We start from the raw sequence: 115,343 nt of genomic DNA on the forward strand, positions 1-115,343 counted from the left end.
GCGGGCTCCCGCAGCACCTCCTGGATCATGGTGTCAGGACCACCACTTGCCGCTCTGCGCCAAGGCGTCCGCCGTCAGATGGGTGGTGTCCAGGGCGTCCAGGTCGGCGACCTGTGCGTCGTCCAACTCGAAGCCGAAGACGTCGAAGTTCTCGACGATCCGGTCCTGGTGGATGGACTTCGGGATGACCGAGAGGCCCTTCTGGATCGCCCAGCGGATCAGGACCTGCGCCGGTGTCCGGCCGGTCGCCGCGGCGATCCGCGCGATCACCGGATCGTCGAGGTGCCGGCCGGTGCCGAGCGGGCTGTACGCCTGCACGACGACGCCCGCCTCCTCGCACGCCTCGACGAGCCCCTTGCGGTACTCGAACGGGCTGAACAGGACCTGGTTCGCGACCGGCTGGATCCGGGCGATCTTGTTCACCTCGGCCAGTTCGGCGGCGCTGAAGTTCGAGATGCCGATGCCCTTGGTGAGCCCGGCGTCGACCGCGGCCTCCATCGCCGGCCAGGCCCACGTCGGCCCGCCCTGCGGCCAGTGGATCAGGTACAGGTCGAGGTAGTCGGTGCCGAGCCGCTCGAGACTCTTCTCCGCCTCGACCCGCGCGTCCTTGCCGCCCGGGTAGAACTTCGTCGTCAGGAAGATCTCCTCGCGCGGGATGCCGCTCTCCCGGATCGCCTTCCCGACACTGGTCTCGTTGCGGTAGGCCTGCGCGGTGTCGATCAGCCGGTAGCCGGCCTCGAGCGCCCACGTCACGGCACGCTCGCACTCCACCCCGTCGTCCACCTGCCAGACCCCCAGGCCGAGCACCGGGATCTCAGTTCCGTTCGAGAGCGTGCGAGTCGTCATGCTCTCCTTCTACCATGCCCTACACCTTGTTGGCGTGGCGTATCACGTCGACCACGTCGGACATCATGCCGGTGAGGTCGTAGTCCTTCGGGGTGTAGACGGCGGCCACCCCGGCCGCGCGCAGTGCCTTGGCGTCGGCGTCGGGGACGATGCCGCCGACGACGACCGGGACGTCCTCCAGACCCGCCTCGCGAAGACCGTCGACGATCTGCGGGACCAGCTCCATGTGAGAGCCGGACAGGATCGAGAGGCCGACGCAGTGCACGTCCTCGGCGACCGCGGCGGCGACGATCTGCTCCGGCGTGAGGCGGATGCCCTGGTAGATGACCTCGAAACCGACGTCGCGCGCCCGGACCGCGACCTGTTCGGCGCCGTTCGAGTGGCCGTCGAGCCCGGGCTTGCCGACCAGGAGGCGGAGCCGGCCGCCCAGCTCCGCGGACGTCGCGGCCACCTTGTCCCGGACCGCGGCGATCTCGGCGCCGCCGCCGGACACACCGACGGATCCGGCGACCCCGGTCGGTGCGCGGTACTCGCCGTACATCTCCCGCAGCACGCCGGCCCACTCCCCGGTCGTCACACCGGCGCGGACACACTCCAGTGTCACGGGCATCAGGTTGTCGGTCGTCTTGGCGGCCGCGCGCAGCTTCGACAGCGCGCCCTCGACAGCGGCTTCGTCCCGCTCGGCACGCCAGGTCCGCAGCGACTCGAGCGCGGCTGCCTCGGCCGCCGGGTCGACGGTCTGGATCGCGGTGTCCAGGTCCGCGGTCAGCGGGGACGGTTCGGTGCTCTCGAACTTGTTCACACCGACGACGACCTGCTCACCGGACTCGATCCGCTGCCGCCGTTCGGCGTGCGACGCGACGAGTGCCTGCTTCAGGTACCCGGTCTCGACGGCGGCGACCGCACCGCCCATCGCCTGCACCCGGTCGATCTCCTCGCGCGCGCCGTCGACCAGCGCCGACACCTTCGCCTCGATGACGTGCGAGCCGTCGAAGATGTCGTCGTACTCGAGCAGGTCGGACTCGTAGGCCAGCACCTGCTGCATCCGCAGCGACCACTGCTGGTCCCACGGGCGCGGCAGCCCGAGCGCCTCGTTCCAGGCCGGCAGCTGGACGGCGCGGGCCCGCGCGTTCTTCGACAGCGTCACGCCGAGCATCTCGAGCACGATCCGCTGCACGTTGTTCTCCGGCTGCGCCTCGGTCAGCCCGAGCGAGTTCACCTGGACGCCGTACCGCAGCCGGCGGGCCTTCGGGTCCGTGACGCCGTACCGCTGCAGGGTCAGCTCGTCCCAGAGCTGGACGAAGGCGCGCATCTTGCAGGTCTCCTCGATGAACCGCACGCCGGCGTTCACGAAGAACGAGATCCGCTGCACGACATCACCGAACCGCTCCGGCGGCACCTGGCCGCCGTCGCGGACCCGGTCGAGGACCGCGATCGCGGTGGACAGCGCGAAGGCGAGCTCCTGCACCGGCGTCGCGCCGGCCTCCTGCAGGTGGTAGCTGCAGATGTTGATCGGGTTCCACTTCGGCATGTCCGCGACCGTGTACGCGATCAGGTCGGTGGTCAGCCGCAGCGAGGCGTCCGGCGGGAACGCGTACGTGCCGCGGGACAGGTACTCCTTGACGATGTCGTTCTGCGTGGTGCCGGTCAGCTCGGCCGGCGACGCGCCCTGCTCCTGCGCGGCCACCTGATAGAGCGCGAGCAGCCACATCGCGGTCGCATTGATCGTCATCGAGGTGTTCATCTGCGCCAGCGGGATCTGGTCGAACAGCGCCCGGACGTCACCGAGATGCGCGACCGGTACGCCGACCTTCCCGACTTCGCCCTTCGCGAGCGGGTGATCCGCGTCGTACCCGGTCTGGGTGGGCAGGTCGAACGCGACCGACAGTCCGGTCTGGCCCTTCGCGAGGTTCCGGCGGAACAGCGCGTTGGACTCCGCCGCGGACGAGTGGCCCGCGTACGTCCGCATCACCCAGGGTCGATCCATGTCGGTCGCCATGTACCCGAGAGTAGGACTCTGTGCCCTTGTGAGTCCGCTCCTCGTGACTGGCGTCACCAGGGGTGTGGGTCACATTCAGGCGCTGATGGGTAGCGGGGTCCGTTCGACCTTGAGGACGCGGTGCAGGCGGGTGACCGCGAGGATCCGGATCACCGACGGCATCGGGTGCCAGAGGACGAGTTGGCGGCCGAGCAGCTGGGTGCGGCGATGGGTCGCGACCAGCAGGCCCAGACCGGTCGCATCGACCGCGTCGACCTCCTCCAGGTCGACGATCACGTCGCCGTCGCAGGTGTCGATCAGGTCGTTGAGAGTTTGACGGACGTCGCCGACCGAGCGCACGTCCAGGATTCCGGTCAGATGCACCACGTTGTCAGGCTCGAGCATGTGCGTGCCCTCCGCTCTTCCGGCGGCCCCCGAGGTTTCCATCGGCCGCGTGACAGCGCTTGTGTTCGTAAAGACTCCCCGGAGACATAGAAGGTTGCCAAGGCCTCACGATCTTTTGTTTCGCGCGACAATGGTGTCCGTGTTCGCCGAGCAGTACTTCCTCTTCCCGGTCGTGGCCCTCGCTCTGGCCGGTGTGATGGTCCTGCTCTGCCGCTGGGCGTTCTCGAAGGCGAAGGGCGGATCGCTGGTCCGCCGCGTCGACCACCGTCCGGCCGAGCGGGACGCCTTCGGCCTGCTCGTCGACATTCGCACCGTGCCGAACCACAACGACGCCCGCGTGCTGGTCAGCCGCCTGCGCACCTTCGGGATCAAGGCGACCGCGGCCCGCACCACCGAGGGCTGGACGGTGTACGTCTGGCCGCGGGACGAGGCCGCCGCCCGCGGCCTGCTCGACGCTCCCTGAGCGGCCGTGTCCACCTGAGAGCGATCTCAGGCGTCACTCCACCATGACGTCTGAAGCTGGGGTCGCGTTTCCGTACCAGAATCCACCATGGCGCGATGTCGCACCCGTCACCGACGACGCCCGCATGCTGGAGGCGTCGGTGCGCGAGCCGGAGCGGTTCGCGGTGATCTTCGACCGGTACTACGGCCAGGTGCACGCGTACGTCGCGCGCCGGCTGGGGACCGATGTGGCGGACGACCTGGCCGCCGAGACGTTCCTGATCGCGTTCCGCCGGCGGGAGCGGTTCGACCGGCGCAGCGGCGCGGTCCGGGCATGGCTGTACGGGATCGCGACCAACCTGATCCGGCGGCACCGGCGCGACGAGGTCCGGGCGTGGCGGGCCGCGGCGAAGCTGCCGGCGCCGCTGCCCGCGGGAGCACCCGACGACCGGGTGACGGCACTCGTGACGGCGCAGGGCGCGTCCCGTGAACTGGCCGCCGCGTTGGCGAGGTTGAACGCGAAGGACCGGGAGGTCCTGTTGCTCGTCGCGCTCGGGCAGCTGACGTACGACGAGGTCGCGGCCGCGCTGGGAATCGCCTACGGCACAGTGTGCTCGCGACTGTCACGGGCCCGCCGGACGGTACGGGCAGCAGTCACGAATCCTTCGGAGGACGCGTCGTGAACGAGTTCGACGTACTGCGGAAGGCGTTTCCGGAGCAAGAGCCGCCGACTCCCGAGGCGGCCCGGGACGCGCGTCGCCAGCTGCAGGAGCTGATGCGCAAGCCTCGCGTGTCCCTCGTCCGGACCGGCTGGCTCGGGACCGCCGTTACCGCAGCCACCGCACTGGTGGCCGTGGCAGGGCTCGGCGGCGCGTTGCTGGTCGGACGCGGCGACGACGGGACCATGCCGAGCGGGCCGACGACCACTACTGCGCCGCGGCTCGCCACTGCGGCCGAGGTTTTGATCGCTGTCGCCGTACGGCAGGAGAAGGACGAGAAGGTGTCCGGCACGTACTTCCGGGTGCGGAGTCTGCAGGTGACCACGGGCAAATACGCACGGCGGACCATCACCGAGAGCTGGATGCCGATGAAGCCGGGCGTCGCCTCCTGGTTCGGCTGGGTGAACCTGGGCGAGAAGACCGCGCCGGTGGTGAACAAGATGTCGTTCCGCGACGTGCCGCCGGGCTACTTCCTGGGTGAGAAACCGCTGAGCGCCAAGCAGATCGCTGCGCTGCCGACCGACCCCGCGGTGCTCCGCAAGGTCCTCGCCAAGACGGCGGGTCCGGATCTGAACGCGGTCGACCAGGACTACGCCGTGTTCGCCGCGGCCGGACGGTTGCTGTTCGAGATGCCGTCGCCGCCCAAGCTCCGGGGCGCTGCCCTGCGGGTGCTGGCCGCCCTGCCCGGGACGCGCATCCGGACCGGCATCAAGGACCCGATCGGCCGCACCGGCACCGAGGTCAGCATCACGGCCGTCAAGCCGAGCGGCACGCGGACCGGCCTGTTCTGGAGCGGAGCGACGTACATCATCGATCCGGTCACCGGGCGCCTGCTCAGCTCCACGATTCGCGGGCCGAAAACAGGGTCCACCGTCGTTCTCGAGTCCGGCTGGACCGACGACCAGCCGACCCCGCCCTCCACCGCTGTCCGGTAGCCGGTCTTTGGTGGGGGTCTAGGGTCGGGGTATGGGGACTCTGCTTGAGCTGGATCTGACCCGCGGTGTGCTCGAGACACCGCCCGCTTCCCCGGTGGCCGCGTTCCGGGCGCGGCACCTGCCGACACTGCGCGAGCTGGTGGGCGCGCTGCGGAAGGGGGCGCGTGACGACAGTGTGGTCGGGGTCGTGGCGCACCTCGGCGGACACCGGCTGTCGCTCGCGCAGGTGCAGGAGCTGCGTGAGGCGGTGGCCGACTTCCGTACGTCGGGCAAGCCGGCCGTCGCGTGGACCGAATCGTTCGGCGAGTCCGGTCAGGGCACTGTGCCGTACTACCTGGCGACCGCGTTCGACGAGATCTGGCTGCAGCCGTCCGGCGACCTGGCCGTCACCGGCGTCTCCGTGCAGGCCGTCTTCGTCCGCGGCGCGCTCGACAAGGCCGGCGTGATCCCGCAGTTCGGCAAGCGGCGTGAGTACAAGACCGCTGCCGACACGTTCACCGAGCGGGAGATGACCCCGCCGGCCCGCGAGATGGCGTCGCGGCTCGCGGAGTCGGCGTACGAGCAGATCGTCGAGGGCATCGCCGTACGGCGGCGTCTGGACACCGCACGCGTCCGGGAGCTCGTCGACAGCGCACCGCTGGCCGCACAGGCCGGCCTGGATGCCGGACTGATCGATCGGCTCGGCTACCGGTCGGACGTGTACGACGAGCTCGAGAAGACGCTTCAGTACGACAACCGGCTGCTGGCCGAGCGGTACATCCGGCGTGGTCCGCGGACCCTCGAAGACGTCCGGAAGGCGCTCCCCTGGCCGCAGAAGCCGCTGGTGGCGGTCGTCCGCGTGACAGGCGGCATCTCGGTCGGCCGCAACTCGAACAGCCCGCTCGGCGGCCCTGGCTCCGGCTCCGACACCATCGGCGCCGCGCTGCGCGCTGTCGCGGACAACGACCATGTGAAGGCGGTCGTCCTGCGAGTCGACAGCCCGGGCGGTTCGTATGTCGCCTCGGACGCGATCCGCAACGAGGTACTGCGGTTGCGCTCGACCGGACGCCCTGTGATCGCGTCGATGGGCGGAGTGGCAGCGTCCGGCGGGTACTTCGTCGCGATGCCGGCCGACGTGATTGTGGCCCAGCCGGGCACGATCACCGGGTCGATCGGCGTGCTGACCGGCAAGGGCGTCGTCCGCGACGCGCTGGGGCGGATCGGCATCTCGCGGGAGGCCGTGTCCGAGGGTGAGAACGCGCAGATGTACTCGGCCCAGGAAGAGTTCACCGACGAGCAGTGGGCGCGCCTGGAGGAGACGCTCGACCGGATCTACAAGGACTTCGTCGCCAAGGCCGCCCAGGACCGCGGGCTGCCCGAGGACCGGCTGGAGTCGCTGGCCCGCGGACGGGTCTGGACCGGTGCGGACGCGCACAGTCACAAGCTGGTCGACGAACTCGGCGGCTTCCAGCACGCGCTCACACTCGCCTGCAACCGGGCCGGTCTGGACCGCGAGGAGATCGCCGTGACGTCGGTCCCGCACCGCAACCTGCTGAGTCAGCTCAAGGCCCCGACGACGACCGATGATCTGGCGGTCAGTGCGGCGCCGTTGACGCTCGACGGCCTGACCACCGGCCTTTACAGCGCACTCGGGCTGCCGCCCGCCGGCGTACTGCGGATGCCGTTCAGTTGGGAGATCGGCTAGTCCCGTTCGCCGCCGGGGACCCAGAGGACGTCGCCGCCGGACGAGAGGTTGGCGACCCGGCCGAGGATGAAGAGCAGGTCGGACAGGCGGTTCAGATAGGTGATCGCGAGCAGGTTGATCGACGGGCCGTGGGTTTCGACGGCGGCCCAGCCGGCCCGCTCGGCGCGGCGGACCACCGCGCGCGCGACGTTCAGGTACGCGGCGCCCTCGGTGCCGCCGGGCAGGATGAACGAGCGGAGCTTGGTCAAACGACCGTTGTAGTCGTCGCACCAGGACTCCAGCCGGTCGACGTAGTCCTGGGTGATGCGCAGCGGCGGGTACTCCGGGTCGGGCGTGATCGGGTTGCACAGGTCCGCGCCGACGTCGAACAGGTCGTTCTGGATCCGGGTCAGCAGCACCACGATCGCGCTGTTCAGGTGCCCGGCCGCGATGGCCACCCCGATCGCGGAATTCGCCTCGTCGACCTCGCCGTACGCCGCCAGTCGCGGGTCCGTCTTCGAGGTCGTGGAGTTGTCGCCGAGACGGGTCTCGCCGGCGTCACCGGTGCGGGTGTAGATCCGCGTCAAGTTCACAGCCATGCCAGGACTCTACGCAAAGCCCGGCGAGGTCAAACGCTACAGTCGACCGGTGGAACGGTTTCGAATCGCGGGTGAGGCACGGCTCGAGGGCGCTGTCGAGGTGGCCGGGGCGAAGAACAGTGTGCTCAAGCTAATGGCGGCGGCGCTGCTGGCGGAAGGTACGACGACGCTGCGGCAGGTGCCGGGCATTCTCGACGTCACCTTCATGGCGCAACTGCTGGACACCCTCGGGTGCGAGGTGACGGTGGACGCCGAGCAACGGCTCGCGACGATCGCCGTACCGGGCACCATCGGGCACCAGTGCGACTACGACCTGGTCCGCAAGCTGCGCGCGTCGATCTCGGTCCTCGGCCCGCTGCTGGCCCGCTGCGGCCAGGCGGAGGTCGCGCTGCCGGGCGGCGACAACATCGGCTCCCGCGGCCTGAACATGCACGTCGCCGGCCTGGAGTCGATGGGCGCGAAGGTGCACATCGAGCACGGCTTCGTGATCGCCGAGGCTCCGCAGGGCCTGCACGGCGCCGAGGTCTGGCTGGACTTCCCGAGCGTCGGCGCCACCGAGACGATCATGATGGCCGCGGTGCTCGCGCGCGGGACGACGATCATCGAGAACGCCGCCCGCGAGCCGGAGATCCAGGACATCGCGGCGATGCTCGTCGAGATGGGCGCGCAGATCGACGGCGCCGGCTCGCCGCGGATCGAGATCACCGGCGTGGACGGGCTGCTGAACCCGGTCGAGCACGTGGTGGTGCCGGACCGGATCGTGTCCGGCAGCTGGGCGTTCGCGGCCGCGATCACCAAGGGTGACGTCACCGTCGCGAACGGGCACGCGGAGCACCTGGAGCTGCCGCTCGACAAGCTGCACAAGGCCGGCGCCGAGATCACCGTGCTGAACCCGGGTTTCCGGGTCCGGATGGACGACCGGCCGAAGCCGGTGGACGTGGTGACGCTCCCCTACCCCGGGTTCGCCACCGACCTGCAGGCGTTCGTGATCGCGCTGAACGCGATCAGCGACGGCGCCGCCATGGTCACCGAGAACCTGTTCGAGGGCCGGTTCACGTTCGCGCAGGAGCTGACCCGGCTGGGCGCCCAGATCCAGACCGACGGGCATCACGCCGTGGTCCGCGGCGTACCGCGGCTGTCGGGCGCGCCCGTGGTCGCCTCGGACATCCGCGCCGGGGCCGCGCTGGTGCTGGCCGGCCTCGCCGCCGAGGGCGAGACGCTGGTGTCCGCGGCCCACCACGTGCACCGCGGCTACACCGACTTCGCCGGCAACCTCCGCCGTCTCGGCGCCGACGTCGTCGTGGAACCTGACGACGCAGAGATGTACTGGAGCTGAGCCGCCGCCCCCTCGGCCATCTCAGGGGTCAACCCCTCAGCTGGCCGGTCGGCACCTGGCATGCCGGCGGGCAGACCGACCAGGTCAGGGGTTGACCCCTCGGATTGCCGCGGGCGGGTTAGGGTCTGACGCATGAGCGAGCGTGTGGTGCGGCCGGTCGGGCGGGGCTTCTTGTTCCTGGATTCGCATCCGGCTGGGTGTGCGCGGGTGGTACGGGACATGGCCGCGGAGGCCGGGCAGCGTGCGGCGGAGCGGCGTACGGCACTCGTGATCGGGTCCAGCTCGGGGTACGGACTCGCGACGACGATCGCCGGCCTGGCGCGCTACGGGATCGACGGCATCGGCATCTGCTTCGAGAAGGCCGCCACCGCCCGACGTACGGCGACCGCCGGCTGGTACCGCACCGCCGAGACCTCCGCGCTGGCCGCTCAGCTCGGCCGCTCGTGGACGTTCGTGAATGCGGACGCCTTCGCGGACACCACCAAGGACGAGGTCCTCGACCTGGTTGCCTCGCAGCTCGGCGGGATCGATCACCTGGTCTACAGCGTCGCCGCACCGCGTCGTACGGACCCGCGCACCGGCGAGACGTACCAGTCGGTGCTGAAGGCGATCGGCGCCGAGCACACCACGAAGAGCCTCGCGTTCGACGACGGTGCGCCGGTGCTGCAGGAGGTCGGGATCGAGGTCGCGACCGACGACGAGATCGCGCAGACCGTGAAGGTGATGGGCGGCGAAGACTGGGCCCGCTGGATCACTGCGCTGCGCGAACGCGACCTGCTCAAGCCCGGTTTCAACACCGTCGCCCTCACCTACATCGGCTCCGAGCTGACCGGCCGGCTGTATCGCCAGGGCTCGATCGGCGCGGCCAAGGCGGACCTGGAGCAGACCGCACTGAAGCTGGCTGCCGACGGCGTGACCGCGATGACATCGGTGAACGGCGCCGCCGTCACGCAGGCGTCGTCGGCGATCCCCGGCATCGGCCTGTACGTCAGCCTGCTGCACAAGGTGACCGGCCTGCAGACCCCCGTCGAGCAGTCGATCGCGCTCTGGGACCAGCTCACCGGCGAGACCCCGCTCGACCTGGACGACGAGGGCCGCATCCGCCTCGACCGCTGGGAACTCAACGACGAGGTCCAGTCCGCCGTCCGCACCCAATGGGAGTCCGTGACGCCCGACAACATCGCGTCGGTCGCGGACGCTGACTGGTTCCTCGCCGAAGTCCGCCGCCTGTACGGCTTCGACGTACCCGGCGTGGACTACGACGCCGAGACCGAGGTCGACGTGGAGTGGCCTACAACGGCTTGAACGACACCATTTCCAGGACGAGTTCGCCGGCCTCGTCGGAGGCGTTGAGGTCGACGGACGCGGTGATGCGCCAGTCGTGGTTGCCCTCCGGGTCGTCGATGATCTGCTGGACCTCCCAGTAGCCGGGGTGCTCCTCGACCAGGAACAGTGCGGGACCGCGGGCGGCCGGACCGGTGCCGACGACGTCGTGCTCGGCGTAGTACGCCGTACCGGCCTCGGCCCAGCGGCCCGCGTCCCAGCCGGCCTCGCTGTCGAGCTGACCGAGCTCGGCCCAGCGGTGCAGGGCGAGTAGCTCGACGCGACGGAACATCGCGTTGCGGACCAGGACCCGGAAAGCCCTGGTGTTCAAGGTGATCCGGCGCGGACCGGCCGGCGTCGGCTCGGCCGCCTCCTCCTCGGTGGGGTTGGTCAGCTCCTCCCACTCGTCGAGGAGGCTGGAGTCGGTCTGGCGGACCACTTCGCCGAGCCACTCGATCAGGTCGGCGAGGTCCTCGTTCACCTTGTCCGGCGGGACGGTCTGCCGCAGCGCCTTGTACGCGTCGCTGAGATAGCGCAGGACGATGCCTTCGGAGCGGGCCAGACCGTAGTACCCGATGAACTCGCCGAACGTCATCGCGCGCTCGAACATGTCCCGGACGACGGCCTTCGGCGACAGCCCGGTGTCCGCGATCCACGGGTGCGTCTGCCGGTACATCTCGAACGTTGCCTCGAGCAACTCCGCGAGCGGCTTCGGCCAGCTGACGTCCTCGAGCAGCTCCATCCGCTCGTCGTACTCGATGCCCTGGGCCTTCATCGCGTTCACCGCCTCGCCCCTGGCGTGGTGCTCCTGCGCCCAGAGCACGGCCCGCGGGTCCTCCAGCGTGGCCTCGATGATCGAGACCACGTCGAGGGCGTACGACGGGTCGGCCGGGTCCAGCAGGTCCAGCGCCGCCAGCGCGAACGTGGACAGCGGCTGGTTGAGGCTGAAGTCCTTCTGCAGGTCGACGGTCAGGCGGAGGATCCGGCCGTTCTCGTCCGGCTCGTCGAGGCGCTCCACCACGCCGGCGGTGACGAGCGTGCGGTAGATCTGGATCGCACGGCGGATCAGCCGGACCTGCGCCTTGGCGTCCTCGTGGTTGTCGCGGAGCAGCCGCCGCATGCTCTCGAACGCGTTGCCGTCGCGGGCGATGACGTTGAGCAGCATCGCGTGGCTGACCCGCATCCGCGACCGGAGCGCCTCGGGCTCGGCCGCGACCAGCCGGTCGAAGGTGTCCTCGCCCCAGGTGACGAAACCCTCCGGCGGCTTCTTCCGCTGCACCTTGCGCTGCTTCTTCGGGTCGTCACCGGCCTTCGCGAGGGCCTTGACGTTCTCGACGACGTGGTCCGGCGCCTGCACGACGACGGTGCCGGACGTGTCGTACCCGGCCCGGCCGGCGCGGCCCGCGATCTGGTGGAACTCGCGCGCCTTCAGGATCCGCTGGCGGCGGCCGTCGTACTTGCTGAGCGCGGTGAGGACGACGGTCCGGATCGGGACGTTGATGCCGACGCCGAGGGTGTCGGTGCCGCAGATGACCTTGAGCAGCCCGGCCTGCGCGAGCTGCTCGACGAGCCGGCGGTACTTCGGCAGCATGCCGGCGTGGTGGACGCCGATGCCATGCTTCACCAGCCGCTGCAGCGTCCGGCCGAAACCCTTGCTGAACCGGAAGTTCCCGATCAGCTCGTTGATCTTCTCCTTCTCCTCCTTCGAGGAGACGTTGATGCTCATCAGCGCCTGGGCGCGTTCGAGGGCGGCCGCCTGGGTGAAGTGCACGACGTACACCGGGGCCTGGTGGGTGGTGAGCAGCTCTTCGAGAGTCTCGTGCAGCGCGGTGGTGACGTACTTGTAGATGAGCGGGACCGGACGCTCGCCGGACGCGACGATCGCGGTCGGGCGGGCGGTGCGGCGGGAGAGGTCGATCTTGAAACGCTCGACGTCGCCGAGGGTCGCGGACATCAGGACGAACTGCGCCTTCGGCAGTTCGAGCAGCGGCACCTGCCAGGCCCAGCCGCGATCCGGCTCGGAGTAGAAGTGGAACTCGTCCATCACCACCTGGCCGACGTCCGCGTCCGCCCCTTCGCGCAGGGCGATGTTCGCCAGCACCTCCGCCGTACAGCAGATGATCGGAGCGCCGGCGTTGACGGCGGCGTCACCGGTCAGCATGCCGACCTTGTCCGCCCCGAACACGTCACACAGCGCGAAGAACTTCTCCGACACCAGCGCCTTGATCGGCGCGGTGTAGAACGTCCGCTGCCCGTTGGCCAGCGCGGCGAAGTGCGCGCCGGTCGCCACCAGGCTCTTCCCGGACCCGGTCGGCGTCGACAGGATCACGTTCGACCCCGTCATCACCTCGATCAGCGCCTCTTCCTGCGCCGGGTACAACGAGATCCCCTGCTCGGTCACCCAGCGCGCGAACGCGTCATACAGGTCGTCAGGCTCGGTCGTCCCCGGAACGTTCTCGGTCAGCGTCATCACCGACCATTGTCCCCGAACGGACAATCCACCATCGCCGCCGGGTCCGGCGCACCCATCCGGTAGCTCGCCTGCCGCCGCCGGGTCGATGCGGTGGCATCGCGTGCAACGTCGACAGGAGTCATCCGCCAACCACGCCGCGACCGGAGACGCGCCAGGCGCACCAAGGGCGGAGGTGGACGAAGACATCCTGTCGAGATTGCACAACTACCGTTCGGCTCGGTTTGGGGACCGTTCGGCGATGGAATCAGTGCAAACGATTGCAAGCATTTCTATTCGAGGGTGACTTGATGGGCATGACTTCTACTTCGTGGCGCCGGATGGGCGCGAGTTTGCTGGTGGCGGCGGTGGGTGCGGCGGGGCTGGTGGCGGCCGGGCCGGACGATCAGGGGACGACGGGAGGTGGTGGCGCGCTGGTGACGACCTGGGGTGCGGCGGACGACATCGCCGGCGGGACGTTGAGCGACATGACGGTGCGGAACGTGCTGCGGACGTCCGTCGGCGGGGAGGACCTGCGGATCCGGATCTCCAACGCGAACGGGGACCAGCCGCTGGTGTCGGACTCGGTGTACGTCGGGCGGCAGGACAGCGGCGCGAGCGTGGTGCCCGGGACGAGCCGGCGCCTGACGTTCGGCGGCAGCACGACGGTGACGATCCCGCCGGGCGCGATGGCGATCAGCGATCCGCTGCCGGGCGCGGTGCCGGCGCTGACCAAGCTGACGGTCAGCCTGCACGTGGTCGGGACGACGGGTGTGATCACCGCGCACAACCGGGCGATGCAGCACAGCTACAAGTCGACGTCCGGCGATCACGCGGCCGAGGAGTCGAGTACGGCGTACCAGACGGAGTCGTCGGCCTGGTTCTTCCTGAACGCCGCGATCGTCGAGGCGCCGCGGCCGGTCGAGACGGTCGCGACGCTCGGCGACTCGATCACGTCGTCGGTCGGTTCGACGATCGACACCGACCGGCGATGGCCGGACGTCCTCGCCGCCCGGTACGCGCAGCTGCCCGAACCGCGGCGGCTCGCGATCTCGAACGAGGGCATCTCGGGCAACCGGGTGCTCGGCGGGGTCGCGAAGGCGGGCAGCGCCGGGGCGAGTGCGCTGGCCCGGCTGGACAAGGACGTGCTGACGAAGCCCGGCGTACGGACGGTGCTGGTGCTGGAGGGGATCAACGACATCTACGCAGGGGCGACGACCGAACAGCTGATCGCCGGGTACCGGCAGCTGATCGCGCGGGTGCACGGGTCCGGCCGGTGCATCGTGGGCGGGACGCTGACGCCGATGGGCAGCTCGTTCGTCTACACGCCGGAGAAGGAGGCGATCCGGCAGGCGGTCAACACGTTCGTCCGCAGCAGCGGTGAGTTCGACGGGGTGGCCGACTTCGATGCCGCCACCCGCGACCCCGCCGACCCGTCGCGCCTCGCGGCGGCGTACGACGGCGGCGACGGCCTGCACCCCAACGACGCGGGAAGTGCGGCCATGGGCAACGCTCCCAACCTCGACTCGCTCCGCTGTCAGTAGTGGGAACCGGGTGCACCACCGCGCGGGCGGTGCACCCGGACTCCTTACTTCTCGCCCTTGATGGCGAGGGCTTGTTCCAGTTCGTCGCGGATGGCGTCGGCTCCGGACTTGCGGTAGTTGGTGACGGCTTCGTCCCAGGCGGAGAGGTCGGCGCGGCCGAGTTGGATGTCCTTGGTGAGGGCGTCCATGCGGGTGTCGAGGACCTTGCCCTTGGTGGACTGGGTGGGTGAGTAGAGGCCGTACGCCGGCGGCAGGATCGCTGTCGGGAGGACGGCTTTCAGATGGTTGTACGCCATGTCGACGGCCTCGGGATGCCCGGGGAAGTACGCGGGGTACGGACCGTCGGCCAGGTACTGGACCGGGAACTCGCCGAGGCACACCTCGCTCCCGCCGTCCTTGGTCAGCTGCGGATCGGTCCCGTTCAGCGTGTAGTGCCGCCCGGGCAGGCCGAACTTGCGGAACAGGTACTCCTCGGTCCCGAACGGCGCCGCGAACCAGTTCAGGATCCGCAGCAGCGCCTTCGTCCGCTCCGGCGAGCTCGGCCGGATCGCGGCGATCGAGTTGTTCGGCGAGCCGAGCAGCACCCGTCCGACCTGCCCGTCGTCGGAGCGCGGCACCGGGATCGCGATGCTGAAGTTCTTGTTCGTCGCGCGCCGGTAGAAGCTCTGGATCGACGAGTACGTGTCCTGCGTCATCACCGCGGAGCCCTGTGTGAACCAGACCTTCTGGTTGTTCTTCGCGACCCCGTCCGGATGGATCAGGCCGTCCTTCACCATCTGCCGGGTGATCGCCAGCATCTCCTTGTGCTCCGGCAGCTCTCGGCTGTGCACGAGCTTCCCGTCGCGCACCTCCCATCCGTTCGGCAACCGAAGCATCGCGCTGACCGCCGCCGTCGGCGGTACGGCGAAACCCCACCGGTTCTTCTTGCCGTCGGTGACGGCCTTCGCCACCTTCACCAGCTCGTCGACGGTCGGCGACCCGATCTCGACGCCGAACTGGTCGAGCAGGTCCTGCCGGACCAGCAGGGTGTTCGTCGACATCACGCCGCGCTGGATCGGCACCGCCCGGATACCGCCCGAGAAAACACAGCCCCGCCACGACGCTTGCGGCGCGTTCGCCAGGAACGGGTACTCGAGGATCGCGTCCCCGGACAGGTACTCGGTCAGGTCCTGCGCCCGCGCCTCCAGGAACTGCGGCAGGTATGCGAAGCCGCCGTCCACGTTGAACAGGTCGCCCAGCGTGTCACCGGCCACCGCGGTGGCGAACTTGTTCGGGTAGTCGGCCGCCGCCGTGATGGTCAGTTCCAGCGGCGAACCGAGCCGCCGGTTCAGTTCCTGCCAGTACGGGTTGCGGTCGGCCGTCGGCGGGATCGGGTTCGACGTCAGCGTCGAGCCCACGACGTCGCTCCCGTCCCCCGGCGTACCGCTGGTCACCTTCGTCGGGTTCGCCGGGAAGCGGTAGAAGCAGTCCGGCATCAGCGGGTGACTGCGCGGCAGATCCGGCTTGGGGCCGTCGAAGCGTTTGTACGTCGGGAGCGCGACCGGCTTGTTCAGCGCCGCGATGTCGGTGGACCGGGTCACCGTCGAGCACCCGGTCACGCCGACCGCCGCGGCGGCCAGCGATCCGCCGAGGAACGTCCTTCTGCTGAACGTCATCCCTTCACCGCCCCGGTCAGCATGCCCTTGGCGAAGTGCCGTTGCAGGAACGGGTACACGATCAGGATCGGCACCAGCGACACCACGAGGATCGCCATCTGGATCGACTCCTGCGGCGGCAGCTGGTCGGCCGCCGCGCCGCCGAGGTCACCGCTGCTCAGCTCGGTGTTGTTGACGACGTACGTGCGCAGGACCAGCTGCAACGGCCATTTCGCGGTGTCGTTGATGTAGAGCATCGCGTTGAAGAACGCGTTCCAGTAGCCGACCGCGTAGAACAGCCCGACCACCGCCAGCACGGCCCGGGACAGCGGGAGCACGATCGACCAGAAGATCCGGAAGTCGCCGGCGCCGTCGATCCGGGCCGAGTCGAGCACCGAGTCCGGGATGCCCATGAAGAACGAGCGCAGCACGATCACGTTGAAGCCGCTGATCGCCGTCGGCAGGATCAGCGCCAGCAACGAGTCGAGCAGCCCGAACTCCTTCACCACCAGGTAGTTCGGGATCAGGCCCGGGCTGAACAGCAGGCTGAACAGCACGATCATCAGGATCGGCTTCTGCCCGAACGAGCCCGGCCGGCTGAGCGAGTACGCCAGCATCGTGGACCCGGCCAGGCTGATCAGCGTGCCGCCGGTGGCGATGACCACGCTGACCAGCAAGGCCCGCTGGACGACCCCGCCGTTGAAGATCGATCTGTACGCGTCCAGGTTGAGGCCGTCCGGCCAGAGCACGAACCCGCCGGAGTTCGTGACGTGTTCCTGGCTGGCGATGCTGGTCGCGATCACACCGATGAACGGGATGATGACGACCGCGCAGCAGATCAGCAGCACGACGCCCTTCACCGCCCGTGTGGGCGCGCCGGGACCGTCGTCGATCCCCTTCGTCTGTACGAGACTCATTTCTTGTACACCCCCGCTTCGCCGAAGATGTGGGCGATCTTGTTGGCGCCGATCACCAGGGCGACGCCGACCAGGCCCTTCACGAGTCCGACCGCGGCGGAGACGCCCCATTGGCCGGCCAGGACGCCGTTGTTGTAGACGTAGGTGTCGAGGACCTCGCTCGCCGGTCTCCCGACCAGGTTCTGCTGCAGGATGATCTGCTCGAAGCCGACGGTCAGCGAGTCGCCGAGCCGCAGGATCAGCAGCAGGATGATCAGACCGCGGATCCCGGGCACCGTGACGTGCCACAGCTGCCGCCAGCGGGAGGCGCCGTCGACACGGGCCGCCTCGTACAACCCGGGATCGATCTGGGTCAGCGCGGCCAGGAACAGGATCGTCCCCCAGCCGGTGTCCTTCCAGATCACCTGGCTCGTGAGCAGCGCGATGAAGCCGTCCGGGTTGCCGAGGAAGTCGATCGTGCCCAGCCCGTGCTCGCGGAGGAAGTTGTTGATCAGCCCGCTGCCGCCGAGAATCTGCTGGAAGATCGCGATCACGATCACCCAGGACAGGAAGTGCGGCAGGTACAGGACCGACTGCACGACCCGCTTGATCCGCTCGGACAGCAGGCTGTTCAGCAGCAGCGCCAGCGCGATCGGCGCCGGGAACACGAAGATCACCTGGACGAGCGTGATCAGCAGCGTGTTCTTGAGCGCGTTCAGGAACTCCGGGTCGCCGTTGAAGATCACCGCGAAGTTGTCCAGCCCGACCCACGCGCTGCGGCCGAGCGGCACGAACGGCAGGTACTCCTGGAACGCGATCAGGTTCCCGAGCAGGGGCAGGTAATGGAACACCAGCAGCAGCGCCAGCCCGGGCAGGGCCATCAGCAGCAGGATCTTGTCCCGGCGGGCCCGCGCCCACCAGGACAGCGGTTTGCCGCTCGCGCTGAGCCGGGGCGGTGCGGACCTACTGTCCGTAGCCGCGCCCGGCGGTCCGGAGCCGGTCGGTTCGCCGGCCGTGGTCTGCCGGCTGGGGATTCGGTCTGTTTGAGCCACGCGACACTCCCAGGGTCGTCGCCCCCCACGGTGGAGAGCGCTTTCCGTTCTCCTGTGTTCGACTGTGTCGCGTCTTGGGGAGTCGCGCAGCTTCGGTCGGAGTGTCTGGCCGAAACCGGCTCAGCCCCGGTGGTGCCAGCGGGTCTCGGCGGCGCCGCGGCGGGCGAGGTGTTCGAGGTGGGCGCGGGCCATCCGCACGGTCTGCAGGTTGATACCGCCGTACGCCCCCAGCTCGGTACCGATGGCTTCGGCCAGGTTACGGACAGTCAGCGAACCCTTGTTCCTGAGCAGCTGGGCGGTGAGTCCGTCGACGCCGGCGACCCACTCGAGGCTCTCCTCGATGAGCTTCCGGCCGGCGGTCGCGTCCATCGCGTCGCCGTGCGACGGTACGAGCACGTCGAAGTCGAGCTCCAGGAGCCGGGTCAGCCCGTTCGTGTAACGCGTGACGTCGGTGTAGAGCGGCGCCAGCCAGACCGAGCTGTCGAGGTACGGCCGGCCGCGACCCTGCACGTCGTCGAAGGTGAACAGGGTCCGCGAGGTCTCGTCGAGTACGGCGATGTGCCCGGGACTGTGGCCGCTGGTCGTGATCACTTGCAGCGGCCGCTCACCCGGCAGGCGATCGCCGTCGCGCAGCAGGAGGTCGATCCGGACCCGGTCGTCCAGCATCTCCAGCAGTTCGGTCCGCTCGGCCTCCGAGAGGTCCAGCGTGTCCGGATCCGAACCCCACAGCTCGGTCAGCAACCGCTCGTTGTCCTCCAGCCACCCGGCCTCCAGCGCGGGCGCCGCGAGTCGGGCGCCGCTGTGCTTGCGCAGCACGGCGTTGCCGCCCATATGATCGGGGTGCGCGTGGCTGTTGACGACCAGGGTGAGGTCCGACAACCCGAGGCCCAGGCCCGCGAGCTCGGGCGCCGTCGTCGACTCGGGAGTCGACGCGATACCCGCATCCAGCAGCACCAGCTCGGAGCCGGCGTCGATCACGTGCAGCCACAGCGGCAGTCCGCACACATGCGGGTAGTCGGTCGCCAATCGGTGGATCCCCGGTGCGATCTCGGTAGGCATGTCTCACCGTCCCTTGAAGATTCCGGTCCGCCGTTCCGCGAACGCCGCTCGCCCTTCAGCGGCGTCGTGGGTGCCGAGGGCAACCGCCTGCAGCTCGCGCTCGTACTGGATGGCGGCCTCCAGCCCCATCGACCAGGCCGCACGCAGGTTCGCCTTCGCCGCGGCGGCCGCGACCGGCGGGCGGGCGGCGATCCGGTGCGCCAGCTCGGTGGCTGTCGGCAACAGGTCGTCCGGGGCCACGATCTTGCTGACCAGGCCGATCCGCAGCGCCTCGATGGCGTCGATCGGATCGCCGGTGAGCAGCAGCGTCGCCGCGTCACTCGCCGGCACCGAGGCGGCGAGCAGCGCCGTCACTCCCCCGCCGCCGATCCAGCCGAGCTTGATCTCGGCCGCCGCGAAGCTCGCGGTCGACGAGGCCAGCCGGATGTCGCACGACAGCGCGAGCTCCAGGCCGCCGCCGTACGCGTACCCGTTGACCGCCGCGATCACCGGCGTCCGCAACGAGCGCAGCGCGTCGCAGTAGTCGCGCCGGTTCCGGAAGTGCCACGGGCCGTCGTACCGGTCGAGCTCGCCGATGTCGCTGCCGACCGAGAAGGCCCGCTCGCCCGCGCCGGTCACCACGACCGCACGGATCGACGGGTCCTCGTCGATGCGCGGGATGAGCTCGAGCAGCTCGGCGCTCATCGATCGGGTGGCCGCGTTCAGCTTCGCGGGCCGGTCGAGCGTGAGCACGCCGACGTACCCGTCCTGGTCGAAGCGGATCCGGCCGCCGTCCCCCGAGCCGCTAGCCATTGCGCACCTTCTTGAAGTCGTCCTCGATCCGGTCCACCGCGGCGCTCAGATCGTCGTCGTTGCCGAGCAGCTCCCGCACCCGCTCGGACAGCTCGTCCTGGAACCCGATCCAGCCGTCGAACCGCGGCCGGACGTACGACGTCCGCACGGTCTCGAGCGTGGCGGAGTAGTGCCCGTTCCACGCCTGGTCCACCTCCGGCGACTCCCACACGGCGGTAGTCGCCGACTGTCCACCCACCGCGGACAGCTCCAGCTGCGTCTGTACGTCGAGCAGACCGCGAACGTACTTCGTCACGGCAAGCACCTTCGAGTACGCCCGCGGCGTCACCGCCAGACCGGTCCCACCGAGCGTGCCGTTCCCCGACGAGTCCTGATCGAACAGCCGAGGCGCAGCCGACCAGGCGAGCGTGTGTCCGTAGTAGGCATAGCTGTAAACCAGCGGACAGCACTCAGCCTCCCCAGCCACCAGCAACTCGTGAATGCCGATCGGGTCCAGGTCGGCCGCACTCTGATCACTGCGTCGCCACACCGCACGCAACAACTCCAAAGCCGCAACGCCACGTTGCCTGTCCAGCAGCGTGTGTCCACTGCGGTCTCCTGCAAGACCCAGCAGCATCAACCCCGCATGTGGGCCTGCGACGCACAGAACGACACCGGACAGCCGCAGTACGTCGGACCAGGCTGCAGGCGGGGTAGCGAGGTCCGGCCGGTACACGCACGTTTGGGTCGCAGCATCCAACGGCAACGCCCACCCATGCCCCTCCAGCTGATAACTCGACCACGTCGGCGGCACGGCCCGCGACTCCCACAACGCCAGGTCGTCGGGCGAGAACACGTCCTCCACCGGCAGTACGGCGCCTGCCTCGATCGCCGCGCCCAGTCCCGGGTGGTCGATCACCAGCAGGTCGTACTGCCCGGCCAGCTCCACCAACGGTGTCGACTCGAACCCGGACAGCGGCTGCCGGTCCCACTCGACCTGGACCTCCGGGTGTGAGAACACCTTCAGCGGCCGATAGCCCCTCGGGTGGTCCCAGGTCAGTCCGCGCAACACCACCGTCACGGCGCGACCACCGCGCCCGACTCCAGTAACGCCTGGCGCCTCGCCGGTGAGACGCCGAGCTCCGACAACAGCTCGTCGGTGTGCTCACCGACCAGCGGAGCGGGCCGGTGTACCTCGGCAGGTGTCCGGCTGAAGCGGTACGGGAATCCCGGTGTCGTCACGGTGCCCTCGGTCGGGTGCTCGTACGTCACGAACGACTCGTTGTGCAGCACCTGCGGGTCCGTGCGCAGGTCGTCGTACGACAGCACCGGACCGCACCACACGCCACGCTCACGAAGCTTGAGCATCCAGTGCTCGGTGGACTCCCGTCGCAGTGCCGTCGACACCGCGGCAGCGATCTCGTCGCGGCGGGCGAACCCGTCGCGCTCCGCGTCCAGTCCGGCCAGCTGTGGCGCGTCCAGCACCTCCGCCAGCACCGGCAGGTTCGCGAACGCCAACGAGATGTAGCCGTCGGCAGTCGTGAAGATCCCGTACGGCGCACGAATGTAGCTGTGCGCGTGGACCTCCTCGGAGCGCGTCTGCGGTACGCCGCCGACGGTGTGCACCGACAGCTCCTGCATCTGCAGGGCGATCACCGCGTCCAGCATGTTCACCTGGACGAGCTGCCCCTCGCCGGTACGCTCCCGATGCAGCAGCGCGGCCAGCACGCCTTCGAACGCGCTGTACGCCGTGACCGCGTCGGCCAGGAAGTACGGCGCCGCGACGGGCGGCTCGTCAGGGCGGCCGGCGCTGAACAGCGCACCGCTCATCGCTTGCACCAGCAGGTCCTGTCCGGGCCACTCGGCGTACGGCCCGCTCTCGCCGTACCCGGAGATCGAGACGTAGACCAGTGAGGGCTTCAGTGCCCGCAGCGTGTCGTAGTCGACGCCGAGACGGGCTGCTACGCCGGGCCGGTAGTTCTGGAGGAACACGTCCGACGTGCGCACCAAGTCGTACAGGAGCTCGCGGCCCTCTTCCGACTTGAGGTCGACGGCCAGACTGCGCTTGTTGCGGTTCAGCGACAGGAAAGACGCGTTGACCTCGTTGCCCGCGGCGCCGCCGGCGGACGTGTGCCGCTGCCATTCGCCGGTCACCGGCTCGACCTTGACCACGTCCGCGCCGAGGTCGCCGAGCCGCATCGCCGCCAGCGGGCCGGCCATCGCCACCGACAGGTCGAGAACCCGGTAACCGCCCAGGATGTTCATTGCGCCGTCCATCCCGCGTCGACCGGCAGGACCGCGCCGGTGACGAACGAGGCGTCGTCGCTGGCCAGGAACGCGATCGCGGCCGCCACTTCGGCCGGCTGCCCGATCCGGCCGAGCGCGTGGTGGCGGTCGACCATGGCCCGCATGGCGCCCGGGTCGTCCTCGCCGCCGACCTTGCCGTTGCGGATCAGCGGGGTGTCGATGAGGCCAGGCGCCACGCAGTTCGCGCGGACGCCGGCGCGACCGTGGTCGAGGGCCATCGCGCGGGTCAGGTTCTCGACGCCGGCCTTCGCCGCGCAGTACGCCGACCTGTTCCGCTCGCCGACCGTGCCGATCGCGGACGAGATCGTCACGATCGCCCCGCCGCCCTGCGCGATGAACCGCGGCAGGACGGCCCGGCACGAGTTGTAGACGCCGGTCAGGTCGACGTCGAGAATCGTCCGCCACTCGTCCGGGGAGGTGTTCGGCACGGTGTCGCAGACATCCACACCAGCAGCACTCACCAACACATCAACCCGCTCGAGCCCCGAGACCACCTCCACCGTCCGCTCGAGATCCGTCACATCGAGCTCGAACGCCTGCGCACCGATGTCGGCGGCCAGTTCCTGGGCGGCCGCGCGGTTGCGGTCGCAGATGATCACCTCGCCGCCCTCGGCGACGATGCGGTGGGCGGTGGCCGCGCCGATCCCGGAGGCTGCTCCGGTGATCAGCGCGACCTTGCCCTTGAACCTTTCGGTATCCATGAACTCTCTAGGGCTTCTCGTAGGGGAAGGACGGCAGCACGCCGATCTGGTCGTACTGCATCTTGGAGTCGTCGAAGCCGGCCTCCCAGCTGACGTTCGCGAACGTGTCGCACGGTCCGGCGGACGGCCCGTGGTACGGGTCGCTCTCGGTGTCGGTGACCTTGATGTCGGAGAACGCGAACCCGCAGCCGCCGAAGTCCATGTGTACGCCGTACGGCTTGGCGTCCGGCATCGACGGATCCGCGTTCGCGTCGTCGATGACCAGCTGGGAGACGGAGGCGTCCGGCGTGTACGGCGGCTCGTTGCGGACGCCGTACGCGTAGAACGGACCGGTGTCGCCGCTGTCCTGCGCGAGGTGCGAGAGCCGGACGAACTTGACGGTGTTGCCGCCGGTGTAGTTGTCCGCGTTCGGGATCTCCGGCCGGGACTCGATGCTGATGCCGTACCGGGCGCCGTGCTCGACGACGGTGTGGCTCACCTCGTTGCCGCCGCTGTTCATGATCTCGACGCCGGCCGAGTCACCGGGAACCAGCTCGCCGATGTGGTGGATGTAGTTGTTGGTGAACGTGTTGCCATGGGCAACGTCACCTTCGCCTGGCCAGCCGCCCTCGATCTTGATGCCGTCGTTGCCGAGGTGCTCGAGCAGGCTGTCCGAGACCGTGGTCCGCTCGTTCGCGAACAGCAGCTCGATCGCGGTGAACCCGATCTGCTGGATGTGCAGCCTGGTGAGCTTCACGCCTCGGGTGTTCGTGAGCGTGATCGCGCCCCACCGGTTCCGCGGCAGTTCGATCTGGGTGTCGTACTTCGGGTACTTGTGCTTGACCCCGGAGTCACCCGTCCCGTTCCAGCCGTACCGGTACCAGTCCATGAAGTCGGTGTGCTGAATGGTCAGACCGTCGAGTGTCAGGTTCTCCACCCGCCGATTCGGCGACGCGCCCTCGAGTGAGAACACCTGGGTCTGCGTCGGCCGGTAGACCTTGACGCCGTCCATCGTCCCGCCGGCGGGCTTGTAGTACAGCGTCTTCGCCGGGTAGTCCAAGTAGTACTCACCGGCCTGGTCGAGCAGGCTCAGCGAGTTCTGCACGAAGTACCGCGAGCCACCGCCGGAGTTGATGAAGCCGTAGCGCGCCGGGTAGACCAGCGTGGTCCGCTTCTTGGTGAAGTTGATGTCGAGCATCGGGATGGTGTCGGTGAACCACGACCACGAGCCGCCCGACCACACCGTCACCTGCGCCGGCCACGACGTACCGAGCCGCAGGTCCCATGACGGGTCGATGTCGCCGCTGTTGAACCCGAGCTGGTCGCGGACCGCTTCCTTGGTCGGGTCGAACAGGATGGACCGCAGGTACGGCGCCCACTTGTCGTCGGCCGCCCGGTTCGGGTACCGGGCGGTCGTCGCGCGCTTGCCCTCGGCGTACAGGCTGTAGAACGGCTGGCTGATGTCCACCGGCGCCTTGAAGATGCCGTCCTTGTACGGCGTCCACCCGGTCACCTCCCGCCCGGCCTCGAAGACCGCCTTGCCCGGACCGTCCGCGCTCCGGTAGGTCACCCCGGAGTCGCGGTCGTCGAAGGTGATCGTCTTGTCGACCTGGTACATCCCGGCCTTCAGGTTCACCACCGGCGTGCACTCGGCGTGCGCCGTGATCCGCAACGCGTCCCGCGCGTGCTCCACGGTCTTCCACGGCTTCCGCTCGGTCCCCGGGCCCTGGTCGTTGCCGTCCGGCGACACCCATTTGGAGCCACAGTCCTGCGTCGGCGCCGCGGTTCCCACCGCGGAGCCTGCGCCGACCACAGCCAGCGCAGCACCCACGACTACTCCCACGAGCAGTTTCATCGCGAGCTCACCGCCCCGCGACGTCGTACGGGAAGGACGGCAGTACGCCGATCTTGTCGTACTCCATCTTCGACGCGTCGAAGCCGGTCACCCAGTTGGCGTTCGTCACCTCGTTGCACTTGTACGACTGGTACTTGTCGTCGGTGACGGTACCGACCTCGACGTTGCTGAAGGCGAACCCACAGCCGCCGGCGTCCATGTGAACGCCGCGCGTTCCGCCCGCGTCGGGCATCGACGGGTCCGGGATCACGTCCCCGACGACCAGCTGGTCGACCGTGTTCTGGACCGGGTGCGGCTCCTGGTTGTCGACGCCGTAGGTGTAGAACGCGCCCATGTCGCCGCTGTCCAGGCCGAGCTGCTCCAACCGGATGTACTTGAAGCTGTTGCCGGACGCGTACTGGTCGCCGTCCTTCACCTCGGGCCGGGACTCCAGGCTGATGCCGTAGCGCGCACCGTGCTTGACCTCGATGTTCGAGATCGTGTTGTTGCCGGTGTCCATCAGCTCGACGCCGGCCGAGTCGCCGGGGACCAGCTCGCCGATGTGGTCGATGAACACGTTCGAGATCGTGTGGTGGTTGCTCAGGTCGCCTTCACCCGGCCAGCCGCCCTCGACCTTGATGCCGTCGGCGCCGATGTTCTCCAGCAGGCTGTCGGTGATTCTGGTGTGGTCGTTGGCGAACAGCAGATAGATACCGGTGAAGCCGGTGTCGGACAGGTGCAGCCGGCTCAGGTCGATGTTGCTCGTGTTCGTCAGCGTGATCGCACCGAACCGGTTCCGCGGCATCTCGATCTGCCGGTCGTACTCCGGGTACTTGTGCTCCACGCCGGCGTCGCCACCGGCCACCCAGCCGTTGCGGTACCAGCTGACGAAGTCGGAGTACTGCACGCCCAGCCCGTCGAACGTGACGTCGTGCAGCCGGTCCTGCGGCGACTTGCCGGCCAGGTTGAGCACGGTCTTCACCGTCGGCCGCAGCACCTTGACGCCGTCCATGGTGCCGGCGCGCGGCTTGTAATAGACCTCACCGGCCTTGTTGTCGACGTAGTACTCCCCCGCCTGGTCCAGGAAGCTCAGCGAGTTCTGGAAGAAGTAGCGGGAGCCGCCGCGGCTGTTGACCATCGCGTAGCGCGTCCAGTACTTCAGCGTGGTCTGGGTCTTCTTGAAGTTGGTGTCCAGCAGCGGGATGGTGTCGGTGAACCAGGACCAGGAGCCACCGGACCAGATCGTCACCGACGCCTGGCTCATGTCCCAGCTGGGGTCCCAGTCACCAGGCTTGCCCCACAGCCAGTTGTGGACGTCCATCTTGTCCTCTTCGTAGAGGATCGACGTCATGTACGGCGACCAGGTGTCGTCGCTGCCCCGGTTCGGGTAGCGGGCGTTGGTCGCGCGCTTGCCGTCCTCGAAGAGCGTGTAGAACGGCTTGGACGCGTCGAACTTGGCCTTGTAGATGCCGTTCTGCGTCGGGGTCCAGCCGGTGATCTCCTCGGCGCCTTGCAGCTGCGCCTTTCCGGGGCCGTCGACGCTGCGGTACACGACGCGGTGGCCGTTCTTCCCGGAGTCCTGCTCGTTCAGGTCGATGGTGGACGCGACCGGGTAGTCGCCGGCCTTCAGGTTGACCGTGATGTCGCAGTTCATCCGGTCGTTGAGGTGCTTGTTCCGGATCTCGTCACGGGCCCGGGTGACCGTCTTCCACGGTTCCTTCTCGGTGCCCTTGGCGGCGTCGTCGCCGTTCGGCGCGACCCAGAAGGTGTTGCAGTCGACGGCACCGGCGGGCTGGGCGTTGAATTGGATGGCGGCGACCGTCACCAGGGCAGCCGCGACCACCCCGGCGCCGACGCTGAGCGTCGTACGCCTGGTTCTCTTGGACATTTTGGGCGGGGTCCTCTCGGGGGTCAGTGATTCCCGTTCTGGCTGCGCCAGTGCTCGTACTCGAGCCGGGTCTTCTCGTTCAGGGGGTAGTAGTCACGCAGCGGGGCGCCCTCGTCGATGCGGCGCCGGCTGAACTTCTCCCACTCGTCGTGCTCGGCGGCCGCCGCGATGACGGACTCGGCACGCCGGCGGGGGACGACGACCGCACCGTCGTCGTCGGCGAGCACCAGGTCCCCCGGCAGCGTGAGGACGCCGCCGACCGCCACCGGGACGTTGTACGCCCACGGGAACAGTTCGGACTGGGACGCGTAGTGCGGGGTGGCTCCGGTGGACCAGATCGGGACGTCGAGCTGCGACACCCGCGGTACGTCGCGGATCCGGCCGTCGACGACGATGCCGGCTCCGCCGCGGAGCTTGAAGTAGCGGACCAGCATGTCGCCGAAGCAGCCCGTGGTGTGGCTGCCGTACGCCTGGACCACCAGGACGTCGCCGGGCTGGATCTCGTCGAGCACGGCCCACAGCGCCGTACTGCGCTCGATGTACTCCTGCGTCTGCCCGTCGGCGATGTCCTCACGCTGCGGCATGAACTGCAGGGTCAGCGCGCGGCCGACCACCTTCTTGCCGGGAAACATGCTGGTCGGACCGTCGACGAAGGTCCGGCGGATGCCCTGGTTGTGCAACCGGGCGCAGGCGGTGGCCGACCCGATCTCGGACAGCCGCGCGACCAGGTCGGGATCCGGCGCCGGCGGGGTGTCGCCGCGCACCGGCAGATCCCAGACCGGCGTCACCGGAGCTTGTTCCGTGCTGCTCATATGTCTCCTCGGTACTCGATCAGTCAAGCGCCAGATGTGCGGCGCGGTAGGTGTTTCTGGTCAGCCGCAGGTCCAGCCGGATGGTCCGGCCCGGCGGCATCGTCACTTCGAGTCTGTTGCTGCCGACAACGACCGTGCGCGTCCCCGGCTCCGGCGGCCGCGACGTGTACGCCGGGGACGGCCCGGGGTACTCCCCGGTCGCGGTGGACACCGTCGCCTCGTCGATCCGGTCCGTGCCGAAGCTGCCGGCCTGCACGATCACGCGACGGGTCTGCGTCGCGGACAGGTTGACCAGCTGGAGTCCGGTGCGGTCGGGCTCGACCGTGTCCACGAGTGCCGCGACGTCCGGCGGCAGTCCGGGCCGTCCGCGGTCGGCGTCCAGGTACAGGACACGCATCGGGAGCAGGCCGCCGTTGTAGAGCAGTTGCGGCGTACCTGTCGTCAGCTGCAGCAGCGCTTCGGTGGCGACCGGGTTGTGCCGCTGCCAGTGGTGGATGTTCATCTCGGCCGGGTCGACGGTGTCGACGGCCATCAGGTCCATCCGCCGCTGCACCTGCGACAGCGCGACGCCCAGCATCGCCTCCGGGTAGCCGGGGTTGTCGCCGGCCAGGTACGCGAGCCAGGGCGCCTCGTGACCGGCGTCCTCCTTGTTGCGGAAGTCGCGGACGGTCCGCCAGTCGTAGCCGCTGCGCTCCCGCAGCTGGACCAGCCGCTCGCGGTCGCCCGCTTCGAACGACGCCTGCCACAACCACATCGGCAGTCCGAGCTGCGGCGGCTGGTAGTCGAACCAGCCGTCGTCGTTGTGCCGGTTCGGGATCAGCAGCGTCGGGTTCGCGCAGTCCTCGCCGAGCTCGGCCTCCCAGCGGTCGCGGATGCTCATCTCGGTGTCGTCGACAGCACCGCTGACGCCACGCTCGTACAGGTGGTCGAGCAACTGCCGGGCGAAGTCCAGCCGCTTCTGATCACCCGTGAGTACGGCGCCGTTCAGCGCGGCGACGCAGGCGGCCGAGCCGACGCTGTACACGCCGTGCGGCCAGTTCCAGCCGTAGTTGCCGCCGTACCAGCGGCCGTCGTGCAGTTCGCCGACGATGCCGTTGGGGCCGACGTTGTCGGGCAGCAGACCGCCGTTGGCCTTGGCGCGCTCCTCCCAGGCGTCCAGGTACTCCAGGGTCCACGCGGCGAAGCGGTCGCTGTGGTCGTACAGCCAGGCGTTCGCGGTCAGCGTGGTCGCGGCCAGGTTGACTGCGGTGTCACCAGCACCGAGTCGGCGGATCATCTCCGCGCCCATCAGGTCCGCGTTGTCCTTCAGGTCGTCCCAGCCTGAGATGCCCGGCACACCGGACAGCGGGAGCCCGAAGACACGCATCCGCTCCTGGTTGGTGCCGAACGTCCGCCACTCGTCGTTGATCCCCCACCGTGGACCGCCGGCGCCGTTGTGCGGTGCACGGATCGTCCTGGTCGCGGGATCGTAGTTACCGGTGGGCGAACCGGGGAGGTACAGCTCGGCGAACCGGTACGCGCGCTCGCGGAACACCTCGTCGGTCGGATCCGCCGCACACAGCGAGTAGAAGAAGATCATCGACTCGCCGATGTGGAACCAGTCGTACCCGCGCTCGAACTCGTCGACCAGGAACCCCAGGTCGGTGAGCTGCCGGGTGACACCTTCCCAGTGCCACTTCGACACGTCGATCAGGTCGTCCGCGCCGCCCAGCTGGTAGAGCACCGGCCAGTTCACGAACGCCTCGTAGAAGTCGTCGGCGCCGTCCCGGCTCTGCATCGGGCCGGCGTACCGCAGGCCGCCGTCCGGCAGGCAGTAGCGTTCCCGGAACAGCCACCAGCCCTCGTCCATCACGTCGAACAGCCGGCGCTGCATGATCGCCCACGCGGGCGGCGTGCCGATCGGGGTCTCGGCCAGGACCGTGGTCTGCGTGGAATTCTTCGGGGTCATCCCTTGGTCGCTCCCGCGGTCAGGCCGCTGATCACGTGCCGCTGGAGCAGCACGAAGACCACCAGCAACGGAGCCACTGCGAGCAGCAGCGTCGGGAACACCACCGTGTAGTCGGTGGAGTACTGGCTCACGGCGGCGTAGACACCGGTCGTCACGGTGTAGAGGCCGCTGCCGGGGCCGAGGATGATCTGCGGGTTCACGAAGTCGTTCCACACCGAGAAGGTGTTCAGGATGACCATCGTGACCACGGCCGGTTTCATCAGCGGGAACACGATCGACCAGAACACCCGGTGCTTGCCGGCGCCGTCCACCGCGGCCGCCTCGTCGAGGCTGGCCGGGATCGTCATGATGTACCCGGCGTACAGGAAGATCGAGAACGGCAGCGTCAGGGTGGTCTCGAACAGCACGAACCCGGGGATCGTGCCCATCAGGCCGAGGAACTTCAGCGTGTACACGACCGGGATCACCAGCACCTGGCTGGGGATGAACGTCCCGGCGACGAACAGCAGCAGGAGCATCCGGTACCGGCGTTCGCTGCGCCGGGCGATCACGTACGACACCGGGCCGGCCAGCGCCACGGACAGCACGTTCACCGACACCACGAACAGGATCGTGACGGCGTACCCCTTGAGGATATTGAAGTCCGGGTTCGTCGCAGCCTTCCGCAGGTACTCCGTGCTCAGCTGGTCCGGCGACAGCGAGAACGGGTGCGCCAGGATGTCCTGCTGCGACTTGAACGCGCTGACGACCAGCAGGTACATCGGCACCAGCATCAGCACGCTCGTCACCACCAGGAACGCGACCCGTCCCCAGCCCTTGGTCTTCCACGGCTTGAACTGCACAGTGGCCACCCGAGGCATCCGGAGCGCGCTCATGCCTGCACCCCTCGGTCAGCGCGCGCCCGCAGCCGGGCGACGGTCAGTGCGAGTCCAGCCGTGACGACCATCAGTACGACGCTCTGCGCCGAGCCGAAGCCGAGGGCATTGTTGTGGAACGAGTCCCAGAGGATCAGGTACGCCGCGGTCTGCGTGGACCCGGCCGGGCCGCCACCCGTCAGCGACACCACCAGGTCGTACGTCTTCAGCAGCGTGACCAGCGACAGCACCAGGTTCACCGTGACGACAGGCGCCAGGGCGGGCAGCGTGACGTTGAAGAACGTCTGCCTGGTGGTTGCACCGTCGATCCGCGCAGCCTCGAGCAGGTCCTTCGACACCGTCTGCAGACCGGCCAGGTAGAGCACGACGTTCACACCGAACCCAGCCCAGACCAGTACGGCGATAAGACTCGCAAGAGCCCATTTCGGGTCAGACAGGAACGGTAGGACCTCAGCGCCCTTCGAGGTGAGCCAGCCGTTCACGACGCCCGACGTACCGAGCACGGCGCTCCACAGGAAGCCGACGACCAGTGCGCTCAGAACGTGCGGGTAGAACAGCACGATGCGGAAGAACGCGTTCAGCCGGGAGGCACCGTTCACCAGCAGCGCGAAGCCGAGCCCGAACACGCTGAGCAGGACCGTGCCGACAGCAGCGATCAGCAGCGTCACCCAGCCGGCCCTGATCGCTTCAGCGCTGTGCGTCAGGTTGACGTAGTTCTTGAGGCCGACGAACGCCGGGTTCGCGCTGTACCCGTCCCAGTCGGTCAGGCTGAGGTAGAGCGACAGACCGACCGGGACGACCAGCATGACGACGAACAGCGCCAGGGCGGGGCCGACCATACTGAGGGTGGTCAGACGGGCTCTCACGATTTCGAGCCCATCCAGCTGTCGATGCGGGCGGCGACGTCCTTCGCGCTCTTCCCCGTGTAGAGGCTCTGGACCGCCTTGTTCCACTCGCCGTTGAAGCCCTGCGGCAGCGTGTTCGCGCCGTACCCCTCACCCTGGGCGACCTGCTTCGGCGCCTGGTCGAGGATGTCCTGCACCTGCTTGCCGAGCGGCGACAACTTCTCGGTGTAGCCCTTGCGGAAGTTGCCGTCCTGCGCGAGCTGGCTCTGGACGGCGGTCTTGTCGGTGACCAGCCACTGCACCAGCTTCACCGAGAGGTCGCGCTGCTTGGTCGACTTCAGCACCATGTACGGCGCGGCCATCGTGACACCCTGCGGGCCGGGCGACGGCTGCCCCTTCTCGGTCGGGGCCGCGAACACACCCAGGTCGAACGTGGGCTTCGCGTCGTCGGCGGTCCGGACGAACCAGCTGCCCATGACATACATACCGGCCTTGCCGGACAGGAAGTTGGTCTGTGCGCCGACGTCCTTCAGACCGAGCGCGTTCTTGTCGACATACCCGTTCTTGATCCAGGACTCATAGCGCTCCAGCAGCGGCAGCATCGTCTCGCCGACCTTGGCCTGCTTGGAGTTGATCTGCTGGTACCAGTCCGGGTGCTTGGTCGCGATCGACGGGTCACTGAGCTGCAGCAGCTGCAAGCCGGTCACGTAGTCGCCGGCCGTCTGCAGCGGCAGGTAGCCGGCGGCCTCCAGCTTGCCCATCGCGGCAGTCAGCTCGTCCAGGTCCTTCGGCGGCGCGCTGATACCGGCCTTGGCGAAGGCGTCCTTGTTGTAGAACACCAGCGACTGCGCCTGCTGGCCGACACCGACCGTGTACACCTTGCCGTCCAGCGAGGCCTGCTCCACCAGCGGCGTGTCCTTGGTCCAGGCCTGGTCGGTCAGGTCGAGCATCTGCGGCGCCAGCACCTTGTCGGCCATCAGCGTCTCGACGACATCCGGCGCGTTGCCGGCCGCGAGCAACTGCGGCAGCGTGTCCTTCACACCCGACCCGGTCGGCGCCTCGATCTTCACGTCGACGCCCGGGTTGGCGTCCTCGAAGGGCTTGACCAGCCCCTCCCAGTAGCTCTTGGTGAGGTTGGGGGTGATGTTGACCAGCATCCGGACTTCGCCGGTGCTGTCACCGGCAGCACCCTTGTCGTCGCTGAAGCCGCCACCGCAGCCCGCCGCGCCCACCAGGATCACAACGGATGTCAGCAGGCCGAGCTTGCGCCCTGGTTTGCGTGCCGAACGAGCCATTTCCGGGTCCTCTCCAGATCGTCCCGGCGTCGGGGGCGGCCGGGCGTCGTTATCGAGTGACGATGCAGAGCGCCGCACCGAAGTGTCAACGTTTACGCGACAAAGTGGACGCTGTGAGTCAGAAGTCCGCGCCATATAGGGTTGGCAGAACACTGTGAACGGGGTCACCATGCAGCCATGCCCGATGCCGGAAGACCGAAGTCGCCGCTGACCCTGTCGGTGGCCGAGCGGACCGCGCTCAGCCAGCTCGCCGCCGCGCCGCGGACCACCGACGCCATGCGGCTGCGCGCCAGGATCGTGCTGGCCAGCGCCGAGGGACGGTCGAACAAGGCGGTCGCGGACCTGCTCGAGGTCACCCCCGGCACGGTCGGCAAGTGGCGTCGCCGCTTCCTCCGGATGGGCATGGCCGGCCTCGACGACGGGATGCGCAGCGGACGGCCGCGAATGGTCGACCGGGTGCAGCTGGGCGCTGTCGCGGCAACATCGATGGCCGATTCCGGACATCGGCCCTCGACGCGCGAACTGGCGGCGGCGTACGGCGTCTCGCAGTCGACGGTCGCGCGGCGCCGCCGGGAGGAGGTCCAGCACTACCGCTCCGGTGCTGGAATCGTCCTGGGTGCCGGCCGTCCCGCTCCGCCCGTCTCCAGTGACCCTGAGTTGCTGTCCGACCGGGTGTACGAGGCGATCCGCGGCTGGATACTGTCCGGCGAGCTCGCGCCCGGGATGCGGGTCGTCGAGTCCGAGATCGCCCGGGTGCTCGGGACCAGCCAGACCCCGGCCCGGGAAGCCGTACGGCGGTTGGCGCACGAAGGGCTCGTCACGTACCGGCCGCGGCTGGGCAACTTCGTCACCGAGATCTCCCAGGTCGAGGCCCGGGAGGCCCGCGAAGTCCGGGTGCTGCTGGAGTCCGCGGCGGCGCGGCGGGCGACCGGGCATGTGCCGCCGGAGGAGCTGGACCTGCTCCGGATCGAGGTGCAGCGGATGATCGAGGCCGCCGGTCACCACGACATCGGCGCGTTCCGCGAGGCCGACCTGCGGTTCCACCGGCAGGTGCTGGCGACCAGTGGCAACTCGATGCTGCTCCGCGTGTGGCGGACGCTCGAGCCGGCCCTGTGGAGCCTGCAGGTGGTCTCGAACGCGATGTACGCCGGCGACTGGGGCCTGATGGCTCGCCGTCATCTCGACCTGATCGACGTCCTCAACGGCACCGACCCCGAAGACTCCGCCCGCCTCTTCGCCGCCCACGCCCGCGGCGAAAGCTCCATCACCAGACCAGCCGGCCACCATGATTGACGCCCACGTACATGTCTGGGACCTGCAGCGCAGGGCACTCCCCTGGCTGCGGCCCGGGCATCCGCTCCGCCGCACCTTCCCCCTCACCGCGCTCACCCCCACCCGCGCCCGCGCCCCTGCCTCGGCCGACGGGCCGTTTCGGAGGTTAACCGCCGAGGGTGCCCCTTCACCCACCCTGATACGGGAGGTGAAGGGACCGGCTGAGGGGTTAACCACCGAAACGGTTGGGGGTTGGGAGGTCGTGCTGGTGCAGGCTGACGCCGACCCGGCCGAGGTCGGGGATCTGCTCGCGCTGGCGGAGCAGAACTCAGCTGTGGTGGGGGTGGTGGGGTGGTTCGATCTGCTGGCGTTTCCGGATCGGGTGCCTGATGATCCGCTGTTGGTCGGGGTGCGTAGTCCGCCGCACGACCAGAGCGATCCCGACCTCCTGACAGCTCCCGCGCACGTGCGCGGAGTTCGGGCCGCCGCCGACGCCGGCCTTGCCATCGACCTGCTGATCCGCCCCTCCGCCCTGATCGGCGCCGCCCGGCTCGCCACCGCCGTACCGGACGCCCGCCTGGTCCTCGACCACCTCGGCAACCCGACGACCGCCACCCCCGCATGGCGCGCCGGAATGCAGGCACTCGCCGAGTGCCCGAACATCACCGTGAAGCTCTCCGGCACCGCCCACCTCGCGACCGACGACCTCCGCGCACTGGTCGACGTCGCCCTCGAACTCTTCGGCAGTGAACGGTTGCTGTTCGGCTCGGACTGGCCCGTGTGCACGCTGGCCGCCTCCCGCGCCGAGGTGATCCGCCGTACCACCGCACTGCTGCCACCCGCCACGCACAACGACGTGTTCCGTGGCACCGCCCAGCGCATCTACCGCCCCAGGGAGACCGCCCCATGACCGAATACACCCGGCGCCAGGTCCTCAAGACCGCCGGTGCCGCGGCCGGCACCGCAGTCGTCGCCGGCTCGCTCACCCATCCCCTGTCCGCAGCCGCGACAACCGGCAGCGACACCAACCCCCTCAAGCTCTGGTACACCCAGCCCGCCACCGAATGGCTCCAAGCACTTGCCATCGGCAATGGAAGGCTCGGCGCCATGGTGTACGGCGGGACCGCCACCGAGACGCTGCAGCTCAACGAGGACTCGATCTGGGCCGGCGGCCCGCACCAGTACGACGACCCGGTCGGCAAGGAGGTGCTGCCCGAGATCCGCCGGCTGATCGCCGAGGAGAAGTATCTCGACGCGCAGAACCTCGCCGACCAGCACTTCATGGGCCGCCCGACCGAGCAGATGCAGTACCAGCCGGTCGGCTACCTCTCGCTGGCCTTCCCGGGCATCGACGCGACCGCGGTCACGGCGTACCGGCGGGAGCTCGACCTGACCACGGCGATCACATCGGTCAGCTACGAGCACGCGGGCGTGCGCTACACCCGGGAGGTGTTCGTCAGCCATCCCGCGCAGGTGCTGGTGATGAAGCTGACCGCGAACCAGCGCGGCGCGCTCACCTTCGACGCGACGTACACCACCGAGCAGGCGGCGACTCCCGCGACGTACGACGAGCGCACGCTGGCGCTCAACGGCATCAGCGGCGACGCCGAAGGTCTCAAAGGATCGGTCAAGTTCTGCGCGCTGCTCCGCGCCTTCGCCGAGGGCGGCACCACGACGGTTGCTGATGGCAAGCTCTCGGTCGCCGGCGCGGACGAGGTCACGCTGCTGTTCTCGGTCGGCACCAGCTACCGCAACTACCTTGACGTCGGCGCTGACCAGGTCGCACGCGCCGCCGCGCCGCTGACGGCGGTCGGCCGCCCGGCGTACGGAGCACTCCGGCACGCACACGTGGACGACTACCAGCGCCTGTTCGGCCGTCTCGATCTGGACCTCGGTACGTCGGACTCGATCGCCCTGCCGACCGACCAGCGCATCATCGCGTTCCGCAACGGCGGCGACCCGCAACTGGCCGCGCTGTACTACCAGTTCGGCCGGTACCTGCTGATCTCCAGCTCCCGCACACCGGGGCAGCCCGCGAACCTGCAGGGCATCTGGAGCTACAAGATGCTGCCCGAGTGGCAGTCCAAGTTCACCCTGAACATCAACTGCGAGATGAACTACTGGCCGGCCGGCCCGGCCAACCTCGCGGAGTGCTGGGACCCGCTGTTCCAGATGATCGGTGAGCTGTCGGAGTCCGGCGCGCGGACGGCGGCCGCCATGTACGACGCTCCGGGCTGGGTCGCGCACCACAACACCGACGGCTGGCGCGGGACCGCACCGGTGGACTTCGCGTACTACGGCGTCTGGCCGACAGGTGGTGCATGGCTGTCGCTGCTGTTCTGGGAGCGGTACGAGTACACCGGCGACCTGGAGATGCTGCGGAAGTACTACCCGGTCCTGCGCGGCTCGGTGGAGTTCTTCCTCGACCAACTGCAGACCGACGCGAAGACAGGCTGGCTGGTGACCAGCCCGTCGCACTCCCCCGAGCTCAAGCACCACGACTACGACAACGTCGGCGTGAGCATGTGCGCCGGGCCGACGATGGACACCGAGATCCTGCACGACCTGTTCAAGGTGTTCGGGCAGGCGACCGCGCTGCTGGGCGTCGACAGCACGATGGCCGCGCAGGCCGCGGCGGCCAGGGCCAAGCTGGCGCCCATCCAGATCGGGTACCTCGGGCAGATCCAGGAGTGGCTGATCGACTGGGAGGAGGCCGCCCTGGAGACGAGTCGACATGTCTCACACCTGTGGGCCGTGTTCCCGAGCGACCAGGTGACGCCCCGCCGTACGCCGGAGCTCGCCGACGCGGCCCGCAAGTCGCTGGAGCTCCGCGGGCCGGCCGTCACCGCCGGCTGGTCGCTGGCGTGGAAACTGAACCTGCGCGCGCGACTGCTCGAGCCGGACAACGCGTACAAGCACCTCACGCAACTGCTGGGCCCGGGACGTACCGCACCGAACCTGTTCGACCTGCACCCGCCGTTCCAGATCGACGGGAACTTCGGCGGCGTCTCCGGCATCACCGAGATGATCATGCAGAGCCACTCCGGCGAGGTCGCGCTGCTGCCGTGTCTGCCGACGGCGTTCCCGACCGGGAGTGTCCGGGGCATGCGCGCCCGCGGCGGCTTCGACCTGGAGTTCTCCTGGTCCGGCGGGAGGTTGGTCAAGGCGAAGATCCGCTCGCTGCTCGGCAACCGGCTGCGGCTGCGGACCGGCGCTCTGGTGGACGTGAAGTCGTCCGCCGGACCGGTCGCGTTCGCCAGGCCGGAGGACGGCGTGGTCGAGTTCCGCACTCGTCCCGGCATCGACTACTTCGTGGAGGTGCGCGCATGAACGCCCTGCGACTGACGATGCCCTTGCTGGCTGCCCTGCTCAGTGTCGGCGCCACCTCGCTGCCAGCTACCCGCACTACGCCTACAGAACAGCAGACGACCGCGTGGCACGGCGGTGCGCTGCAGGGCGATACAGCCGGCCTGGTATCGCGCTCAGACCTCGTCCAAGAGGGCCCTGCCTGGCGTTACTACCAGGCGATGCCGCTCGGGAACGGTGTGCTCGGCGCCTCGGTCTGGGCCGAGAAGGGGTACAGCGCTCAGCTCAACCGCGTGGACACGTTCCCGGACCTCAAGTCCGCCGGGCGCCTCGTCGTACCGGGGCTGGACTCGCTGATGCGTGCCGACGACTACAGCGGCCGGCTGTCGCTGTACGACGGCCAGGTCGTGCAGAGTGGCGGTGGAATGACCGCGCGGTCCTACGTGCGTGCCGACGCGGATCAGTTCGTTCTGGAAGTCACGGGAGCGGATCCGTCGCGCCCACAGACCGCTGACCTGAAGTTGTGGGCCGGTCGTACGCCGGCGGTCAGCGCCGCGAACGGGATCGCCGCGCTGGCGGAGACGTTCCACGACGAGGCGTCCGGCAGCATCACCGGTGCGGTCGCCGCGCTGACCGCACAGGCCCAGGGCGTCACCGCGTCGGTGGTCGACCCGCTGACGGTGCGGCTGACGTTCCGTCCTCGGGCGGACGGCAGCTTCCGGCTCGTGGTCGGCGTACCGTCGTACCGCGGTGGTGAACTGCGCGCCGCCGCCCGGCGGGCAGTGGTCGAGACACCCAGTCATCACCTCGACTGGTGGCATGCCTTCTGGGAGAAGGCGGCGCCGATGCGGATCACGTCGGCCGACGGTTCCGGTGAGTACGTCGAGGACCTGCGGACGCTGCAGCTGTACACCATGGCCGCATCGATGCGCGGCGACGTACCGAGCACGCACGGCGCCGTCGTCCGGATGTTCTCGTCGTCCGGAGACCAGGCCGACTGGGCACAGGATTCGTACTGGCACTTCAACCTGCGGATGCTGGTGTCCGCGAACCTCGGCGCCGGTGTCGGCGAGCTCAACTCGCCGTACTTCAAGTTCTACCTGGACCGTGCCGAGCTGATGCGCGAGTGGACGCGGACGCACTGGACCGGCGGCGAGGGGCTCTGTCTGCCGGAGTTCATGCGGTACGACGGCACCGGTGACGGCTGTGACAACACACAGGAGCCCAGCTGGACGCGGAGGATCCTGACCAGTGGTCCTGAGCTGGTGAACAACATCTGGCAGCAGTACCGGTACACCGGCGACAAGGCCTTGCTGGACCGCAGCTATCCGCTGGTGCGGGACGTGGCGCGGTTCTACCTGTCGGCCATGACGCCCGGCGCGGACGGCTACCTGCATCTGGAGCACGTGAACGCGCTGGAGGTGCAGTGGGACACCACCGACCCGGTGCCGGACCTGGCCGCGATGCGGGTGATCTTCCCGCTCGTCGCCGACCTGGCACAGACGCGTGGGGACACCGCGCTGGCCGCGCAGTTGCAGGACGCGGTGGGCAAGCTCCCGCCGTTCCGGACCGTCGAGCGCAACGGCGAGCAGGTGCTGGCGTGGTCCGGTACCGACGAGGCAGCCCACAACACGCAGAACCCGGAGATGGAGGCACTCTGGCCGTGGGGTGTGTTCGACGAGACGTCCGAGTTGATGCAGGCGACGTACCGGCAGCGCGTGTACCCGCAGGACAAGGACTGGGGTATGGACGCGACCTGGGCCGCGCGACTCGGTCTGCCGGACGAGGTGAAACGGATGCTGCTGAAGGGCATCGCCGACTTCCAGATCTACCCGAACGGTTTCACCGTCCACCGCACCGGCCAGGAGGCGGTCCGCAACCACAGCTTCTACAACGAGTGGGGCGGCGTCCTGAGCACCGGCCTGCAAGAAGCCTTGGTCCAGTCGTACGACGGTGTCGTGCACGTCGCCCCAGCGTGGCCGCGCGACTGGGACGTCGCGGGATCTGTGCAGATCGAGGGCGGGCACCGGATCAGCACCGAGGTGCACGACGGCGTACCGACGGTGGTTGGTATTCAGGCCGGCAGCCGGGACACGCTGAAGGTGCGCAACCCGTGGCCGGGTCAGAAGGTTCGCGTTGTCGACTCCCACGGGCGGGTTGTCGTGGGTGCCACCTCGACTGACGTCCTGTCGGTCGCGGTCGTCCCGCAGGCGTCCTACACGGTGGAGCGCCTCGCCGTACCGCTCTCGTCGTTCAAGTACGCGCCGCTGACCGGCCAGCCGGCTACCGCGGTCAAGACCGTGGGGAACCGGGTGCTGGGCATCAAGAAGAGTGAGCCGCCGTTGGCGAGCGATCTGGTGTCCGTGGTGGCGCCGGAGAAGCTGTCCAACCTGGTGAAGGCGCAGGTCGGCGCACCGATCTATGTCGACCGCAGCTACACGGTCAGCGAACTGCCTGGTCAGTTGAACGGGCAGGCGTTGGTCCAGGGTGCCAACGACGACTCCAAGGCGACCACACCGCCGGACTACCTGAAGCTCAACCTGACCCGTCCGGCCACGGTCTACGTCGCCTTCGATCCACGCGGCGAGAACGTGTGGTGGCCGGCGTGGCTGTCCGATTTCACCCGCACCGGCGAGACCGTCGGCACCACCGACCAGCGCCTGATCCTCTTCAAACGCGACGTACCTGCCGGACAACTGACCCTCGGACCGAACTCCGGGGTGGCCGGCAAGGGCAATTCCACCTACGTCACGTTCGTGGTACCACGCTAGTCATGTTCAACCACGCCCCTGACGGCTACGACTGCCCGTTCTGCCGACTGGCCGCCGGGGGCGAGGACAGCCTCACGGCGCAGCACGACATCGTGCTGCGCCGTGAGCACGCCCTGGCCTTCGTAGCCTCCCGCTGGTGGCCCAACAACCAGGGCCACGTCCTGGTCGTCCCGACCGAACACCACGAGAACCTGTACGACCTACCACCGGAGTCCGGCCACGCCGTCCACGACGTCGTCCGAGAGGTCGCAATCGCCATCCGCAGCACCTACGGCTGCGCCGGTGTTTCCACCCGCCAGCACAACGAGCCAGCCGGCTACCAGGACGCCTGGCACTACCACGTCCATGTCTTCCCGCGTTACCCCGGCGACGACCTCTACAACACCCGCCACCTGGAGGCGCCCGCGACCGCGGAGCAACGCGCCCCGTACGCCGAGCGCCTCCAGGCGTACTTCAGATCTGCTCGAAGTTCAGGCTGAAGGTGTACGGCGCTACTTCCAGCTGGTGCTGGGGTGTGGCGGCCGGGCCGCAAGAGGCGGAGCCGAGACCGTTCTGGGCCAGGTCGAGGTTCAGGTAGATGTGGTCGCGCGGGGTGAGGTCCGAGCGGTGGCGGGCGCGTTCCAGGTCCTCGGTGGTCCAGCGGCGGGCGGTGAGCTGGAAGTACGGCGCACCGTCCACGCGCAGACCGTTGCCGCCAGCATCGGTCAGCTCGGCCCAGCGGACGTCGATCCGGGAACCGTTCTCCTGCGGTACGACGTACGGCGTCTGCAGCTCGTCGACGGTGCATGTGTACCGCCCGACACGAGCCGCCTCGCGACTGTCGGCGTACGCCTCCCCCGGACCGCCGCCGTACCACTGCACATTCTCCAACGCCTTGGGCAACGTCATGCGTACGCCGACCCGCGGCCAGCTCCCGCAGCGCGGCGTGACGGCCGTGCCGCCCCACTCTCCGTCCGGCTGCACGTCAACGGTCAGCTGGAGGCGATGCTCGTCAGCAGTCCAGCGGTACGTCGTACGCACGCCGACGCCGAGCCCCTCAGGCGCCACGCGTGCACGCACGATCAGCTCATTGTCCACCACGTCGACCGCATCCACGCGGTGCAGCAGCCGATCGAGCCCGGCCGCACGCCACTCCTGGGTGACGCCGTTGCGCCCGCCCTGGCCGTTGTCGTTGTCCGTCGGCGCACGCCACAGGTCCAGCACCGGTCCGTCGACCGCCCGGCCGAACAACCGCGTCAGCCGACCAGTACTGCGGTCGAACTCGCCCCCACCGACCCTCAGCACCTCTCCCCTGTCCTCCACAGCAGCGGCTACCACAGGCACGGCAGCCGGTTGCTCCAGCACGAACTGCGCCCAAGCAACCTCATGCCCCGCCGCAGCCCACGCCTCGTCCTTCGCCAGCACCGCTCGCACAGTCAACACCTGCTCTGCCTGGGCAGGCGCAGGCAGAGCAAGCCGCAGCTCCGTCGACTCCCCCGGCGCGATGTGAGGAAGGTCCAGCCGGCCGGCGTCCACCTCGACGCCGTCCTCCGCCACCGACCACAGGAACTCCAGATCGTCCAAGCCCGTGAAGGTCCGGTGGTTGTGGACGACGAGCGGATCCGGCCCCGTGAAACGAACCGGTTCGATGACCTTCTTGTACTCGGTCAGACCCGGCGACGGGCTGCGGTCCGGGAACAGCAGGCCGTCGATGCAGAAGTTCATACCGTGGAGTTGCTCGCCGAAGTCGCCGCCGTACACGTGGTCGGTTGCACCAGGCAACAGCAGACCGTGGTCGATCCACTCCCAGAGGAAGCCGCCCTGCAGCCGCGGGTAGCGCTCGAGGATCCGCTGGTAGTCGGCCAGCCCGCCGGGGCCATTGCCCATCGCATGCCCGTATTCGGCGAGTACGAACGGCAAAGCGCGGCGCCGGGCCTCCAACGACGGGTGCTCGGCGGTCTCCTCCGGTACGTCCTCCGTGCGCGTGCCGATCGCCTCGAGGTCCTCCAGCGGCGGGTACATCAGGCTGTAGAAGTCGGAGAACTCGTACGTCCGGTCCCGCTCGTAGAACAGCGCCCGCTCCGGATCGCGCTGCCGCGTCCAGGCCGCCAGCTCGCCGAAGTTCCGGCCGCGGTGGCTCTCGTTGGCCAGCGACCAGATGACCACGCTGGGATGGTTCTTGTCGCGTTCGACCATCCGCCGCATCCGGTCGAGCATCATCGGCGCCCACTCCGGGTCGTCGGCCGGGTTGCCCCGCCAGTCGGTGTAGATGAACCCGTGCGTCTCGATGTCGCATTCGTCGATCACCCACAGCCCGAGCTCGTCGCACAGGTCCAGGAACGCCGGATGCGGCGGATAGTGAGCGGTCCGTACGGCGTTGACGTTGTGCTGCTTCATCAGCACGAGGTCCTCGCGCATCGCGTCCACCGTCATCGCCCGGCCGCGCCGTTCGTCGTGCTCGTGCCGGTTCACGCCGCGGAAGAACAGCGGCTGCCCGTTCGCGGTGAACAGCCCGTCCACCATCCGCACGGTCCGGAACCCGATCCGCAGCCCGACCGTCTCCCCCGGCACCTCGACCGTCGCGTCGTACAGCCGCGGCAGCTCGGCCGACCACGGCTCCACCGCACCGATCGTCACCGGCACCCCCGGCTCAGCAACGATGCCGAGCTCCGGTACCCGGACGACCGCGTCCGGCGCCGTGTCGACGCGCAGTGTCCCGGCGCCGGTCAGATGGTCGTACGACGCGTGCACGAAGACGTCGTCGATCAACGGCCGCGCGAGCAGCGTCACGTCCCGGAAGATGCCGGGCAGCCACCACATGTCCTGGTCCTCGAGGTACGAACCCGACGACCACTGATGCACCCGGACGGCCAGCGTGTTCCGTCCCGGCCGCAACAGGTGGCCGACGGTGAACTCGCTCGGCAGCCGGCTGCCCTTCGCGGTCCCTGCCTCGACGCCGTTCACCCAGACCTTGAAGCACGAGTCGACGCCCTCGAACCGCAGGACCGCGCCGTCAGCCGGCCAGTCGCCCGGCAGGTCGAACGAGCGGACGTGGTCACCGGTCGGGTTGGCGTCCGGTGCGTACGGCGGATCGATCGGGAACGGGAACGCCGTGTTGGTGTACCGCGGCCGGTCGTGCCCCTGCAGCACCCAGTGCCCCGGGACCTCCAGCTCACCCCAGTCCGGCCCGATCTCCGGTACGCCGTCCGGCGCGCTGTCCCAGAGCTTGAAGCTCCAGCGGCCGTTCAAGCAGATCCGCGGCCGCGACGACCGCAACCACGCCCGCGGCTCCCGGGCCCCGGTGCTCGGCGTCAGATCCTCGAAGTACCTCACTGCGCCTCCTTGAGCACCCGCACGTCCCACGGCCCCAACTCGACCCGCGCCTGCTGCACCTCGAGAGGCACCGGCGGCGACACGACCACAGCCGTGCCCGACCAGTTGTGGACGAACCACAACCGCTCCCCATCGGCGTTCACCGCCGACAGCGCGGTCACCGACGAAGCCCACAACCGCGACTCCCCGTACAGCGCCGCCGCCAGCGCAGCGTCCGGCACCGTGCCGACGTACGTCACCCGTCCGGCGCCGAACCGCTTGGTCGTGACGATCGGCCGCCGGCCGCCCGGATGCTCGTACGACGCCAGCACCTCCGCGTCCTCGACGAGCAACGTCTCCGCCCACCGCGTGGCGCGTCCGTCCAACCCACTCACCGGCATCGCGGCGTCCAGGTTCTCGAACTCGTGGTACGCCACTCCGGTGGCCTCTCGCAATCTGGCCGGAGCGACCATTGGTCGCTGCCGAGCCTCCAGGTCGGCGTATCCCGTTCGCGGACCGACGATCAAATGCCCACCGTGACGCGCGTAGTCGACCAACCGATCCAGCACAGCATCCGAGGCCACGTAGAGGCCGGCAGCAACCGCCACCGGCGCCGACAGCGCGGCCTCGAGCCGCTCGACCGGCACCACTCCGGGCCGCAGCCCGGCGTCCAGGACCCCGCCGTAGAACGCTTCGACGATCGTCCGGTACGACGCCTTGTCCGGCTGACCGTTCGCGGTGGCCAACGGCGGCTGGCACTGCATCGCCCAGTCGCTCTCGGTCGACCACAGCACCGCGACGTCGACATCAGGCGTCAGCTCGGCCACCGACGAACCGGCCGCCGTCAGCTCCGCCCCGATCGCGGCGATCTCCCGATACACCCGCCCGGGCTCCAGCCCGTGCCCGAGAATCCCGCCCCAGAAAGTCTCCGCGCCATGGTGGATCGAGTGCCAATGCCAGTACTCGACCATCCGCGCACCGCGCGACACCATCGCCCACGCGAGCTGCCGCAGCTGGCCGTCGTACGGCGGCCGGTTCTGGTGCGAGCCGCCGATCGAGGTCGCGTTCGTCTCGGTCACCAGGAACGGCTCGCCGCGCGACCCGTATACGCGGTCGGCGGCCAGGAACAGCTCGGACACACTCCGCCCGATCCACCCCGGCGCCAGCCCCGACGGCGCCTCCGCCGGACGCGCGAGCCCGTCCTGCACATCCACGTAAATGTTGCCCGCCGCAACGTCCAGCTGCGACGTCAAGTCCACGTCCGCCACCGCCGGCCGGTCGTACGCCAGGCAGGTCGTGACGAACTGACCCGGCCGTCGCAGCTCGCGTACCAGTTCCGCCTGCCACCCGATGAACTCCGTGGTCCGCGAAGCCTGGAAACGGCGCCAGGCCAGGTCGTACGACGGGGTGCTGTTCCCGTCCGGCCGCCACAACTCGGACCAATCGCTCAGCCGATGCGACCAGTAGGTCAGTCCCCACGCCTCGTTCAGCGCCTCGACGTCGCCGTAGGTCCGGCGCAACCCGGCCACGAAATCGCCGAAGACCGACGCATTGTGCGCCAGCAGCACACCGGGCTCGTTGTCGACCTGGTACCCGATCACCGCTGGATGGTCCCGGTACCGTTCCACGATCCGGCGCACCACCCGCTCCGCGTGGAAGCGAAACGCCGGCTGCCCGTAGTCGATCTCCTGCCGGATCCCCCACGGCACCGGTACGCCGGTCCGACGCTCGGCGGCGATCTCCGGGTGCGCCCGCTGCAGCCACGGCGGTACGGCGTACGTCGGCGTCCCGAGGATCACGGCGATCCCGCGGTCGTGGGCGCCGTCGAGCACCGGGCGGATCCATTCGAGGTCGAAGACGCCGTCCCGCGGCTCCCACGTCGACCAGACCGACTCACCGACGCGGACGGCGGTGATACCGGCCGCGACCATCAGGTCCAGGTCGGCCGGGATCCGGTCACCGAGCGAACGGGGCAGATATTCCGGGTAGTAGGCCGTCCCCAGCACGACATGTGGCGGCAGCATGCGCCAACGCTAACCGACGGCAGACCGCGCGTGCAATCGTTTGCATGCAGGGACTCAGCGAATCCGGGCCCGTCGCCGGGCGGTTCCGGTGCTGGCCCGCACCACGAGCTCGGGCGTGAGCAGATCCAGCGCCGGCCAGTCGTCGCCGCCGAGTCGCTTGGTGAGCTGCTGCCACGCCAGCTCGCCCAGCCTCGCTCGCTCGTTGCGCAGCGACGTCAGCGGCGGCCGTGAGTACGCCGCGATCGGAATGTCGTCGTACGACGCGACCGACAACTCCGACGGGACCTCGACGCCGTTGTCGTACATCCAGCTCAGCAACCCGATGCCGACCAGGTCGTTGAACGTGATCACCGCGGTGGCCCGGCTGTGCAGGACGGCCGGGCCCGCGTCGTACCCATGGTTGCCGGACCAGCCGCCGTCGACCTCGTCCAGCGTCACGTCGAGCGCCCGCGCCGTACGACGCAGCGTGCGCCGGCGCTCGCCGTCGGACCACGACGACGCCGGGCCGCCGACGTACAGCACGCGGCGATGGCCGAGGCCGGTGAGATGCTCGAGCAGCAACCGCGAGGCGGCCCGGTAGTCGATCGCGACCACGCCCGCGTTCTTCACGGTGCGGTTGATGCACACCACCGGCACCGGTAGCGCCAGCGCCTTCTCCAGGCCGGCGCGGGTGAGCCGCGAACTGCAGAGCACCAGTGCACCGGAGTAGTCGACCAGCTCGTCGACGAGTCGCAGCTCCTCGGCCGGATCCTCGCCGCTCTCACCGATCAGCAGGCGATAGCCGCCGGCTCGCGCCGCGGCGTTCAGGCCCTTCAGCACCTCGGAGAAGAACGGGTTCGCCAGGTCGGGCACCGTCACGCCGACCGTCAGCGGGCGGCCGAGCTTGAACTCCTGCGCCCGCTTGTCGGCGCGGTACCCCAGCCGGCCGGCCACCGCGCGCACATGGGCGACGACCTCGGGCGAGATCAGGTCGGATCCGTTCAGCGCGCGCGACACCGTCGAGACCGAGGTGCCGGCCTCGCGTGCCACATCGATCAAACGAACCCGTTCCGCCACTGTGTTCCCCTAAATCCCCTCAGAAGCACCGATCCGAACGTTCCGGATCGTCACGTCGTCGGCGTACTGTACGACAGCTTCCGCCGCGACCTCGTCGAACCGGCTGTCGGTGATCGCCACCGAGGAGATGTGCTTGGTCTCCGCCCCCACGATGCGATAGGCCCGCTCGGCGCGGGCCACCCGGACCCGGTCGAAACGGATGCCGTGCACAGCGGGGAACAGCGACTGGTCGCCGCCTCCCTGGTAGCTGAAAGTGATTTCCAAAGGACGATACATCCAGGCGCGCGAATCCACGTCGCTGACATCGACATTGCGGACGTATCCGCCGCGGGTCGAGGTGGACTTCACGCACAGCAGCCATTGCAGGTACGCCTCGTCGGCGGCCGGATCGCCCGGCGCGGACAGCCGCCGGACGAACACGTCCTCGATGCCACCGCTCATCTCGCTACCGACAGCGACCGCGGCGCCACCGCTGACGAAGGTGCAGTCCTCGACGATGATCCCGCGCGACGGCAGGCCGAGCCGGCGGCCGTCGGCGTCCCGGCCGGACTTGATGGCGATGCAGTCGTCGTGGGTCGCGAACGTGCAGTCGCGGATCAGCACGTCGGTGCAGGACTCGGGGTTGCAGCCGTCGCCGTTCGGGCCGAGGTTGTTCACGGTGACGCCCTGCACGGTGACGTTGCGGCACTCGAGCGGGTGGATCGTCCACATCGGCGAGTCCTTGACCGTCACGCCTTCGATCAGCACGTTCGCGCAGCGGAACGGCTGGATGAAGCTCGGGCGGAGGTAGTGACCCGCGCCGAAGACGCGCTGCTCGACCGGGACCTGCTCGTTGTTCATCCGCTCGAGCTCGGCCCAGTCGGCGCGCTGGTTCGGCAGGCCGGTGCGCCAGCCGTACTGCCCGCTGCCGATCAGATACCACCAGTGCTCGTTGTCGCCGGCGCCGTCGAGCACCCCGTTGCCGGTGACGCCGATGTCGGTCTGCCCCTCGGCGCGGATCAGCGACGAGTAGTTGTACACCTCGACACTCTGCCAGCGGGTCCGGACAACCGGCAGGTACGCCGCGGGGTCGGTGCTGAACCGCAGCGTCGCGCCCTCTTCGAGGTGCAGGTCGACGTGACTCAGCAGGTTGATCGCGCCGGTCTGCCACACACCGGGCGGTACGACGACATGCCCGCCGCCGGCCTGATGACACGCCGCGACGGCAGCGGCGATCCCCGCGGTCGCGTCGGCCGGCGTCGCGCCGTACGCCGTGATCGGGAACCAGGCGTCACGGAACCGCGGCGGATGGATCCGCGACCGGATCAGGCCTTCGGCGCCCGGATCGGCGGTGCCCGGATCGGCGGCCGCGGGCAGGCCGATGCCGGCAGCAACCACTCCTCCGACCGAGAGACCGAGAAGTTGACGACGGGTGGGACGCATGGGCGGAACACCTTCCTCAGGGACGGGTGAGGTAAAGCTTTGCCCGCAAGTATCCAAGAGATTCCGCACCGGTCAAGCCCAGGCGTTGACACCCTCGCGGTCTGCGGGCACGATCGATTGCAATCGTTTGCATGCTAGGAGGCCGCGGATGCCCGCCACTGTTCGTCGCCGTACCGTCCTGTTCGCCGGCGGAGCCGCTCTCGCCGGCGAATCCCTGCTCGGCGGCGGCACCGCCCCGGCCGCCGCCGCGCTCGCCCCGGAGGCGTCCGCCGACGCGCAGATCGCCGCCATCCTCGGCCGGATCCGCCCGCCGCGGTTCCCCGACCGCTGGTACGACGTGACCGCTTTCGGCGCCGTCGGCGACGACGCCACCGACTGCACGGCGGCGCTGCGCGCGGCGATCGAGGCGTGTCACCGCAGCGGCGGCGGGCATGTCGTCGTACCGGCCGGTGACTACCGCACCGGCGCCGTTCATCTGTTGAGTCGTGTCGACCTGCATCTGGCCGCCGGCGCGCGGCTGGCGTTCAGCCAGGACCCGGCCGCGTACCTGCCGGTGGTGCCGACGCGCTACGAGGGGACGGAGTGCTACAACTACTCCGCCTTCGTCTACGCCTACGGACAGCGCGACATCGCGGTCACCGGCGCCGGGGTTCTGGACGGCCGCGCCGACGCGACGCACTGGTGGGACTGGACGGGCGGCCCGCCGCCCAACGAGGGACCGGACAAGACGCTGCTGATCCAGATGGCCGAGGCCGGTGTCCCGGTCGAGCAGCGGGTGTTCGGCGCCGGTCACAACCTGCGGCCGAACCTGCTGCAGTTCAACCGCTGCGAGAACGTGCTGCTCGAGGGCATCACCGTCAAGGACTCGCCGATGTGGAACCTGCACCCGGTGCTCTGCCGCAACGTCACGATCCGCGGCGTGACCGTCGACAGCCCCGACGGGCCGAACAACGACGGCATCGACCCGGAGTCCTGCACCGACGTGCTGATCGAGAACTGCACGATCTCCACCGGCGACGACTGCATCGCGTTCAAGTCCGGCAAGGACGCCGACGGCCGGCGCGTGAGTGTTCCCGCCCGGTACGCCGTCGTCCGCAACTGCGAGATGGCCGACGGGAACGGCGGCGTGACGGCCGGCAGCGAGACCAGCGGCGGGGTGCGGGACATCTTCGTCCGCGACTGCCGGATGAGCAGCCCGCACCTCGAGCGCGCGATCCGGATCAAGAGCAACCCGAACCGCGGCGGCACGATCGCGAACATCGACGTCCGCCGGGTCGCGGTCGGCCAGGCCGCCGACTCTGCGATCGAGATCGTGCTCAACTACGCCAACGTGACCACCGGCGCCTACCCGCCGGACGTGCACGGCATCACGATCAGCCAACTCACCGTGGCGTCCGCGCCGCGGGCCCTGAACCTGCTCGGCCTCACCGACGACCCGCTGCGCGACATCCACCTGCACCAGTGCCGCTTCGACGCGATCACCGAAGAGAACGTGATCGAGAACGTCCAGGGCCTGCGCCTGGCCCAGGTCTGGATCAACGGCGCCCGCGTCGACAACTGAAGGAGCCTGTCATGGATGACCTGACTCGCAAGAACTTCCTCCGCCTAAGCGCAGCCGCGGCTGTCGCCGGACCCACCGGAATCATGGCGGCTGGACCGGCCGCCGCCGATGGCTCGAGCGGCGGGGCGGGAGCGGGTGGTGCGCAGCTCGCCTCCTCGACCGGCACCGCCCTCCACGACCCCGGGCCTGGCTGGGGACAAGTCAGTGAGATCCTCCGCAACACCCGTCCGCCACGATTCGCCGCTCGCGACTTCTCGATCACCACGTTCGGCGCGATCCCCGACGGCACCACCCTCGCCACGGATGCGATCGCGAAAGCCGTCGACGCCTGCCACCAGGCCGGCGGCGGGCGCGTCGTCGTACCCGCCGGCACCTTCCGCACCGGCGCGATCCACCTGAAGTCCGACGTCAACCTGCACGTCTCCGCCGCAGCCACGCTGCTCTTCAGCAGCGACCCGAGCAACTATCTCCCGGTCGTCCTGACCCGCTTCGAGGGCCAGGAGTGCATGAACTACTCGCCGTTCATCTACGCGCGCGACTGCGAGAACATCGCGGTCACCGGCAGCGGCACCCTGGACGGCGGCGCGACCTGGGACAACTGGTGGTCCTGGGTCACGCCCTCCGGCCCGGACGCCCAGGCGTTGCAGCAGATGGCGGCGGACGGCGTACCGGTCGAGGACCGCGTGTTCGGCGAGGGCCATCACCTGCGCGCCGCGTTCATCGAGACCCAGTCCTGCCGCAACGTGCTGATCGAGGGCCTGACGATTCTGCGGTCGCCGTTCTGGGAGATTCACCCGGTGCTGTCCCGCAACGTCACCGTCCGCGGCCTGACCATCGACAGCCGCGGCCCGAACAACGACGGCGTCAACCCGGAGAGCTCGCAGTACGTCCACATCCAGGACTGCACGCTGAACTGCGGCGACGACTGCATCGCGATCAAGTCCGGCAAGGGCGCCGACGGCCTGCGGATCAACGTGCCGTCGGAGAACATCCTGATCGAGAACTGCACCCTGAACATCCGGTACGGCGCGATCACGATCGGCAGCGAGATGACCGGCGGCGTCCGGAACGTGTTCGTCCGCAGCTGCACGATCGGCAGCCCGAACCTGTACTTCGGCCTCTACATCAAGACCAACTCGGTGCGCGGCGGCTTCGCCGAGAACATCTACCTGCGCGACCTCGAGATCTCGAACCTGACCAAGGAAGTCGTGTCCTGCAACTTCTACCGCAGCGAGGGCGACGTCGGCCCGCTGACGCCGCGGGTGCGGAACGTCGAGCTGCGCAATGTGAACGTCGGGCACGCCCGCAACGCGTTCTCGATCTTCGGGTACCCGCGCTCGCCGATCGAGGACTTCCGGCTGATCGACTGCACGTACACCAGCATCGACGCCGCGAGCTCGATCCAGGACACCGAGCTGTCGTTCCAGAACTTCCACGTCAACGGCCGGCTGATCACCGACCCGGCGCAGCTCACGTGACGGCTCCGGACACCGCTCACCCGGCAGGCTGGCCGGACGCCGACCGCATTCTGGCCGGCGTCCGGCCGCCGGCCTTTCCTGCCGTCGACTTCCCGATCACCGCGTACGGCGCGGTCGAGGCGAACGCCGGCCCCGGGATCGCTGCCGCGATCGCTGCCTGCCACGCAGCCGGCGGTGGGCGCGTCGTCGTACCGCCCGGACGCTGGCACACGACCGGGATCCGCCTGCTGTCGTCCGTCGAGCTCCACGTCAGCGAGGGCGCCACGCTGCTGTTCAGCACCGACCCGGCCGACTACCTCCCGCTCGTCGAGACGCGGTACGAAGGGCTCGACCTGCTGAACCACGCGCCGCTGATCTATGCGCACGGCTGCACCGACATCGCGATCACCGGTACCGGCACGCTCGACGGCCAGGGGTCGTGGCACAGCTGGTGGCAGTGGTTCAACGAATGCGATGACGAGTTCCGGACACTCCGCGAACAGAGCTGGTACGGCGTGCCACTCGAGGACCGGGTGCGAGGCACCCGCCTGCGATCCAGCTTCGTCCAGCCGTACGACTGCACCAACGTGCTGATCGAGGGCGTGACCGTGGTGCGGTCACCGTTCTGGCAGATCCACCCGGTGCTCTGCCGCAACGTGACGATCCGCGATCTGGTGATCGACTCGCAGGGGCCGAACAACGACGGCATCGACCTCGAGTCGTGCCGCTCGGTCGTCGTTTCCGGCTGCGTGATCGACGCCGGCGACGACTGCATCGCGCTCAAGTCCGGCCGTGAGGCGGACGGGCTGCGGGTCGGCGTACCGACCGAGGACGTGCTGATCGAGAACTGCGAGCTGCGGGTCAAGTACGGCGCGATCACACTCGGATCCGATCTGACCGGCGGCGTGCGCAACGTCTATGTGCGGGACTGCCGGATCGGCGGGCCGTACTTCGCGCTGTACATCAAGACCAACGCGGTCCGCGGCGGCTTCGTCGAGAACGTCTACCTGCGCGACATCACCGTCACCGACGTCCTGAAGGAAGTCGTCCAGTGCAACTTCCACCGCGGCGAAGGAGAGACCGGGCCGCTCACGCCGTCCGTCCGGAACGTCGAGCTCCGCGGGGTGAAGGTCGAGCACGCGCGCAATGCGCTGCTGCTGCGCGGCTACCGGCACGCGCGGATCGAGGACTTCCGGCTGGTGGACTGCGCCTTCACCGTCGACCAGCCCAGCACCGTGCAGCACACGGCGCTGAGCTTCGACAACGTCACGGTCAACGGCCGGCCCGTGACGGACGTCCACCAGATCCGTTAGGGCAGATGCGCGCAGTGGACGTCGAGGTCCCACAGGATCACCGACAGCGCGTACGGGCTGATCGTGTGATCGCCGTGGGTCGCGTCCTCCAGCAGCTCCCAGTGACCGTTGGACTCGTTGCTCACCGCATCGGTCCCGATCACCGCGATTCGCTGCCGCACCGCCGCCTCGTACGACCGGTGGCCCACGCCGTTGAAGCAGCACTCGTCGAACCGGTTGAGGATCTGCATCTGCCGCCGGTGCGGCCCGACGGAGGCGAGCGCGTAGAAGTCCGGGAAATCGGCCAGTCCGTAGAACCCCGGCTGCATGTCCAGCCGCTGCTCCCAGTCGCCGCGGGTCGGGCTCGGCTTCGGCGACCCCGGCCGGACGAAGAACGGCAGCGAGCCGGCCGTCGGGTAGGACCGTGTGATCCGGGTGTCCAGCGCCGGGTACACGCTGGTCGCCCACCCACCGCCGGACAGCCCGATCATCTGCACCGACGACGGACGGTACGTCGCCTGCACGTAGTTCATTGCAACCGCGAGCGGCGTGAGGAACAAGGCGAGCGGTGAGTACCTGGCCGAGGCCCACCGCGGCAGGTCGTTGTGCGACGGCTGCAACTGCTTGGCCGGGTCGGCCGGGTCCTGCAGCGTCTTCGGGTTCCAGTGGTAGAACGGCATCGCGAACAGCAGCACGGTGTACCCGTGGTCGAGCAGCCCCTGCGCGACCCGCTGCATCGTGTCCAGGCCCTCGCCGTGCCCGTTGTGGTAGAACGCGACCCGCCGGTGCGTGCTCTGCGTCGGCTCCAGCACGAACACGGACGCGACGTACCCGAACTCCATCGCCACGTCGAGCTTGTCGAACCGCCGTACGCCGGTGAACTCCGGCAGCTCCGGCGGTCCGCCGATGTCCCGCCGGACCGTCGGCAGCCCGGTCGGCAGGACGCCGGTGTCCTTCCAGACCTGCGCCACCAACTGCGGACGTAGCGCGTCCGCGTCGGCGGCGGTATGGATCTTCATCAGCTCCTCGACGTCCACCCCGACGACGACCTGCGGCAGCGTCTTGTACGTCGCCGCGTGGGCGGCCGCGATCTCAGCATTCACCGGCGCGACGGGGCGCGGCGCCGGGTGCGGCTGCACACCGCCCGCGGGGACCTCCGTCGCAGCCGCGGTCAGGGGCCATCCGGTCGCGCTGCCGGCAGTCACGGCGAGAGCACCTCCGAGAATGGCCCGACGGTTGACGTTCTTCATCATGGATCACCTTTCGAGGCGGGGAACGACCGGGTGCCATCCGCCGAACACGAACGACGGGTCGCGCAGCCGCGCTGCCTCCTCGTCGCCGAGCTGCCGGGAGCACTCCAGTCGGGAGCTGGTGTCGAGCGGCCGGCCGGCCAGGTCGGTGCTGTGGTACTCCCAGAACCGGATCTGGCCGGCGGCCGCGCAGTCGTTGGGGCTGGTGATCTGCCAGCCGGTCGTCTTCACGTGGCTGTCCATCGCAGAGTCGACGAAGACGGCCTGGCTGGTCGGGAACCGGCTGAGCTCGGCGCGCGCCAGGAACACGCTGTCGTCGGGCACCTCCGGCGCACGGGTCAGCCGCACCCGGACGAAGATGTTGCCGGGACCGTTGTCGGTGTTGCGGACCTGGTTGTAGTAGCCCTCGTGCAGCGCCTTCAGCTCCGAGTCCTGCATGAACACACCGCCGGTCCCCCAGACGAAGTCCACGTCACCCTCGACGTAGCTGTTCGTCACGAACGCCTGGCCTTGCAGGCGCAGGCTGTCCTGGTAGCCGAGGATGCGGACCCGGGCGAGCACGATCCGGCTCCCGTTCCCGAAGAACGCCTCGGCCTGCGAACCGCGGTACGGCGTGAGGTTCTGCACCGTCACGTCCGACATCGTGAAGTCGTCCGCGAACACGGCCATCGCGGACCGCCAGCAGTTGAACCGGTCGGACTGCGGGATGACGCGGCGCTGGCAGTACGACTGTTCGGGCGGGACGTTGCCCATCGCGGAGTCGCCGTTCAGCAGGTTGTTGTTCGGGTAGCCGATCACGGTCTTGCCGGCGCCCGCGCCGCGAATCGTCAACCCGGGCTTCGTGGGCGGCACCCAGACCAGCTCGCGGTAGAGCCCCGGGGCGACGTCGATCGCCGCCTTGTGCCCCTCGCCCACGAAGTCGATCGCCGCCTGCACCGTGCAGAAGTCCTGGCCGGGGCCTACGGACAAGCGCTCATCGGTCCTGGGATCGTGCCGGGTTCTGAACCGCCAGTCCTTGGTGCCACGATCCCCGACCACGAACCCGGGATCGACGGTTACGGAGTACACCTGGCCAGGCTCGAGCCGCCGGTGCGGGTAGATCTTCACCGTCCGCCCGTCGACCACCACCGCCTGATACGTCCACGTGTGCAGCTGCCCGAAGTCCGTCCGCGCCTGCCCGATCGACCGCTGGTACGAGGTGAGGTCCGCAAGGCTGATCGTGTCGACGACGTCCCCGTTGGCCGCGTGGATCTGGACCTTCCCGGTGACACCGAGCCTGACGGGCCCTTGGTAGGTGAGGGTCAGCGGCGTGTCCGAGCAGATCGCTTCTGCCAGACCCTGCGGCGCGAGTTTCGGCGTGCCGATGGGGTTGGTGGACCAGCCGGTGAGGCGTTCGAGAACCGCGGTGAGTCCGGCGGCGGCGACCTGGTGGCCTTTGACGTTCGGGTGCGTGCTGCCGTTGAAGTCGTCCGGTCCGAGCCAGCCCGTGGTGTCGACGTACACGATCCTGCGGTCGTTGGCCGCCGCGACCGCCGCCTTGATGTCGTCGGCGTGTGTGCCGTTGAACGGGCGCAGGGCAACGATCAACGCGTGCGGGTCGGCGGCACGGATCTTGCTGAGGTACGCGGCGTACGCAGGAGTGAACTGCGCGCTGGCGTACGCCGCATCGTTCGTGCCGAAGTTGACGACAACCGCGCCGGGGTCGAAGCCCGTGGCGGGGAAGCCCGCGAGGTTCCAGCCGAACGACTCCGCGGCGGTGCCGACGTTGCCGTGACCCGGCTGCAGGATGCCCTGCTTGCCGAAGCCGACCTGGTTGGTGTCCGCGCCGAACGCCTCCCCGACCAGGTGCGGGTAGGCCTTGGTGCCGTCCGCGCAGTCCGTGCCGAGCTCGGCGCACAGGGCCATCACGCCCTGGGTGATCGAGTCGCCGTAGAACTCGATCCGGTGCTCGGCCGTCGTCGGCAACGGGATCAGCTTGGCGTCCGGGGCAAGCTCGATCTTCCTCAGCACGACTCCGGTCTGCAGCGGGACGTTCCAGCGGTTCTCGTACTCGTCGACGTCCTTGACGAGGACCTCAGCGGTGTGGGCGATCACCGGGTCCAGGTCGTCGGCGAACACCTTGTGGTCCGCGTCGACCTTGTGCAGCACCGGCGCCCCGCCGTCGATCGCGACGTACAGCTGGGCGGGGACCGTGATCGACGCGGTGTCGAACAGTGCACCCAGGTGCGAGCCGGTGAAGCGGAAGCGGACCGACGAGCCAGAGTTGACCGTGATCGCGACGTCGTCGTCACGGCCCCAGTGACCGTCGAGCTCGATCCGCGGGTCGAACGGGCCGTACGTCGCCGGGTTCGCGGCGGCGGCCGGTCCGGCGGACACGGTCAGCAGTCCGGCTCCGGCGAGCACGACCAGGCACAGGCTCAACAGACGATTTCGCACGGCGATCTCCTCGCGCGGACCGCCGCAACAGAAGGCCCGGGGCGGTGGGCGGGTAATCCTTTTCCTGGCAACCGTGACAGCGCTGCGCGGTGACGTCAAGGGTTCGCCTCGGGAAATCGGGAAAAGGTTTACATCATGCTGCCGGCGGCGATCTGCGCTGTGCTCATGGTCCAATGGGGCGGTGAGAAAGCCCGTTGCGAACCGCGCAGCTCGTGCGACAATCCACGACGTGGCGCGGCTGGCCGAGGTGTCGACGGCGACCGTGTCGCGGGTGCTGAGCGGTGGCAAGCCGGTGTCGCCGGAGGTCGCCGACCGGGTCCGGGTGGCCGCCCGGGACGTCGGTTACCGGCCGAACCCGGCGGCGCAGACGCTGTTGCGCGGCAGCAGCCGGACGGTCGGCGTCGTCGTACCGGATCTCGGCAACCCGTACTTCGCGGAGATCCTCAAGGGCATCGCCGCCGAGGCGGCCGCGGACGAGCACCACACGCTGGTCGCCGGCACCGAGGAGGATCCGGAGCAGGAGTACCGGTCCGCGATCGAGCTCGCGCGTTGGGTCGACGGTCTGCTGCTGTGTGCGCCCCGGATGAGCACGCCGCGCCTGCGCGAGGTCGCGGAGGCGGCGCGGCGACTCGTCCTGATCAACCGGGTGCTGCGGCACCACGCCGTCGGCTCGGTGGTTGTCGACTACCACCTCGGTGTGCGGGCGCTGTGCGAGCATCTGGCCTCGCTCGGGCACAAGCGGATCGCGTACCTGCAGGGGCCGACCGCCGCGTGGTCCGATCAGCAGCGGCAACGCGGCTTCCGCTCGCCGGAGGCGTCCGGGCTCACGATCGTCCGGGTGGAGTGCGGCTCGACGCTCGTCGACGGGCGGGAGGCGGTCGAGGAGGCGCTGACGTACCAGCCGACCGCGATCATCTGCTTCAACGACCACGTCGCCGTCGGCGTCCTCAGCCGCCTGCGCGAACTCGGCCTGTCGGTCCCGCACGACATCTCGGTCGCCGGCATCGACGACGCCCCGATGAGCGCGCACACCGACCCCGGCCTCACGACGTACGCCGTGTCCACGGTCGAGCTCGGCCGCCAGGCCTGGGAACGCTTCACACCCAAGGTCACCACCGCCACCACCCATGTCCGGGGCGAACTCGTCGTCCGCGGCTCCACCGCCCGCCCACCCCGCCGCCGCTGACCCCACCCGCACCGATTCGGTGGGCGAGGCTGGTTTGGGTGGTGGGTCAGGCGGGGGCGGTGAAGCGGTAGGTGCCGGGGGTGGCGCGGCAGCGGGCGGCGGTTGCGGTGGGTTCGAGACGGGTCAGGCCTTCGGCCTCGGCGAGTGGCCGGCCGGATTCGCGAGTGTCGTCCGGGCTCTTGGTGGGGATGTGGATCGTCGCGTCGGCGCCGGGTGGGACGGTGACGTCGAGCGTGAGGGTGCCGTCGGCTATTTCCCAGCGGGTCGAGACCCGGCCGGCGGGGATGTCGTACGACGCCTCGGCCCAGGTCAGCCGGCCGCCGGGGGACGGCTTGATGACGAGGTCACGGAAGCCGATCGAATCGGGCGCCTGGCTGATCCCGGCGACGTCGCCGTACAGCCATTCGCCGACCGAGCCGAGCGAGTAGTGGTTGAACGAGTTCATCGCGACCGGGCCGAACCCGCTCTCCTCGGTCCACCCGTCCCAGCGCTCCCAGATCGTCGTCGCGCCGTGCTTGATCGAGTAGCCCCAGGACGGGTAGCGGTCGTCATGCAGTAGGTCGTACGCCAGCTCGGCGTACCCGTACCTGGTCAGGATCGGGCACAGCAGCGCAACCCCCGCGAACCCGGTCGTCAACGATCGCCCGCGGAGCTCGAGATCCGCGACCAGGTGCTTGACCGCCACCTGTTCGGCCTGCTCCGGCAGCAACCCGAACGCCAGCGGCAGCAAGTACCCGGTCTGGGTGTCGCCGCGAACCTTGCCTTCGGCATCGACGAACTCCGCGACGAACGCCGCCGCGATCTTCGTCCACAGCTCGCGGTACGTCGCTGCCTCGTCTGTCAGCCCGAGCACCTCGGCGGTCGCGGCCGTGAACTCCACGCTGCGCGCGAAGTACGCCGTTGCGAGGACGTCGCGATCGGTGCGCACGCCGACCTGCAGCCAGTCGCCGTAGTGACCGCTCGTGCGGTGCCGCCAGATCAGGTCGGGGTTGGCACGGTGGACGTAGTCGACCCAGCGCCGCATCACCGGCCACGCGGTCCGGAGCACGCGCTCGTCACCGTAGATCCGGTACAGCATCCACGGCACGATGGTCGCCGCGTCCGCCCACGCCGGCGTGCCGTGCCGGCCGGTGATCACGTGCGGGATCACGTCCGGAATCGCGCCTTCGTCGGTCTGCGCCACCGCGAGATCCGCGAACCAGTTCTCGAAGAAGGTCAGCACGTCGGCCTGGTAGGCCGCCGTCGGCAGGAAGATCTGCGCGTCGGCCGTCCACCCGAGGCGCTCGTCGCGCTGCGGGCAGTCCGTGGGAACGCTGACGAAGTTGCCGCGCTGCCCCCACCGGATGTTGCTGAGCAGCTGGTTGACGCCGGGATCCGAACACTCGAACCGCCCCGCGACCGGCGTGTCGGAGTGCAGCACCCGACCGGTCACGTCGTCGGCGGTCAGCTCGCCCGGATACCCGTCGACCTCGACGTACCGGAAGCCGTGCACGGTGAAGATCGGCTCGAAGAACTCCTCGGCCGCGCCGGCGCTGACGAAGTAGTCCGTGGCGTCGGCCGTCCGCAGGTTGGCGGTGTACAACTCGCCGTCGGCCTGGAGCATCTCGCCGTGCCGCAGCCGGATTCGGTCGCCGGCGTCGGCGCCGCGCACCCGCAACCGCACGCGACCGGCAAGGTTCTGCCCGAGGTCGACGATGAAGCGTCCTGGCTCGACCGCGGTGACCGCGACCGCCGGCACGTCCTCGGTGACGCGCACGGGGTCGGTCGTCGCCGCGATCAGCGTCGACACGTCACCACCGAGATCGCCGGCGGGCGCCCACTCGCTCGCCTCGTACCCGGCGCTGGACCAGTCGCCCAGCTCGAGCCTCGCGTCGTACGACTCCCCCATCAGCAGGTCGGCGAATCTGATCGGTCCGACGTGTTCGACCCAGCGGCCGTCGGTCGCGACCACGGTCCGCGAGCCGTCGGGGTGATCTATGACGAGCTGCGCGAGCAGCTGCGGCTTCTTGCCGTAGTGGTGCGCGTGGCTGCGCGTGTCCCATCCGACGTACCCGGACCACCAGCCTTCCCCGAGGACGGCACCGATCACGTTTTCGCCGGCGCGCAACACCTCAGTCACGTCGTAGGTCTGGTACGCGACGCGCTCGCGGTAGTCGGTCCAGCCCGGCGTCAGCTCGTCGTTGCCGATCCGCTGGCCGTTGGCGTGGAACTGGTACAGCCCGCGGGCGGTCGCGTAGAGCCGGGCCCTGGTGATCGGCTGGGTCAACTCGAACGACCGGCGGTAGTAGCGCGGCGGCGCGATGGTCGCCTGCCGGACCGTCCGCGGCTCGGCGCGATCCACCGGCGGCTCGAAGTACGGATCAGTTTCGTAGTCGTGCTCGATCCAGTGCGCCTGCCACTCGTCGTCATGGAAGAGCCCGGTCGCGAACGTCGCCTCGGCCGATGACACGGCTCCAGCCGCGTCACGCACCGCGAGCTGCCACACGTAATCGGTCTGCGACGTCAGCGGAGCACCGCCGTGGTCGACGGATGTCGTCCGCTCGCTGCGCCACCCGCTTTCCCACACCTGCACGCCGTCGCGCAGCACGCGCACGCGGAAGGCGTCCTGCCGATCGCCGCGCGTCGGCGACGCCAGCCGCCAGCTCAGCCGCGGTCGCCCCGTACCGACCCCGAGCGGGTCGGCTCGGTGTTCGCAGCGCAGGTCGTACGCCGTCAGCCCTCGCAGCTCTGTCACGGCCGGCGTTTCGGACTGCACCCAGTCTGTTGTCACCAGGACCACTCCGTCTCGGGTCGATGCAGCTCGTACTCCCGCAGGCCGCCGGCGTGCTCGGAGCGGTCGCCGTACATCGGGCGGGACGTGCCGGGCGGGTCGATCGCGATCACGTCGTCGCCGCGCCAGGTGGTTCGGAACTCGTTGCCGGCCGCAAGCTCTGTTGTTGTCTGCTCGACCATCGGGAACGTCACCACGATCCGCTCTCCCGGCTGCGGCTTCGGGATCGACAGGTAGCCGTCGGGCGCCCAGATGCGCTCGGCGCCGGTCCGCTCGTCGTCTCCGCGGCGGAGTTTCAGCCGCGCATACCCGGCCCAGTCGGGGATCCGCACGCGGAGCTCCTCCATGGGCTCGTTGACCTGCAGCTCGACTTTGCCCTCGACCGGCAGGTGGCTGATCACGTCGACCGCGTGGTGCCCGCGCGTCAGCAGCAGGTTGACCCGCCGCACCTGGTGGTCACCGGTGACGATGCTGTTCCACGCCCAAAACAGGCCACGGACGCCGGAGCCGACGCAGCATGCCTGCACGTCGTTCGTGTGGCCGCGGCCCAGCGGCACGTCGGAGACATAGTCGTTCGGAGCACCGTATCCGCAGAAGGCGCCGAGGACTCGCTCGCCGACGTTCACGTACGTCCGCCAGCCGGGCTCGTCCTGTGAGCGGTCCGGGGCGGACTCCACCCAGCTGACGTCCTGCAGTTGCGACGCGGCCAGGTGGTTGCGGACGAAGCGCTCGACGACCGGCCAGTACTCCGTGAGTCCGTTCCCGGCCAGCGTCGTGCCCAGACCGATGAGGTCCACGAGAGAACAGGTCTCGTGCTCGTACTGCTGGTCGGCGAGGTCGCCCGGCGTCCAGCCGAACCTGGTTGCCTCTCCGAGAACCCAGTCGTAGCTGCGGCGCACGAACTCGGTCAGCCCGTGGTCACCGGTGTGCCTGGCCAGTCGCGACAGCCCCTCCAGCGTCCCGACGCGCGTGTGGAAGTGGCCGCTGCGGTAGGCACGGGCGGAGTTGAAGCTCCCGTCCGCGTTGAACACACCGCTCTTCTCCACGATCAGGCGAGCGAACCACTCGCACAGCTCGAGCGCGTCGGTGTTGCCGGTGGCCTGGTGGTACCGCAGCAGCGGCATGATCAAACGGCCGGAGAAGGAGGCCGGGTCCGGCGCAAGATGCAGGTCGATCGCGTTCGACGACGGCCAGCCGTCCTTCGTGTACTCCGAGGCCGGATAGAACCAGACGTCGCGCTCCTTGATCGCGATCCGCTTCAGCGCTGCCACCTGACGGTCCGCGGCCCGCCGGGCCTGTGGATCATCGGCGGCGACCACAGCGGTCGTCATCGCAAGGAGTGTGGCGCGCTGATCGATCAGATTCGCGTTCGGCAGCCAGTGGCCCTTGGGATGGACCTGGCGGTAGGTGAGACCGTCATCGGCGAGCAGCGCGAACAGCCGCCGCCGGTAGCGGTCGGCGATCGTGTCCCACCGCGGGTCCCAGTCCTTGCCGCCGGTCATCTGCCGGGTGAGCAGGATCGCGTCGGTGAGCCGGCCGTGGCTGGAGCCGTAGTCCCAGTCGCCGTGGTCCATGCGGGCCGGGCGGGCCAGCAGGTTCGCACTGAAGAACGGGATGCCGTCCAGGTCGTCGTCGGCCAGTCCGGTCACCGCGTTCATCGCCAGCGCGGCCCGGTCCTCGAGCAGCAGTGTCGCGGGGATCGTCGCCATGAGGTAAACCTTTGCCTCCTCGGCCGCCGAAGTCAACCGGCTATCCACAGGCTGGCCGATCCGCCTTGTTTTCTTGACGTTTGCTGGCGGAGACTGGGCGGACCCGAGCGAAAGGAGAGGCCTCGTGCGAGCAGCAGTTCTGGAGGCGCCGCGGCAGGTTTCGGTGACCGACGTGCCGGATCCCGAGACGGGCGGCGACGTGCTGCTGAGGATGCGCGCGGTCGGGCTGTGCGGCTCGGACCTGCACACCTGGAGCGGGCGGCATCCGTTCCGCAAACCGCCCGTCGTGCTGGGCCACGAGGGCGCCGGGGAGGTCGTGTCGTCGGGCGACCCACGCTTCCGGCCTGGCGACCGCGTCGCGGTGCCGCCGGCCCTGTCGTGCTGGGAGTGCACCCGCTGCGAGACCGGGAATCCGCATCTCTGCAAGCACAAACGCGTCCCCGGCCTGGGCTGGCCAGGCATGCTGAGTGAGCTCTTCGCCGCGCCCGGGCGAGTCCTGATCCCGCTGAACGACGAGATCGGGTACGGCGAGGGCGCGATGATCGAGCCGGTCGCCGTCGGGTGGCGCTCGACATCGGCCGTGCGGGCCGGTGACGCCGTCGCGGTCCTCGGCGGCGGCGCGATCGGGAGTCTCGCGGCCGCGATCGGCCGGCACCGCGGCGCCCGGACGGTGCTGGCGAGCGACATCAAGCAGCACAACCGCGAGTTCCTGGCAGCACAAGGCGTCGACGTCGTGGTCGATCCGCTCTCGTCGGACCTGATGTCGATCGGGCTCGAGGCCAGCGGTGGCGACGGTTTCGACGTAGTCGTGGTGGCTTCCGGGCATCCGGGCTGCCTCGCGGAGGCGTTGGCGTTGTGCAGACCGCGCGGGCAGGTCGTGCTGCTGCCGATGTTCGGCGGCGCGCTGACGGTCGATCTGAATCCAGTCGTTCTCAAGGAGGTCACAGTGCAGGGCTCGACGATCTACACCCCGGCCGATTTCGCCGCGGCCGCAAGGCTCGTCAACACACGGACTCTCGACGTCCGTCCGTACATCTCGGACGTCGTGCCACTCGGCCGCACACCGCAGACCCTGGCGGCGATTGACGGCGGCGCCGCCCACCTCAAGACCCAGATCGACCCGACCCGATGAGCGTCCACGAGGTCGTCGCCACCTATCTGATCGAGACCTACCTCCCGCTGGAGCAAGCCGCCGAGGCCGTAGCCGGCGAGCAATCCACAGGCACGTTCACAGCCGTCGCACGCGAAACCCCCGAGCTCCGCGAACGCTTCGCCGCCCGAGTCGTGTCGATCGAAGAACTACCCCCCACCGGCAACCCCGACCTCCCAGGAGCCACCCGACCACCCGCACCGCGCACGGGCTCGCCGGGAGCTGGGTCACCGGGCGCTGGGTCACCAGGCTCGGCGGATGCGGCACACGCGGCCGGACGGACGAGTGGTCGGGTGCGGGTTGCCTTCGGGCTCGACAACTTCGGGCCCTCCTTGCCCAATGTGCTCGCCGCGGTGGCGGGGAACCTGTTCGAGCTCCGGCAACTGGCCGGGATCCGGCTGCTGGACCTCGATCTCCCGACGCCGTTCGCCGAGCGCTACCCCGGCTCGCAGTACGGCGTCCGCGGGACGCGCGAGCTGCTCGACCGGCCGGACGGCGTACTCCTCGGCACGATCGTCAAGCCGAGTATCGGGCTGCCGCCGGAGGAGCTCCGCCTCGTCGTCCGCGAGCTCGCCGAGGCCGGCATCGACTTCATCAAGGACGACGAGCTGATGGGCAACCCGCCGCACTCGCCACTCGCCGACCGCGTGGCCGTCGTCACGGAGGAGCTGGACAAGGTCGCCGCGCGCACCGGACGCCGCCCGATGTACGCGTTCAACATCACCGACGACCTAGACCGTATGGCCGCCAACCAGGACCTCGTCCAGGCAGCCGGAGGCACCTGCGTGATGGTCTGCGTGAACCTCGTCGGCTTCACCGCCCTCGCCTGGCTCCGAGAACGCTGCGCCCTACCCATCCACGGCCACCGCGCGATGACCGGCGTCTACACCCGCGCACCGCAGCTAGGCATCGACTACGTCGCCTGGTCCAAACTCGCACGCCTGGCAGGCGCGGATCACCTGCACACGAATGGCCTGTCCAACAAGTTCTACGAGACCGACGAAGAGGTCCTCCGCTCCATCACCGCCGTCCGGACACCACTCCTAGGAGGCTACGAGACACTGCCCGTCCTCTCCTCCGGCCAGACACCAGGATTGGCCCCAGAAACCTACCGCCGCACAAACACTACCGATCTCCTAGTCCTGGCAGGCGGCGGCATCCACGGCCACCCAAGCGGCCCAGCCGCAGGCGTCACCGCCATGCGAGCAGCCTGGTCAGCCGCAACCTCCAACACCGACCTGGACAAGGCCGCCACTCAGGTCCCCGCACTGCGCGAAGCCCTGGACAAGTTCGGCGGCATCCGTGCCTGAGACGACAACCTTCAGCCCCGACCCGACGCCCACCACCAGACAGGCTCTCGCAGCGCAACAGACCTTCAACAAGTGGGGCGGCGGTTGTGGTTGAGGCGGCGTTCTACGGGGACGACTTCACTGGGTCGACCGATGCGATGGTGCAGTTTGCTCGGGTCGGGTTGCGGTCGGTGCTGCTTGTGACGTTGCCGTCGGCATCTGAGTTGCGGGGGTTGGCCGAGCGGTACGACGTGATCGGTGTCGCCGGGATCGGTCGGTCGCTGCCGCCGGACGAGCAGGAGGCGGAGCTTCGTCCGGTGCTGAAGGCGCTTCGGGATCTTGGGCCGCGTGTGTTGCAGTACAAGGTCTGCTCGACTGCCGACTCCTCCCCCACGCGCGGCAGCATCGGGCGAGCCCTGGAGATCGGGCGGGAGGTTTGTGGCACCACCGTCGTACCCGTCCTCATCGCGCAACCGGAGCTGGGCCGCTACACCGTCTTCAGCCACCACTTCGCCGCCGAGGCCGGTACCGTTCACCGCCTCGACCGTCAACCCACCATGTCCTCCCATCCCGCTACCCCCATGGACGAATCCGATCTCCTCGAACACCTCAGCCGTCAAACGTCGCTTCCTCTTGGCGCCCTTCACCTGACCACCTACTCCACCCTCGCGACTGGCCTCACCGCGGCTGGAGATGTCGCCGCGGTTTTGCTAGATGCGCTGACCGACGAGGATCTTCGGCTGCTCGGACAGGTGATCCTGGGAGACGCGGGTGAAGCCAGGTTCGTCGTGGGCTCAGGCGGTATGTCCCGAGCCGTCGCCTTGGCCCTTCGGCCCCACGGCCGAGCAGCTACCGCGGCAGCGTCCCGTGTCGGCGGGCCGGTGTTGGTGGTGTCTGGCAGCCAGTCGCGGCGTACCGCGGAGCAGATCGAGTACGCCCGCTCCGCCGGCTGGGAGGTGCTGCCGCTCGCAGACAGTGCGACGGCTCAGACGACCGCCGCTTTCGCCGACGGTGTGCCCGCTCAGACGATCGCTGTGCCAGCGGACAGCACGGCAGGTCAGAAGGCTGCCGCGCTCGCCGACGGTGTGCCCGGTCAGACGACCGCCATGCCTGCGGACGGCACGGCAGGTCAGACGACCGCTGTGCCAGCGGACAGCACGGCAGGTCAGAAGGCTGCCGCGCTCGCCGACGGTGTGGCGGCTCAGGCGACTGCTGGGCCGGCGGACGGCACGGCAGGTCAGGCGACTAGCGCGCTTGCGGAGGGGGTGGTGGGGCGGGTGATTGGTGCGTTCGTGGCGGGGGTGGATGGGGTCGTCGTGCATACGAATGAGTTGGATCCTGGCAGCCTCGCGCAGGTGCCTGCTGCGTTGGCGGAGGTTGTGCGAGGGGTTGCTGCGGCGACCGGCGTACGTCGTGTGGTTGTGGCGGGTGGGGATACGTCCGGGCAGGTGTTGCGGGAGCTCGGGGTCAGTGCGCTTGAGCTGGTTGGTGCGTCGGAGTCGATCGCGCCTGGGGTGCATTTGTGCCGGGTGGCGTCGGGCGAGGTGGAGCTTGATGGGTTGGAGTTGTTGTTGAAGCCGGGGCAGTTGGGGGAGGTCGATCTGTTTACGCGGTTTCGGGGGTGGTGAGGGTGAAGGATTCGACTGGTGCCTGTGGGCTGTCGAGGATTTCGACGGTGCGTGGCGCGGAGGCGACGGTCAGGTTCGTGATGGTGATGTCGCGTACGACGGGGGCGTGGTCGCCGAGGTGTTCGGGTTCCGCGTGGCGGGTGGTGATGAGTACGGCGGAGGAGGTGACTGCTTCGACCGCGAGGTTTTCGACACGGACCTGCTCGATCAGGCCGCCACGTGAGGAGTTCGTCTTGATCCGTACGGCGTGGTCGACGGCTGGGCCGGTGACGTGCAGGTCGCGGGCGTGGACGTTGTGGACTCCGCCGGATACTTCGCTCCCGATCGTCAGAGCGCCGTGGCCGGCGACGAATCGGCACGACTCGATGAGGATGTTCCGGGACGGGCGGCCGACGCGGCGGCCGTCGTCGTCGCGGCCGGACTTGATCGCGATGCAGTCGTCACCGGTGTCGAACGAGCAGCCGGTGATGACGACGTCCGTGCAGGAGTCGGGATTGCAGCCGTCGTTGTTCGGGCCGTGCGAGTCGACGGTGACGCCGCGCACCAGGACGTCGCTGCAGAAGACCGGGTGCACCACCCACATCGGGGCGTTGACGATGCGGACGTCCTCGATGCGGACGCGACGACAGCTGTGCGGCTGGACGAAGCTCGGGCGGAAACCGTGACCGGGTTCGAAGACACGGTCCGCCACCGGGACGCCGTCGTCGACCATGCGCAGCAGGCGTTCCCAGTCCGTGCGCGGGCGGGTGTTGCGCCACCAGTTGTCCGTGCTCGCGCCGCCGTCGAGGGTTCCGGTGCCGGTGATCGCGACGTCCGTTTCGTCGTACGCGTAGATGAGAGGTGAGTGACTGAAGCACTCGATCCCCTGCCACCGGGTGCGGACGATCGGGTACGCCGCTGGGTCGGTGCTGAACCGCAGCGTCGCGCCGGCAGACACGTGCAGCTCGACGTTGCTGCGCAACCGGATCGCACCAGTGTGGAATTCACCGGCGGGTACGACGACACGCCCGCCGGTGAGCGCGCACGCGTCGATCGCCCTCGCGATCGCCGCCGTACAGTCCGCGTCAGGAGCGGCGCCGAAGTTGGTGATCAGGTAGTCAGTCATCGAGTGGTAGGGCTTGGGCGCGGAGGGCGTTGGCGAGTGGTACGGCGATGACCCAGCTGGGGTTCCAGGTGTTGGCGTGGCCGCGGCGTTGCCAGTGGGTTTGGAAGACGGCTTCGCCTTGTTCGCCGGGCAGGGGGAAGTTCCAGTCGTGGGGGCTGATGGCGATGGTCTGGGTGAGGGCCTGGAGGGTCGTTCGGGCAGCGTCGACGTACGACCGGCGGTTGGTGGTGAGACCGAAGGACAGCAGTTCGTACGTCGGGAAGAAGGCGTCGAGGTGATGGTTCTGGACACTGACGGTCGGCCAGCCGATCGCGTTGAAGCCGGCCGCGTGCAAGGGCGAACCCTCGTCCTGTTCAGGGGACCACACGTAGACCCAGGTCAGGAGCCAGTCGGCGGCCACCTCGCACCAGGTCGCGTAGACGGGGTCGCCGGTACGGCGGAAGAGCTCGTAGGCGGCCATGAAGTAGTACATGCCGGCTTCTTTGTCCTCGCACGCCGCGTCGAGAGTGGACCGCGAGAACGGGCGGTCGAAGGTCCGCGCGTGCTGATCGTGGTACCGGGACAGCCAGACGGTCGCCTCCGCCAACAGCTCGGCGTCGTCAAGAACCTCCGAGGCCTTCAGCGCAGCGAGTACGCACGGGATCCCGGCCGACGAGACGGTCGTCGCCGCCGGCGAGCCGTCCAGCCGCCACCCCACCGGGAACGTGCCGTCGGCCATCTGAGCGCCGGCCGAGCAGCGAAGAAAGGTCATGGACTCCGTGAGGGCGTGCAGCCAGGACGGCGGAACAGCTTCGCTGTGCGCTCGGAAGAGCGTGATGATGTCGGCCAGGTCGGCGATCGTCTCGCCGTAAGCACGGCTGGAGACCATGGGCCGGTTGCCGGTCCGGAAGCTGGTCCAGCGACGGGTGATGGCCTGATAGGCGTTGTGGCGCAGACCGGGAGTCGGCGTCGGGCTGCCCGACAGGTAGAACTCGACAGCCGCGCGGCAGCGATCGATGCGCAGGCGGTCCCGGGTGTTGAAGCCGAGCTTTGCGTCGCACCAGGCGAGCTTGAGCGCCTGGCCGGTCCACCCGTACATGAAGTGCCGCGTCTTCCGCGGACCGTTGCCCGGGATGTCACTGAACTTCGTGTACCCGGCCACCGTCCCGGACTGATACCACCGGTTGTCCAGAGCAACGGTCTTCAGCCGGATCAACTCGCCCGGCGCCAGACCGTCAGCACCGGCACCAGTGAAGACCGTGCGCGCCGTGTGGACCAGCTGCCGGAAGGCGTGACCACGAATGTCCTGCGGCCCCCAGTCGAGGACGAGCTGCTGCGTGTAGCTCTCCCCCGGCCGCAGCGTGAGGTAGCCGTCGTCGGTGGCCTCGGTCTCGGCCTTGCTGACATACCGGATGTCCTGCTTGCCGTCGAACATCAAGACGCCGCTGAGTGCCGCGATCACCGGCCCCTCCTGCCGGATCGCGCCGAGCGAACCGTAGCGGACCTGGCCGTCCCCCGAGCGGCGCGCCTGCGGGCGCGAGAGGACGGACAGCCAACGCCGTTCGCGGCCCTCGCGCCATTCGAGGTTCACCCCGGGGATCGGCAGCCGGTCCTCCTCGGCGACGAATCCCCCGCCGGGCGCCGGACCGATTCGCGGTACGGCGCGCGCCAGGTCGGCGGACGGGTTGTCGTTGTAGATCACGCCGGGGACGGTGAGCTGGCTGTCCTTCGCCCGGCCCAGGTCGAGCAGCAGCCCGACAGCAAGGTCCGCGAGCCGGCGCTTGCTCGTGTTGCGCCACCGGAGCTCGAGGTTCAACCGGTCGCCGTCGTCGAACGCCAGCTGCACCTCGACCGCGAGCGGTCCGGTGCGACAGCCGGCGCGGTGCTCGCCCGGTCGCCGCGAGATCCACCAGCCGTCGGGTGACGGCGTCCCGCCCGCCTGGAGCAGACTCGGCTGCCACGGCCGGCCGGCCGAGCAGGTCAGCAGACCGGCCAGCGGGCGTTCGAGGTAGACCGGGCCGCCGGCCAGGCCGAGCTGCAGGACCACGCCGTCCGGCGTACGGCGGAGTTCGGCTTGGCGGGGTCCCGAGGTCAGCGGTGGCATCAGGACGTCCGGCGGATCTGGATGGCCTGGTACTGCGTGCCGGGCAGCCGGACGGTCAGCGTGTCGGTGACGTTCTCACGGGTACGGCGTACCGAGTGGTTCCATACGTCCAGCACGTCGACGTCGTACACGCCCTCCGGGAGCGAGAACGTGCGGTCGGGGAACTGGTGTTCGCCGAGGTACTGCAGGTAGTACGAGCCGGGCACCGCGAGAGTCGGTGCGTCGCGGTAGTCGTCGATGGGCTCGACACCGTCCGGGAGCTCGTCGAGGACCTCACGCAACAACCGAAGCCGCTGCGCCACAACACCTGTCGGCCGACTACCCCCGGCTGACCAAGGCGTGTCGACGTACCATTCGCCATGGGTTACGTACGCCCCGCGGACCGTCCCTTCCCAGATACGGGTCAGCATCTCCTCGGGACGGAGGCTGGTGTCGGGGGTGGTGCCGTTGCCTTCGTGGCCGCAGGCGTCGACGAAGACGGGTTTGGCGTAGTCGCGGCGGAGGGCCGAGACACCACGCAGGTTCGCGAGGCGGACGCTGAGGTGGGTCAGCCACGGCGGTCCGGGATCGGTTGCCTCGTGCATCGAGATCAGGTGGTGGCTCGGATCGAGTTCGGCGATGAGCTCGGCCAGCCGGCGGACGTCCGTGGCCTGCGGTGTGCTGGTCGGCGACAGGCACCAGGTGACGTTGCGGTACGCGGACAGGCGGTTCACCGTGGCGCGGATGGTGGCCTCGTTCAGCGGGAGGATCACGTCGGCGACGATGCCGGCCGTCAAGAGGTCGCGGACCTGGTCCTCGATGGTCTCCGAGAGTGCGAGCCGGACGCGGTTGAACGGCGACGCCGCGATCGCGGGACGCGCCGCGGCCCATTGGTCGGGGCGGCCGAACCACGACGTCGTCAGCGGGTGGTACGGCGTACCGTCCGCCCATCGCAGCGCCGTCCCGAAACGCCGGACCGGACCACGCGAGGTCCCCGGCGTGCAGGTGAACTCAATGCCGGAAGACCCCGACCACTCGCCTTCCAGGTCCGGGCTGAACCGGACGAGCCAGCTGTCTCCCGACTGGAACGACTCGGCGTAGGCGGTGGCGCCGGACGGGTGGCGGAAGTGCACGCCACAAGGTCCGGATACTGGTAGTTCGAGCACGTCCCAGCGTGCTACTGACGTCATCGGGTGCCTCTCAGGGCGAGGTACGGAGTGGCGGGCAGCGGGATGCGGCTCGGGCCGGCGTATTCGGCCAGCGGGGTGATGGTCATCGCGCGGGTGTCGATCAGGTCGAAGTGGAACGGCGATCCGTCCGGCAGGTCGAGTTCCACGGCCGACGGCTGCCGGTCGCCGAGGTAGTGCAGCACGCAGCGGTCGGTGTCGACCTCGCCGTCCGACTGCCGCGGCAGTCCGGCGAACACGGCCCGCAGGAAGTCGATCCGCTCCGGGCTGTCGCCGTACAGCCGGCCGCCGATCGAGATCCACGCCCGGGTCTCACGGTCGACGAACGACTCGCCGTGACCGACGTACCCGCCGAGCGACATGCCCTGCCAGAACCGGTGCACCATCTCGTCCGCGGTCAGGTTGCCCCAGCGGCGGCCGGCGTTGCCCTCGTAGCCGATCTCGTCGATCACCACCGGCTTCGGGCACTCCCGCCACGCGGCGACCTCGGCGCCGTCCCAGTGCTGCACACTCTGGTGGGTGATCCACGGCTTGCCGAAGTCGTACGGCGTGAAGACCTCGTACATCTTGGTGCCGTTGTGGATCGACCGCAGCCGCTGGTACGGGTCGTAGCGCTGCACCAACTGGAGCAGCCGGTCCCAGTCCGCGATCGTCTTCTCGTGGTTGAAGTCGTACTCGTTAGACAGCGACCACCAGACGTTGCGGTACGCCGCCAGCCGCGCGACGACGTACCGCAGGTACGCCGCGTCCTGCGCCGGGGTCATCCGGTCGAAGCCCCACACGCCGCGGTCGTACGGGTGGAACAGGATCAGGTCCGCCTGGATCCCCAGCGCCAGCAGGTCGGCGACACGGCTCTCGAAGTGCTGGAAGAACACCGGGTCGTACCGCTCGACATCGACGGACCCGGGCGTGTTGCCCGCGAACGGGGTGCGCTCGGGGCGCATACCGTCGGTGGGCAGCAGGCACATCCGGACCTTGTCGAAGGGTGCCTCGCGCAACGACTCGAGCGTGAGCTCCTGGAGCTCCTTCGTCTCGTACGTCCAGTGGTAGCAGGTGGTGCCGATGCAGTCGTAGCGACTGCCGTCGGCGTAGGAGAAGTGGTGCCTGCCGAGCACGTCGACCGGTCCGTGGTTGCCCTGGCCCGGTGGGGCGCAGGTGAAGGTGCCCTGGTGGCCGTCCAGTTCGGGGGCGGAGCTGGACGTGATGTACGACCACTCCCCCTCGCGGTCCGGTGAGAACCGCGCACGGTAGTCCCCGTCGCCGTCGTAGAAGCCGTCGACGGTCACCATCCGGTTCCGGAACTGGTAGGTGACCTGGAACTCCACATCGACGAACGGGTTGCCGCCGGACGGCCCGGTCAGGGTGAGCTCGTGCAGGCCCCACTTCTCGATACTCATGGCAATCGGTCTCCTGCCTGGATCCACTCGGGCGCCAGGATCACGTGCTTGATGGTCTTGCGCAGGTACGAGTACGCGACGTGCAGCCGGCCGTCGCGGGTCTGCAGCAGCGTCGGGTACGAGTAGCCGAACTCGTTGTCGCGGTACTCCTCGTCCTGCACCTGGAGGTTGCGCCAGTACGGCCAGGTGGCGCCGTCGTCCTCGGACAGCGCCAGCGTCAGCGGGGTCCGCAGGGTCTTCCGGCGGACGCCGCCCAAGCCGTCGTCGACCCAGCGGAACTGGTCGCGGTCGGCGCACGAGTCGTTGAACACCATGACGAGCCGACCGTCGCTGAGCCGGAGCACCTGGATCGCCGAGTTGTTGTTCGGCAGCGTGGTCTTCTCGGGAGCGGTCCAGGTGCGGCCGTTGTCCTTCGACACCGACCGGTGGATGCGGTCGGCGGCGCGGCTGCGGTAGTAGCCGACGAGTTCGCCCGGTGACAGCTCGGCGATGCTCATCTGCACCTGTCCGACCGCATCAGGCACTTCCACGGTGGACCAGGTCGAGCCTTGGTCGGTGCTCAGTTTCACCACCGTACGCTCGGCGGCCTTGTCACAGTCGTACGCCGGCAGCAGCCAGTCGCCGTTGCTCAGGACAACAATCGGGTTCCGGATGAACGAGCCGAGGTGGTCGAACAGCACCTCGCTCCGCTCCCACGTCAGACCGCCGTCGTGGGAGGCCCGCCGAACAACCCGCGAGGTCGACTGGTCATGCGGCTCGTTCGAGGTATGCAGCAACCAAACGTCCGACGCGGGCGGGGCGACGAACAGCAGGGGGTTCTGTTCCGACCTGCGCGGGTCGGAGGACAGCTGTACGGGCGGTAGCCAGGTGTCGAAGCCGGCCGGGAGGCGGGAGAGCACGATGTTCGTGTCCGGCTCGCCCTCCCCCGGCCCGTTGAACCAGGCGCAGAGCAGGTCGCCGGACGCGGTCTCGACCAGCGTCGCGGCGTGGCTGTCGCCGGGGTGGATGGTGGGCAGGAGGGCCGCACCCTCGCGGATGCGGCCGTCGAACCTGGGATCGATCACCATGTGAGCCCGCGGGCGACCTGCGCCTTGATGTAGTCGGGGATGTCCTGCGTCTCGGTGACCAGCAGCGACGAGTCGACGTCCATGCCGTCCTTGAGCACGTGCTGCCGGAACACCTTGTACAGCGGGATGTCCCAGTACTCGGTGTTCTGGTAGTTCTTGATCACCGCGTTGTCGCCCCAGTAGACGGCCGACGTGTCGACCGCCGCCAACTCCGGGATCGCCGTACCGAACGCGTTCACGACCGCGTCGGTCTTCAGCACCGCCTTCATGCCGTACGACGAGATCCGGGTCTGCATCTCCTCCGACACCAGGTACTTGATCACGTCCAGCGCCTGGTCCTTGTGCTGCGACTGCGGCGGGATGAACGCCGCGCGGGTGTCCGGCTGGTAGATCGTCTGCGAGCCGCGCGACAGCACCGGCATCGAGGTGACGCCGATTTTCACGCTCTTGGCCCACTCGGCGAACTGCGCGGCGTCGTCCTCCTCGACGTAGTACGGGCTGAGCGCGTACGCGTTCAGCTTCGACAGGTTGTTCACCGCCATCGCGAGGTGACCGGGGAAGCTCATGTCGCCCTTGAAGAAGTCGTCCACCGTGGTGAAGTTGTTCCGCGGGATCATCAGGAACCGGTACATGTTGTTCGCGACGGTCTTCCACTCCGCGCTGGTCAGGTTGACCTTCACGTCCTCCGGCGCCGGCTGCTCGCTCGAACCGGGCACGAACGGGTAGAGCCCGAGCTGGTTCATCGCGAGATAGTTGTCCGGGTGCTGCATGTAGCCCTTGTAGTGGTGGATCCCGTCCTGCCGGGTGAGCTTCTGCGCGAGCTTGTAGACGTCGTCGTACGTCGACCCGGCCGTCGGGTACCGGACGCCGAACTTGTCGAAGATCAGCTTGTTGTAGAACAGCAGGCTCTCGTCGATCCACAGCGGGACGCCGTACAGGCCGCCGTCGGAGCGGGACTTGATCTGCTCGACCGAGCCGACGTTCAGCGTGGTGAGGTCGATGCCGGCCTGCTGCACCAGTCCGGTGATGTCCTGGGTCCAGCCCAGCGGCTCGAGGTCCCGGTCGATCCGCAGCCGCGGGTCCTCCAGGATCAGATCCGGCACCCGGCCGGCCTTGGCGATGTCCTCGTAGCGGATCGGGTAGTCCCAGGTGGCGTACTTCAGCTTGATGTTGGGGAACTTGGCCCGGATCGCGTCGCCGAAGACGGTGTCGAAGTACCGGGTCGCCTCCCGGCCCTGGTCGTTGCCGCCGAGCTCGAACGGCTTGAAGTTGGCGGCGAACACGAACAGCTCGTCGTCGGCGACCGAGAACGGCACGTTGTACTTGTTCGGGATGTCGACGACACCGGCCGCGGAGCTCACGCTGCCACGCGGCGTGGCGGTGGTGGAGCTGGTGGTGGCAGCGGCGGCGGTCCCGGCCGGGAGCACGCCGCCCAGGGCGGCCAGGCCGCCGAGCAGCGCGCTGTTGCGGACGAAACCGCGACGCGACAGGCCGGGGCCGTCGGACGAAGCGGAAGGACGCTCGGCGTTCTGAGCTTCAGACATGGAATGACCTTTCCTACGGGGCGGTGGTGGCCGTGAGGACACCCTTCAGGTCGAGCTGCTCGGCCAGGTGGCACGCGACTTTGCGGCCGCCGATCTCGCGCAGCTGCGGGACTTCGGTCTTGCACCGCGCCTCGGCGTACCCGCACCGCGGGTGGAACGGGCAGCCGGACGGCACCTTCGACGGGTCCGCGATCTCGCCGCGCAGCTTGATGCGCTCGCGGAGCCCGCGGGAGGCGGGATCGGGATCCGGTACGGCGCTCAGCAGCGCCTCGGTGTACGGGTGCAGGGGTTTGGTGTAGAGCTCCTCGGTCGTCGCGCTCTCGACGAGCTTGCCGACGTACATCACCGCGACGTCGTCGGCGACGTGCTCGACGATGCCGAGGTCGTGGGACACGAACAGGTAGGTGAGGCCGGACTCCTCCTGCAGATCCCGCAGCAGGTTGAGGATCTGGGCCCGGACCGACACGTCGAGCGCGCTGACCGCCTCGTCCGCGACCACCAGCCGCGGCTCGGTGGCGAGCGCCCGCGCGATCACGACCCGCTGCCGCTCGCCGCCGCTGAACGCGTGCGGGTAGCGGTGCGCGTACTCGGCCCGCAGCCCGACGCGACGCAGCAGCGCGGCGACCTTGTCGTCGATCTCGTCACGCGACCCCGCCGCCTGCACCCGGAGCGGCTCGGCGATGATGTCGCGCAGCGTCTTGCGCGGGTCGAGCGAGGAGTGCGGGTCCTGGAAGATCAGGCGGACCTGACCGCGGTACGGCTTCAGCTGCTTCTCGCTCAGCGGCGCCAGGTCGACACCGTCGAACATGATGCTGCCCGAGGTCGGCTCGTAGGCGCGGACGATGCAGCGGCCGAGGGTCGTCTTCCCGCAGCCGGACTCGCCCACGAGCCCGAGCGTCCGGCCGGCCTGGATCGACAGGTCGACACCGTCGACCGCCTTCACGAAGCCCCGGTTCCGCCCGAGGAACCCGCCGTGCAGCGGGAAGTGCATGGTCAGCCCACGCGTCTCCAGCAACGTCATGACTTCTCCTCGCCGTACAGCAGACAGGCAACGTCGATCTCGTCGCTGCGCACCCGGAGCGGCACGGTCGTGTCGCACTTCCCGGCCATGAACGCGTCGCATCGCGGGTGGAACCGACACCCCGACGGCCGCTCGTACGGCGGCGGTACGGTCCCGCGGACTGCGACCAGCCGCTCCTGCCCGCGCGCACCGAGTCTGGGCACCGAACGCACAAGTGCTCGCGTGTAAGGGTGTTTGGGCCGGCTGAGCACGGCGGACGCCGGCCCCTGCTCGACGACTTCGCCGAGATACATCACCGCGACCTCGTCGGCGACCTGCGCCGCGACGCCGAGGTCGTGCGTGATCAGCATGATCGCCATCCCGAACTCCTGCTGCAGGTCCTGCAGCAGGTCCAGGATCTGCGCCTGGGTGGTGACGTCGAGCGCGGTCGTCGGCTCGTCCGCGATCAGCAGCCGCGGCCGGCACGACAGCGCCATCGCGATCATCGCGCGCTGCCGCATGCCCCCGCTCAGCTGGAACGGGTACGAGTCCACGCGGCGCTGCGGGTTCGGGATGCCGACCCGGCCGAGCATCTCGATCGCGCGCTCCCGGGCGGCCTGCTTGCCGAGATGCTCGTGCAGCCGGATCGCCTCGACGATCTGGTCGCCGATCGTGTGCACCAGGCTGAGCGACGCCATCGGCTCCTGGAACACCATCGCGATGTCGGCCCAGCGCACCTGCCGCAGCCGCTTGTCCTTCGCGGCCAGCAGGTCGAGCGGCTCGCTGTCCGGCGCGTCGTCGTACAGCAGGATCTCGCCGCCGACGATCCGGGCCGGCTTCTCCACCAGCCGCAGGATCGACCGGGCGGTGACGCTCTTGCCGCACCCGGACTCGCCGACCACGGCGAGCGTCCGGCCGCGTGGGACCGACAGGCTGACGCCGTCGACAGCCTTCACCACCCCGTCGCCGAGCTCGAAGTGAGTCCTCAACGAGCGCACTTCCAGTAGAGGTTGCATCAGAGGGTCCTCACTTGTAGGGATCCGCGGCGTCGCGCAGACCGTCGCCGACGAAGTTCATGGCCAGGACGACCACCACGACCGCGAGGCCGGGTGTCAGCAGCCACGGCGCCGTGGCGACCGCGCGGATGTTCTGCGCGCCCTCGAGCAGCACGCCCCAGCTCACCGCGGGCGGCTGCAGACCGAGGCCGAGGAACGACAGGCTGGTCTCGGCGAGGATCATCCGCGGCACCGCCATCGAGATCGACGCGATGATGTGACTGGCGAACGACGGCACCATGTGGCCGAAGATGATCCCGGTCCGGCCGACGCCGTCCAGCCGGGCCGCCATCACGAAGTCCTCCTCGCGCAGGCTGAGGAACCGGCCGCGGACGTCCCGCGCCAGCCCGGTCCAGCCGATCAGCGAGAGGATCACGGTGATCGCGAAGTACCTGGTCAACGGTCCCCAACTGCCCGGCAGGGCGGCCGACAGCGCCATCCACAGCGGCAGCGTCGGGACCGACATGATGAACTCGATGATCCGCTGGATGATGTTGTCGACCGTGCCGCCCAGGTAGCCGGAGATACCGCCGATCAGCATGCCGAGCACGAAGCTCGCGAACACGCCGACGAGTCCGATCGACAACGACACCCGGGCGCCGTGGATCAGCCGGGACAGCAGGTCGCGGCCGGACTGGTCGGCGCCGACCAGGAAGAACGGCTCGCCGGCCGTCGTCGGCCCGATCAGGTGGATGCTCGACTTGATCGGGCCCAGGATCGAGTACTCGTCGCCGCGCACGAACCACCCGATGTCGACGATCTTCGACTTGTCGACGGTGAAGGTCTGCTCGAACGTCTCCTGGTTGCGCGTCGACGAGTACCCGTACACGAACATCCCGTGCTCGGCGTCGACATGGATCCGCTGCGGTGGGGCGTACGGCAGCGAGGTGTGCGCGGTGTCGGCACTCGACGGGGCGAAGAAGCCCGCGAAGATCGCGACGAAGTAGATCGGGACCAGCACGATCAGCCCGATCAGCGCCAGCCGGTGCCGGCGGAACTGCCGCCACATCAGCCGCCACTGCGGCAGCGCGCCGTGGTCGCGAAGGCTCTTCACGACCTCCGCCGGCACTTCGTGCGAGGTGTCAGGAGCGATCGCCTCGGTCTGCTGGACCATTCAGATCTATCCCTTCTGGAACCGGGTGCGGATCCGCGGATCCCACCAGGCCAGTGCGAGGTCGCTGAGCATCGTGCCGATCACCGTCAACGTGCTGAGGATCAGCACGAAGCTGCCGACCAGGTACATGTCCTGGCTCTTCACCGCCCCGAGCAGCAGCGGGCCGCTGGTCGGCAGGCTCATCACGACCGACACGATCGTCTCGCCGCTGATCAGGCCGGGCAGCAGCCAGCCGACCGTGCTGAAGAACGGGCTGAGCGACATCCGGACCGGGTACTTGAGCAGCAGCTTCCACTCCGGCAGGCCCTTCGCCCGCGCGGTCGCGACGTACGGCTTGTGCAACTCGTCGAGCAGATTCGCCCGGGTGATCCGGATCAGGCCGGCCGTCCCGGCGACGCCGACCACCACGATCGGGATCCACAGGTGGGACAACAGGTCGAGCAGCTTGCCCAGGTTCCAGGCCGCGTCGGCGTACTCCGGTGAGAACAGTCCGCCGACGCTCTGGCCGAAGTACCGGAACCCGATGTACATCATCACCAGCGCGAGCATGAACTCCGGCACGGCCATCCCGATGAAGCCGAGGAACGAGGCCAGGTAGTCGCCGCCCGAGTACTGCCGTAGCGCGCTGTAGATGCCGATCGGGAACGCGATCGCCCAGACGAACAGCAGGCTGGCGATCGACAGCACCATCGACAGCAGCACCCGGTTGCCGATCAGGCTGGCCACCGACTGGTTCCAGGCGAACGACTGGCCGAGGTCACCGTGCAGTACGACGCCCTTGATCCAGGTGAGGTACTGCACGATGAACGGCTTGTCGAGCCCGTAGTGCCGCTTCAGCTCGGCGATCTGCGAGTCCGGGATGTCCTGGCCGCGGGCCTCCGCGTTCGCGATCACCGTGGTGGTGTAGTCGCCCGGCGGCAGCTTGATGACCACGAAGGTGACGAACGAGATCGCCGCCAGCGTGATGCCCATCCAGACCAGCCGCCGGGCCACGAAGCGCAGCATTACTGGCCGATCGCGAACTGCTCGGGGTGGACGATGCCCGGGGCGACCGATTCGCTCATCGTGGCCGGCACGTTGTGGAAGTCGTTCTTCACCACGCCGTACGTGTTCGGGACCGAGCTGATGCCGATGTAGTAGAACTGGTCCGCCGCGATCTGCAGGATCTGCTTGCCCAGGTCGAGCGTCTTCGCCGGGTCCGGCTCCTGCCGAGCCTGGGTGAACAGCTCCATCTGCTTCTTGATCTCGGCCGGCGGCTGCACGCCTTCCTCGCCCTTCGACTGGTACCACTGCGCCCAGCCGATGCCGTACCGCGCGCTGCCGTCGTTGGTCGGCACCCAGTAGTGGTCACCGCCGGTCCCGGTGGGCAGCACGAACGTGCCGCAGGTCCAGGTGCCGGCGTCGTGGTCGTTGGCCTTGACCCGCTCCTTGTAGAGGTCTTCACTGACCGCCTGGGTGCGCAGCTCGATCCCGACCGCGGCCCAGCGCTTCTTGACGAACTCGATCGCCTCGACGTGGTCCGGGAACGACTCGCTGACCAGCACGGCCACCGACACCGGCTTCCCGTCGGTACCGAGCCGCTTGCCGTCCGCCGACTTCTTGGTCAGCCCGGCTGCGTCGAGGTGCTGGTTCGCCTTGGCGGCGTCGAACTCCAGGAACTGCGTGGCCAGCTGCTCGTTGTAGTACGGCGAGTCCTTCGGCGGCGCACCCTGCCAGGGCTCCCCCTGGCCGGCGTAGACCGCGTCGATGACCTCCTTGCGGTTGATCGCGTGCGACAGACCGGCCCGGAACTCCTTGTTGGAGAACAGCGCCCGCTTGACCGGGTCCTTGTGGGTCAGGTTGAGGCCGAGGACCATCGTGTTGGTGAGCTGGGTCGGCACCTCGAAGATCTTGTAGCCGCCCTTCTCCCGGTTCTGCGCAACGACCGGCTTGTTCTGCGGCGTGCCGAAGTTCCGGTACTGCATGCCGAACTCGCCGTTCATCACCTTGAGCAGCTCGACCTGGGCGTCCTGGACGACCTCGACGCGGCAGTTGTCGATGTACGGCAGCTGCCGGCCCTGGTCGTCGACCTTCCAGTAGTACGGGTTCCGGGTCAGCGTGACCGCGGAGCCCTTGCCGAGCGCGGTGGTCACCTTCCACGGCGCCAGCGTCGGCTGCTCCGCGTTGGTCCACGGGTTCTGCTTCTGCGCGAACAGGTCGGTCCAGCTGCCGACACCGGCCTTCTTCGCCAGCGCGTTCGCAAACTTGTTGTACTTCAGGTGGAACTGCTGGAAGTAGTGCTTCGGCAGCAGCATCCCGTAGGCGCCTTCACGCTCGAAGATGCCGTCGGCGATCTGCACCAGCAGCGACGGCTGCGGCGAGCTGTAGGTCATCTTGATCGTGCGCTCGTCGACCTTCTCGACCTTCGCGATCTTGCCGGTGTCCGGCGACGTGAACGCGTCGTACAGACCGTCCGGGTGCAGACCCTCGTCGCACTGGACCTCGAGGATCGTGAAGATCAGGTCGTCCGCCGTACACGGCTTGCCGTCGGACCACTTCATGCCCTCACGCAGGGAGAAGGTGTAGACCTTGCTCTCGGCATCGACCGTGAACTCGCAGGTGTTCGCCTCGATCTCGTCGTAGCCGGGCTTGCCGACCTTGTCGGGCTTCCAGCGCAGCAGCGGCTCGTAGCGCATCGCGTACCACAGCCACTGGGTGTCCTCCTGGGTCAGCATCGCCGACCGCCAGGTGCCGCCGTACATCGCCTTGCCGTCGAGGGGCTTGATCACCGGCGGGTTCTTCGGGAGCCGGTCCGCCAGTGGCGGCAGCGTGCCCTTGTCCACCAGGGCTTTCAGCATCGGCGATTCCTTCTCGCCGACCGCGGCGGCTTGCGCACCGGCCCCGGCCGGCTTGGTGTCGAAGAAGCCGCAGCCGGGGACGGTGGCGACGGCCAGCAGGCCGAGACCGCCCTGCAGCAGCCGGCGTCGATCGATCTTGCTCTCAGACATCGTCATGACCTCACTGCTGCTCGAGCGTGATGTTGCTGAACTGCGCGGTCCCGTAGTCGACGAGACCGTTGTCGTCCAGAAGGCCGCCGTCGATGGCGAACCCGATGTAGAAGGAGCGGTTCGGCATCACGAGCTTCTCGTAGCCGAAGCGGTCCCACTTGACTTGATCCGTGGAGATGAACGCCTCGAACTCGACGTCCCGGAACTGCGGGCGCTCGCGCCGGAGCAGCCGCAGCCAGTACACCTTCGTGGGATCCAGGTAGCTGCCGTCCCACGGCCACGGGCCGACGCTGGGCACGGAACCGTGGGTCTGGATCCGGATCGCCTGCGCCTTCATGCCGCCGTCGTCGGTGGCCGTCGGCGCGGCACTCGCGTTGTCGTTGACCGTGCCGTACCCACCCGCGACGCCGAAGCCGATCCCGCCGTACATGAACGGAGCCGCCGGGTCGAGCGAGTCGCGGATCATCAGGCCCGCGGTCAGCCCGTTGGCGATCTTGCTGATCTTGTCCAGCCGCGCGGTGATCTGCGAGACCGCGCCGGCACCGCCGGCCTGGAGCTTTCGGTACACGTAGTGGAAGTTGCTGCTCCGCCCGTAGATCCGGCCGGAGCCCTTGATGGTCAGGACCCCACCGTCCAGGCTCCCCGATCCCGGCACCGGCGGCTTCCCGACCGAGGCCGACGTCCAGCCCGCCGTACCCACCTGCTTGTTGACGTGCAGTTGGACGGCGGTCGACTGGGTCGCCGTACCGTTGCGGTCGGTGGCCCGCGCCGTGACCCAGTAGGAGCCATCCGCAACGTTCTTCCACTGCACCTGGTACGGCGCGCTCGTCGCGGTGCCGATCACCTGGTCACCGGCGAAGAACTCGACCTTGGCCAGCTGCCCGCCCTTCGCGGCGGAAGCATCGGCCTTGATCGTCACGGTCGGCGCGGACCGGCCGGCGAACGTCTGGTTCTGCGCCGGGGCGGTGATCCGCACGGCCGGGTTGCCGACCGGGTCCGGGACCAGCGAGTTGAGGTAGTTCTCCAAGTAGGTGTAGCCGTTCGGCGCGATCTTCTGCGCGTCCGACGGGTCGTTCGGGTCGAGCCCGTTCGCCTTCTCCCACCAGTCCGGGATGCCGTCGTGGTCGGAGTCCACCGGCGCCTCGGTCTGGGCCAGCTCCGGGTAGCCGCCGACCTGCTTCTGCGAGTTGATCAGCCGCCCGGTCCCGTTGCGGACCTCGTCGACGATCCGGGCGTCGGCGGCGTCGCGCCGGGGCAGGATCGCGCCGGCTCCGGCGAGCACCGCCTCGTACGCCTTGCCGGCCGCTTGGAGCTCGCCGCGGCCCGGGATCGGCTGCGGCTCGGCCAGTTCGACGATGCCGCCGATCGGGTACCTGATGCCGCGCCGGTTGTGCGCCGTGACCTCCGGGTGGCCCTCGACCTGGTTGCCGGCGACGTACCACTGGCCGCCGCGGTTGGCGCTCACCACGACCGGCGCGACCTCGTCGAGCGTGGTCGGGCCCGGCTTGTAGAAGTTGTTCATGATGTTGATGCCGTTGGCCCACTCACCGCCGTACACCGAGGTGTACCCGTGGTCGTAGATCACGTTGTTGTAGTGGTCGACCTCGAGGTTGATGCCCTCGGTGTAGCCGAAGCGCGGCTGCCGTCCGCCCTGGTGGGCGACCAGGTTGTGGTGGTACGTGTTCCGCTCGCCGCCCCAGATGCCGCCGTACCCGTGCCGGTTCTTCGGGTGCGCGGACAGCGCCAGGCCCTCGGAGACGATGCACCACTGGACGGTGACGTCGAAGTTCCCGTACGGCGACAGGCACTCGTCGACCGCCCAGCTGAACGAGCAGTGGTCGATGATCAGGTTGCGGATCTGCGGGCTCACCGAGCCGGGCACGTTGGTGTTGAAGGCGTCGTCGGCGACCGCGTTCTCGTCGCCGAGCCGGAACCGCAGGTAGCGCATCACGATGTCGTGCGCGCCGCCGCTGATGTTGGTGCCGTAGCCCGCCACGCAGATCCCGCCCCCGGGCGCGGTCTGTCCGGCGATCGTCAGGTTGCTCCCCGCGATCTTCAGGCCCGACTGCAGCTGGATCGTGCCGGAGACCCGGAACACGATCGTCCGGTCGGAGCCGGAGACCGCGTCCCGCAGCGATCCGGGTCCGGAATCGGCCAGCGTGGTCACTTCGTACACGGAGCCACCGCGGCCACCCGTGGCCCACATCCCGGCGCCCTCGGCGCCCGGGAAGGCCGGCAGCCGGTCCTCGTTCGCAGTGGCGCCGGCAGTCTTCGCGGTCGCTGCGGCGGTCGCCGTCGGCGTGATGCCGAGCGACGCGACACCGATGGCGGCCGCGGTGGTCCCGACGAATCCGCGCCGGGACCAACCCGGCGCCGGGGCTTCGCCAGGGAGAGTTTCTGTCATCGTCCATGCCTCGCTTTCGGCAGGGGGCGGCTGCTGAGTCGCACAGTCTGAATATCTAGTCAACTCCGAATGGAACGACGGCCCTCATGGTCACGGAGGTTACGAAGGCATGTCAAGAGCGTGACGCAGGAAAGTTGCAATCGTTTGCAGGCAGAGATTTCCTCGACCGCAATCGTTTGCACGAACTCTTGCCGGATCGTCCGCGCCAGTGGTTACCTAGCCTCCATGCCTTTGCGCCCACTCCCCCACGGCAGCACCAGGATCAGCGGCGGCTTCTGGTTGGAACGGCAACGCACGAACCGCGACACGACCATCCCGGCCGCCGCACAGCGGCTCGAGGAGGCCGGAACGCTCCGCAACTTCCGCCGGACGGCCGGGCAGGAGACCGGGGCCGACGCGAGCACCGAGCCGGCCTTCGCCGGCAAGCTGTTCGCGGACACCGACGTCTACAAATGGCTGGAAGCCGTTGCCTGGGAACAGGACCGCGAGCCCTCGAGCGAGCTCGCCGCCTGGCAGGTCGGCACCAATGCCCTGGTCGCCGCCGCGCAGGAGCCCGACGGCTATCTCAACACCCACACTCATCTGGTCCTGGACGGGCAGCGGTACGGCGACCTGGAGAAGGGGCACGAGCTGTACTGCGCGGGACATCTGTTCCAGGCGGCGGTGGCGCAGGTGCGGGCAACCGGGGATCGCACCTTGCTCGACGTCGCGTGCCGGTTCGCCGATCACCTGTGCAAGACCTTCGGCCCCGGCCGGTTGGAGGGTGTCGACGGGCATCCCCTGATCGAGACGGCCCTCGTCGACCTGTACCGCGAGACCGGTACGGCGGCGTACCTGGAGCTGGCGTCGTACTTCGTCGAGACCCGCGGCCACGGGACGCTGACTCCCCCGGGTCACCACGGCCCGGCGTACTTCCAGGATCACCTTCCGGTGCGCGAGACCCGGACGATCGCCGGGCACGCGGTCCGGGCGCTGTACCTGGCGTCGGGCGCGACCGACGTCGCGGTGGAGACCGCCGACGACGAACTGCTCGGCACGTTGCGGGCGATGTGGTCGACGATGGTCGAGAGCCAGACGTACCTGACCGGCGGGCTCGGTTCCCGCTGGTACGGCGAGGCGTTCGGCGACCCGTTCGAGCTGCCGCCGGACGCGGCGTACTGCGAGACGTGCGCGGCGATCGCGAGCGTGCAGTGGAGCTGGCGGCTGTTGCTCGCGACCGGCGAGAGCAAGTACGCCGACCTGATCGAGCGGACGCTCTACAACGCCGTGATCTCCGGGGTGTCGCTCGACGGTGACCGGTTCTTCTACGTGAACACGTTGAAGGTCCGGCACAACGCCTTCGCCGACGATCAACGGTCGGCCGTGGGCGGCAGGCAGCCGTGGTTCGGTACGGCGTGCTGCCCACCGAACGTGATGCGCACGCTGTCCTCGCTCGACCAACTGGTCGCGACCGCGGACGACGACGGGGTGCAGGTGCACCTCTACGCGCCGGCTTCGGTGCGCGCGGGCGAGATCGGCTTCGAGATCGAGACCGAGTATCCGTGGCACGGGACCGTTCGGGTGCGGATCACAGCGACTCCGGACACACCGTGGACGCTCAGGCTGCGGATCCCGGCGTGGGCGGACAGCCAACGGCTGACGGTGAACGGGCACGAAGGCCCGCTGCGACGGGTATGGTCCGTCGGTGACGAGGTCGTGCTGGAGTTGCCGGTCGCGGCGCGCCGGACGGCGCCGGACGCGCGGATCGACGCGGTGCGCGGCTGCGTCGCGATCGAACGCGGCCCGTTGGTGTACTGCTTCGAGCAGCAGGACGCGGACGTCGTCCTCGACCACACCGCGGTCATCGCGGGCGAGCTGGTCGAGCGGGAGCAACCTGACCTGCTCGGCGGCGTGACCACCATCGACGTACCGGCACGTGACGGCACGCTGACCGCGATCCCCTACTACGCCTGGGCGAACCGGACGGTCGGACCGATGACGGTCTGGATCCGGGAGGACGCGTGAACTACTGGGAGGATCCCGGTCCCGGGTACGGCGTGCTGCCGCCACGCGCCGCGGTACGGTCGGATGCGCCGCGGTTGAGCCTGAACGGGCAGTGGCGATTCCGCTGGACGCCGTCGGTGCCTCCGGCCGGTTTCGAAGCGCCGGACTTCGACGACTCCGACTGGGACTGGTTACCCGTGCCGTCGTCGTGGCCGATGCACGGCCACGGGAGTCCGGCGTACACGAACCAGAAGTATCCGTTCCCGGTCGACCCGCCGTACGTGCCCGACGAGAACCCGACCGGGGACCATCGGCTGGCGTTCGAGCTGCCGGCGTCGTGGAGCGGTCCGACCGTGCTGCGGCTCGACGGCGTGGACTCGTGTGCGCGGGTCTGGCTGAACGGGGTCGAGCTCGGGGTGACGCGCGGGTCGCGGCTGCCGGCCGAGTTCGCGGTCGGCGGCGTGCTGCGGCCGGGGCGGAACGTGCTGGCGGTGCGTGTGCACCAGTGGTCCTCCGGGTCGTACCTCGAGGATCAGGACATGTGGTGGCTGCCGGGCATCTTCCGTGATGTCACGCTGATCTCGCGGCCGGTGGACGCGGACGTCTTCGTGCACGCCGACTACGTGGACGGTTCCGGCGTACTGCGGGTCGAGTCGGCGCCGGGTGGGATCGTGCGGATCCCGGAGCTGGACGTCGAGGTGCCGAGCGGGAGGACAGTGGCGATCCCGGGCGTCGAGCCGTGGTCGGCCGAGGTGCCGCGGTTGTACGACGCGGTCGTGGAGCTGCCCGGCGAGCGGATCGCGCTGCGGATCGGGTTTCGGACGGTGGAGATCGTCGACGGCGTCCTGCGGGTCAACGGCCGGCGGATCGTGTTCCACGGCGTGAACCGGCACGAGCACGATCCCGCGTTCGGTCGCGCCGTACCGCTGGAGCGGCTGCGCGAAGAGCTGCTGATGATGAAGCGGCACAACATCAACGCGATCCGGACCAGTCACTACCCGCCCGACTCCCGGCTGCTGGAGCTGTGCGACGAGCTCGGGTTCTGGGTGATGGACGAGTGCGACTACGAGTCGCACGGGTTCTTCCTGCTCGACTGGCGTGGGAACCCGGCCGACGATCCGCGGTTCCTGGACGCGTCCCTGGACCGGATGCGGCGCACGGTCGAGCGCGACAAGAACCACCCGTGCGTGGTGATGTGGTCGCTCGGGAACGAGGCCGGCGTCGGGTCGAACCTGACCGCGATGGCCGCGTGGACGCGGGACCGGGATCCGTCCCGGCCGGTGCACTACGAGGGCGACCTGACGTGCGCCGACGTGGACGTGTACAGCCGGATGTACGCGTCGCACGCCGAGGTCGAGGCGATCGGGAAGCGCGCCGAGAAGCCGTTGGACGATCCGGTGCTGGACGCGCGGCGGCGGGCGATGCCGTTCGTGCTCTGCGAGTATTCGCATGCCGGCGGCAACGGTCCCGGCGGTTTGCCGGAGTACGAGGAGCTCTTCGACCGGTACGAACGGTGCCAGGGCGGGTTTCTGTGGGAGTGGATGGAGCACGGCATCCTGCGTGCCGACGGGTCGTACGGTTACGGCGGCGACTTCGGCGAGGAGCTTCACGACGGGACGTATGTGCTCGACGGTCTCGTCTTCCCCGACCTGACGCCGCAGCCGGTCCTCGCCGAGGTCCACAAGGTCTACGAGCCGGTCCGCCTGACGATCGCCGACGACGTGCTCACCGTCACCAACAGGTACGACGTACTCGACACCCTCCCACCTCTCTTTCCACTGGGACCTGACTGACGAAGGCGTCGTGGTGGACCGCGGCACCCTGGACATCCCGGTCGTCGCGTCCGGCGAATCGGCCACGATCAAGCTCCCCGCCCTCCCGCCCCAGGACCGGGAACGCTGGCTGACAGTCCGCGCCGTCCTCACTGAGGACTGCGCCTGGGCCCCAACAGGCCACGAGATCACCTACACCCAAGCCCTCGCCCCGCTACCCCCGGCCCGTTTGAGGGGTGAACCTCGCCTCTTGCCCGTTAGCAGTCCGCATACCGGCACAGGAACGGGCAAGCCTCGGGGTGAACGCCCGACGTTGGGAGGTGGTTGCGCGGTGGGGCCTGCGGTGTTCGACGGGCGGACCGGGCGGCTGGTGGGGCTTTGGGGGTGGGAGGTGGAGCACGTGCCACTGGAGTTGTGGCGGGCGCCTACTCAGCACGACGCGCGGACGTGGGATGCGACGACGCTGGACCGGAAGACACGGTGGGCCAACGCCGGACTGGATCGGCTGCGCTACCGGACCGTCGCCGTGGAGCGGATCGGCGAGGAACTGGTCGTCACCACGATGGTCGGTGCGGCCGCCACGGACGCGCGGGTGCTGACGACGTACAGGTGGCGCAGCGACGGTGAGCGGCTGATGGCCGAGGTCGATGTCGAGCCGTTGGGTGAGTGGACGGTGCCGTGGGCGCGGCTGGGCGTCACGTTCGGGCTGCCGGGCGGCCTGCACACGATGACCTGGTTCGGGTTGGGCCCGGGGCAGGCGTACCCGGACTCGCGGTCAGCGGCGCGGATCGGCCGTTACACCAGCACGATCGACGATCTCCAGGTGCCGTACCTGTATCCGCAGGAGAACGGTGCCCGCGGCGACGTCCGCTGGGCCGAGCTCTCCGGCGCGGCCGGCAAGCTGCGCCTGACCGGCGACCCGCACGTCGCGCTGACGGTACGCCGCTGGACGACCGCCGAGCTGGCCGCGGCCGAGCACCCGGCGGACCTGCACCCGGGCGACCGCGTCTGGCTCACGCTGGACGCCCTGCAACACGGCCTAGGCAGCCCGACCAGCGGCGCGCCGATCCTCCCGCCGCACGACCTCCAACCGCACAAGCACACCTTCAGGTTCAGCTTGGGAAGCTGATCCACGTCCCCGCCAACGGCTGCTGACCGATCCCCGGCTTCGACCAGTCGCAGACCCCGTCGGGGAAGATCGTCCGCAGCTTCTTCCACTGTGCGTCGGTGAATCCGGGGTATTCCGGCCGTTCGGGCGTCCGTAGCTCGCACTTGATCACGTCCGCCGCCACCCCGGCTCCGGCCACCTCCCGCGGGAACGACGCCGACGGGAACAGCTTCTCGCAGCGCGAGGCCGGGTCCCGGTTCAGTGGCTGCGCGACGAACTCCGTCGACGACGGAACCCGGCAGCCCTCGACCAGTCCGGACGGCCGCGCCGCGACGATCTTGTCGATCCGCGGCCGCGCGGTGGTGTCGGCCGTCAACTGGCTCAGCCAGCGGTCCATCTCGTCGACGGCGTGCTGCAGCATCGGGCTCGCGGTGCTGAACAGCCCGTACGTCGCGTCCTCGAGCAGGCTCACCTGGTTGGCCGCCGTACCGTTCGCCTTCTGCAGCCGGGCGCGCATCGAGAACGTGTGGTACCGGACGTGGATGTCGCCGTACGACTGGGTGTCGTAGTACGCCCGGTAGTCGATGATCGGCACATCCTTCAGCCCGCCGCCGCCGTTTGTCAGCCGCCCGGTCCGGTACGCCGCGCGCACCGCCTGCGGATCGGCCGCGGTCCGCGACGGCACCAGGTTCGCGTCCGCGTCGAAGCCACCGACATGCTCGTTCAGGTCGAGGAACTGTGCGGGGGTGATCGCCCCGGACTTCAGCACCTTCAGCCCGTACTGCACGCCGACGTTGTCGAGCGGCCGCCGGGCGAAACCGCTCGACGGGTCCGCGCCGTACGCGTTGATCGTGTGGTCGAAGACGTCGCAGCGCGCACCCTGCGGGTTCGTCACCGGGTCGTAGCGCTGCTCGGCGGGGAGGTGGGAGCAGTTGCTCCGCGGGTCGATCCGGTTCGCGCTCACCGCCATGCTCGGCAGCGTCGCGTACGTCTGGAAGCCCGCGACCTTGCGCTTCTGCTCCTGCGTCCACGCCAGACCCGACCTGGTGAAGTACGAGTTCAGCAGCCACGAGTCGCTGATGAACGAGACCGTGCCGAACCCGACCTCCGGGAACGAGCAGCCGACGACGATCCCGTCGAAGATGCCCGGGTAGTTGTCGGTGATCTGATGTGCCTGGTACGAACCGCCCGAGCACCCGAAGCCGATCGTGAAGTCCGGCCGGCCGTAGTGCTCGACGAACAGTTCCTTCGTCGTCATCGCGGACTCGGCCGCGGTCAGGTCGTTGCAGTTCTGGCCGAAGACGTTCAGCGACGACGACAGCAACGCGTACCCGCGACCGAGCAGGAACGCGTCGGTGACGCCGCCGGTCGTCGAGCCGGACCGGTACCACCCGCCGGCACAGCCGCCGCCGAGGGTGAAGATCGCCCGCCCGTTCCAGCTCGGCGACCGCCGCGTCGGCGTCGGCGCGGCCTCCCGCAGCGGGTCGTGCAGCATGCTCGTCTGCACCACGGCCCGGTTCGCGCTGCCGGTCTCCATCCGCACGATGAACGGGTCACCGGAGTCCGTCTTCGCCAGATCAACCGGGTACGCCGTGGCGCCGGCCGGCCACTTCGCGAACTGGCCCGCGGTGGTCCGGTAGAGGTAGTCGACGCGCGGCGCAACCGTGCAGTCCGCGTCCAGCGGGGCGCCCAGGGTGCCGCCGATCACCGGGACGGTGAACTTCGCGGTCTCACACAGGAACGGCTGCTCATGCGGTCCCGAGAACACCGGCCCTTGCCGCGGGTGGTTCTGGACGTCCAGCGTCGTCCGCTGCCCGTCGGTCTCGGCGCGGAGGACGTTCGGCCCGGGCCGCAGGCCGCTGACCAGTCCCGTCACGCCGGTGCCGTCGGGGGTGAACGCCGACGACACGTCCGCGCCGTTCAGCGTCACCCGCACCGGCTCGTCCGCGTCCGGGACCGCGACATGGACGAGCGCGTCGCCGCCGGTCACCATGTCCGGGCGGCCGGACAGGATCTCCAGCTTGACGTCGCGGGACGCCACGGCCGGAACCACCGGCACCACGAGCGCGGCGGCCATCAGCGCCGCGGCGAGCCGGACCGCTCGGGAACGAATCACGAGTCCTCCTAGCGGTCCCCAGATCCACTGTGAGTACCGGCGCCGTGTCGCCGACGGCCGACCTCCAGCCTCCGCTGTCCGCACCGGAACCGTCAACCGCATTCGGCGTGCCCGACCCGGCATCGCCGGTTCAGTCGCGATGAGTGCGGATCTCCTCCGGCCAGGCGATCCGGGTGCCCAGCTTGTCGGTGAGGAGTCGCTGGTAGTCGGCCAGCTGGGTGGGGTCGTTACGGACCTTGCGTGGTGACAAGCCCTCGGCCAGGCAGAAACCGACCAGTGCGCCGACCGCCTCGCCGATACTCCATTCGACCGGGTGGAGGCGGTAACACCCGTTCGTGACATGGGTGGTCCCGATGTTCTTGTTCGCCGGGAGCAGGTTGGTGACGCGGACCGGGATCAGCGCGCCGAGCGGGATCTGGAACGGGTACGCCTCGATGTCGACGTAGCTGCGGCCCGCCGTACTCGGATGCAGGTCGATCCGGTACCGGCCGAGCCCGACCGCGTCCGCGAACACCTCACTGCCCGCCCCGGCCGGTCGCGCCTGGACGCCGACATGCTGCTCCAGCACCGTGAACTCGGCCTGGATCCGGCGCGCCTCCCGGATGTACGGCGTCTTGGCGAGACCGTCCGCCGTACCGGTGACATCGGGACGCAACCGCAGCCCGGGGTAGCCGCCCTCGGTCTGCATCCAGTACAGGAAGGACAGCGACAGGTCCTTGCTCGCGGCCAGGGCCGTCGCCGGATCGGGTCCGCCGAGCAGCGGCTGCTCCCAGTAGTCGAGCTGCGGCCAGTTCACCACCGTGACGTCCGGGATCACCTTGTCGACAAAGTTGCTGCTGGCAAGGATCTGGCGGTAGCGCCAGAGCGAGAACGGCGCCCGGTGCTCCAGGTTCGCGTCGAGGAGCTTCCATTCCCGCTGCTCCAGCGTGACCGGCACGATGTCGGTCCAGGACAGCTGCGGTCCCGGCCAGAACGGCGCGACCGTGTCCCGCCAGTGCGCGTAGCCGGCCGGGCGATCGATCGTGTGGTCCTCCCCCGGCCGGTGCTCCAGGGCGAAACACCAGGAGAACGCCTGCTGGTCGAGGGGATCCGCCACGTCGGGCGCGTGCGGCTCGCCGGTTTGATCGCGGCCTTCCGCACCGATCACGTGCTCGACGTTCGCCAGCTCCAGCAGGTCGCCGAGCTCGGTCGCGTCCACGACGTACGCCGCGGACACCGTCAGCTCGTCGCCGGTGCGCAGGTCCCGCAGCGTCACCGCCTCGATCTCGTCGCCGGTCGTGACCGCCGCGATCGGCTCGTGCTCCAGGAACAACCTCAGACGGTCCGAGGCACGCCACGGCGCGAGCATCTCCTCCAGCACGGCCGCGGCGACGCGGGGTTCGTGGCAGAAGCGGCTGACGACGCCGAGCCCGGGGTCGAGCAGCGGATCCGCGGCGGCCTCGGGTGTCAGCGGGTAGTTGCGGCGGTAGTAGTCCCGGATCCGGCGGCGGAGTTCGGCGTACCCGCTCGCGGCGTACTGCTCGATCCACGGGTGCTCGTCCGGCGGCACGAGTTGGCTGGTCAGCTGACCGCCCAGCCAGTCGGTCGGCTCGGTCAGGACGACGCGACGGCCCAGCCGGACCGCGGTGAACGCGGCGGCGACCCCGCCGAGTCCGCCGCCGACCACCAGCACATCGGTTTCGAGTTCCACCGGTTCACTCCCTCGTACGGGCGTCGGCGACGCTGTCGCCGGCCACCAGGTCACAGGCCACCAGTCGACTGACGGGTTCCGCCTCCGGGTTCTCGACCCGCGCGACCAGCGCGTCGATCGCGATCCGGCCGATCTCCTTGCGCGGAACCACCAGGCAGTCCCACTGGTGACCGGGTTCGTCGCCGGATCCCTCCAGCACCGCCAGCGACACGTCCGCCGGAATGCTCAGTCCGCGCTCGGCCAGCCGGCGCCGCAGGTCCTCGGCCTGGTCGATGGTCTCGGCAACGACCGCGGTCTCGGGGCCCGCCGCCAGTTCGTCGAGCCACTCGTCGGTCACCCCGGGCTCGCCACGGAACCCGGGCGAGCGGTCATACAGGCCGAGACGCTCGACCGCGGCGCGGTACCCCGCACGGCGATCGGCGTACGCCTCCTGCTCGTTGTCCGAGCGCAGATAGGCGAGATGACGATGCCCACGCTCGGCCAGCGACGCCACGATCCGGCCGGCCGCGGACACGTAGTCCGGCACGATGCACGGGATCTCCGCGCCCGGCACCTCGCGGCGCCCGACGTGCACGAACAGATAGCCGTCGCGCCACAGCCGGGCCAATTCCTCGCGATCGGTCGCTGCGCCGAGCAGGACCGCGCCGTCGGCGAGGTTCAGCCGGTTCGTGCCGTCGCGGTAGATCCGGCGCCGGCCGTCACTCGCCCCGGTCGAGGTGAACAGCACGAGGTCGTAGCCGAGCTCCTCGGCGCGCTCCTCGATCCCGAGCAGGAACTCGAAGTAGAAGTCGTCGCGGGCGTGCGGGAACACCGCCTCGAAGGTATGGACGCCGAGCAGCCGGTTGCGCTTGTTCCGCAGGTTCCGCGCGGCGGCGTTCGGGACGTACCCGAGGTCCTTGACCGCGGCGCGGATCCGGTCCCGGGTCTCCGCCGGGATCCGGTCGACGTCCCCGCTGATCACCCGTGACACCGCGGACTGCGACACCCCGGCCAGCCGGGCGACGTCGGACTGTCTGGGCGCTTTCATCAAGTCTCCTGCGATCAGCGGACGAGTTCCGTCATACGTATGAGCACTCAGCTACGGCCGTGCTCTTACGTATGAGCAGGAACCTACGAGCGCCGGACCTGACCTGTCAACCGCTCTCGACGGCTACGAGGTGAACAGTTTCCAGGCGCCCTCCGAGACGACGTCGACGGTGCCGTCGACGACCCGGACGGCGCTGTCGTCGTCGATGGCGTACGTCGGCGCGGGGATCCGCGCCGCCCATTGCTCCGCGTTCGCCAAGGACGCGTCGAGGTGGTGCGGATGCTCCAGGTGCGGGATCACCCCGAAGTCGACGAGTCCGGCGCCCCGGGCCGTGACCAGGATCCGGTCGAGGTCGCCCTGCGGGGTGCGGAAGACGAACTTCTCCGACTTCAGCGGCTGGTCGGCTCCGCGGGGCGGCTCGGGGTAGGTCTCGACGAACGTGGTGGTGGCGGCGATGCTCCCGGCGCTGACCCCGACGTACACCGCCTCGTTCGTCTTCAGGAGCTCGGCGAGGCCGGAGCGCCACAACCAACTCGCGAGGAACAGCGGGTCGCCGCCACCGACCAGGATCGCGTCGGCCTCGCGGACCGCCGGCGCCCAGGCCGCCTCGTCGATGCTCGGCAGTGCCGTCAGTTCCAGGACGCCGAGCGACTTCCAGCCCAGTCCGCACAGCGGCGACGGAGAACTGCCCGTGATCGCACGCCACGCCATCTCGGGCCCACCCGGGAACGGGTACAGCGCGGTGGGGACGAAGAGGGCCGTGGACTCGGCGATCGGCTTGCCCAGGAGCCCGACGAGCGCGTCATGGATGGTCGCGTTCTTGATGCCGGAGGACGTCAGAAGAAGCTTCATACCCCTGCAACGAACGAGGCACCGCGAATCCGACAGTCGGCGACAACAATCTGTGGGTGCTGACCGGCGAGGCTGATGGGGTGTTGGGTCCGGATCGTCCAGTGCCGGTCGAGTTGGGCCACCTGGTGCGGATTGAGGACCGCGACCAGGAGGCCGTCAGGGGCCAGAGTTCGCTGCCATCGGCGGAGGTACGGCGTGAGGTCGCCGATGGTCAGGCGGCGGTCCCACGGCGGGTTGGTGATGATGCGGTCGGCAGCCGCCGTGAGCTCGCGAGCGTTCCCCCGTCGCCAGGTGATCGAGGGCGTCCGGGTGGCCTGGAGCTGAGTGCTGTTCGCCCGGGCTGCTGCGATGGCGGCCGGGTTCTTGTCCACGCCGCGGTACGTCGCCCGCGGTTCGAGCCGCTGCGCCTCGAGCAGCAACGTCCCGGCCCCGCAGAACGGATCAAGGACGTGGTGCCCGGGCGCGAGCCCTGCCAGCCGGGCCATCGCTGCGCCCACGGGCGGGTGCAGGCTGCCGAGCACCGTGTGCTCCCGCCACGGCCGCCTGTGCAGCGGTACGGCGTACGGGCGCCGGGCGACGCGCATCGTCTTGCCGTCCAGCACCACACGCCACTCGGCGCGGTCGTCCGGCGGCGCGACGCCGTACCGCCGGGAGTGGTACCGCCCGCCCGTCAATCGCTCGAGCCGCTCCCCCACCAGGTCCTCGACGTCAAACCTGTTGAAGTTCCGCGTGCCCACGAACGACGCCGACACCGCGAACGCCCGATCGGCCGGCGCCGACTGCATCGCCTCACGCACGGCGTCGGCCAGGCCCGCCCGTGCACGGCCGGGATCCGGCGCCGCGCCGTACACCTCGAACAAGTCGTCAGCCACCCGCGGCGGCTGCTCCACGATGCCGGACGACGGCTCGACGATCAACTGCCGCTTCGTCAGCTCGACCACCCGGTGTCCCGCTGCGGCGACCTCCTCAGCCGCCATCCACTCCAGACCACCGACAACTCGCACCAGCACAGAACGCATGAAGAATCTCCCGGCAAGAACCCGGGAGCAACCAACCGGCTGCTCCCGCGTCGCCGGCCAAGGGCAGAACGCCACACAACGGACCGACGGGAGTCAGCCCCGTCGGAAGAAGAAACTCTTCATGGACGCGATCGTGGCACAAGAACCGCCGGTCACCCAGCGAATTTCCGTCCCGCCCTTGAGTAACCACCTCGCGTGGTCTTGACTTTCAAGTCCCGCCCCGGAGGTTGCCCGTGCGCGTCACGCTGCTCGCCACCGCCCTGTTCCTCGGACTTTCCCCGCTCGCCCCGGCGCAGGCCGCGCCACCGCCCGCCGTCGAAACCGCGACCGTCCGAACCGCAGCACTCGGCGCGGAAGTCGTCGCGGTCAAGCAGGTCGCAGACCGGCTGACCGACCTGACCGTGCGGTCCCAGGCGCTGGGCGGCCGGACCGTCAACGTCAGGCTGCTGACCCCGGACGGCTGGAATCCCGCCGACCGCCGTCAGCACTGGCCGACGTTCTGGCTCCTGCACGGCTGCTGCGGGGACTACACGTCCTGGTCCGGCACCGACATCGCCAAGATCCCGAGCCTGCGCAAGGTCCTCGTCGTGATGCCCGAGGCCGGCTGGAACGGCTGGTACAGCGACTGGTGGAACTACGGCGCCGGCGGCGACCCCGCGTGGGAGACGTTCCACACCGTCGAGCTGGCGCACCTGCTGGAGCACGGCTGGGGCGCGAGCGCGAACCGCGTCGTGGCCGGCCTGTCGATGGGCGGGCAGGGCGCACTCCTGTACGCCGCTCGCCACCCCGGCATGTTCCGTGCGGCCGCGGCGTACTCCGGCTCGGCCCATCCGCTGCTCAACGACGAGTCGATCAACCGGATCAAGGGGTTCTTCGCCGGCCAGGGCAACGACCCGCTCCGGGTCTGGGGAGACCCCGTCGCGCAACGCGGGATCTGGGAGGCGCACGATCCGTACTACCTGGCGCACCGGCTCAAGTCGCTGCCGGTCTACCTGTCCTGCGGCGACGGCACAGCCGGGCCGCTCGACCCGCCCGGGAAGACCGACGCGCTGGAGGCGGACTTCAACCGCCAGAACCACGCTCTGGCCGCCGAGCTCGAACGGCTCGGTGCGAAACACCTGACGACCAACTTCTACGGACCGGGCACCCACGCGTGGGCCTACTGGCAGCGCGAGCTGCACGCCTCACTGCCGATGCTGCTGGAGGCTCTTCACAGATAGGTCTGCGTGCTCGGTGGCGCGGACTCCATCCAGGCCAGGACACCGGTGAGAGCTTCCTCGGTCATGGCGAAGTGGACCGTGCGGTCGCGGAGCTCGGCGTCGACGATGACGTGGCCGGCATAGGTGACGAGCGGCTCGTTGCCCATCGGGCGGCGGGTGGTGACACCTTCGAGCTGGCGGCGGTTGACCACGAGCTTCGGCCACCAGGCCAGGCTGAAGACCCGGAACCACTGCAGGTCGTCGCCGACGTAGCGGGCCAGTCCGAGGGCCCAGCCGCGGCCGTGCTCCTTCTCCGCGAGTTGCAGGCTGCAATCAAAAGTTCCGCCGTCCCTGGACAACCAGCGACGGCGGAACGCGACCAGCACGATGAACAGCACGGCGGCAAGCAGACAGACCCCGACGACATCGAGGACTACCCTCATACCTTGCCGACCTCATTTCCGGTGCCCGACCCCGGGCACCCCGGAGAACCGTACTGCTGTGACGCGATATTCGATTATGGCAGGTCGGATCAGGACGTCTGCTCGGCGGCCCGAACCCTGGCCTCGGCGAGTCGCACCTCGTCGACGTCGGCGTCGGCCAGACCGGCCGCCAGCGCCTGCTCGAGCTCGCGCCGAGCCTCCTCCAGGTCGATGTCGTGACCCATCTCGGCGTTCTCGGCCAGGATCGAGACCCGGTCGTTCGCCACCGAGATGAACCCGTCCGGCGCGGCCGCGACGAAGTACTCGTCGTCGACGGTCCGCACCTGGACGGTGCCGCCCTGCAGCAGGCCCAGCAGTGGCGCGTGGCCGGGCAGGATGCCGACGTCACCGTCCGTGGTCCGGGCGATCACGATCTTGGCCTGGCCCTGCCACACGGTCCGCTCGGCCGCGACCAGCGCGACCTCGAGGTGCTTGGCAGAATCGTCGGCCATCTCAGTTTTCCTTCTGCAGCTCGGCCCACTTGCGCTCGACGTCCTCGAGCGAACCGACGTTGAAGAACGCCTGCTCGGCGATGTGGTCGCACTCGCCTTCGGTGATCTTCTTGAAGGACTCGATGGTGTCCTTCAGCGGCACGGTGGAGCCCGGGATGTTGGTGAACTTCTCCGCCATGTAGGTGTTCTGCGAGAGGAACTGCTCGATCCGGCGCGCCCGCGCGACGGTGATCTTGTCCTCTTCGGAGAGCTCGTCGACACCGAGGATGGCGATGATGTCCTGCAGTTCCTTGTTCTTCTGCAGGATCTGCTTCACCCGGACGGCCACGTCGTAGTGCTCCTGGCCGATGTACTGCGGGTCGAGGATCCGCGACGTCGAGGTCAGCGGGTCGACGGCCGGGTACAGACCACGCGACGCGATGTCACGGGAGAGCTCGGTGGTCGCGTCCAGGTGCGCGAACGTGGTGGCCGGCGCCGGGTCGGTGTAGTCGTCGGCGGGCACGTAGATCGCCTGCATCGAGGTGATCGAGTGACCGCGGGTCGACGTGATCCGCTCCTGCAGCACGCCCATCTCGTCGGCCAGGTTCGGCTGGTAACCGACGGCGCTCGGCATCCGGCCGAGCAGCGTGGAGACCTCGGAACCGGCCTGCGTGAACCGGAAGATGTTGTCGATGAACAGCAGCACGTCCTGCTGCTTGACGTCGCGGAAGTACTCCGCCATCGTCAGCGCCGACAGCGCGACCCGCAGGCGCGTGCCCGGCGGCTCGTCCATCTGGCCGAACACCAGCGCGGTGTCCTTGAAGACGCCGGCCTCTTCCATCTCGTTGATGAGGTCGTTGCCCTCACGGGTCCGCTCGCCCACGCCGGCGAACACCGACGTACCACCGAAGTTGTGGGCGATCCGGTAGATCATCTCCTGGATCAGAACGGTCTTGCCGACGCCCGCACCGCCGAACAGGCCGATCTTTCCGCCCTGCACGTACGGCGTGAGCAGGTCGAGGACCTTGATGCCGGTCTCCAGCATCTCGGTCTTCGACTCGAGCTGGTCGAAGGCCGGCGCCTTGCGGTGGATCGGCCAGCGCTCGGCGATCTCGAACTCGGACTCGTCCTGGTTCAGGCACTTGCCGGTCACGGACCAGACCCGGCCCTTGGTGACGTCACCGACCGGGACGGAGATCGCCGCGCCGGTGTCGCGCACCTCGGCGCCGCGGATCAGGCCGTCGGTCGGCTTCATCGAGATCGCCCGGACGATGTTGTCGCCGACGTGCAGCGCGACCTCGAGGGTGATCGTCTGGGTGGCGTCGCCGAGGGTGATGTCCACCTCGAGCGCGTTGTAGATGTCGGGCATCGCGTCCGCCGCGAACTCGACGTCGACGACCGGGCCGATCACCCGGGCGACGCGACCGACGCCCGCGGCGCCGGCCTCGTTGTTCTTCTCGGTAACCGTGGCAGTCATCTCTCTCACTCGCTCCCGGCGGTCGCGTCGGCCAGCGCGCTGGCGCCACCGACGATCTCGCTGATTTCCTGGGTAATTTGCGCCTGGCGGGCCTGGTTCAGGTCCCGGGTCAGGCTCTCGATCAGGTCCTGCGCGTTGTCCGTCGCGGACTTCATCGCGCGCTGCCGGTTGGCCAGCTCGGAGGCGGCCGCCTGCAGCATGCACCAGTGGATCCGGCTGGCGACGTACTTCGGCAGCAACCCGTCGAGCACGTCCTCGGCGGAGGGCTCGAACTCGTACAGCGGCAGCACGTCGTCCGGCGCCGGCGCCTCCTCGCCCTCGACCACCTCCAGCGGCAGCAGCCGGATGACGTCGGCGCGCTGGGTGAGCATCGACACGAACCGGGTGAAGACGATGTGGATCTCGTCCACACCGCCCTCCTCGGTCGGGGTCAGGAAGGACTCGATCAGCGCGTCGGCGATCTCCCGGGCCCGGGCGAAGCTCGGGTTGTCGGAGTCACCGGTCCACGACTGCGCGACCTCACGCTGGCGGAAGGTGTAGTACGCGACGCCCTTGCGGCCGCTGAGGTAAGGAACGATCTCCTTCTCCTCCTCGCGCAGCAGCTGGTGCAGCCGCTCGCCTTCGCGGATCACGTTGGACGAGTAGGCACCGGCCTGACCGCGGTCGGAGGTGATCAGCAGCACGGCGGCGCGGCGCGGGTTCTCCTTCTCGGTGGTCAGCGGGTGGTCGACGTTCGAGAACGTCGCCACCGCCGACACGGCACGGGTGAGCTCACGCGCGTACGGACCGGCCGCCGCGGCGCGCTGCTGCGCCTTGACGATCCGGGACGCCGCGATCAGCTCCATCGCGCGGGTGAGCTTCTTGATCGTCGTGACCGAGGCCTTCCGGTCGCGAAGCTCCCGCAGGTTCGCCGGCATCGGTCAGCCCCGCTTCTGCTTGACGATCTGCTCCTGGTCCACGTCCGCCTCGTCCATCGCCTCGGCCGGGGCCTCGCTGCCGAGCAGCGTGCCCTCGGAGGTCTGGAACGTCGGCTTGAACGCCTTCAGCGCGTCCGTGACGGCCTGCGCCTCGTCGTCGCCGAACAGCCCGGACTCGCGGATCGCGTCGAGCACCTTGCTCTCCCGGCGCAGGTAGTCCAGGAAGTCCCGCTCGAAGCGCAGTACGTCGTTCACCGGCACGTCGTCGAACTTGCCCGTCGTCCCGGACCAGATGGAGACGATCTGCTCCTCCACCGGGTACGGCGAGTACTGCGGCTGGCGGAGCAGCTGCACGAGCCGCTGACCGCGGTCCAGCTGCCGGCGCGAGGTGGCGTCCAGGTCGGAGGCGAACATCGCGAACGCCTCCATCGCGCGGAACTGCGCCAGGTCGATCTTCAGCGATCCGGACACGTTCTTCATGCCCTTGACCTGCGCGGCGCCACCGACCCGGGACACCGAGATACCGACGTCGATGGCCGGCCGGATGTTCGCGTTGAACAGGTCGGACTGCAGGAAGATCTGCCCGTCGGTGATCGAGATGACGTTGGTCGGGATGAACGCCGAGACGTCGTTCGCCTTGGTCTCGATGATCGGCAGGCCGGTCATCGAGCCGGCGCCGAGCTCGTCGGACAGCTTCGCGCAACGCTCGAGCAGCCGGCTGTGCAGGTAGAAGACGTCACCCGGGTAGGCCTCACGGCCCGGCGGGCGGCGCAGCAGCAGCGACATCGCGCGGTACGCCTCGGCCTGCTTGGTCAGGTCGTCGAACACGATCAGGACGTGCTTGCCCTGGTACATCCAGTGCTGGCCGATCGCCGAGCCGGTGTACGGCGCGACGTACTTGAAGCCGGCCGGGTCGGACGCCGGGGAGGCGACGATGGTGGTGTACTCCATCGCGCCGGCCTCTTCGAGCGCACCGCGCACGGACGCGATCGTCGAGCCCTTCTGGCCGATCGCGACATAGATGCAGCGGACCTGCTTCTTCGGGTCGCCGGACTCCCAGTTCGCCTTCTGGTTGATGATCGTGTCGACCGCGATCGCCGTCTTGCCGGTCTTGCGGTCGCCGATGATCAGCTCGCGCTGGCCGCGGCCGACCGGGATCATGCCGTCGATGGCCTTGATGCCGGTCTGCAGCGGCTCGCGGACCTCCTGGCGGTCCATCACGCCGGCCGCCTGGAGCTCGAGCGCGCGCTCGCCCTCGAGGCCCTGGATCTCGCCCAGGCCGTCGATCGGCTTGCCCAGCGGGTCGACCACGCGGCCGAGGTAGCCCTCGCCGACCGGCACCGACAGGATCCGGCCGGTCCGGCGGACCTGCTGGCCTTCCTCGATACCGTCGTACTCACCGAGGATGACGACACCGATGTCGCGGACGTCCAGGTTCAGCGCGATGCCCTGGGTGCCGTTCTCGAACTCGAGCAGCTCGTTGGTCATCGCCGAGGGCAGCCCCTCGACGTGCGCGATGCCGTCACCGGCGTCGACGACGGTGCCGACCTCTTCGGCCGTGGTGTCGGCCGGTTGGTACTCGGTGACGAACCGATCCAGGGCGTCCCGGATCTCCTCCGGCCTGATCGTGAGCTCAGCCATTGTGTTTCCTGCTTCCTTGACCCTTGCTGGCCTGTTGTGGCTCTAAAGGCTTTCCCGACCCTTAGCGCCGCTTATGTCGTTAAGGGGCGTTCAGCCCGCGATGCGCCGTTGCGCGTCGTCGAGCCTGGCCGCGATGGTTCCGTCGATCACTTCGTCGCCGATGTCCACCCGGACGCCGCCGACCACTCCTCGGTCGACGATGACGTTCAGCTGGATGTCCCGGCCGTACTGCCGTCCGAGCGCCGCCGCGAGCCGGGTGCGCTCCGCCTCGGTCAGGTCGGTGGCCACCCGCACGGTCGCGATGCTGGCGTTCCGCCGGGCCGCCGCGGCGACCTGGTAGGACCGCATCGACGCCGCGAAGCTGCGGCCCCGGCCGTCCACGGCCCGCTCGGCGAGCCGCACCGTGGTGGCGTCGGCCTTGCCCTGCAGCAGTCCGCGGATCAGTCCCTGGCGGTGCTCGACCGGGATCACCCGGTCGCCCAGCTTGTCGGCAAGGCTGCGCTCGGCCGCGACCACCCGGTCCAGGCGGAACAGCTCGTCCTCGACCTCGTCCAGCTTCCGCCGGGTGTCGGCGTAGGCCACCTCGGCCTCGACGCTCAGCCGGTCCAGGGCGTCGCCCAGGTCCCGTCCGCTGACCCAGCGGCCGGACACCGCGGCGGACAGGATCTCCAGCGCCTGGGCGGAGATCTTGCCACCGAACAACTGCCCGACGAGCCCGGTCTTGGTCTCGGCCGACCGGGCCGGGTCGGTCAAGGCGCGCCGGAGCGCGCCGTTGCCGTCCAGCAGCTTGGCGATCGAGAACAGCTCGCTGCCCAGGCCCTCGGCCGGGGCCGCACCCGCCAGGGCCTGCTCGGCCCGGGCGAGTGACTCGTTCGACGCGCCGCGCATCAGCTGTCCGTTCCGACAGCCTGACGGGCGGACTCCGAGGACTCCAGCTCGGCCAGGAAGCGCTCGACGGTCCGGCGCTGCCGGGCCTCGTCCTCGAGCGACTCACCGACGATCCGGCCGGCCAGCGTGGTCGCCATCGTGCCCACCTCGCTGCGCAGCGAGGCAACCGCCTGCGCCCGCTCGGCGTCGATCTGGGCGCGCGCGTGCGTGACGATCCGCTCGGCCTCGGCGTTCGCCTGCTCGCGCATCTCCGCGATGATCACCGCACCCTGCTCACGGGCGTCCTCGCGGATCTTCGCAGCTTCCTGCCGGGCCTCGGCCAGCTGCGCGTTGTACTTCTCCAAAGCCGCCTTCGCCTCGGCCTGGGCCGCCTTGGCCTCGTTCATCCCGCCTTCGATCGCCGCGGTCCGATCGGCATAAGCCTTCTCGAACTTCGGTACGACGACCTTGGCGAAGGCGATGGCCAAGAGGACCAGGAAGACGAAGGCGAAGATGATCTCGGCGGTGTGCGGAAGCAGCGGGTTGACGTCCTCGCCGGCAGCCTCGGTGAGAGGTAGCACCATCGTCATCATGTCTGAGTCCTGTCAGTCAGTCTGGAAACTTGGGTCAGCTGGCCTTGAAGACGAAGGCGAGCGCGATACCGATGATCGCCAGAACCTCGGTGACGCCGAAGCCGATCCACGCGATCGACTGCAGCTTGCTCTGGGCCTCCGGCTGACGCGCGGTGCCGTTGATGACCGCAGCGAAGATCAGACCGACGCCCACGCCCGGGCCGATCGCGGCGAGGCCGTAGCCGAGGACTGCGATGTTGCCGGCAATCTCGAGAGCCATTTCAGGTGTTTCCTTTCGGTACGGATAGGGGCTATCCGGGTTTCCGTTACTACGGGTCTTTGGGGGAACTGCGTCTTCGTGAGGATCAGTGGTCGTCGGCGATGGCGCTGCCGATGTACTGCGCGGTCAGCACCACGAAGATGTAGGCCTGGATGCACTGGACGAACAGCTCCAGGCCGCCGATCGCAAGGCCCATCAGGAACGTGATGACGCCGACGCCGGCCAGGAAGATCTTCCCGGACTCGAACACCATGTACTCGGCGCCGAGTACGAACACCAGCAGCAGGATGTGGCCGGCGAACATGTTCGCGAACAGCCGCAGGCTCAGCGAGATCGGCCGGACCAGGATGTTCGAGATGAACTCGATCGGGATCATCAGCGGCATCAGCCAGGCCGGCACTCCGGCCGGCATCGTCTGGTGCTTGAAGTAGCCCCAGGCGCCGTGCTTGCGGATGCCGACCGCGTTGTAGATGACCCAGCTCATGATCGCGGCCGAGTACGCCCAGCCGATGTGGCTGAAGGTCGGGAACTGGATCAGCGGGACGGTCGCCGCAACGTTGTTCAGCAGGATGAAGTAGAAGAGGCCGCACAGGTACGGCACGTACTTCATGTACTCCTGGCTGCCGATCGCGTCGCGGGCGATCGAGTTGCGCACGAAGTTGTACCCGAGCTCGCCGGCGAACTGCAGCCTGCTCGGAACGACCGCGGACTTGCGGGACGCACCCCAGTAGAACCACACGATGACGATGACAGTCAGCGCGCTGACCAGGACGGGCTTGGTGAACCAGTCCACGCCGTCGATGATCGGCGGGGTCTCGAAGCTCTGTGGACCGGGTGCGATGAACTCGGTCGGAACGCCGGCGGTCACCGGGTCTCCTCTCGCGTCGTGCTCAAGTCGGACGCCTTGTAGCAAAGGGCAGGGCGGCTCAGGGCATGGCGGTCGGTGAGGATCAGGACCGCGACCCGTACCGGAAGTGCAACATCAAGATGGTGAGCCCGGCACCGAGCACGATGCCCACCGGAAGCAGGAACTGGGTGCCGAAGAGGCGATCCAACCCGAACCCGATGCCCCCGTAGACGAGGACACCGCCGATCAAGTAGGACAGGACCCGCCAGCCGTCGCCCCCTCCGGGTGATGGCTTCGGATCCTGATGCTCGCTCATTGGCACCCGAAACGTACCAGTCGACGACAGTTGCGGTCACATCGGGGCCCGTAACTTCCACCACAGCAGGGAAGTTGTCACCCACGGTGCTCATGCCGTCACCTCCTTGTCGAGGTCGTAGATCGGCACCCGCAGCCGGGACCAGGCCCAGATCTCGCCGGCCATCCAGCCCATCACGACCACCATGGCGACCAGGCCGAGGACAGTCAGGTTCACGTGCTTGTCCAGGCTGTCCGAGCTCAGCGCGATCGCGAGCAGACCGCCGAAGACCGCGATCCGGCCGGTGTACGACGCCATCGCGACGGCCAGCTGCATCGTCGGGGAAGTCTTGCGGGACAGGTGCAGCGCGAGCAGGCCGACGCCGGAGAAGACGACCACGATCAGCAGCCCCAGCAACGCGCCCCAGAGGCCGCGTAGACCGGCGGCGACGGTGGACACCGCGGCAGCATTCACACCGACGACCAGGGCCGCGACCAGTGCGCCACGCAACATTGCCAACGCCGGGTGCTTGGTCGCTTGTCCGGCGGGCTTCTCGCTGTGAGCCGTGGGAGCCATCTGGTGGTTCCGTCCTGCAGGCGGGCTGGTCTCGCGGCCAACTCGTCGGGTGGGCGGGGTCAGGGGTGTCGCTGTTCTTTGCTGGTGCTTGTGAAAACTAGCACAAAGTCTGCACGGTCAGCAAAACGAGACCTCTCCCGCTGTACGCGCCCACCCTATCGGTAGCCCACGCAGGCCAGTGGTCTGGTCCCTCCCAGCGCGGATCAGACCTTGGCGAGCGGTTTCCGGGAACGCCTCGGGAGACCGGTCGTGAGGAGCACCGCGGTGACCGCGACGGCCAGCACGACGAGCACCGTCCACCAGGTCAGCACGAGGCCGAGGACCACCACGCCGTACGCGATCAAGGCGGTCCAGAGGTACATCAGCAGGACGGCCCGGCGGTGCGAGTGGCCGCGCTGCATCAGGCGGTGGTGCAGGTGCTGCTTGTCGGCGGCGAACGGCGACCGGCCGGCCTTGGTCCGGCGTACGTAGGCCATCGTCAGGTCCAGCGCGGGGATCGCGAGGATCGCGATCGGCAGCACCAGCGGGAGCAGCGCGGGCAGCAGGCTCGAGCCGCCGACCTCGTACGGCACCGCGTTCGGGTCCATCTGGCCGGTCAGGCTGATCGTCGACGCGGCCAGCATCAGGCCGATCAGCAGGGCGCCGGAGTCGCCCATGAAAACCCTTGCAGGGAAGAAGTTGTGCGGCAGGAAGCCGAGGCAGGCGCCGGCCAGCGCGACCGTGATCAGCGTCGAGGTCGTCGCGCGGTCGAGGTTCTCGTGCACGTTCAGCAGGTACGAGTAGGTGAAGAACGCGGTCGCCCCGATCGCCGTGACGCCGGCCGCGAGACCGTCCAGGCCGTCGACGAAGTTCACCGCGTTGCACGACACCAGCAGAATGCCCGCGGTGAGCACGGCGAGCTGCGCGGGCGACGGCGAGATCACGCCGCCGGGCAGCGGCAGCCAGTACAACTGGATGCCTTGGACAACGAGTACGCCGACCGCGAGCACCTCGCCGGCCAGCTTGGTGATCGCGTCCAGCTCGTACAGGTCGTCGACCACGCCGACCGCGCAGATCACCACGCCGCCGACCAGGATCGCGCGGGCGTCGTGCGCCACCTGCAGGCTGTTGCCGAGGAACGGCAGGCTGGACGCGACCGCGAAACCGGCGATCAGGCCGCCGAGGATGGACAGGCCGCCGAAGTACGGGATCGGGACCTTGTGCACGTCGCGGGCCCGGACCTTGGCGACCGCGCCGTACCGCAGCGCGATCTGCCGGGCGACGCCGGTCAGCAGGAAGGTCGTGGCCATCGCCACGAACAGGACCAGCAGGTACTCGCGCACTAGTCGCCAGGCCTCACATCGGGATCGGTCGTCTGCGCCTCATTCTGCTTGGACGCTGCGGCCGGCGCTTCGGTTGGCTCGTCCCCGACCGTCTCGTCCGGCTTCTCCTCGTCGACCTTGTCCTCGACCTTGTCCTCGGCCTCCTCGTCGACCTTGTCCTCGACCTTGTCTTCGGACTTCTCGTCGACCTTGTCTTCGGACTTCTCGTCGAGCTTGTCCTCGGGCTCGGGCGACTGTTCGGGGGTGGGCTCGGCGGAGTCGCCGGACTCGCCCACGACCTCGGGGACGATCGCGCGGAGCCGGTCGAGGGAGATCGCGCCGACGCGGACCACGCGCGGGGTGTCGGTGGTGAGGTCGACGATCGTCGACGGCTCCCCCGCGGTCGCCTCGCCGCCGTCGAGGTACACCGCGACCGAGTCGCCCAGCTGCTCCTCGGCGTCGTACACGTCCAGCGCCGCGGGCCGGCCGGACCTGTTGGCGGCGCTGACCGCGAGCGGCCCGGTCCGGGACAGCAGTTCGCGGGTGTTCTCGTGGTCCGGGACGCGGAGCGCGACCGTGCCCTGGGTCTCCCCCAGGTCCCACATCAACGACGTCTGCGCGTGGCAGATCACGGTCAGCGGCCCCGGCCAGAACTCCTCGCAGAGCTTGCGGCCGTTGTCGGGTACGTCGGTGGCGAGCGCGTCCAGCGACTCGACGACCGAGATCAGCACCGGCGGCGGCACGTCCCGCCCGCGCCCCTTGGCGTCCAGCAGCCGCTGCACGGCGTCGGCCTTGAAGGCGTCGGCGGCGAGGCCGTACACGGTGTCGGTCGGGAAGACGACCAGGTCGCCGGCCTCGATGGCGTCCACCGCAGCGCGGTAGGCCGGTGCCAGCTCGTCCCCGGTGAAGTCGAAGCGCTCACTCACGGAGTGAATCGTGCCACTCGCGCGGTCTCCGACTCCAACCGGGCTCTTCCTTACATTCGATTGTCAGCTTTCGCGCCGGAAACCCCGGCGACTCCTTAGGATCCCCGGCATGACTGTGTCGCACGAGTTCCTCGCCGGGTTGCCGAAGGCCGAGTTGCATGTTCACCACGTCGGGTCCGCGTCACCGCGGATCGTGGCCGAGCTGGCCGCGCGGCACCCCGGGTCGCCGGTGCCGGCCGACCCGGCGCTGCTCACCGAGTACTTCAAGTTCAGCGACTTCGCCCACTTCATCGACATCTACCTGTCCGTCGTCGAGCTGATCAAGACGCCCGAGGACGTCCGGCTGCTCACCTACGAGATCGCCCGCGAGATGGCCGGCCAGCAGAACCTGCGGTACGCCGAGCTGACCGTCACGCCGTACACGTCGGTGATCCGCGGGATCGCCGCCGAGGCGTTCTGCGAGGCGATCGAGGACGCCCGGATCGCGGCCGAGAAAGACTTCGGCCTGGTGCTGCGATGGATCTTCGACATCTCCGGTGAGGACGGCGTGCCGGGCGCCGACGAGACGCTGCGGATCGCCACCAAGGTCCGGCCCGAGGGTCTGGTCGGGTTCGGGCTCGGCGGGCCGGAGATCGGCGTCCCGCGGCCGCAGTTCCAGCCGCACTTCGAGGCGGCGGTCGCGGCCGGGCTGCACAGCGTCCCGCACGCCGGCGAGACGACCGGCCCGCAGACCATCTGGGACGCGGTCCGATTCCTGAAGGCCGAGCGGATCGGCCACGGGACGTCGACGATGCAGGACCCGGCCCTGGTCGAGTACCTCGGCGAGCACCGGATCCCGCTCGAGGTCAGCCCGACGTCGAACATCGCGACCCGCGCGGTCGCGTCGTACGACGTGCACCCGCTGCGCGCGATGGTCGACGCCGGTCTGGTGGTCACGATCAACTCCGACGACCCGCCGATGTTCGGCACCGACCTCACCAACGAGTACGCCGTCGCGGCACGCCTGCTCGAACTGGACCAAGCCGGCGTCGGCGAGCTGGCGAAGACGGCCGTGCGGGTGTCGTTCGCCGAGGACTCGGTGAAGTCGGCCCTGCTGTCCGAGATCGACACCTACCTGGGCCAGAACACGCTGTAGCCGACAGACTGCCGCCGGACTGGCCAACCACGTTGCTGTGTGAGGTGTGGTTGGCTGGTCCGGTGCGGAAAGTCTGTGGGGCACTGGCCGTCGCGATGTTGGGCCTGGCGGCCTGCAGTGACGAGCCGGCGCCGGCCGGCCCGCCACCCGCTGCTGCCAGGTCCAGCGCGAGTCCCAGCCCCAGTCCCACTCCCCCGCCCGCGCCTGGCGGGCTGCCGCGCGGCGGGCGGGTGATCTTCCCGAAGCACCAACTCGTCGGGTACGTCGGCCTGCCGGGCTCACCGGCGCTCGGTCCGCTGGACAAGGACCTCGACGCGAAGGCCGCCAAGTTGGACAAGCTGTCCCGCGCTTACGCAGCCGGGCGGACGCCCTTGCCGGTGATGGAGCTGATCGCGGTCGTCGCCAAGGGCTCACGGGGCAAGGACGGCCTGTACCGCGGGCGCATCGACGACGCGAAGATCGAGGAGTACCTGACCGTCGCGCGCAAGCACAAGATGCTGCTGCTGCTCGACATCCAGCCCGGGCGCGCAAAGATCCTGCCTGAGGTCAAGCGCCTGGAGCGGTGGCTGAAGGAGCCGGACGTCGGCCTGGCGTTCGACCCCGAATGGGCAGTCGGTCCGGCGCAGGTACCCGGCCGGGTCTTCGGGCACACCACTGGCGCCGAGCTCGACAGCATCGCGGCGTACCTCTCGGGGCTGGTGCAGTCGAACGGCCTGCCGGAGAAGGTGTTCGTGTTCCACCAGCTGTCGACGCGGATCGTCAGCAACGAGAAGGCGCTGAAACCACACCCCGGTGTGGTGACGATCAAGTCGGTTGACGGGATCGGCGCCCGGTCCGACAAGCTCAAGACCTGGGCGAAGCTGACCACCGGTCTCCCGCCGGCGGTGCACGCCGGCTTCAAGCTCTTCTACACCGAGGATGCCCGGCACGGTCCGCTGATGACGCCCGCACAGGTGCTGGCGCTGAAGCCCCGTCCGGAGCTGGTGATCTACGAATGATCTCGATCGCGTTCGTCAACATCGCGGGCGGCCGCCTGGTCGGCCCGGACGGGTACGACGACGCCGACCGGACGGCGGACTTCGGTCACGCGCTCGCGGGGCTGCGACCGGACGTGCTGATCGTGACCGAGCTCGACCCGGACGGCGACCAGCTCGAGCGGCTGGCCGCGGCCGCGATGCCGGGCCGGCCGGCGTACTACGCGCGGCACGGGTTCTCGGACTCGCACATCCCCGGCGTGGCGCGGCTGGGAGTGGGCATCGCATCGGCGTACCCGTTGACCGAGCTGGAGCGGATCGACCTGCCGGACCCGTCGATCGACTTCCTGCACTGGCGGACCGGTGAGCCGATGGACCCGCATCCGAAGGGCTTCCTGGTCGCGCGTGCCGATCTCGGAGGGCTCGGTGAGGTCGATCTCGTCGGTGGACAGGTGTGTCCGATCCACATGTTCCGCAGCGCGTCGGGTGTCGAGTACACATACCAGGACGGTGCGGGGCGTGAGTACGGGACGGAGCTCACGGCGTACCTGCGGGAGGAACTGGCGGCGCGCGGCGTCCGCCGGGCGGTTGTCGCGGGCGACCTGAACATGCCGAACCCCCGCGACGTCTTCGGCGAGCCCCTCGGCCTCGTCGACGCGTTCGGCGACCCGCCCCCGGTCACCACCCCGGACGGCCGCTCGATCGACCGCCTCTTCTCCACCCCCGACCTCGTCGCCCGCGACGTCGAGGTGGTCCGAGTACCAGGCGCCGACCACTACCCAGTCGTCTGCCGCCTCACCCTCCGCACCCCCGAGGCACCCGCGATCGGCCGCATCCGCGAACAGGACCTCGCCAGACCTCCCACACGCTCGGGCCACCGCTCCCGCGGCATCACCCGCGGTTAGCAACTGCCCCGCCACCAGCGACAGCACCCCACTGGCCATTTCGGTGGCTAACCCATGAAACGGACCCTTCCTGCGTCGCATGCGCCAGGTGAAGGGTCCACCTCAGCGGTTAACCACTCAGCGGGGTCGGGGCGGGAGGTGGTGGCTGTGGTGACGTCAGACGCGGCGGCCGGTGGTGAAGCGGTGGCGGCCGGCCAGGTCCAGTCGGTCGCGGACCTCGGTGTAGAGGGCGGTGGCGGTGAAGACAGCGGGTGCGGACTCGCCTTGGACGTCGGCGTGTTCGCAGGCGAACCAGCCGCCGGGCTTGAGCAGCCGGGCTGCGGTTGCGGCGACGACCTTGATCTCGTCGAGGCCGTCGTCGCCGGACCACAAGGCGAGGGCCGGGTCGTGGTCGCGGACCTCGGCGGTCACTGATTCCCAGGCGGTCAGCGGGATGTACGGCGGGTTGGAGATGACCGCGTCGACCTGACCGTCGAGCTCCGGCAGGCAACCGTCGATGTCGCCCTCGTGCAGGATCGCGCCCGTGCCTTCGAGATTGCGCCGGGCCCAGACGACCGCCTCGGGCGACAGCTCGACCGCGTGAACGATGCTGTCCGGCCGCTCGGTCGCGACTGCACCCGCGATCGCACCGGATCCGCTGCACAGGTCCACGACCAGCGGGTTCTTCACGTCGGCGATCCGGTCCAGGATCCAGCCGACCATCACCTCGGTCTCCGGGCGCGGTACGAACACCCCCGGCCCCACGGCGAGCTCCCGATACCGGAACGCCGCCGTACCCGTCAGGTGCTGCAACGGCTCCCGAGCCGCCCGCCGCGCGATCAGCTCGTCGTACCGCACCCGCTGCTCGGCCGTGGGCTCACGAAGGTTCAGCCGGCTGGATCCAGTGACGAAGGCGAGCAGTTCAGCAGCGTCGAACTCCGGCGAAGCAACCCCGGCCTCTCGCAACCGCGCGGCCGAAGCCGACACCAGTGCCTTGGTGGTCACTGGGACTCGACGGCCTCGAGGCGGGCGGCGAGGTCGGCGTCCGTCAGGGCCTTGATGACCGGCTCCAGTTCGCCGCCCAGGACCTGGTCGAGGTTGTGGGCCTTGTAGCCGACGCGGTGGTCGGAGAAGCGGTTCTCGGGGAAGTTGTACGTGCGGACGCGCTCCGACCGGTCGACGGTGCGGATCTGCGACCGCCGGGCGTCACTCGCCTCCTGGTCGGCCGCCTCCTGCGCCGCGGCCAGCAGCCGCGCCCGCAGCACGCGCATCGCCTGCTCGCGGTTCTGCAGCTGGGACTTCTCGTTCTGCATCGAGACCACGATGCCGGTCGGCAGGTGGGTGATCCGGACCGCGGAGTCGGTCGTGTTGACGCTCTGCCCACCCGGCCCGGAGGACCGGAACACGTCGATCCGCAGGTCGTTCGGGTCGATCTCGACGTCCACGTCCTCGGCCTCCGGCAGCACCAGCACGCCGGCCGCGGACGTGTGGATCCGTCCCTGCGACTCGGTCACCGGCACCCGCTGGACCCGGTGCACGCCGCCCTCGAACTTCAGCTTCGCGTACGGCGCGTCGCCGGGCTCCGGCGTGCCCTTCGCCTTCACCGCGACGGTGATCGACTTGTACCCGCCGAGGTCGGACTCGGCCGAGTCCAGCACCTCGGTCTTCCAGTTCTGCGACTCGGCGTACTTCAGGTACATCTTCAGCAGGTCGCCGGCGAACAGCGCGGACTCGTCGCCGCCCTCGCCCGCCTTGATCTCGAGGATCGCGTCCTTGTCGTCGTTGGGGTCCCGCGGCACCAGCAGCGTCTGCAGCCGCTCGGCGAGCTCCTCACGGCGCGCGGCCAGCTTGGTCGCCTCCTCGGCGAACGCCGGATCCTCCGCCGCGAGCTCCTTCGCGGCCTCGATGTCGTCGCCGGTCTGCAGCCACTCGTCGTACGTCCGGACCACCGGCGCCAGCGCGGCGTACCGCTTGCCGACCCGGCGGGCGTTGGCCTGGTCGGAGTGCAGCTCCGGCTCCGCCATCTGCCGCTCCAGCTCGGCGTACTCCGCCTTCAGCGTCTCAACTGCCTCGAACATGCCGCACTCCTCCTCCCGGACCACCGCCGACAACACAAACCGCGCGCCGGTCCCGCCCAGAACGGGCAGAACCGGCGCGCGGCAGGAAAGCTACTTCTTGGCGTACCGCTTCTCGAAGCGGGCCACCCGGCCACCGGTGTCGAGAATCTTCTGCTTGCCGGTGTAGAAGGGGTGGCACTGCGAGCACACGTCGGCGTGGATGACGCCGTTCTCCGCGGTCGAGCGCGTCTGGAACGTGGCGCCACAGGTGCAGGTCACCGTGGTGTCCACATACGCCGGGTGGATGTCAGCCTTCACAACAAGTCTCCTAGGAAGTATCAAGCGCCCCGGGTCGTCCGCACGGCGCGAACGTGAACCGGAACCAGCAAACAAGTGTGCCACGCGAGGCCCCGCCCGGCGAAATCAACCGTCACGGGGCGTCCGGTGCGAGGCTGAGACCCGAACCGGCGTCCGGGGACCTGAAATACCAGGTCCCCAGATGCCATTGCGGGTCTCAGGATGCGGCAGCGGTCGATCAGTCGCCGTTGGTGGTGCTGTGGCTGCTGCCCGTCGACGGGGTGGTCTTGTTGACCTGGAGCAGGAACTCGATGTTCGACTTGCTCTCCTTGAGCTTGCCGATCAGCAGCTCCAGTGCGGCCTGGCCGTCGAGCGCGGACAGCACCCGGCGGAGCTTCCAGACCACCTGGGTCTCCTCCTTGGACATCAGCAGCTCCTCGCGGCGGGTGCCGGAGGCGACCACGTCGATGGCCGGGAAGATCCGCCGGTCGGCGAACTCGCGGCGCAGCCGCAGCTCCATGTTGCCGGTGCCCTTGAACTCCTCGAAGATCACCTCGTCCATCTTCGAGCCGGTCTCGATCAGCGCCGTCGCGAGGATCGTCAGCGAACCGCCGTCCTCGATGTTGCGGGCGGCGCCGAAGAACCGCTTCGGCGGGTACAGCGCGGACGAGTCGACACCGCCGGACAGGATCCGGCCGCTGGCCGGCGCCGCGATGTTGTACGCCCGGCCGAGCCGGGTGATCGAGTCGAGCAGCACGACCACGTCGTGACCGAGCTCCACCAGCCGCTTGGCGCGCTCGATGGCCAGCTCCGCGACCGTCGTGTGGTCGTCGGCCGGCCGGTCGAACGTCGAGGCGATGACCTCGCCCTTGACCGTGCGCTGCATGTCGGTGACCTCTTCGGGCCGCTCGTCCACCAGCACGACCATCAGGTGCACTTCGGGGTTGTTCGTGGTGATCGCGTTCGCGAGCGCCTGCAGCACCATCGTCTTACCGGCCTTCGGCGGCGAGACGATCAGGCCGCGCTGGCCCTTGCCGATCGGGCTGACGATGTCGACGATGCGCGTCGTCAGGATGCCCGGCTCGGTCTCCAGCCGGAGCCGCTCGGTCGCGTACAGCGGGGTGAGCTTGTTGAAGTCCTGCCGCTGCTTGGCGATCTCCGGGTCCGCACCGTTGACGGTGTCGATCCGGACCAGCGGGTTGAACTTCTCCTTGCGCTCGCCCTCCTGCGGCTGCTTCACCGCACCGGTGATCGCGTCGCCCTTGCGCAGGCCGTACCGCTTCACCATCGAGAGGGCGACGTACACGTCATTCGGGCCGGGCAGGTAGCCGCTGGTCCGGACGAAGGCGTAGTTGTCGAGGACGTCGAGGATGCCCGCCGCGGGGACGAGGATGTCGTCCTCGGTGATCGTCGGCTCGGCGTCGTACCGCTCGCCGCGACCGCGGCTGCGGCTGCTGTCCCGGCCGCTGTCCCGCCCGCTGTCGCGGGTGCCGGTGCTCTGACCGTCGCGGTTGCGCTCCCGGTCGCGGCCCCGGCGGCGCCGGCGACGGCCCTCGCCGTCCTCGCCGCGGTCGCTCTGGTCCTGCCGGTTCCGCTGGTTGTCACCGCGGTTGTCCCGGTTGCCGTCGCGGCCGTCCCGGTTCTGGTCACGGTTGCCGTCGCGGTTTCCGTCCCGGTTGCCGTCACGGTTCTGCTCACGGTTGCCGTCACGGTTGCCGTCACGGTTCTGCTCACGGTTGCCGTCGCGGTTGCGGTCGCGGTTCTGGTTGCCGTCGCGGCCGTCCCGGTTGCTGTCCCGGTTCTGCTCACGGTTCTGGTTGCCGTCGCGGTTCCGGTCGCGGGTGCGGCCCTGGTTGTCCGCGCGGTCGTCGGCGCGGTCGTCGCCGCGCTCCTCGCCGCGCTCGCCGCCGCGGGTCTCGACCCGCTCGGCGGCACCGGTCGCGGCAGCCGGCTCCGGCTGCGCGGTCTTCACCGCGGGCGCTTCGACGGCGGCCTCGAACACGGCGCCGTCCTGCGGGTCCTTCTGGGCGTCCTTCTGGGCGGCGGCGCGGGTCCGGCGGCTGCCGCCCTCGCGCTTCGCCGGCGTCTCCGCGGTCGTCGCCGCGGGCGCATCGGCGGCCTCGTCGAGCGTCGGCTGCGTCGTCTTCGGCTGCGCCTTCGCCCTGGTGCCGCTCGTCGAGCCGCCCGCGGGAGCACCGGCGGATCCGCCGGCCTGGGCGGCCTTGATCGCCTCGATCAGCTGGCCCTTGCGCAGAGCGCCGGTGCCCTTGATGCCGAGTGTCCCGGCGAGCTGCTTGAGCTCGGGGAGCAGCATGCCCTCGAGGCCGCCGCCAGCTTTCCGGCGACGCGTCGCGGTGGTCGCCGCGGCGTCAGCTCCGCTGGAGGCTTCAACAGTTTCTGTCACGTGAGGTCCTTCCCACACGGATCGTCGACGGCCTGCCCGGCGCGTCGACCAATTTCACCCACGACCGCACAACGGGCACGTGGGATACAAGAGACTCTCGCTCGATCTGAGTCCCCCCGGACATCTCCGACGCAGGCGGCGCAAGGTCACGTCCACAGGAGGGTCGCCACACAACACAGGGTGCCGGGAGCACAGCCCGGATCGTGACGAGAGCACACCGATCACCTGGAGGGGATCGGGTGAGTCGAGACTAGCACCACTACAGGTCCTTCTGCCGACTCCAGGGGTTACAACGCGTGTCAGCCGTCCGGCATTCCCGGCGTCAGCCCGCCTCCATCGACCAGACCTGTACGCCGACTGGATCGATCTCCAGCTCGTACTTCGCCCAGCCGTCCGGCGGCTCCGGAGTATTGCGGAAAAACTGGCTCTGACCTGCGCTTTTGCCGTCGTGACCGCCGAGTACGGCGACCGTCGGACCGGCCCCGCTGACGATCGCGGCGAGCCCGCTGCCGCGCAGTTTGTGGACCAGCGCGAGGCTCTCCGGCATGGCCGGTTCGCGGTACTCCTGGTGCAGCCGGTCCTCGGTCGCGGTCAGCAGCAGCTCCGGCCGGCCGGTCACGGCCGCGACAAGCAGCGCGGCCTTGCCCGCGTTGGCCGCGGCGTCGATGTGGGAAACAACGCCCGGCAGCAGTCCGCGCGCCTGTTTGGTCAGCACGCGATTGTCAGGTACGTAAGCGATCGCGGCCAATCCGTCGGCCGGGTCCAGCCGGACCGCGCGGCCGGTTCCGCCTTCTGTCCAAGCGATCGTGAACCCTCCGAGGGCCGCCGCCGCGACGTTGTCGGGGTGACCTTCGATCTCGTTCGCGAGCACGACGAGGCGCTCGCGGTCCAGCGGCTCGCCGGCCAGCGCGAACGCTGCCGCGAGCCCGCCGACGATCGCCGCGGACGACGACCCCAGCCCGCGCCCGTGCGGGATCCGGTTCTCGCAGCGCAGCGTGAATCCGGGCACCGGCGCGCCCAAGGCCTCGAGCCCCGCCTGGATCGACCGGACCACGAGATGCGTCTCGTCGAGCGGTACCTCGCCTTCGCCGCAGCCGGTCACCTGCACGGTCACCCCGGATCCGCACGGCGTGACGATGAGGTCGTCGTACAGCGTCAGCGCGAGACCGAAGGCGTCGAAACCGGGCCCCAGGTTCGCGCTCGTCGCGGGGACCCGGACCCGCACCTGGTCGCACGGCCGCCGGTGGCCGGCGTCCTGCTTGCGATCCGGCTCGGCGCCCATGTCGACTCCACCCATCTCAGGCGAGACCGGCGATGCGGGCGACGGCGTCGGTGTCGGCCGGCGTCACCGGCGGCTCCTCGAAGCTGACGTGCCCCAGAGCCGTGTCGATGTCCTTCAGGCCGTGGCCGGTGACCGTGATCACCACGGTCGAACCGCCCGGTAGCCACCCCTGCGCCTTCGCGTGCAGCAGACCGGCGACCCCGGCGGCCGACGCGGGCTCGACGAACACGCCTTCGCGAGCCGCGAGCTCACGCTGCGCGGTCAGGATCTGCTCGTCGGTGACCAGCTCGATCCGCCCGCCGGACTCGTCCCGCGCGGCTTCGGCCAGCGTCCAGGACGCCGGGTTGCCGACCCTGATCGCCGTCGCCGCGGTCTCCGGCTTCTCGACGATCGAGCCGCGCACGATCGGTGCCGCCCCCTCGGCCTGGAAGCCCCACATCTTCGGCGTCCGGGTGGCGAGCTTGTCCTCGGCGTACTCCTGGTATCCCTTCCAGTAGGCCGCGATGTTGCCCGCGTTGCCGACCGGGAGCAGGTGCAGGTCCGGCGCGTCGCCGAGCGCGTCGCAGACCTCGAAAGACGCGGTCTTCTGCCCTTCCAGGCGCACCGGGTTCACCGAGTTCACCAGCGCGACCGGGTAGTTCTTCCCGAGCTCGCGGACGATCCGCAGGCAGTCGTCGAACCCGCCGTCGATCTGCACCAGCTTCGCGCCGTGCACGACCGCCTGGGCCAGCTTGCCCTTCGCGATCCGGCCCGCCGGGATCACCACCAGCGGCAGCATCCCGGCGCGGACGGCGTACGCCGCGGCCGACGCCGAGGTGTTGCCGGTGGAGGCGCAGACGACGGCCTTGTCACCGGCCTGCGCGGCCAGCGAGATCGCCACCGTCATGCCGCGGTCCTTGAACGAGCCGGTCGGGTTGTTGCCCTCGACCTTGAGCCAGACCTCGCAGCCGCTCTGCTCGCTCAGCCACTGCGCGGCCACCAGCGGCGTCCCGCCCTCGCCGAGCGT

The 115,343-nt window shown here is 69.2% G+C and carries 91 protein-coding genes and 1 pseudogene (2 of these 92 running past the window's edge); 27 read left to right on the forward strand and 65 right to left on the reverse strand.

Annotation, left to right across the window (positions count from 1 at the left end; genetic code table 11):
- The 4 genes from AB0L64_RS29350 to AB0L64_RS29365 all read right to left on the reverse strand — a co-directional run.
- Positions 1-29: the beginning of a Dyp-type peroxidase gene (locus AB0L64_RS29350; RefSeq protein ID WP_363715197.1), read on the reverse strand. It extends 940 nt beyond the left edge of the window; the window shows 29 of its 969 coding nt (coding positions 1-29); it begins with the start codon at positions 27-29; the stop codon falls past the left edge of the window.
- A gap of 4 nt (positions 30-33) precedes the next feature.
- Positions 34-846, reverse strand: a complete 813-nt coding sequence (locus AB0L64_RS29355; RefSeq protein WP_363715198.1) for an aldo/keto reductase — start codon at positions 844-846, stop codon at positions 34-36.
- A 19-nt stretch (positions 847-865) separates the two neighbouring features.
- Positions 866-2,845 carry a protein meaA gene (locus tag AB0L64_RS29360; protein WP_363715200.1) on the reverse strand — a complete coding sequence of 660 codons (1,980 nt, stop codon included), beginning with the start codon at positions 2,843-2,845 and terminating at the stop codon, positions 866-868.
- A gap of 75 nt (positions 2,846-2,920) precedes the next feature.
- Positions 2,921-3,229: an STAS domain-containing protein gene (locus tag AB0L64_RS29365; RefSeq protein WP_363715202.1), complete on the reverse strand. Its 309-nt coding sequence runs from the start codon at positions 3,227-3,229 to the stop codon at positions 2,921-2,923.
- Between the two features lie 130 nt (positions 3,230-3,359).
- Between AB0L64_RS29365 and AB0L64_RS29370 the strand changes: the two genes are divergently transcribed.
- The 4 genes from AB0L64_RS29370 to sppA are packed head-to-tail and all read left to right on the forward strand — an operon-like array spanning position 3,360 to position 7,008.
- Complete coding sequence (locus AB0L64_RS29370; protein WP_363715204.1) at positions 3,360-3,692, forward strand: hypothetical protein; 333 nt, start codon at positions 3,360-3,362, stop codon at positions 3,690-3,692.
- A 43-nt stretch (positions 3,693-3,735) separates the two neighbouring features.
- A complete protein-coding gene (locus tag AB0L64_RS29375) occupies positions 3,736-4,353 on the forward strand; it encodes an RNA polymerase sigma factor (RefSeq protein ID WP_363715206.1) in 618 nt (205 codons plus the stop codon).
- Positions 4,350-5,324 carry a CU044_5270 family protein gene (locus AB0L64_RS29380; RefSeq protein WP_363715208.1) on the forward strand — a complete coding sequence of 325 codons (975 nt, stop codon included), beginning with the start codon at positions 4,350-4,352 and terminating at the stop codon, positions 5,322-5,324. The genes AB0L64_RS29375 and AB0L64_RS29380 overlap by 4 nt, the downstream gene beginning before the upstream one ends.
- A gap of 31 nt (positions 5,325-5,355) precedes the next feature.
- Complete coding sequence (gene sppA / locus AB0L64_RS29385; RefSeq protein ID WP_363715210.1) at positions 5,356-7,008, forward strand: signal peptide peptidase SppA; 1,653 nt, start codon at positions 5,356-5,358, stop codon at positions 7,006-7,008.
- On the opposite strand, the gene AB0L64_RS29390 is transcribed toward sppA, so the two are convergent.
- Complete coding sequence (locus AB0L64_RS29390) at positions 7,005-7,586, reverse strand: cob(I)yrinic acid a,c-diamide adenosyltransferase (protein WP_363715212.1); 582 nt, start codon at positions 7,584-7,586, stop codon at positions 7,005-7,007. The genes sppA and AB0L64_RS29390 overlap by 4 nt on opposite strands.
- 49 nt (positions 7,587-7,635) lie before the next feature.
- Here AB0L64_RS29390 and murA point away from each other — a divergent pair, with 49 nt between their 5' ends.
- The gene (gene murA / locus AB0L64_RS29395) at positions 7,636-8,922 is read left to right on the forward strand and encodes a UDP-N-acetylglucosamine 1-carboxyvinyltransferase (protein WP_363715214.1); all 1,287 of its coding nucleotides are present in this window, start codon (positions 7,636-7,638) and stop codon (positions 8,920-8,922) included.
- 132 nt (positions 8,923-9,054) lie between these two features.
- Positions 9,055-10,227, forward strand: a complete 1,173-nt coding sequence (gene fabV, locus AB0L64_RS29400) for an enoyl-[acyl-carrier-protein] reductase FabV (RefSeq protein ID WP_363715216.1) — start codon at positions 9,055-9,057, stop codon at positions 10,225-10,227.
- Here fabV and AB0L64_RS29405 read toward each other — a convergent pair.
- Complete coding sequence (locus AB0L64_RS29405; RefSeq protein WP_363715217.1) at positions 10,214-12,715, reverse strand: DUF3516 domain-containing protein; 2,502 nt, start codon at positions 12,713-12,715, stop codon at positions 10,214-10,216. The two genes, fabV and AB0L64_RS29405, sit on opposite strands and share 14 nt — an antisense overlap.
- 296 nt (positions 12,716-13,011) lie before the next feature.
- Between AB0L64_RS29405 and AB0L64_RS29410 the strand changes: the two genes are divergently transcribed.
- Positions 13,012-14,238, forward strand: a complete 1,227-nt coding sequence (locus AB0L64_RS29410) for an SGNH/GDSL hydrolase family protein (protein WP_363715219.1) — start codon at positions 13,012-13,014, stop codon at positions 14,236-14,238.
- A gap of 44 nt (positions 14,239-14,282) precedes the next feature.
- Here the strand turns inward: AB0L64_RS29410 and AB0L64_RS29415 are convergent, their stop codons facing one another.
- From AB0L64_RS29415 to AB0L64_RS29485, 15 genes are all read right to left on the reverse strand, one after another.
- A complete protein-coding gene (locus AB0L64_RS29415) occupies positions 14,283-15,893 on the reverse strand; it encodes an extracellular solute-binding protein (protein WP_363715221.1) in 1,611 nt (536 codons plus the stop codon).
- Positions 15,890-16,789, reverse strand: coding sequence for a carbohydrate ABC transporter permease (locus AB0L64_RS29420; protein WP_359930089.1), 900 nt, complete (start codon positions 16,787-16,789; stop codon positions 15,890-15,892). The genes AB0L64_RS29415 and AB0L64_RS29420 overlap by 4 nt, the downstream gene beginning before the upstream one ends.
- Positions 16,786-17,820 (reverse strand): ABC transporter permease subunit, encoded by a 1,035-nt coding sequence (locus AB0L64_RS29425; RefSeq protein WP_363715224.1) that lies wholly within the window; start codon positions 17,818-17,820, stop codon positions 16,786-16,788. Before AB0L64_RS29425 ends, AB0L64_RS29420 begins: the two co-directional genes overlap by 4 nt.
- A 120-nt stretch (positions 17,821-17,940) precedes the next feature.
- A complete protein-coding gene (locus tag AB0L64_RS29430; protein ID WP_363715226.1) occupies positions 17,941-18,879 on the reverse strand; it encodes an MBL fold metallo-hydrolase in 939 nt (312 codons plus the stop codon).
- A 3-nt stretch (positions 18,880-18,882) separates the two neighbouring features.
- A complete protein-coding gene (locus AB0L64_RS29435) occupies positions 18,883-19,671 on the reverse strand; it encodes an enoyl-CoA hydratase/isomerase family protein (RefSeq protein WP_363715228.1) in 789 nt (262 codons plus the stop codon).
- Positions 19,664-20,731 carry a hypothetical protein gene (locus AB0L64_RS29440; protein WP_363715230.1) on the reverse strand — a complete coding sequence of 356 codons (1,068 nt, stop codon included), beginning with the start codon at positions 20,729-20,731 and terminating at the stop codon, positions 19,664-19,666. Before AB0L64_RS29440 ends, AB0L64_RS29435 begins: the two co-directional genes overlap by 8 nt.
- Positions 20,728-21,915: a CoA transferase gene (locus AB0L64_RS29445; protein WP_363715232.1), complete on the reverse strand. Its 1,188-nt coding sequence runs from the start codon at positions 21,913-21,915 to the stop codon at positions 20,728-20,730. The genes AB0L64_RS29440 and AB0L64_RS29445 overlap by 4 nt, the downstream gene beginning before the upstream one ends.
- Positions 21,912-22,658 (reverse strand): SDR family NAD(P)-dependent oxidoreductase, encoded by a 747-nt coding sequence (locus tag AB0L64_RS29450; protein ID WP_363715234.1) that lies wholly within the window; start codon positions 22,656-22,658, stop codon positions 21,912-21,914. Before AB0L64_RS29450 ends, AB0L64_RS29445 begins: the two co-directional genes overlap by 4 nt.
- A gap of 7 nt (positions 22,659-22,665) precedes the next feature.
- On the reverse strand, positions 22,666-24,492 hold the full coding sequence (locus AB0L64_RS29455) for a right-handed parallel beta-helix repeat-containing protein (protein WP_363715236.1): 1,827 nt from the start codon (positions 24,490-24,492) through the stop codon (positions 22,666-22,668).
- A 7-nt stretch (positions 24,493-24,499) separates the two neighbouring features.
- Positions 24,500-26,359 (reverse strand): right-handed parallel beta-helix repeat-containing protein, encoded by a 1,860-nt coding sequence (locus AB0L64_RS29460; RefSeq protein WP_363715238.1) that lies wholly within the window; start codon positions 26,357-26,359, stop codon positions 24,500-24,502.
- Positions 26,360-26,382: 23 nt separating this feature from the next.
- Positions 26,383-27,171 carry a hypothetical protein gene (locus AB0L64_RS29465; RefSeq protein WP_363715240.1) on the reverse strand — a complete coding sequence of 263 codons (789 nt, stop codon included), beginning with the start codon at positions 27,169-27,171 and terminating at the stop codon, positions 26,383-26,385.
- A 19-nt stretch (positions 27,172-27,190) separates the two neighbouring features.
- On the reverse strand, positions 27,191-29,119 hold the full coding sequence (locus AB0L64_RS29470; protein WP_363715242.1) for a hypothetical protein: 1,929 nt from the start codon (positions 29,117-29,119) through the stop codon (positions 27,191-27,193).
- Positions 29,116-29,994, reverse strand: coding sequence for a carbohydrate ABC transporter permease (locus AB0L64_RS29475; protein WP_363715244.1), 879 nt, complete (start codon positions 29,992-29,994; stop codon positions 29,116-29,118). The genes AB0L64_RS29470 and AB0L64_RS29475 overlap by 4 nt, the downstream gene beginning before the upstream one ends.
- Positions 29,991-30,860 (reverse strand): sugar ABC transporter permease, encoded by an 870-nt coding sequence (locus AB0L64_RS29480; RefSeq protein ID WP_363715246.1) that lies wholly within the window; start codon positions 30,858-30,860, stop codon positions 29,991-29,993. The genes AB0L64_RS29475 and AB0L64_RS29480 overlap by 4 nt, the downstream gene beginning before the upstream one ends.
- Complete coding sequence (locus tag AB0L64_RS29485) at positions 30,857-32,134, reverse strand: extracellular solute-binding protein (protein WP_363715249.1); 1,278 nt, start codon at positions 32,132-32,134, stop codon at positions 30,857-30,859. Before AB0L64_RS29485 ends, AB0L64_RS29480 begins: the two co-directional genes overlap by 4 nt.
- Before the next feature lie 177 nt (positions 32,135-32,311).
- Here AB0L64_RS29485 and AB0L64_RS29490 point away from each other — a divergent pair, with 177 nt between their 5' ends.
- Genes AB0L64_RS29490 through AB0L64_RS29510 form a run of 5 tightly spaced genes read left to right on the forward strand, consistent with a single transcriptional unit; the run spans position 32,312 to position 39,962 of the window.
- A complete protein-coding gene (locus AB0L64_RS29490) occupies positions 32,312-33,427 on the forward strand; it encodes an FCD domain-containing protein (RefSeq protein WP_363715251.1) in 1,116 nt (371 codons plus the stop codon).
- Positions 33,420-34,316 carry an amidohydrolase family protein gene (locus tag AB0L64_RS29495; protein ID WP_363715253.1) on the forward strand — a complete coding sequence of 299 codons (897 nt, stop codon included), beginning with the start codon at positions 33,420-33,422 and terminating at the stop codon, positions 34,314-34,316. Before AB0L64_RS29490 ends, AB0L64_RS29495 begins: the two co-directional genes overlap by 8 nt.
- Entirely contained in the window at positions 34,313-36,736 is a 2,424-nt protein-coding gene (locus AB0L64_RS29500) for a glycoside hydrolase family 95 protein (RefSeq protein WP_363715255.1), read from the forward strand. The genes AB0L64_RS29495 and AB0L64_RS29500 overlap by 4 nt, the downstream gene beginning before the upstream one ends.
- The gene (locus tag AB0L64_RS29505) at positions 36,733-39,483 is read left to right on the forward strand and encodes a hypothetical protein (protein ID WP_363715257.1); all 2,751 of its coding nucleotides are present in this window, start codon (positions 36,733-36,735) and stop codon (positions 39,481-39,483) included. Before AB0L64_RS29500 ends, AB0L64_RS29505 begins: the two co-directional genes overlap by 4 nt.
- Before the next feature lie 2 nt (positions 39,484-39,485).
- Positions 39,486-39,962 carry an HIT family protein gene (locus tag AB0L64_RS29510; protein ID WP_363715259.1) on the forward strand — a complete coding sequence of 159 codons (477 nt, stop codon included), beginning with the start codon at positions 39,486-39,488 and terminating at the stop codon, positions 39,960-39,962.
- Here the strand turns inward: AB0L64_RS29510 and AB0L64_RS29515 are convergent.
- Genes AB0L64_RS29515 through AB0L64_RS29530 form a run of 4 tightly spaced genes read right to left on the reverse strand, consistent with a single transcriptional unit; the run spans position 39,937 to position 47,276 of the window.
- Positions 39,937-42,795, reverse strand: coding sequence for a glycoside hydrolase family 2 TIM barrel-domain containing protein (locus AB0L64_RS29515; RefSeq protein WP_363715261.1), 2,859 nt, complete (start codon positions 42,793-42,795; stop codon positions 39,937-39,939). The genes AB0L64_RS29510 and AB0L64_RS29515 overlap by 26 nt on opposite strands.
- The gene (locus AB0L64_RS29520; RefSeq protein WP_363715263.1) at positions 42,792-44,798 is read right to left on the reverse strand and encodes a beta-galactosidase; all 2,007 of its coding nucleotides are present in this window, start codon (positions 44,796-44,798) and stop codon (positions 42,792-42,794) included. The genes AB0L64_RS29515 and AB0L64_RS29520 overlap by 4 nt, the downstream gene beginning before the upstream one ends.
- A 54-nt stretch (positions 44,799-44,852) precedes the next feature.
- Positions 44,853-45,827, reverse strand: a complete 975-nt coding sequence (locus AB0L64_RS29525) for a LacI family DNA-binding transcriptional regulator (protein WP_363715542.1) — start codon at positions 45,825-45,827, stop codon at positions 44,853-44,855.
- Between the two features lie 36 nt (positions 45,828-45,863).
- Entirely contained in the window at positions 45,864-47,276 is a 1,413-nt protein-coding gene (locus AB0L64_RS29530; RefSeq protein WP_363715265.1) for a glycoside hydrolase family 28 protein, read from the reverse strand.
- Positions 47,277-47,424: 148 nt separating this feature from the next.
- Here AB0L64_RS29530 and AB0L64_RS29535 point away from each other — a divergent pair, with 148 nt between their 5' ends.
- From AB0L64_RS29535 to AB0L64_RS29545, 3 genes are read left to right on the forward strand one after another with little or no spacing between them, the layout of a single operon-like run.
- Complete coding sequence (locus AB0L64_RS29535; protein WP_363715267.1) at positions 47,425-48,837, forward strand: glycoside hydrolase family 28 protein; 1,413 nt, start codon at positions 47,425-47,427, stop codon at positions 48,835-48,837.
- Positions 48,838-48,848: 11 nt separating this feature from the next.
- Complete coding sequence (locus tag AB0L64_RS29540; protein WP_363715269.1) at positions 48,849-50,315, forward strand: glycoside hydrolase family 28 protein; 1,467 nt, start codon at positions 48,849-48,851, stop codon at positions 50,313-50,315.
- Positions 50,312-51,607: a glycoside hydrolase family 28 protein gene (locus AB0L64_RS29545; RefSeq protein ID WP_363715271.1), complete on the forward strand. Its 1,296-nt coding sequence runs from the start codon at positions 50,312-50,314 to the stop codon at positions 51,605-51,607. Before AB0L64_RS29540 ends, AB0L64_RS29545 begins: the two co-directional genes overlap by 4 nt.
- Here AB0L64_RS29545 and AB0L64_RS29550 read toward each other — a convergent pair.
- Entirely contained in the window at positions 51,604-52,839 is a 1,236-nt protein-coding gene (locus tag AB0L64_RS29550; protein ID WP_363715273.1) for a hypothetical protein, read from the reverse strand. The genes AB0L64_RS29545 and AB0L64_RS29550 overlap by 4 nt on opposite strands.
- Positions 52,840-52,842: 3 nt before the next feature.
- Complete coding sequence (locus tag AB0L64_RS29555) at positions 52,843-55,272, reverse strand: pectinesterase family protein (RefSeq protein ID WP_363715275.1); 2,430 nt, start codon at positions 55,270-55,272, stop codon at positions 52,843-52,845.
- A gap of 181 nt (positions 55,273-55,453) precedes the next feature.
- Here AB0L64_RS29555 and AB0L64_RS29560 point away from each other — a divergent pair, with 181 nt between their 5' ends.
- Complete coding sequence (locus AB0L64_RS29560; RefSeq protein WP_363715277.1) at positions 55,454-56,458, forward strand: LacI family DNA-binding transcriptional regulator; 1,005 nt, start codon at positions 55,454-55,456, stop codon at positions 56,456-56,458.
- Positions 56,459-56,504: 46 nt separating this feature from the next.
- Here AB0L64_RS29560 and AB0L64_RS29565 read toward each other — a convergent pair whose 3' ends face one another.
- Together AB0L64_RS29565 and AB0L64_RS29570 are read right to left on the reverse strand one after the other, a co-directional pair.
- A complete protein-coding gene (locus AB0L64_RS29565) occupies positions 56,505-59,228 on the reverse strand; it encodes a family 78 glycoside hydrolase catalytic domain (protein WP_363715279.1) in 2,724 nt (907 codons plus the stop codon).
- Positions 59,225-60,937 carry a hypothetical protein gene (locus AB0L64_RS29570; protein WP_363715281.1) on the reverse strand — a complete coding sequence of 571 codons (1,713 nt, stop codon included), beginning with the start codon at positions 60,935-60,937 and terminating at the stop codon, positions 59,225-59,227. Before AB0L64_RS29570 ends, AB0L64_RS29565 begins: the two co-directional genes overlap by 4 nt.
- Before the next feature lie 124 nt (positions 60,938-61,061).
- On the opposite strand from AB0L64_RS29570, the gene AB0L64_RS29575 reads away from it, so the two are divergent.
- The 3 genes from AB0L64_RS29575 (at position 61,062) to AB0L64_RS29585 (ending at position 65,004) form a co-directional block, all read left to right on the forward strand.
- Positions 61,062-62,069 carry an alcohol dehydrogenase catalytic domain-containing protein gene (locus AB0L64_RS29575; RefSeq protein WP_363715283.1) on the forward strand — a complete coding sequence of 336 codons (1,008 nt, stop codon included), beginning with the start codon at positions 61,062-61,064 and terminating at the stop codon, positions 62,067-62,069.
- Positions 62,066-63,397: a RuBisCO large subunit C-terminal-like domain-containing protein gene (locus AB0L64_RS29580; protein ID WP_363715286.1), complete on the forward strand. Its 1,332-nt coding sequence runs from the start codon at positions 62,066-62,068 to the stop codon at positions 63,395-63,397. The genes AB0L64_RS29575 and AB0L64_RS29580 overlap by 4 nt, the downstream gene beginning before the upstream one ends.
- 86 nt (positions 63,398-63,483) lie before the next feature.
- Entirely contained in the window at positions 63,484-65,004 is a 1,521-nt protein-coding gene (locus tag AB0L64_RS29585; protein WP_363715288.1) for a four-carbon acid sugar kinase family protein, read from the forward strand.
- On the opposite strand, the gene AB0L64_RS29590 is transcribed toward AB0L64_RS29585, so the two are convergent.
- The 12 genes from AB0L64_RS29590 to AB0L64_RS29645 are packed head-to-tail and all read right to left on the reverse strand — an operon-like array spanning position 64,982 to position 81,926.
- Positions 64,982-66,109, reverse strand: coding sequence for a glycoside hydrolase family 28 protein (locus AB0L64_RS29590; protein ID WP_363715290.1), 1,128 nt, complete (start codon positions 66,107-66,109; stop codon positions 64,982-64,984). The two genes, AB0L64_RS29585 and AB0L64_RS29590, sit on opposite strands and share 23 nt — an antisense overlap.
- Complete coding sequence (locus AB0L64_RS29595) at positions 66,102-68,192, reverse strand: hypothetical protein (RefSeq protein ID WP_363715292.1); 2,091 nt, start codon at positions 68,190-68,192, stop codon at positions 66,102-66,104. The genes AB0L64_RS29590 and AB0L64_RS29595 overlap by 8 nt, the downstream gene beginning before the upstream one ends.
- The gene (locus tag AB0L64_RS29600; protein ID WP_363715294.1) at positions 68,192-69,361 is read right to left on the reverse strand and encodes a DUF5605 domain-containing protein; all 1,170 of its coding nucleotides are present in this window, start codon (positions 69,359-69,361) and stop codon (positions 68,192-68,194) included. Before AB0L64_RS29600 ends, AB0L64_RS29595 begins: the two co-directional genes overlap by 1 nt.
- Entirely contained in the window at positions 69,358-70,755 is a 1,398-nt protein-coding gene (locus tag AB0L64_RS29605) for a DUF5060 domain-containing protein (protein WP_363715296.1), read from the reverse strand. The genes AB0L64_RS29600 and AB0L64_RS29605 overlap by 4 nt, the downstream gene beginning before the upstream one ends.
- A complete protein-coding gene (locus tag AB0L64_RS29610; RefSeq protein WP_363715297.1) occupies positions 70,752-71,819 on the reverse strand; it encodes a sialidase family protein in 1,068 nt (355 codons plus the stop codon). Before AB0L64_RS29610 ends, AB0L64_RS29605 begins: the two co-directional genes overlap by 4 nt.
- Entirely contained in the window at positions 71,816-73,366 is a 1,551-nt protein-coding gene (locus AB0L64_RS29615; RefSeq protein WP_363715299.1) for an extracellular solute-binding protein, read from the reverse strand. Before AB0L64_RS29615 ends, AB0L64_RS29610 begins: the two co-directional genes overlap by 4 nt.
- Positions 73,367-73,379: 13 nt before the next feature.
- The gene (locus AB0L64_RS29620; protein ID WP_363715301.1) at positions 73,380-74,387 is read right to left on the reverse strand and encodes an oligopeptide/dipeptide ABC transporter ATP-binding protein; all 1,008 of its coding nucleotides are present in this window, start codon (positions 74,385-74,387) and stop codon (positions 73,380-73,382) included.
- Positions 74,384-75,382, reverse strand: coding sequence for an ABC transporter ATP-binding protein (locus AB0L64_RS29625; protein ID WP_363715303.1), 999 nt, complete (start codon positions 75,380-75,382; stop codon positions 74,384-74,386). Before AB0L64_RS29625 ends, AB0L64_RS29620 begins: the two co-directional genes overlap by 4 nt.
- Before the next feature lie 10 nt (positions 75,383-75,392).
- Entirely contained in the window at positions 75,393-76,535 is a 1,143-nt protein-coding gene (locus AB0L64_RS29630; protein ID WP_363715305.1) for an ABC transporter permease, read from the reverse strand.
- A gap of 6 nt (positions 76,536-76,541) precedes the next feature.
- Complete coding sequence (locus tag AB0L64_RS29635) at positions 76,542-77,540, reverse strand: ABC transporter permease (protein WP_355700063.1); 999 nt, start codon at positions 77,538-77,540, stop codon at positions 76,542-76,544.
- Positions 77,540-79,522 carry an ABC transporter substrate-binding protein gene (locus AB0L64_RS29640; protein WP_363715308.1) on the reverse strand — a complete coding sequence of 661 codons (1,983 nt, stop codon included), beginning with the start codon at positions 79,520-79,522 and terminating at the stop codon, positions 77,540-77,542. Before AB0L64_RS29640 ends, AB0L64_RS29635 begins: the two co-directional genes overlap by 1 nt.
- A gap of 10 nt (positions 79,523-79,532) precedes the next feature.
- Positions 79,533-81,926 (reverse strand): Ig-like domain-containing protein, encoded by a 2,394-nt coding sequence (locus AB0L64_RS29645; protein ID WP_363715310.1) that lies wholly within the window; start codon positions 81,924-81,926, stop codon positions 79,533-79,535.
- Positions 81,927-82,151: 225 nt separating this feature from the next.
- On the opposite strand from AB0L64_RS29645, the gene AB0L64_RS29650 reads away from it, so the two are divergent.
- From AB0L64_RS29650 to AB0L64_RS29665, 4 genes and pseudogenes are all read left to right on the forward strand, one after another.
- Positions 82,152-83,930 carry a beta-L-arabinofuranosidase domain-containing protein gene (locus AB0L64_RS29650; RefSeq protein ID WP_363715313.1) on the forward strand — a complete coding sequence of 593 codons (1,779 nt, stop codon included), beginning with the start codon at positions 82,152-82,154 and terminating at the stop codon, positions 83,928-83,930.
- Positions 83,927-85,702, forward strand: coding sequence for a glycoside hydrolase family 2 TIM barrel-domain containing protein (locus AB0L64_RS29655; protein ID WP_363715316.1), 1,776 nt, complete (start codon positions 83,927-83,929; stop codon positions 85,700-85,702). Before AB0L64_RS29650 ends, AB0L64_RS29655 begins: the two co-directional genes overlap by 4 nt.
- A gap of 13 nt (positions 85,703-85,715) precedes the next feature.
- Positions 85,716-85,826: pseudogene (locus AB0L64_RS29660) on the forward strand (hypothetical protein); the annotation flags it as partial.
- A gap of 255 nt (positions 85,827-86,081) precedes the next feature.
- Entirely contained in the window at positions 86,082-86,810 is a 729-nt protein-coding gene (locus AB0L64_RS29665) for a beta-galactosidase small subunit (protein WP_363715544.1), read from the forward strand.
- Here the strand turns inward: AB0L64_RS29665 and AB0L64_RS29670 are convergent.
- From AB0L64_RS29670 to AB0L64_RS29690, 5 genes are all read right to left on the reverse strand, one after another.
- Positions 86,794-88,905, reverse strand: coding sequence for a DUF6351 family protein (locus AB0L64_RS29670; RefSeq protein ID WP_363715318.1), 2,112 nt, complete (start codon positions 88,903-88,905; stop codon positions 86,794-86,796). The two genes, AB0L64_RS29665 and AB0L64_RS29670, sit on opposite strands and share 17 nt — an antisense overlap.
- Before the next feature lie 130 nt (positions 88,906-89,035).
- Positions 89,036-90,595 (reverse strand): FAD-dependent oxidoreductase, encoded by a 1,560-nt coding sequence (locus tag AB0L64_RS29675; protein ID WP_363715320.1) that lies wholly within the window; start codon positions 90,593-90,595, stop codon positions 89,036-89,038.
- A gap of 4 nt (positions 90,596-90,599) precedes the next feature.
- Positions 90,600-91,622, reverse strand: a complete 1,023-nt coding sequence (locus AB0L64_RS29680; protein ID WP_363715322.1) for a LacI family DNA-binding transcriptional regulator — start codon at positions 91,620-91,622, stop codon at positions 90,600-90,602.
- Positions 91,623-91,745: 123 nt separating this feature from the next.
- Positions 91,746-92,474 carry a Type 1 glutamine amidotransferase-like domain-containing protein gene (locus AB0L64_RS29685; protein WP_363715324.1) on the reverse strand — a complete coding sequence of 243 codons (729 nt, stop codon included), beginning with the start codon at positions 92,472-92,474 and terminating at the stop codon, positions 91,746-91,748.
- Positions 92,471-93,493, reverse strand: a complete 1,023-nt coding sequence (locus tag AB0L64_RS29690; protein WP_363715326.1) for a methyltransferase domain-containing protein — start codon at positions 93,491-93,493, stop codon at positions 92,471-92,473. Before AB0L64_RS29690 ends, AB0L64_RS29685 begins: the two co-directional genes overlap by 4 nt.
- Before the next feature lie 233 nt (positions 93,494-93,726).
- On the opposite strand from AB0L64_RS29690, the gene AB0L64_RS29695 reads away from it, so the two are divergent.
- Positions 93,727-94,713 (forward strand): alpha/beta hydrolase family protein, encoded by a 987-nt coding sequence (locus AB0L64_RS29695; RefSeq protein WP_363715327.1) that lies wholly within the window; start codon positions 93,727-93,729, stop codon positions 94,711-94,713.
- On the opposite strand, the gene AB0L64_RS29700 is transcribed toward AB0L64_RS29695, so the two are convergent.
- The 13 genes from AB0L64_RS29700 to AB0L64_RS29760 form a co-directional block, all read right to left on the reverse strand.
- Positions 94,704-95,135, reverse strand: a complete 432-nt coding sequence (locus AB0L64_RS29700) for a DUF2550 domain-containing protein (RefSeq protein WP_355700074.1) — start codon at positions 95,133-95,135, stop codon at positions 94,704-94,706. The two genes, AB0L64_RS29695 and AB0L64_RS29700, sit on opposite strands and share 10 nt — an antisense overlap.
- An 89-nt stretch (positions 95,136-95,224) precedes the next feature.
- Entirely contained in the window at positions 95,225-95,626 is a 402-nt protein-coding gene (locus AB0L64_RS29705; RefSeq protein WP_363715329.1) for a F0F1 ATP synthase subunit epsilon, read from the reverse strand.
- A gap of 1 nt (position 95,627) precedes the next feature.
- Complete coding sequence (atpD, locus tag AB0L64_RS29710; RefSeq protein ID WP_355700076.1) at positions 95,628-97,082, reverse strand: F0F1 ATP synthase subunit beta; 1,455 nt, start codon at positions 97,080-97,082, stop codon at positions 95,628-95,630.
- Positions 97,083-97,087: 5 nt separating this feature from the next.
- Positions 97,088-97,999 carry a F0F1 ATP synthase subunit gamma gene (locus tag AB0L64_RS29715; RefSeq protein ID WP_359929985.1) on the reverse strand — a complete coding sequence of 304 codons (912 nt, stop codon included), beginning with the start codon at positions 97,997-97,999 and terminating at the stop codon, positions 97,088-97,090.
- Positions 98,000-98,002: 3 nt separating this feature from the next.
- Entirely contained in the window at positions 98,003-99,640 is a 1,638-nt protein-coding gene (gene atpA / locus AB0L64_RS29720; protein ID WP_359929983.1) for a F0F1 ATP synthase subunit alpha, read from the reverse strand.
- Between the two features lie 90 nt (positions 99,641-99,730).
- Positions 99,731-100,528, reverse strand: coding sequence for a F0F1 ATP synthase subunit delta (locus AB0L64_RS29725; protein ID WP_363715333.1), 798 nt, complete (start codon positions 100,526-100,528; stop codon positions 99,731-99,733).
- The gene (locus AB0L64_RS29730) at positions 100,528-101,100 is read right to left on the reverse strand and encodes a F0F1 ATP synthase subunit B (protein WP_355700080.1); all 573 of its coding nucleotides are present in this window, start codon (positions 101,098-101,100) and stop codon (positions 100,528-100,530) included. Before AB0L64_RS29730 ends, AB0L64_RS29725 begins: the two co-directional genes overlap by 1 nt.
- A gap of 34 nt (positions 101,101-101,134) precedes the next feature.
- Positions 101,135-101,359 (reverse strand): ATP synthase F0 subunit C, encoded by a 225-nt coding sequence (atpE, locus tag AB0L64_RS29735; protein ID WP_130448646.1) that lies wholly within the window; start codon positions 101,357-101,359, stop codon positions 101,135-101,137.
- An 85-nt stretch (positions 101,360-101,444) separates the two neighbouring features.
- On the reverse strand, positions 101,445-102,227 hold the full coding sequence (gene atpB / locus AB0L64_RS29740) for a F0F1 ATP synthase subunit A (RefSeq protein ID WP_363715336.1): 783 nt from the start codon (positions 102,225-102,227) through the stop codon (positions 101,445-101,447).
- 82 nt (positions 102,228-102,309) lie between these two features.
- Positions 102,310-102,522, reverse strand: a complete 213-nt coding sequence (locus tag AB0L64_RS29745) for a hypothetical protein (protein WP_355485660.1) — start codon at positions 102,520-102,522, stop codon at positions 102,310-102,312.
- Positions 102,523-102,612: 90 nt separating this feature from the next.
- Complete coding sequence (locus tag AB0L64_RS29750) at positions 102,613-103,077, reverse strand: hypothetical protein (RefSeq protein ID WP_363715339.1); 465 nt, start codon at positions 103,075-103,077, stop codon at positions 102,613-102,615.
- Positions 103,078-103,280: 203 nt separating this feature from the next.
- Complete coding sequence (locus AB0L64_RS29755) at positions 103,281-104,399, reverse strand: MraY family glycosyltransferase (RefSeq protein ID WP_355700082.1); 1,119 nt, start codon at positions 104,397-104,399, stop codon at positions 103,281-103,283.
- Entirely contained in the window at positions 104,399-105,304 is a 906-nt protein-coding gene (locus tag AB0L64_RS29760; RefSeq protein WP_363715342.1) for an L-threonylcarbamoyladenylate synthase, read from the reverse strand. Before AB0L64_RS29760 ends, AB0L64_RS29755 begins: the two co-directional genes overlap by 1 nt.
- Positions 105,305-105,413: 109 nt before the next feature.
- On the opposite strand from AB0L64_RS29760, the gene AB0L64_RS29765 reads away from it, so the two are divergent.
- From AB0L64_RS29765 to AB0L64_RS29775, 3 genes are all read left to right on the forward strand, one after another.
- Entirely contained in the window at positions 105,414-106,439 is a 1,026-nt protein-coding gene (locus AB0L64_RS29765) for an adenosine deaminase (RefSeq protein ID WP_363715344.1), read from the forward strand.
- Positions 106,440-106,501: 62 nt separating this feature from the next.
- The gene (locus tag AB0L64_RS29770; RefSeq protein WP_363715346.1) at positions 106,502-107,437 is read left to right on the forward strand and encodes a hypothetical protein; all 936 of its coding nucleotides are present in this window, start codon (positions 106,502-106,504) and stop codon (positions 107,435-107,437) included.
- Positions 107,434-108,318 carry an endonuclease/exonuclease/phosphatase family protein gene (locus tag AB0L64_RS29775; protein ID WP_363715349.1) on the forward strand — a complete coding sequence of 295 codons (885 nt, stop codon included), beginning with the start codon at positions 107,434-107,436 and terminating at the stop codon, positions 108,316-108,318. The genes AB0L64_RS29770 and AB0L64_RS29775 overlap by 4 nt, the downstream gene beginning before the upstream one ends.
- A 156-nt stretch (positions 108,319-108,474) precedes the next feature.
- Here AB0L64_RS29775 and prmC read toward each other — a convergent pair whose 3' ends face one another.
- The 6 genes from prmC to thrC form a co-directional block, all read right to left on the reverse strand.
- Positions 108,475-109,302, reverse strand: coding sequence for a peptide chain release factor N(5)-glutamine methyltransferase (prmC, locus tag AB0L64_RS29780; protein ID WP_363715351.1), 828 nt, complete (start codon positions 109,300-109,302; stop codon positions 108,475-108,477).
- On the reverse strand, positions 109,299-110,375 hold the full coding sequence (prfA, locus tag AB0L64_RS29785) for a peptide chain release factor 1 (RefSeq protein WP_355700088.1): 1,077 nt from the start codon (positions 110,373-110,375) through the stop codon (positions 109,299-109,301). Before prfA ends, prmC begins: the two co-directional genes overlap by 4 nt.
- Before the next feature lie 90 nt (positions 110,376-110,465).
- A complete protein-coding gene (gene rpmE, locus AB0L64_RS29790) occupies positions 110,466-110,672 on the reverse strand; it encodes a 50S ribosomal protein L31 (RefSeq protein WP_363715354.1) in 207 nt (68 codons plus the stop codon).
- A gap of 217 nt (positions 110,673-110,889) precedes the next feature.
- A complete protein-coding gene (gene rho, locus AB0L64_RS29795; protein WP_363715356.1) occupies positions 110,890-113,055 on the reverse strand; it encodes a transcription termination factor Rho in 2,166 nt (721 codons plus the stop codon).
- Positions 113,056-113,377: 322 nt separating this feature from the next.
- A complete protein-coding gene (thrB, locus tag AB0L64_RS29800; protein ID WP_363715358.1) occupies positions 113,378-114,337 on the reverse strand; it encodes a homoserine kinase in 960 nt (319 codons plus the stop codon).
- Between the two features lie 16 nt (positions 114,338-114,353).
- Positions 114,354-115,343, reverse strand: partial view of a threonine synthase gene (thrC, locus tag AB0L64_RS29805; protein WP_355700091.1) — the 3' portion only. Its footprint extends 75 nt past the window's final position; only the last 990 of its 1,065 coding nucleotides appear in the window; the start codon falls outside the window, past its right edge; it ends in the stop codon at positions 114,354-114,356.

Source organism: Kribbella sp. NPDC051936 (genome assembly GCF_040680955.1).
Classification (GTDB): domain Bacteria; phylum Actinomycetota; class Actinomycetes; order Propionibacteriales; family Kribbellaceae; genus Kribbella.

Coding starts and splice junctions, on each gene's coding strand:
- AB0L64_RS29490 (WP_363715251.1), top strand. CDS start 32,312: ATGCCCGATGCCGGAAGACCGAAGTCGCCGCTGACCCTGTCGGTGGCC.
- AB0L64_RS29530 (WP_363715265.1), bottom strand. CDS start 47,276: ATGCGTCCCACCCGTCGTCAACTTCTCGGTCTCTCGGTCGGAGGAGTG.
- AB0L64_RS29590 (WP_363715290.1), bottom strand. CDS start 66,109: ATGACTGACTACCTGATCACCAACTTCGGCGCCGCTCCTGACGCGGAC.
- atpE (WP_130448646.1), bottom strand. CDS start 101,359: ATGGCTCTCGAGATTGCCGGCAACATCGCAGTCCTCGGCTACGGCCTC.
- AB0L64_RS29705 (WP_363715329.1), bottom strand. CDS start 95,626: ATGGCCGACGATTCTGCCAAGCACCTCGAGGTCGCGCTGGTCGCGGCC.
- AB0L64_RS29620 (WP_363715301.1), bottom strand. CDS start 74,387: ATGACGTTGCTGGAGACGCGTGGGCTGACCATGCACTTCCCGCTGCAC.
- AB0L64_RS29430 (WP_363715226.1), bottom strand. CDS start 18,879: ATGCCTACCGAGATCGCACCGGGGATCCACCGATTGGCGACCGACTAC.
- AB0L64_RS29435 (WP_363715228.1), bottom strand. CDS start 19,671: ATGGCTAGCGGCTCGGGGGACGGCGGCCGGATCCGCTTCGACCAGGAC.
- AB0L64_RS29690 (WP_363715326.1), bottom strand. CDS start 93,493: ATGCGTTCTGTGCTGGTGCGAGTTGTCGGTGGTCTGGAGTGGATGGCG.
- sppA (WP_363715210.1), top strand. CDS start 5,356: ATGGGGACTCTGCTTGAGCTGGATCTGACCCGCGGTGTGCTCGAGACA.
- AB0L64_RS29460 (WP_363715238.1), bottom strand. CDS start 26,359: ATGTCCAAGAGAACCAGGCGTACGACGCTCAGCGTCGGCGCCGGGGTG.
- AB0L64_RS29370 (WP_363715204.1), top strand. CDS start 3,360: ATGGTGTCCGTGTTCGCCGAGCAGTACTTCCTCTTCCCGGTCGTGGCC.
- AB0L64_RS29730 (WP_355700080.1), bottom strand. CDS start 101,100: ATGATGACGATGGTGCTACCTCTCACCGAGGCTGCCGGCGAGGACGTC.
- AB0L64_RS29775 (WP_363715349.1), top strand. CDS start 107,434: ATGATCTCGATCGCGTTCGTCAACATCGCGGGCGGCCGCCTGGTCGGC.
- AB0L64_RS29360 (WP_363715200.1), bottom strand. CDS start 2,845: ATGGCGACCGACATGGATCGACCCTGGGTGATGCGGACGTACGCGGGC.
- atpD (WP_355700076.1), bottom strand. CDS start 97,082: ATGACTGCCACGGTTACCGAGAAGAACAACGAGGCCGGCGCCGCGGGC.
- AB0L64_RS29580 (WP_363715286.1), top strand. CDS start 62,066: ATGAGCGTCCACGAGGTCGTCGCCACCTATCTGATCGAGACCTACCTC.
- AB0L64_RS29765 (WP_363715344.1), top strand. CDS start 105,414: ATGACTGTGTCGCACGAGTTCCTCGCCGGGTTGCCGAAGGCCGAGTTG.
- AB0L64_RS29725 (WP_363715333.1), bottom strand. CDS start 100,528: ATGCGCGGCGCGTCGAACGAGTCACTCGCCCGGGCCGAGCAGGCCCTG.
- AB0L64_RS29445 (WP_363715232.1), bottom strand. CDS start 21,915: ATGAACATCCTGGGCGGTTACCGGGTTCTCGACCTGTCGGTGGCGATG.
- AB0L64_RS29615 (WP_363715299.1), bottom strand. CDS start 73,366: ATGTCTGAAGCTCAGAACGCCGAGCGTCCTTCCGCTTCGTCCGACGGC.
- AB0L64_RS29550 (WP_363715273.1), bottom strand. CDS start 52,839: ATGATGAAGAACGTCAACCGTCGGGCCATTCTCGGAGGTGCTCTCGCC.
- AB0L64_RS29750 (WP_363715339.1), bottom strand. CDS start 103,077: ATGGCTCCCACGGCTCACAGCGAGAAGCCCGCCGGACAAGCGACCAAG.
- AB0L64_RS29745 (WP_355485660.1), bottom strand. CDS start 102,522: ATGAGCGAGCATCAGGATCCGAAGCCATCACCCGGAGGGGGCGACGGC.
- AB0L64_RS29475 (WP_363715244.1), bottom strand. CDS start 29,994: ATGAGCGCGCTCCGGATGCCTCGGGTGGCCACTGTGCAGTTCAAGCCG.
- atpA (WP_359929983.1), bottom strand. CDS start 99,640: ATGGCTGAGCTCACGATCAGGCCGGAGGAGATCCGGGACGCCCTGGAT.
- AB0L64_RS29540 (WP_363715269.1), top strand. CDS start 48,849: ATGGATGACCTGACTCGCAAGAACTTCCTCCGCCTAAGCGCAGCCGCG.
- AB0L64_RS29450 (WP_363715234.1), bottom strand. CDS start 22,658: ATGGATACCGAAAGGTTCAAGGGCAAGGTCGCGCTGATCACCGGAGCA.
- thrB (WP_363715358.1), bottom strand. CDS start 114,337: ATGGGCGCCGAGCCGGATCGCAAGCAGGACGCCGGCCACCGGCGGCCG.
- AB0L64_RS29405 (WP_363715217.1), bottom strand. CDS start 12,715: ATGACGCTGACCGAGAACGTTCCGGGGACGACCGAGCCTGACGACCTG.
- AB0L64_RS29645 (WP_363715310.1), bottom strand. CDS start 81,926: ATGACAGAAACTCTCCCTGGCGAAGCCCCGGCGCCGGGTTGGTCCCGG.
- AB0L64_RS29640 (WP_363715308.1), bottom strand. CDS start 79,522: ATGTCTGAGAGCAAGATCGATCGACGCCGGCTGCTGCAGGGCGGTCTC.
- AB0L64_RS29635 (WP_355700063.1), bottom strand. CDS start 77,540: ATGCTGCGCTTCGTGGCCCGGCGGCTGGTCTGGATGGGCATCACGCTG.
- AB0L64_RS29650 (WP_363715313.1), top strand. CDS start 82,152: ATGCCTTTGCGCCCACTCCCCCACGGCAGCACCAGGATCAGCGGCGGC.
- AB0L64_RS29365 (WP_363715202.1), bottom strand. CDS start 3,229: ATGCTCGAGCCTGACAACGTGGTGCATCTGACCGGAATCCTGGACGTG.
- AB0L64_RS29700 (WP_355700074.1), bottom strand. CDS start 95,135: ATGAGGGTAGTCCTCGATGTCGTCGGGGTCTGTCTGCTTGCCGCCGTG.
- AB0L64_RS29415 (WP_363715221.1), bottom strand. CDS start 15,893: ATGACGTTCAGCAGAAGGACGTTCCTCGGCGGATCGCTGGCCGCCGCG.
- AB0L64_RS29535 (WP_363715267.1), top strand. CDS start 47,425: ATGCCCGCCACTGTTCGTCGCCGTACCGTCCTGTTCGCCGGCGGAGCC.
- AB0L64_RS29465 (WP_363715240.1), bottom strand. CDS start 27,171: ATGAGCAGCACGGAACAAGCTCCGGTGACGCCGGTCTGGGATCTGCCG.
- AB0L64_RS29510 (WP_363715259.1), top strand. CDS start 39,486: ATGTTCAACCACGCCCCTGACGGCTACGACTGCCCGTTCTGCCGACTG.
- AB0L64_RS29630 (WP_363715305.1), bottom strand. CDS start 76,535: ATGGTCCAGCAGACCGAGGCGATCGCTCCTGACACCTCGCACGAAGTG.
- AB0L64_RS29625 (WP_363715303.1), bottom strand. CDS start 75,382: ATGCAACCTCTACTGGAAGTGCGCTCGTTGAGGACTCACTTCGAGCTC.
- AB0L64_RS29685 (WP_363715324.1), bottom strand. CDS start 92,474: ATGAAGCTTCTTCTGACGTCCTCCGGCATCAAGAACGCGACCATCCAT.
- AB0L64_RS29600 (WP_363715294.1), bottom strand. CDS start 69,361: ATGACGTCAGTAGCACGCTGGGACGTGCTCGAACTACCAGTATCCGGA.
- AB0L64_RS29505 (WP_363715257.1), top strand. CDS start 36,733: ATGAACGCCCTGCGACTGACGATGCCCTTGCTGGCTGCCCTGCTCAGT.
- AB0L64_RS29390 (WP_363715212.1), bottom strand. CDS start 7,586: ATGGCTGTGAACTTGACGCGGATCTACACCCGCACCGGTGACGCCGGC.
- AB0L64_RS29680 (WP_363715322.1), bottom strand. CDS start 91,622: ATGAAAGCGCCCAGACAGTCCGACGTCGCCCGGCTGGCCGGGGTGTCG.
- fabV (WP_363715216.1), top strand. CDS start 9,055: ATGAGCGAGCGTGTGGTGCGGCCGGTCGGGCGGGGCTTCTTGTTCCTG.
- AB0L64_RS29570 (WP_363715281.1), bottom strand. CDS start 60,937: ATGGCGACGATCCCCGCGACACTGCTGCTCGAGGACCGGGCCGCGCTG.
- AB0L64_RS29455 (WP_363715236.1), bottom strand. CDS start 24,492: ATGAAACTGCTCGTGGGAGTAGTCGTGGGTGCTGCGCTGGCTGTGGTC.
- AB0L64_RS29500 (WP_363715255.1), top strand. CDS start 34,313: ATGACCGAATACACCCGGCGCCAGGTCCTCAAGACCGCCGGTGCCGCG.
- AB0L64_RS29355 (WP_363715198.1), bottom strand. CDS start 846: ATGACGACTCGCACGCTCTCGAACGGAACTGAGATCCCGGTGCTCGGC.
- AB0L64_RS29495 (WP_363715253.1), top strand. CDS start 33,420: ATGATTGACGCCCACGTACATGTCTGGGACCTGCAGCGCAGGGCACTC.
- AB0L64_RS29605 (WP_363715296.1), bottom strand. CDS start 70,755: ATGAGTATCGAGAAGTGGGGCCTGCACGAGCTCACCCTGACCGGGCCG.
- AB0L64_RS29520 (WP_363715263.1), bottom strand. CDS start 44,798: ATGCTGCCGCCACATGTCGTGCTGGGGACGGCCTACTACCCGGAATAT.
- AB0L64_RS29375 (WP_363715206.1), top strand. CDS start 3,736: ATGACGTCTGAAGCTGGGGTCGCGTTTCCGTACCAGAATCCACCATGG.
- AB0L64_RS29595 (WP_363715292.1), bottom strand. CDS start 68,192: ATGCCACCGCTGACCTCGGGACCCCGCCAAGCCGAACTCCGCCGTACG.
- AB0L64_RS29410 (WP_363715219.1), top strand. CDS start 13,012: ATGACTTCTACTTCGTGGCGCCGGATGGGCGCGAGTTTGCTGGTGGCG.
- AB0L64_RS29715 (WP_359929985.1), bottom strand. CDS start 97,999: ATGCCGGCGAACCTGCGGGAGCTTCGCGACCGGAAGGCCTCGGTCACG.
- AB0L64_RS29420 (WP_359930089.1), bottom strand. CDS start 16,789: ATGAGTCTCGTACAGACGAAGGGGATCGACGACGGTCCCGGCGCGCCC.
- AB0L64_RS29470 (WP_363715242.1), bottom strand. CDS start 29,119: ATGACCCCGAAGAATTCCACGCAGACCACGGTCCTGGCCGAGACCCCG.
- prfA (WP_355700088.1), bottom strand. CDS start 110,375: ATGTTCGAGGCAGTTGAGACGCTGAAGGCGGAGTACGCCGAGCTGGAG.
- AB0L64_RS29485 (WP_363715249.1), bottom strand. CDS start 32,134: ATGGCTCGTTCGGCACGCAAACCAGGGCGCAAGCTCGGCCTGCTGACA.